Annotated in this window: 110 protein-coding genes and 2 tRNA genes (2 of these 112 only partly in view); 57 read left to right on the top strand and 55 right to left on the bottom strand. The window is 59.7% G+C overall.

Going from position 1 to position 112,644, the window contains the following annotated elements; genetic code table 11:
- The 10 genes from pcaK to pcaC form a co-directional block, all read left to right on the top strand.
- Positions 1-681, top strand: partial view of a 4-hydroxybenzoate transporter PcaK gene (gene pcaK, locus BMZ57_RS09355; protein ID WP_010212334.1) — the 3' portion only. The gene continues 660 nt to the left of window position 1, outside the view; 681 of the gene's 1,341 nt are visible here — the last part of the coding sequence; its start codon lies beyond the left edge, outside the window; it ends in the stop codon at positions 679-681.
- Positions 682-908: 227 nt separating this feature from the next.
- Complete coding sequence (locus BMZ57_RS09360) at positions 909-1,766, top strand: CoA transferase subunit A (protein WP_010212331.1); 858 nt, start codon at positions 909-911, stop codon at positions 1,764-1,766.
- Positions 1,763-2,545, top strand: coding sequence for a CoA-transferase subunit beta (locus BMZ57_RS09365; protein ID WP_175439627.1), 783 nt, complete (start codon positions 1,763-1,765; stop codon positions 2,543-2,545). Before BMZ57_RS09360 ends, BMZ57_RS09365 begins: the two co-directional genes overlap by 4 nt.
- Entirely contained in the window at positions 2,542-3,747 is a 1,206-nt protein-coding gene (gene pcaF / locus BMZ57_RS09370) for a 3-oxoadipyl-CoA thiolase (protein ID WP_175439626.1), read from the top strand. Before BMZ57_RS09365 ends, pcaF begins: the two co-directional genes overlap by 4 nt.
- A gap of 17 nt (positions 3,748-3,764) precedes the next feature.
- The gene (gene pcaH, locus BMZ57_RS09375; RefSeq protein WP_010212326.1) at positions 3,765-4,469 is read left to right on the top strand and encodes a protocatechuate 3,4-dioxygenase subunit beta; all 705 of its coding nucleotides are present in this window, start codon (positions 3,765-3,767) and stop codon (positions 4,467-4,469) included.
- A 1-nt stretch (position 4,470) separates the two neighbouring features.
- The gene (gene pcaG, locus BMZ57_RS09380; protein WP_021492379.1) at positions 4,471-5,037 is read left to right on the top strand and encodes a protocatechuate 3,4-dioxygenase subunit alpha; all 567 of its coding nucleotides are present in this window, start codon (positions 4,471-4,473) and stop codon (positions 5,035-5,037) included.
- A 137-nt stretch (positions 5,038-5,174) separates the two neighbouring features.
- Positions 5,175-6,470, top strand: coding sequence for an MFS family transporter (locus BMZ57_RS09385; protein WP_010212323.1), 1,296 nt, complete (start codon positions 5,175-5,177; stop codon positions 6,468-6,470).
- A gap of 10 nt (positions 6,471-6,480) precedes the next feature.
- Positions 6,481-7,836 carry a 3-carboxy-cis,cis-muconate cycloisomerase gene (locus BMZ57_RS09390; RefSeq protein ID WP_010212322.1) on the top strand — a complete coding sequence of 452 codons (1,356 nt, stop codon included), beginning with the start codon at positions 6,481-6,483 and terminating at the stop codon, positions 7,834-7,836.
- A 10-nt stretch (positions 7,837-7,846) separates the two neighbouring features.
- Complete coding sequence (gene pcaD, locus BMZ57_RS09395) at positions 7,847-8,638, top strand: 3-oxoadipate enol-lactonase (protein WP_010212320.1); 792 nt, start codon at positions 7,847-7,849, stop codon at positions 8,636-8,638.
- 10 nt (positions 8,639-8,648) lie between these two features.
- Positions 8,649-9,047: a 4-carboxymuconolactone decarboxylase gene (pcaC, locus tag BMZ57_RS09400; RefSeq protein WP_069672329.1), complete on the top strand. Its 399-nt coding sequence runs from the start codon at positions 8,649-8,651 to the stop codon at positions 9,045-9,047.
- Between the two features lie 133 nt (positions 9,048-9,180).
- Here the strand turns inward: pcaC and BMZ57_RS09405 are convergent, their stop codons facing one another.
- From BMZ57_RS09405 to BMZ57_RS09430, 6 genes are all read right to left on the bottom strand, one after another.
- Positions 9,181-10,080, bottom strand: a complete 900-nt coding sequence (locus tag BMZ57_RS09405) for a polysaccharide deacetylase family protein (protein WP_029529212.1) — start codon at positions 10,078-10,080, stop codon at positions 9,181-9,183.
- Between the two features lie 118 nt (positions 10,081-10,198).
- Positions 10,199-11,701: a M91 family zinc metallopeptidase gene (locus tag BMZ57_RS09410; RefSeq protein WP_083266222.1), complete on the bottom strand. Its 1,503-nt coding sequence runs from the start codon at positions 11,699-11,701 to the stop codon at positions 10,199-10,201.
- Positions 11,702-11,791: 90 nt separating this feature from the next.
- Entirely contained in the window at positions 11,792-13,042 is a 1,251-nt protein-coding gene (locus BMZ57_RS09415; RefSeq protein WP_010212315.1) for an OprD family porin, read from the bottom strand.
- 199 nt (positions 13,043-13,241) lie between these two features.
- Positions 13,242-14,699: an AdeC/AdeK/OprM family multidrug efflux complex outer membrane factor gene (adeC, locus tag BMZ57_RS09420; protein WP_010212314.1), complete on the bottom strand. Its 1,458-nt coding sequence runs from the start codon at positions 14,697-14,699 to the stop codon at positions 13,242-13,244.
- Complete coding sequence (locus BMZ57_RS09425) at positions 14,696-17,857, bottom strand: efflux RND transporter permease subunit (protein WP_010212313.1); 3,162 nt, start codon at positions 17,855-17,857, stop codon at positions 14,696-14,698. The genes adeC and BMZ57_RS09425 overlap by 4 nt, the downstream gene beginning before the upstream one ends.
- Positions 17,858-17,860: 3 nt before the next feature.
- Positions 17,861-19,015 (bottom strand): efflux RND transporter periplasmic adaptor subunit, encoded by a 1,155-nt coding sequence (locus BMZ57_RS09430; RefSeq protein WP_010212312.1) that lies wholly within the window; start codon positions 19,013-19,015, stop codon positions 17,861-17,863.
- Positions 19,016-19,301: 286 nt separating this feature from the next.
- Between BMZ57_RS09430 and BMZ57_RS09435 the strand changes: the two genes are divergently transcribed.
- Positions 19,302-19,934 carry a TetR family transcriptional regulator gene (locus tag BMZ57_RS09435; protein WP_010212311.1) on the top strand — a complete coding sequence of 211 codons (633 nt, stop codon included), beginning with the start codon at positions 19,302-19,304 and terminating at the stop codon, positions 19,932-19,934.
- 256 nt (positions 19,935-20,190) lie between these two features.
- Here the strand turns inward: BMZ57_RS09435 and BMZ57_RS09440 are convergent, their stop codons facing one another.
- The 3 genes from BMZ57_RS09440 to BMZ57_RS09450 are packed head-to-tail and all read right to left on the bottom strand — an operon-like array spanning position 20,191 to position 22,782.
- Positions 20,191-21,246, bottom strand: a complete 1,056-nt coding sequence (locus tag BMZ57_RS09440) for an alkene reductase (RefSeq protein ID WP_010212309.1) — start codon at positions 21,244-21,246, stop codon at positions 20,191-20,193.
- A gap of 29 nt (positions 21,247-21,275) precedes the next feature.
- A complete protein-coding gene (locus BMZ57_RS09445; protein ID WP_010212307.1) occupies positions 21,276-22,442 on the bottom strand; it encodes an MFS transporter in 1,167 nt (388 codons plus the stop codon).
- A 13-nt stretch (positions 22,443-22,455) separates the two neighbouring features.
- Positions 22,456-22,782, bottom strand: coding sequence for an ArsR/SmtB family transcription factor (locus tag BMZ57_RS09450; RefSeq protein ID WP_010212305.1), 327 nt, complete (start codon positions 22,780-22,782; stop codon positions 22,456-22,458).
- Positions 22,783-22,936: 154 nt separating this feature from the next.
- On the opposite strand from BMZ57_RS09450, the gene BMZ57_RS09455 reads away from it, so the two are divergent.
- Complete coding sequence (locus BMZ57_RS09455) at positions 22,937-23,521, top strand: acyl carrier protein phosphodiesterase (protein ID WP_010212303.1); 585 nt, start codon at positions 22,937-22,939, stop codon at positions 23,519-23,521.
- Between the two features lie 106 nt (positions 23,522-23,627).
- Here BMZ57_RS09455 and BMZ57_RS09460 read toward each other — a convergent pair whose 3' ends face one another.
- Entirely contained in the window at positions 23,628-24,419 is a 792-nt protein-coding gene (locus BMZ57_RS09460) for a lysophospholipid acyltransferase family protein (protein WP_010212301.1), read from the bottom strand.
- Positions 24,419-25,174, bottom strand: coding sequence for an L-ornithine N(alpha)-acyltransferase (olsB, locus tag BMZ57_RS09465; protein ID WP_003172415.1), 756 nt, complete (start codon positions 25,172-25,174; stop codon positions 24,419-24,421). The genes BMZ57_RS09460 and olsB overlap by 1 nt, the downstream gene beginning before the upstream one ends.
- 186 nt (positions 25,175-25,360) lie before the next feature.
- On the opposite strand from olsB, the gene BMZ57_RS09470 reads away from it, so the two are divergent.
- Both BMZ57_RS09470 and BMZ57_RS09475 read left to right on the top strand, forming a co-directional pair.
- Positions 25,361-26,434 (top strand): serine hydrolase domain-containing protein, encoded by a 1,074-nt coding sequence (locus BMZ57_RS09470; protein WP_010212298.1) that lies wholly within the window; start codon positions 25,361-25,363, stop codon positions 26,432-26,434.
- Positions 26,431-26,745 (top strand): hypothetical protein, encoded by a 315-nt coding sequence (locus BMZ57_RS09475; protein WP_010212295.1) that lies wholly within the window; start codon positions 26,431-26,433, stop codon positions 26,743-26,745. Before BMZ57_RS09470 ends, BMZ57_RS09475 begins: the two co-directional genes overlap by 4 nt.
- Positions 26,746-26,928: 183 nt before the next feature.
- Here the strand turns inward: BMZ57_RS09475 and BMZ57_RS09480 are convergent, their stop codons facing one another.
- A complete protein-coding gene (locus tag BMZ57_RS09480) occupies positions 26,929-27,219 on the bottom strand; it encodes a DUF3077 domain-containing protein (protein WP_010212293.1) in 291 nt (96 codons plus the stop codon).
- A gap of 288 nt (positions 27,220-27,507) precedes the next feature.
- On the opposite strand from BMZ57_RS09480, the gene BMZ57_RS09485 reads away from it, so the two are divergent.
- Both BMZ57_RS09485 and BMZ57_RS09490 read left to right on the top strand, forming a co-directional pair.
- Positions 27,508-28,098 carry a YceI family protein gene (locus BMZ57_RS09485; protein WP_010212292.1) on the top strand — a complete coding sequence of 197 codons (591 nt, stop codon included), beginning with the start codon at positions 27,508-27,510 and terminating at the stop codon, positions 28,096-28,098.
- A gap of 1 nt (position 28,099) precedes the next feature.
- Positions 28,100-29,257, top strand: a complete 1,158-nt coding sequence (locus BMZ57_RS09490; protein ID WP_069672328.1) for a phospholipase D-like domain-containing protein — start codon at positions 28,100-28,102, stop codon at positions 29,255-29,257.
- Between the two features lie 130 nt (positions 29,258-29,387).
- On the opposite strand, the gene bglX is transcribed toward BMZ57_RS09490, so the two are convergent.
- Entirely contained in the window at positions 29,388-31,679 is a 2,292-nt protein-coding gene (gene bglX / locus BMZ57_RS09495; protein WP_010212288.1) for a beta-glucosidase BglX, read from the bottom strand.
- Positions 31,680-31,917: 238 nt separating this feature from the next.
- Here bglX and BMZ57_RS09500 point away from each other — a divergent pair, with 238 nt between their 5' ends.
- From BMZ57_RS09500 to BMZ57_RS09515, 4 genes are all read left to right on the top strand, one after another.
- Positions 31,918-32,529, top strand: a complete 612-nt coding sequence (locus tag BMZ57_RS09500) for a LemA family protein (protein WP_010212287.1) — start codon at positions 31,918-31,920, stop codon at positions 32,527-32,529.
- A gap of 18 nt (positions 32,530-32,547) precedes the next feature.
- Entirely contained in the window at positions 32,548-33,276 is a 729-nt protein-coding gene (locus BMZ57_RS29990; RefSeq protein WP_010212285.1) for a TPM domain-containing protein, read from the top strand.
- Positions 33,277-33,304: 28 nt separating this feature from the next.
- Entirely contained in the window at positions 33,305-33,928 is a 624-nt protein-coding gene (locus BMZ57_RS09510) for a TPM domain-containing protein (RefSeq protein ID WP_069672327.1), read from the top strand.
- Between the two features lie 130 nt (positions 33,929-34,058).
- Complete coding sequence (locus BMZ57_RS09515) at positions 34,059-35,276, top strand: class I SAM-dependent methyltransferase (RefSeq protein WP_010212281.1); 1,218 nt, start codon at positions 34,059-34,061, stop codon at positions 35,274-35,276.
- 13 nt (positions 35,277-35,289) lie between these two features.
- Here BMZ57_RS09515 and BMZ57_RS09520 read toward each other — a convergent pair whose 3' ends face one another.
- The 6 genes from BMZ57_RS09520 to BMZ57_RS09545 form a co-directional block, all read right to left on the bottom strand.
- Complete coding sequence (locus BMZ57_RS09520; RefSeq protein WP_021492366.1) at positions 35,290-36,189, bottom strand: DMT family transporter; 900 nt, start codon at positions 36,187-36,189, stop codon at positions 35,290-35,292.
- A 220-nt stretch (positions 36,190-36,409) separates the two neighbouring features.
- Positions 36,410-38,968 carry a TonB-dependent receptor gene (locus tag BMZ57_RS09525; RefSeq protein ID WP_010212279.1) on the bottom strand — a complete coding sequence of 853 codons (2,559 nt, stop codon included), beginning with the start codon at positions 38,966-38,968 and terminating at the stop codon, positions 36,410-36,412.
- Positions 38,969-39,096: 128 nt separating this feature from the next.
- Positions 39,097-40,068, bottom strand: coding sequence for a FecR family protein (locus tag BMZ57_RS09530; RefSeq protein ID WP_044286750.1), 972 nt, complete (start codon positions 40,066-40,068; stop codon positions 39,097-39,099).
- The gene (locus BMZ57_RS09535; RefSeq protein WP_010212277.1) at positions 40,065-40,604 is read right to left on the bottom strand and encodes an RNA polymerase sigma factor; all 540 of its coding nucleotides are present in this window, start codon (positions 40,602-40,604) and stop codon (positions 40,065-40,067) included. The genes BMZ57_RS09530 and BMZ57_RS09535 overlap by 4 nt, the downstream gene beginning before the upstream one ends.
- A gap of 200 nt (positions 40,605-40,804) precedes the next feature.
- Complete coding sequence (locus tag BMZ57_RS09540; protein WP_010212276.1) at positions 40,805-41,677, bottom strand: dihydrodipicolinate synthase family protein; 873 nt, start codon at positions 41,675-41,677, stop codon at positions 40,805-40,807.
- A gap of 28 nt (positions 41,678-41,705) precedes the next feature.
- Positions 41,706-42,488 (bottom strand): aldolase, encoded by a 783-nt coding sequence (locus tag BMZ57_RS09545; RefSeq protein WP_069672326.1) that lies wholly within the window; start codon positions 42,486-42,488, stop codon positions 41,706-41,708.
- 105 nt (positions 42,489-42,593) lie between these two features.
- Here BMZ57_RS09545 and BMZ57_RS09550 point away from each other — a divergent pair, with 105 nt between their 5' ends.
- Positions 42,594-43,121, top strand: a complete 528-nt coding sequence (locus BMZ57_RS09550) for a helix-turn-helix domain-containing protein (protein WP_010212274.1) — start codon at positions 42,594-42,596, stop codon at positions 43,119-43,121.
- Positions 43,122-43,260: 139 nt separating this feature from the next.
- Here BMZ57_RS09550 and BMZ57_RS09555 read toward each other — a convergent pair whose 3' ends face one another.
- Complete coding sequence (locus tag BMZ57_RS09555) at positions 43,261-44,277, bottom strand: DUF4917 family protein (protein WP_010212273.1); 1,017 nt, start codon at positions 44,275-44,277, stop codon at positions 43,261-43,263.
- Positions 44,278-44,400: 123 nt separating this feature from the next.
- On the opposite strand from BMZ57_RS09555, the gene yiaY reads away from it, so the two are divergent.
- On the top strand, positions 44,401-45,549 hold the full coding sequence (gene yiaY, locus BMZ57_RS09560) for an L-threonine dehydrogenase (protein WP_010212271.1): 1,149 nt from the start codon (positions 44,401-44,403) through the stop codon (positions 45,547-45,549).
- Here the strand turns inward: yiaY and BMZ57_RS09565 are convergent.
- Positions 45,516-46,703: an MFS transporter gene (locus BMZ57_RS09565; protein WP_010212270.1), complete on the bottom strand. Its 1,188-nt coding sequence runs from the start codon at positions 46,701-46,703 to the stop codon at positions 45,516-45,518. The genes yiaY and BMZ57_RS09565 overlap by 34 nt on opposite strands.
- Positions 46,704-46,806: 103 nt before the next feature.
- On the bottom strand, positions 46,807-48,033 hold the full coding sequence (locus tag BMZ57_RS09570; RefSeq protein ID WP_069672325.1) for an aminotransferase class I/II-fold pyridoxal phosphate-dependent enzyme: 1,227 nt from the start codon (positions 48,031-48,033) through the stop codon (positions 46,807-46,809).
- A gap of 337 nt (positions 48,034-48,370) precedes the next feature.
- Between BMZ57_RS09570 and BMZ57_RS09575 the strand changes: the two genes are divergently transcribed.
- The 5 genes from BMZ57_RS09575 to BMZ57_RS09595 all read left to right on the top strand — a co-directional run bounded on the left by BMZ57_RS09575 (position 48,371) and on the right by BMZ57_RS09595 (position 53,565).
- Positions 48,371-49,045, top strand: coding sequence for an NAD(P)H-binding protein (locus BMZ57_RS09575; RefSeq protein ID WP_069672324.1), 675 nt, complete (start codon positions 48,371-48,373; stop codon positions 49,043-49,045).
- Positions 49,045-49,953 carry a LysR family transcriptional regulator gene (locus BMZ57_RS09580; protein ID WP_010212267.1) on the top strand — a complete coding sequence of 303 codons (909 nt, stop codon included), beginning with the start codon at positions 49,045-49,047 and terminating at the stop codon, positions 49,951-49,953. The genes BMZ57_RS09575 and BMZ57_RS09580 overlap by 1 nt, the downstream gene beginning before the upstream one ends.
- A gap of 89 nt (positions 49,954-50,042) precedes the next feature.
- On the top strand, positions 50,043-51,236 hold the full coding sequence (locus tag BMZ57_RS09585) for a CaiB/BaiF CoA transferase family protein (protein ID WP_069672323.1): 1,194 nt from the start codon (positions 50,043-50,045) through the stop codon (positions 51,234-51,236).
- Complete coding sequence (locus BMZ57_RS09590; protein ID WP_021492358.1) at positions 51,233-52,174, top strand: hydroxymethylglutaryl-CoA lyase; 942 nt, start codon at positions 51,233-51,235, stop codon at positions 52,172-52,174. Before BMZ57_RS09585 ends, BMZ57_RS09590 begins: the two co-directional genes overlap by 4 nt.
- Positions 52,175-52,233: 59 nt before the next feature.
- The gene (locus tag BMZ57_RS09595; protein WP_010212262.1) at positions 52,234-53,565 is read left to right on the top strand and encodes an MFS transporter; all 1,332 of its coding nucleotides are present in this window, start codon (positions 52,234-52,236) and stop codon (positions 53,563-53,565) included.
- On the opposite strand, the gene BMZ57_RS09600 is transcribed toward BMZ57_RS09595, so the two are convergent.
- Positions 53,566-54,054: a DMT family transporter gene (locus BMZ57_RS09600; protein WP_010212261.1), complete on the bottom strand. Its 489-nt coding sequence runs from the start codon at positions 54,052-54,054 to the stop codon at positions 53,566-53,568. It abuts the gene before it with no gap.
- A gap of 77 nt (positions 54,055-54,131) precedes the next feature.
- Between BMZ57_RS09600 and BMZ57_RS09605 the strand changes: the two genes are divergently transcribed.
- Positions 54,132-55,049, top strand: coding sequence for a LysR family transcriptional regulator (locus BMZ57_RS09605; RefSeq protein WP_010212259.1), 918 nt, complete (start codon positions 54,132-54,134; stop codon positions 55,047-55,049).
- A gap of 204 nt (positions 55,050-55,253) precedes the next feature.
- Positions 55,254-55,781, top strand: coding sequence for a DUF4142 domain-containing protein (locus BMZ57_RS09610; RefSeq protein ID WP_005785958.1), 528 nt, complete (start codon positions 55,254-55,256; stop codon positions 55,779-55,781).
- A 54-nt stretch (positions 55,782-55,835) separates the two neighbouring features.
- Here the strand turns inward: BMZ57_RS09610 and BMZ57_RS09615 are convergent, their stop codons facing one another.
- From BMZ57_RS09615 to BMZ57_RS09625, 3 genes are all read right to left on the bottom strand, one after another.
- A complete protein-coding gene (locus BMZ57_RS09615; RefSeq protein ID WP_010212258.1) occupies positions 55,836-56,261 on the bottom strand; it encodes a low affinity iron permease family protein in 426 nt (141 codons plus the stop codon).
- Between the two features lie 84 nt (positions 56,262-56,345).
- Complete coding sequence (locus tag BMZ57_RS09620; protein WP_010212257.1) at positions 56,346-56,846, bottom strand: methylated-DNA--[protein]-cysteine S-methyltransferase; 501 nt, start codon at positions 56,844-56,846, stop codon at positions 56,346-56,348.
- A gap of 250 nt (positions 56,847-57,096) precedes the next feature.
- Positions 57,097-57,990 carry a LysR family transcriptional regulator gene (locus tag BMZ57_RS09625; RefSeq protein WP_021492355.1) on the bottom strand — a complete coding sequence of 298 codons (894 nt, stop codon included), beginning with the start codon at positions 57,988-57,990 and terminating at the stop codon, positions 57,097-57,099.
- A gap of 95 nt (positions 57,991-58,085) precedes the next feature.
- Here BMZ57_RS09625 and BMZ57_RS09630 point away from each other — a divergent pair, with 95 nt between their 5' ends.
- Together BMZ57_RS09630 and BMZ57_RS09635 are read left to right on the top strand one after the other, a co-directional pair.
- Positions 58,086-59,249: an MFS transporter gene (locus BMZ57_RS09630; protein WP_069672322.1), complete on the top strand. Its 1,164-nt coding sequence runs from the start codon at positions 58,086-58,088 to the stop codon at positions 59,247-59,249.
- The gene (locus BMZ57_RS09635) at positions 59,246-60,430 is read left to right on the top strand and encodes an MFS transporter (protein WP_042570704.1); all 1,185 of its coding nucleotides are present in this window, start codon (positions 59,246-59,248) and stop codon (positions 60,428-60,430) included. The genes BMZ57_RS09630 and BMZ57_RS09635 overlap by 4 nt, the downstream gene beginning before the upstream one ends.
- A 75-nt stretch (positions 60,431-60,505) precedes the next feature.
- On the opposite strand, the gene BMZ57_RS09640 is transcribed toward BMZ57_RS09635, so the two are convergent.
- The 7 genes from BMZ57_RS09640 to BMZ57_RS09675 all read right to left on the bottom strand — a co-directional run bounded on the left by BMZ57_RS09640 (position 60,506) and on the right by BMZ57_RS09675 (position 65,631).
- The gene (locus BMZ57_RS09640; protein WP_010212252.1) at positions 60,506-60,811 is read right to left on the bottom strand and encodes a DUF6482 family protein; all 306 of its coding nucleotides are present in this window, start codon (positions 60,809-60,811) and stop codon (positions 60,506-60,508) included.
- A gap of 23 nt (positions 60,812-60,834) precedes the next feature.
- Positions 60,835-61,359: a DUF3833 domain-containing protein gene (locus tag BMZ57_RS09645; RefSeq protein WP_042570705.1), complete on the bottom strand. Its 525-nt coding sequence runs from the start codon at positions 61,357-61,359 to the stop codon at positions 60,835-60,837.
- 188 nt (positions 61,360-61,547) lie between these two features.
- Positions 61,548-61,621: transfer RNA gene (locus BMZ57_RS09650), tRNA-Gly, on the bottom strand.
- Positions 61,622-61,830: 209 nt separating this feature from the next.
- Positions 61,831-62,715, bottom strand: a complete 885-nt coding sequence (locus BMZ57_RS09660) for an alpha/beta fold hydrolase (RefSeq protein ID WP_021491042.1) — start codon at positions 62,713-62,715, stop codon at positions 61,831-61,833.
- A gap of 304 nt (positions 62,716-63,019) precedes the next feature.
- Entirely contained in the window at positions 63,020-63,712 is a 693-nt protein-coding gene (locus tag BMZ57_RS09665) for a pseudouridine synthase (protein WP_010212245.1), read from the bottom strand.
- A complete protein-coding gene (locus BMZ57_RS09670; protein WP_045791214.1) occupies positions 63,712-63,924 on the bottom strand; it encodes a cysteine-rich CWC family protein in 213 nt (70 codons plus the stop codon). The genes BMZ57_RS09665 and BMZ57_RS09670 overlap by 1 nt, the downstream gene beginning before the upstream one ends.
- A gap of 84 nt (positions 63,925-64,008) precedes the next feature.
- Positions 64,009-65,631 (bottom strand): methyl-accepting chemotaxis protein, encoded by a 1,623-nt coding sequence (locus BMZ57_RS09675; protein WP_010212243.1) that lies wholly within the window; start codon positions 65,629-65,631, stop codon positions 64,009-64,011.
- Positions 65,632-65,893: 262 nt separating this feature from the next.
- Between BMZ57_RS09675 and BMZ57_RS09680 the strand changes: the two genes are divergently transcribed.
- A complete protein-coding gene (locus tag BMZ57_RS09680) occupies positions 65,894-66,259 on the top strand; it encodes a hypothetical protein (protein ID WP_010212242.1) in 366 nt (121 codons plus the stop codon).
- A gap of 52 nt (positions 66,260-66,311) precedes the next feature.
- On the opposite strand, the gene dspII is transcribed toward BMZ57_RS09680, so the two are convergent.
- A complete protein-coding gene (gene dspII, locus BMZ57_RS09685) occupies positions 66,312-67,424 on the bottom strand; it encodes an enoyl-CoA hydratase/isomerase DspII (RefSeq protein WP_010212241.1) in 1,113 nt (370 codons plus the stop codon).
- A gap of 136 nt (positions 67,425-67,560) precedes the next feature.
- Here dspII and ung point away from each other — a divergent pair, with 136 nt between their 5' ends.
- The 4 genes from ung (at position 67,561) to BMZ57_RS09705 (ending at position 75,132) form a co-directional block, all read left to right on the top strand.
- Complete coding sequence (gene ung, locus BMZ57_RS09690; RefSeq protein ID WP_047541439.1) at positions 67,561-68,253, top strand: uracil-DNA glycosylase; 693 nt, start codon at positions 67,561-67,563, stop codon at positions 68,251-68,253.
- Between the two features lie 212 nt (positions 68,254-68,465).
- On the top strand, positions 68,466-70,487 hold the full coding sequence (locus BMZ57_RS09695) for a hypothetical protein (protein WP_021491040.1): 2,022 nt from the start codon (positions 68,466-68,468) through the stop codon (positions 70,485-70,487).
- A 193-nt stretch (positions 70,488-70,680) separates the two neighbouring features.
- A complete protein-coding gene (locus tag BMZ57_RS09700; RefSeq protein ID WP_010212238.1) occupies positions 70,681-72,642 on the top strand; it encodes a hypothetical protein in 1,962 nt (653 codons plus the stop codon).
- A gap of 198 nt (positions 72,643-72,840) precedes the next feature.
- Positions 72,841-75,132, top strand: coding sequence for an autotransporter outer membrane beta-barrel domain-containing protein (locus BMZ57_RS09705; protein ID WP_069672321.1), 2,292 nt, complete (start codon positions 72,841-72,843; stop codon positions 75,130-75,132).
- 524 nt (positions 75,133-75,656) lie between these two features.
- Here BMZ57_RS09705 and BMZ57_RS09710 read toward each other — a convergent pair.
- The 6 genes from BMZ57_RS09710 to BMZ57_RS09735 form a co-directional block, all read right to left on the bottom strand.
- Complete coding sequence (locus BMZ57_RS09710; protein ID WP_069672320.1) at positions 75,657-78,818, bottom strand: hypothetical protein; 3,162 nt, start codon at positions 78,816-78,818, stop codon at positions 75,657-75,659.
- A 169-nt stretch (positions 78,819-78,987) separates the two neighbouring features.
- Entirely contained in the window at positions 78,988-80,016 is a 1,029-nt protein-coding gene (locus BMZ57_RS09715) for an AbrB family transcriptional regulator (protein WP_010212230.1), read from the bottom strand.
- Positions 80,009-81,523 (bottom strand): tripartite tricarboxylate transporter permease, encoded by a 1,515-nt coding sequence (locus BMZ57_RS09720; RefSeq protein WP_010212228.1) that lies wholly within the window; start codon positions 81,521-81,523, stop codon positions 80,009-80,011. Before BMZ57_RS09720 ends, BMZ57_RS09715 begins: the two co-directional genes overlap by 8 nt.
- A 1-nt stretch (position 81,524) precedes the next feature.
- A complete protein-coding gene (locus tag BMZ57_RS09725; RefSeq protein ID WP_010212226.1) occupies positions 81,525-81,983 on the bottom strand; it encodes a tripartite tricarboxylate transporter TctB family protein in 459 nt (152 codons plus the stop codon).
- Positions 81,984-82,147: 164 nt separating this feature from the next.
- Positions 82,148-83,131 carry a Bug family tripartite tricarboxylate transporter substrate binding protein gene (locus BMZ57_RS09730; RefSeq protein ID WP_010212225.1) on the bottom strand — a complete coding sequence of 328 codons (984 nt, stop codon included), beginning with the start codon at positions 83,129-83,131 and terminating at the stop codon, positions 82,148-82,150.
- Positions 83,132-83,164: 33 nt separating this feature from the next.
- The gene (locus BMZ57_RS09735; RefSeq protein ID WP_010212222.1) at positions 83,165-84,457 is read right to left on the bottom strand and encodes an OprD family porin; all 1,293 of its coding nucleotides are present in this window, start codon (positions 84,455-84,457) and stop codon (positions 83,165-83,167) included.
- Positions 84,458-84,691: 234 nt separating this feature from the next.
- Between BMZ57_RS09735 and BMZ57_RS09740 the strand changes: the two genes are divergently transcribed.
- Both BMZ57_RS09740 and BMZ57_RS09745 read left to right on the top strand, forming a co-directional pair.
- Positions 84,692-85,363 carry a response regulator gene (locus BMZ57_RS09740; RefSeq protein WP_010212220.1) on the top strand — a complete coding sequence of 224 codons (672 nt, stop codon included), beginning with the start codon at positions 84,692-84,694 and terminating at the stop codon, positions 85,361-85,363.
- Entirely contained in the window at positions 85,356-86,741 is a 1,386-nt protein-coding gene (locus BMZ57_RS09745) for a sensor histidine kinase (protein ID WP_010212218.1), read from the top strand. Before BMZ57_RS09740 ends, BMZ57_RS09745 begins: the two co-directional genes overlap by 8 nt.
- On the opposite strand, the gene BMZ57_RS09750 is transcribed toward BMZ57_RS09745, so the two are convergent.
- Entirely contained in the window at positions 86,742-87,563 is an 822-nt protein-coding gene (locus BMZ57_RS09750) for an HDOD domain-containing protein (RefSeq protein ID WP_010212217.1), read from the bottom strand.
- Positions 87,564-87,599: 36 nt separating this feature from the next.
- On the bottom strand, positions 87,600-88,541 hold the full coding sequence (ygfZ, locus tag BMZ57_RS09755) for a CAF17-like 4Fe-4S cluster assembly/insertion protein YgfZ (RefSeq protein ID WP_069672319.1): 942 nt from the start codon (positions 88,539-88,541) through the stop codon (positions 87,600-87,602).
- Between the two features lie 140 nt (positions 88,542-88,681).
- Between ygfZ and BMZ57_RS09760 the strand changes: the two genes are divergently transcribed.
- Complete coding sequence (locus BMZ57_RS09760; protein ID WP_044286766.1) at positions 88,682-88,936, top strand: FAD assembly factor SdhE; 255 nt, start codon at positions 88,682-88,684, stop codon at positions 88,934-88,936.
- Entirely contained in the window at positions 88,920-89,366 is a 447-nt protein-coding gene (locus BMZ57_RS09765) for a protein YgfX (protein WP_069672318.1), read from the top strand. The genes BMZ57_RS09760 and BMZ57_RS09765 overlap by 17 nt, the downstream gene beginning before the upstream one ends.
- On the opposite strand, the gene nadB is transcribed toward BMZ57_RS09765, so the two are convergent.
- The gene (nadB, locus tag BMZ57_RS09770) at positions 89,335-90,951 is read right to left on the bottom strand and encodes an L-aspartate oxidase (RefSeq protein WP_021491034.1); all 1,617 of its coding nucleotides are present in this window, start codon (positions 90,949-90,951) and stop codon (positions 89,335-89,337) included. The genes BMZ57_RS09765 and nadB overlap by 32 nt on opposite strands.
- 462 nt (positions 90,952-91,413) lie before the next feature.
- On the opposite strand from nadB, the gene rpoE reads away from it, so the two are divergent.
- From rpoE to BMZ57_RS09790, 4 genes are all read left to right on the top strand, one after another.
- Positions 91,414-91,995 (top strand): RNA polymerase sigma factor RpoE/AlgU, encoded by a 582-nt coding sequence (rpoE, locus tag BMZ57_RS09775; RefSeq protein WP_003172477.1) that lies wholly within the window; start codon positions 91,414-91,416, stop codon positions 91,993-91,995.
- Between the two features lie 32 nt (positions 91,996-92,027).
- Entirely contained in the window at positions 92,028-92,615 is a 588-nt protein-coding gene (locus BMZ57_RS09780; protein WP_003172479.1) for a sigma-E factor negative regulatory protein, read from the top strand.
- Positions 92,616-92,630: 15 nt separating this feature from the next.
- Positions 92,631-93,593: a MucB/RseB C-terminal domain-containing protein gene (locus BMZ57_RS09785; protein WP_010212204.1), complete on the top strand. Its 963-nt coding sequence runs from the start codon at positions 92,631-92,633 to the stop codon at positions 93,591-93,593.
- A gap of 234 nt (positions 93,594-93,827) precedes the next feature.
- Complete coding sequence (locus BMZ57_RS09790; RefSeq protein ID WP_010212202.1) at positions 93,828-95,267, top strand: DegQ family serine endoprotease; 1,440 nt, start codon at positions 93,828-93,830, stop codon at positions 95,265-95,267.
- 65 nt (positions 95,268-95,332) lie between these two features.
- On the opposite strand, the gene BMZ57_RS09795 is transcribed toward BMZ57_RS09790, so the two are convergent.
- On the bottom strand, positions 95,333-96,766 hold the full coding sequence (locus BMZ57_RS09795) for a M48 family metalloprotease (RefSeq protein WP_010212199.1): 1,434 nt from the start codon (positions 96,764-96,766) through the stop codon (positions 95,333-95,335).
- A gap of 94 nt (positions 96,767-96,860) precedes the next feature.
- Here BMZ57_RS09795 and BMZ57_RS09800 point away from each other — a divergent pair, with 94 nt between their 5' ends.
- Together BMZ57_RS09800 and BMZ57_RS09805 are read left to right on the top strand one after the other, a co-directional pair.
- Positions 96,861-97,100, top strand: a complete 240-nt coding sequence (locus BMZ57_RS09800) for a sulfurtransferase TusA family protein (protein WP_021491033.1) — start codon at positions 96,861-96,863, stop codon at positions 97,098-97,100.
- A 30-nt stretch (positions 97,101-97,130) separates the two neighbouring features.
- Positions 97,131-98,201, top strand: a complete 1,071-nt coding sequence (locus BMZ57_RS09805) for an AI-2E family transporter (RefSeq protein WP_010212197.1) — start codon at positions 97,131-97,133, stop codon at positions 98,199-98,201.
- A 51-nt stretch (positions 98,202-98,252) separates the two neighbouring features.
- Here BMZ57_RS09805 and BMZ57_RS09810 read toward each other — a convergent pair whose 3' ends face one another.
- Together BMZ57_RS09810 and BMZ57_RS09815 are read right to left on the bottom strand one after the other, a co-directional pair.
- A complete protein-coding gene (locus tag BMZ57_RS09810; RefSeq protein WP_010212196.1) occupies positions 98,253-98,726 on the bottom strand; it encodes a peroxiredoxin in 474 nt (157 codons plus the stop codon).
- 10 nt (positions 98,727-98,736) lie between these two features.
- Positions 98,737-99,297: a glycine cleavage system transcriptional repressor gene (locus BMZ57_RS09815; RefSeq protein ID WP_003172487.1), complete on the bottom strand. Its 561-nt coding sequence runs from the start codon at positions 99,295-99,297 to the stop codon at positions 98,737-98,739.
- 273 nt (positions 99,298-99,570) lie between these two features.
- On the opposite strand from BMZ57_RS09815, the gene dapA reads away from it, so the two are divergent.
- The 7 genes from dapA to BMZ57_RS09850 all read left to right on the top strand — a co-directional run bounded on the left by dapA (position 99,571) and on the right by BMZ57_RS09850 (position 105,156).
- Entirely contained in the window at positions 99,571-100,449 is an 879-nt protein-coding gene (gene dapA / locus BMZ57_RS09820) for a 4-hydroxy-tetrahydrodipicolinate synthase (RefSeq protein WP_010212195.1), read from the top strand.
- A gap of 17 nt (positions 100,450-100,466) precedes the next feature.
- Positions 100,467-101,582 (top strand): NlpB/DapX family lipoprotein, encoded by a 1,116-nt coding sequence (gene bamC / locus BMZ57_RS09825; protein ID WP_010212194.1) that lies wholly within the window; start codon positions 100,467-100,469, stop codon positions 101,580-101,582.
- A gap of 4 nt (positions 101,583-101,586) precedes the next feature.
- Positions 101,587-102,345 (top strand): MBL fold metallo-hydrolase, encoded by a 759-nt coding sequence (locus BMZ57_RS09830; protein WP_021491032.1) that lies wholly within the window; start codon positions 101,587-101,589, stop codon positions 102,343-102,345.
- A 27-nt stretch (positions 102,346-102,372) separates the two neighbouring features.
- The gene (gene purC / locus BMZ57_RS09835; RefSeq protein WP_010212191.1) at positions 102,373-103,086 is read left to right on the top strand and encodes a phosphoribosylaminoimidazolesuccinocarboxamide synthase; all 714 of its coding nucleotides are present in this window, start codon (positions 102,373-102,375) and stop codon (positions 103,084-103,086) included.
- Between the two features lie 83 nt (positions 103,087-103,169).
- Positions 103,170-103,259 (top strand) — tRNA-Ser (locus tag BMZ57_RS09840).
- A gap of 224 nt (positions 103,260-103,483) precedes the next feature.
- Entirely contained in the window at positions 103,484-104,389 is a 906-nt protein-coding gene (locus tag BMZ57_RS09845; protein WP_069672317.1) for a HipA domain-containing protein, read from the top strand.
- Positions 104,389-105,156 (top strand): HIRAN domain-containing protein, encoded by a 768-nt coding sequence (locus BMZ57_RS09850; RefSeq protein WP_069672316.1) that lies wholly within the window; start codon positions 104,389-104,391, stop codon positions 105,154-105,156. The genes BMZ57_RS09845 and BMZ57_RS09850 overlap by 1 nt, the downstream gene beginning before the upstream one ends.
- A 56-nt stretch (positions 105,157-105,212) precedes the next feature.
- Here the strand turns inward: BMZ57_RS09850 and BMZ57_RS09855 are convergent, their stop codons facing one another.
- The 9 genes from BMZ57_RS09855 to BMZ57_RS09895 all read right to left on the bottom strand — a co-directional run bounded on the left by BMZ57_RS09855 (position 105,213) and on the right by BMZ57_RS09895 (position 110,938).
- Positions 105,213-106,427: an Arm DNA-binding domain-containing protein gene (locus BMZ57_RS09855; RefSeq protein ID WP_069672315.1), complete on the bottom strand. Its 1,215-nt coding sequence runs from the start codon at positions 106,425-106,427 to the stop codon at positions 105,213-105,215.
- A complete protein-coding gene (xisR, locus tag BMZ57_RS09860; protein WP_008036021.1) occupies positions 106,424-106,639 on the bottom strand; it encodes an excisionase family protein in 216 nt (71 codons plus the stop codon). The genes BMZ57_RS09855 and xisR overlap by 4 nt, the downstream gene beginning before the upstream one ends.
- Before the next feature lie 166 nt (positions 106,640-106,805).
- Positions 106,806-107,027 (bottom strand): hypothetical protein, encoded by a 222-nt coding sequence (locus tag BMZ57_RS09865; RefSeq protein ID WP_069672314.1) that lies wholly within the window; start codon positions 107,025-107,027, stop codon positions 106,806-106,808.
- Positions 107,024-107,443 (bottom strand): hypothetical protein, encoded by a 420-nt coding sequence (locus tag BMZ57_RS09870; protein WP_069672313.1) that lies wholly within the window; start codon positions 107,441-107,443, stop codon positions 107,024-107,026. Before BMZ57_RS09870 ends, BMZ57_RS09865 begins: the two co-directional genes overlap by 4 nt.
- A gap of 250 nt (positions 107,444-107,693) precedes the next feature.
- On the bottom strand, positions 107,694-108,017 hold the full coding sequence (locus BMZ57_RS09875; RefSeq protein WP_069672312.1) for a pyocin activator PrtN family protein: 324 nt from the start codon (positions 108,015-108,017) through the stop codon (positions 107,694-107,696).
- Between the two features lie 140 nt (positions 108,018-108,157).
- A complete protein-coding gene (locus tag BMZ57_RS09880; protein ID WP_069672311.1) occupies positions 108,158-108,442 on the bottom strand; it encodes a phage antirepressor KilAC domain-containing protein in 285 nt (94 codons plus the stop codon).
- A gap of 9 nt (positions 108,443-108,451) precedes the next feature.
- Positions 108,452-109,033, bottom strand: coding sequence for a hypothetical protein (locus tag BMZ57_RS09885; protein WP_069672310.1), 582 nt, complete (start codon positions 109,031-109,033; stop codon positions 108,452-108,454).
- A 266-nt stretch (positions 109,034-109,299) separates the two neighbouring features.
- Entirely contained in the window at positions 109,300-110,259 is a 960-nt protein-coding gene (locus BMZ57_RS29125) for a hypothetical protein (protein WP_139136429.1), read from the bottom strand.
- Between the two features lie 31 nt (positions 110,260-110,290).
- Positions 110,291-110,938 carry a LexA family protein gene (locus tag BMZ57_RS09895; protein ID WP_069672308.1) on the bottom strand — a complete coding sequence of 216 codons (648 nt, stop codon included), beginning with the start codon at positions 110,936-110,938 and terminating at the stop codon, positions 110,291-110,293.
- Between the two features lie 100 nt (positions 110,939-111,038).
- Here BMZ57_RS09895 and BMZ57_RS09900 point away from each other — a divergent pair, with 100 nt between their 5' ends.
- The 4 genes from BMZ57_RS09900 to BMZ57_RS09915 form a co-directional block, all read left to right on the top strand.
- Positions 111,039-111,272 carry a hypothetical protein gene (locus BMZ57_RS09900; protein ID WP_069672356.1) on the top strand — a complete coding sequence of 78 codons (234 nt, stop codon included), beginning with the start codon at positions 111,039-111,041 and terminating at the stop codon, positions 111,270-111,272.
- 324 nt (positions 111,273-111,596) lie between these two features.
- Positions 111,597-112,115 (top strand): phage regulatory CII family protein, encoded by a 519-nt coding sequence (locus BMZ57_RS09905; protein ID WP_069672307.1) that lies wholly within the window; start codon positions 111,597-111,599, stop codon positions 112,113-112,115.
- On the top strand, positions 112,108-112,335 hold the full coding sequence (locus tag BMZ57_RS09910) for a TraR/DksA C4-type zinc finger protein (RefSeq protein ID WP_074900470.1): 228 nt from the start codon (positions 112,108-112,110) through the stop codon (positions 112,333-112,335). The genes BMZ57_RS09905 and BMZ57_RS09910 overlap by 8 nt, the downstream gene beginning before the upstream one ends.
- Positions 112,325-112,644, top strand: partial view of a VapE domain-containing protein gene (locus tag BMZ57_RS09915; protein ID WP_069672306.1) — the 5' portion only. 1,903 nt of this gene lie beyond the right edge of the window; only the first 320 of its 2,223 coding nucleotides appear in the window; its start codon is at positions 112,325-112,327; its stop codon lies off the right edge, out of view. The genes BMZ57_RS09910 and BMZ57_RS09915 overlap by 11 nt, the downstream gene beginning before the upstream one ends.

Below are 112,644 nucleotides of genomic sequence, written 5' to 3' on the forward strand. Positions count from 1 at the left end.
AAAACCCTGTCTCCCATTGATCCCGTTATCGTCGGCCAAGCCACCAGCTTCAGCGTACCCGAGCAAAAAACCGTCAAGGCGCGCAACGTGTTTGCGGTGATCTTCTCCGGCACCTACAGCGCCGGTACGTTGCTGCTGTGGCTCACCTACTTCATGGGCTTGGTGATCGTCTATCTGCTCACCAGTTGGTTGCCGACCCTGATGCGTGACAGCGGGGCCAGCCTGGAACAGGCCGCATTCATCGGCGCCTTGTTCCAGTTTGGTGGCGTGCTGAGTGCGGTGGGCGTGGGCTGGGCGATGGACAGGTTCAATCCGCACAAGGTCATCGGCAGCTTCTACCTGCTGGCCGGGGTGTTTGCCTACGCGGTAGGCCAGAGCCTGGGCAATATCACCCTACTGGCAACCCTGGTGCTGATTGCCGGGATGTGCGTCAACGGTGCCCAGTCGGCGATGCCTTCATTGGCTGCACGTTTCTATCCGACCCAGGGCCGCGCCACGGGCGTGTCGTGGATGCTTGGCATCGGTCGCTTCGGCGCGATTCTCGGCGCCTGGATGGGGGCGACCTTACTGGGCCTGGGCTGGAACTTCGAACAAGTGCTCACGGCGTTGGTGATCCCCGCTGCGTTGGCAACCGCCGCTGTCGTCATCAAAGGCATGGTCAGCCACGCCGACGCTACCTGAGGATACCGCTGCCCCTGTGGGAGCTGGCTGGCCGGCGATGCTGTCGCAGGCAAGCCAGCTCCCACATTTACCGCGTTCCTCCAGATGATTAGCCAGGCAACAATCCGTTCGATAATCGAACGCTGAGTCGATTATCGGATTGTTTGGCCCATTTCCCCGGCTTAATCTTCAAGCACTTCGGCGCCCCCTCAGCGCCTTTTTCGATCCATACCGGGAGCCCGAAACCCATGGCTGAAATCCTCGCGCTGCGTGACGCGGTGAAGCAATTTGTGAACGACGGCGACACCGTCGCACTGGAAGGCTTCACCCATCTGATCCCTACGGCAGCGGGTCATGAAATCATTCGTCAGGGCAAGAAAGACCTGACGCTGGTGCGTATGACGCCTGACCTGATCTACGACCAGTTGATCGGTGCCGGCTGCGCCCGCAAGCTGATTTTCTCCTGGGGCGGAAACCCTGGCGTGGGCTCCCTGCATCGCCTGCGGGACGCGGTCGAGAAGCAATGGCCGCAACCGCTGGAAATCGAAGAACACAGCCATGCCGACCTGGCCAATGCCTACGTCGCCGGTGCCTCGGGCCTGCCGTTCGCGGTACTGCGCGCCTACGCCGGCTCCGACTTGCCCAAGGTCAACCCGCTGATCAAGACCGTCACCTGCCCGTTCACGGGCGAAGTGCTGGCGGCGGTGCCGTCGGTGCGTCCGGATGTCACCGTAATCCACGCACAAAAGGCCGACCGCAAGGGCAATGTGTTGCTGTGGGGCATTCTCGGTGTGCAGAAAGAAGCGGCCCTGGCCGCCAAGCGCTGCATCGTCACCGTTGAAGAAATTGTCGATGACCTGAATGCGCCGATGAACAGCTGCGTGCTCCCGACCTGGGCGCTGACCGCGGTGTGCCATGTGCCGGGTGGCGCGCATCCGTCCTACGCCCATGGCTACAACGAGCGTGATAACCGCTTCTACCAGGCGTGGGACCCGATCGCCCGCGACCGTGGGACTTTCACCGCCTGGATCAACGAATACATCCACGGCACTGCCGACTTCACCGAATTCCAGGCCAAGCTGGCCACCGCGCAGGAGGCCAAATAATGGCTTACTCGACCAATGAAATGATGACCGTCGCCGCTGCGCGCCGCCTCAAGAACGGTTCCGTGTGCTTTGTCGGCATCGGCCTGCCGTCCAAGGCGGCCAACTTGGCGCGCCTGACCTCGTCGCCAGACGTGGTGTTGATCTACGAGTCTGGCCCGATTGGCGCCAAGCCGTCGGTACTGCCACTGTCCATCGGTGATGGCGAGCTGGCGGAAACCGCCGACACCGTCGTACCGACCGGTGAGATCTTTCGCTATTGGCTGCAAGGCGGGCGCATCGACGTGGGCTTTCTCGGCGCGGCCCAGGTCGATCGTTTCGGCAACATCAACACTACCGTGGTCGGTGACTACCATCAGCCTAAAGTACGCCTGCCGGGTGCCGGTGGCGCGCCGGAAATCGCCGGTTCGGCCAAGAGCGTGCTGATCATCCTCAAGCAGTCGGCGCGTTCGTTTGTCGACAAGCTCGACTTCATCACCTCGGTCGGCCATGGCGAAGGCGGCGATTCGCGCAAACGCCTGGGTCTGCCAGGGGCGGGGCCTGTAGGGATTATTACCGACCTGTGCATCATGGAGCCGGAAGCGGGCACCCATGAGTTCGTGGTCACCGCGTTGCACCCTGGCGTGACCCGTGAGCAAGTGGTGGCCGCCACCGGTTGGGCGATTCGTTTTGCCGACCAGGTCGACACCACCGCCGAACCGACAGACGTAGAGCTGACCGCCCTGCGTGACCTTGAAGCACGCACCGCGGCCGCCCATGGCCAAGCGCCGGGAGAAGCCTGATGCGCGATGTATTTATCTGTGATGCCATCCGCACTCCCATCGGTCGTTTCGGCGGTGGCCTGTCCACCGTGCGTGCCGATGACCTGGCAGCGTTGCCGATCAAGGCGCTGATTGAGCGCAATCCTTCGGTGGATTGGACGGCAGTCGACGAGGTTTTCCTCGGCTGCGCCAACCAGGCCGGTGAAGACAACCGCAACGTGGCGCGCATGGCGCTGTTGCTGGCGGGCCTGCCGGAAAGCATTCCCGGCGTGACCCTCAACCGCTTGTGCGCCTCGGGCATGGACGCGATCGGTACCGCCTTCCGCGCCATCGCCAGCGGCGAAATGGAGCTGGCGATTGCCGGTGGCGTCGAGTCGATGTCCCGCGCGCCGTTCGTGATGGGCAAGGCCGACGCAGCGTTTTCGCGCACTATGAAGCTGGAGGACACCACCATCGGCTGGCGTTTTATCAACCCGTTGATGAAGGCGCAGTACGGCGTGGATGCCATGCCGCAGACCGCCGATAATGTCGCCGACGATTACCACGTGTCCCGCGCCGACCAGGACGCCTTTGCCCTGCGCAGCCAGCAACGCACCGCAGCGGCCCAGGCCGCTGGCTTTTTCGCCGAAGAAATTGTGCCGGTACGGGTCGCCCATAAAAAAGGCGAAACCGTCGTCGAACAGGATGAACACCCGCGCGCGGACACCACCCTGGAAGCCCTGACCAAGCTCAAACCGGTCAATGGCCCCGACAAGACCGTCACCGCCGGCAATGCCTCGGGCGTGAACGACGGTGCGGCGGCGCTGATCCTGGCCTCCGCCGAAGCCGTCAAGAAACACGGCCTGACCGCCCGCGCCCGTGTATTGGGCATGGCCAGCGCCGGTGTTGCACCGCGAGTGATGGGCATCGGCCCGGTGCCGGCCGTGCGCAAGCTGGTCGAGCGCCTCGGCCTGGCGGTCACCGATTTTGACGTCATCGAACTCAACGAAGCCTTCGCCAGCCAAGGCCTGGCCGTGCTGCGTGAACTGGGCATCGCTGACGACGCACCCCAGGTCAACCCGAACGGCGGCGCCATCGCCCTTGGCCACCCGCTGGGCATGAGCGGCGCGCGTCTGGTGCTGACAGCCCTGCACCAACTCGAAAAAACCGGCGGCAGCAAAGGCCTGGCGACCATGTGCGTGGGCGTCGGCCAAGGCTTGGCCCTGGCGATTGAACGCATCTAATAAGAGAGGACTGCACCATGAGTGACAAGCCTGGATACCGGCGCCCGCAAGCGGGCACTCAACCTGATTACCTGCACCCGGCCTACCAGTCGACGAACCTGCGTTCGCCGTCCCAGCCGTTGGTGTTCCTGCCCCATTCCTTGTCGGAAATCACCGGCCCTACCATCGGCGCCGAGCGTGTCAACGCCAAGGACAACGACCTCACTGCCCAGCATGACGGCGAGCCCCAAGGCGAACGCATCATCATTCATGGCCGCGTACTGGACGAGAACGGTTTGCCGGTGCCGGGCATTCTGGTGGAAATCTGGCAGGCCAACGCTGCCGGCCGCTACAACCACAAGCGCGACCTGCACGACGCGCCGCTGGACCCGAACTTCACCGGCACCGGTCGCACCGTCACCGACGCCGATGGCTGGTACCAGTTCCAGACCATCAAGCCCGGCGCCTACCCGTGGGGAAACCACCACAACGCGTGGCGCCCGGCGCATATCCACTTTTCGCTGTTCGGCCCGAGTGTGCTGACGCGACTGGTCACACAGATGTACTTCCCCGGCGACCCGCTGCTGGAATACGACCCGATCTACAACTGCGTGCCGGACACCTCGGCCAAGGAACGCTTGATCGCCCGTTTCGACCTGGAAAAAACCATTCCTTCCTATGCCCTCGGCTACCGCTGGGACATCGTCCTGCGCGGCCGCGACGCCACGCCGATGGAGAAATGAGATGACACTCAACGCGACCACGTCCCACACCGTCGGGCCGTACTACCACATCGGCCTGACCTGGCTGAACCGCGAAGACCTGACCGTGAGCGCCACCCTCGGCGAACGCGTGGCGATCAGCGGGCAAGTGGTGGATGGCAACGGCGATGTCGTCAATGACGCCATGCTCGAAGTCTGGCAGGCCAATGCCGCCGGCAAATATGACCATCCGGAAGACGAGCAGGACAAAGCCGTCGATCCGAACTTCGAAGGTTTCGGCCGGGTGCCGGTGGACGCCGAAGGGCGGTTTCGCTTTACCACCATCAAGCCGGGTGCCGTGCCGGGCTTGAAGGGCACTACCCAGGCGCCGCACCTAGTAGTGCTGGTGTTTGCCCGGGGTTTGGTGAAACACCTGCTGACGCGGATTTATTTCGAGGGCGAGGCGCTGAACGGTGATGACCCGTTGCTGGCATGTGTGCCAGCCGAGCGTCGCAGTACCTTGATTGCCCAGCAGGATGCGGCGGGGGTGTATCAGTGGAATGTGATTTTGCAGGGGACAGAGAAGGAAACGGTGTTCTTCGATTATTGAGTTGACCTTAGGGCCCTATCGGAGGAAAGCCCACCGATAGGGCTCTACCAGGCAACACATATCCAAAAGTCCGCTTGCATGACATGGTTGTTGCAAAGTATGTCTAGGCTATAACCGTTCCCACTGAGTGAAAAAACATGACAACAACAACGAGCCACTACACCGGAGAAGAACGCAGCAAACGGATTTTTGCGATCGTAGGGGCATCCTCCGGCAACCTCGTCGAATGGTTCGACTTCTACGTCTATGCCTTCTGCGCCATTTATTTTGCGCCGGCGTTCTTCCCGTCGGACGACCCCACGGTCCAACTGCTCAACACCGCCGGCGTGTTCGCCGCCGGCTTCCTGATGCGCCCGATCGGCGGCTGGCTGTTTGGCCGGGTGGCCGACAAGCACGGGCGCAAGAACTCGATGATGATCTCGGTGCTGATGATGTGCGCCGGTTCCCTGGTGATCGCCTTCCTGCCCACCTACAAAGACATCGGCGCCTGGGCCCCGGCGTTGCTGTTGGTGGCGCGGCTGTTCCAGGGCTTGTCGGTGGGTGGCGAATACGGCACCACCGCGACCTACATGAGTGAAGTCGCACTCAAGGGCCAGCGCGGCTTCTTCGCCTCGTTCCAGTACGTAACCCTGATCGGCGGGCAACTGCTGGCGGTTTTGGTGGTGGTGATCTTGCAACAGATCCTTACCGAAGAAGAATTGCGCGCCTGGGGCTGGCGGATTCCGTTCGTGATCGGCGCCATTGCGGCGGTGATCTCCCTGCTGCTGCGTCGCACCCTCAAGGAAACCACCAGCAAGGAAACCCGCCAGGACAAGGACGCCGGCAGCGTGGCTGCGTTGTTCCGCAACCACAAGGCGGCGTTTATCACCGTGCTCGGCTACACCGCCGGCGGCTCGCTGATTTTCTACACCTTTACCACGTACATGCAGAAATACCTGGTGAACACGGCCGGCATGCACGCCAAGACCGCCAGCTACATCATGACCGGCGCGCTCTTTGTGTACATGTGCATGCAGCCGCTGTTCGGCATGCTCTCGGACAAGATCGGCCGTCGTAACTCGATGCTCTGGTTCGGCGCCCTCGGCACCCTGTGCACGGTGCCGATTCTGCTGACCTTGAAAACCGTCACCAACCCATTCCTGGCCTTTGTGTTGATCTCCCTGGCCCTGGCCATTGTGAGTTTCTACACCTCCATCAGCGGCTTGGTGAAAGCGGAAATGTTCCCGCCTCACGTGCGTGCCCTGGGGGTAGGCCTGGCCTACGCGGTGGCCAACGCGATCTTCGGTGGTTCGGCGGAATACGTGGCCCTGGGCCTCAAATCCATGGGCATGGAAAACACCTTCTACTGGTACGTCACCGGCATGATGGCGGTGGCCTTCCTGTTCAGCTTGCGTCTGCCGAAACAGGCGGAGTACTTGCACCACGATCTATAAGGGACGCGTTATGACTTTGCGCACGAGCAATCAATTGTTCGACGCTTACTTCACGGCGGGCAGCATGGCCGAGGTGTTCTGCGACCAGGGACGCTTGCAGGGCATGCTGGATGTTGAAGCGGGCTTGGCCCGGGCCCAGGCCCAGGTCGGGGTGATTCCCCAGGCCGCCGTCGCACCGATCGCCCAGGCGTGCCTGGCCTCGTTGTATGACGTGGATGCCCTCGGCGCGGCGATTGCCACGGCGGGTAATTCGGCGATTCCGCTGGTGAAGGCGCTGGGTAAGTTGATTGCCAGTGAAGATGCCGGGGCTGAGCGCTACGTGCATCTGGGGGCGACCAGCCAGGATGTGATGGACACCGGCCTGGTGCTGCAACTGCGGCGGGCGGTGGAGTTGATCGAGGCGGATTTGGTGCGCCTGGGGGATAGGCTTGCCGCCCAGGCCCAGCGATATGCCGACGTGCCTTTGGCCGGGCGTACCTGGTTGCAGCATGCAACGCCGGTCACCCTGGGGATGAAAATCGCCGGTTGGCTGGGCGCGGTTACCCGCAACCGCCAGCGCCTGACGGCGCTGAAACCGCGCTTGCTGGTGCTGCAATTCGGCGGCGCATCCGGAACCCTGGCAGCGCTTGGTGAGCAGGCCATGCCGGTGGCCGAAGCGCTGGCGGCTGAGTTGCAACTGAGCTTGCCCGAGCAACCCTGGCACACCCAACGGGATCGCTTGGTAGAGTTCGCCAGCGTGCTCGGCCTGATCGCCGGCAGCCTGGGCAAATTGGGCCGTGATATCAGTTTGTTGATGCAGACCGAAGCTGCCGAGGTGTTCGAGCCGTCGGCTCCGGGCAAGGGCGGCTCGTCCACCATGCCGCACAAGCGCAACCCGGTGGGTGCGGCCGTGCTGATCAGCGCCGCTACCCGAGTGCCGGGCCTGGTCTCGACGATGTTCAGCGCCATGCCCCAAGAGCACGAACGCAGCCTGGGCCTGTGGCATGCGGAATGGGAAACCCTGCCGGAGATCTGCCGTTTGGTGTCCGGCGCTTTACATCAGGCGTTGCTGGTGAGCGAAGGCCTGGAAGTCGATCCGCAGCGCATGGCGCAAAACCTCGACCTGACCCACGGCCTGGTACTGGCCGAGGCCGTCAGCATCGTGCTTGCCCAGCGCCTCGGTCGCGAAACCGCCCACCATCTGCTGGAGCAGTGCTGCAAGCGTGCCGTCGCAGAGGGGCGGCACCTGCGTGCGGTCCTGGCGGACGAGCCGCAAGTCACCGCCGAACTGTCCGCGATTGAGCTGGACCGTTTGCTTGATCCTGCCCACTACCTGGGCCAGGCCCACACCTGGGTCACCCGCGCCGTAGCCGAACACTTTGCTTGAGGAGACCACCGTGGCATTTGTACAACTCGCCGAGGGCGAACTGCATTACCAATTGGACGGGCCTGAGGGTGCGCCAGTACTGGTGCTCTCCAACTCGCTGGGCACCGACCTGCACATGTGGGACCTCCAGATCCCGGCCTTCACCCAGCATTTTCGCGTGCTGCGTTTCGATACCCGTGGCCATGGCAAATCCCTGGTTACCCCAGGCCCCTACAGCATTGAGCAACTCGGTCAGGATGTGATCGCGCTGCTGGATGCACTGGATATCCAACGCGCGCATTTTTGCGGGCTGTCCATGGGCGGCCTGATTGGCCAATGGCTTGGTATCAATGCCGGGCAGCGTTTGCAGCGCCTGGTGGTGTGCAACACCGCCGCCAAGATCGGCACGCCCGAGGTGTGGAACCCGCGCATTGAAATGGTGCTGCGTGATGGCGCAGCGGCGATGGTAGCGCTGCGCGATGCATCGATTGCACGCTGGTTCACCGCAGACTTTGCGGCCGCCAACCCGTACCAGGCCAAGCAGATTACCGACATGCTGGCGGCCACTTCGCCCGAAGGTTATGCCGCCAATTGTGCAGCGGTACGTGACGCGGATTTCCGCGAGCAACTGGCTTCGATCACAGTACCGACCCTGGTCATTGCCGGCACTGAAGATGCCGTCACACCGCCTGCGGGCAGCCACTTTATCCAGAACCATGTACAGGGCGCAGAGTACGCCGAGTTCTATGCGGCGCACTTGTCCAATGTGCAGGCCGGTGCGGCATTCAGCGACTGCGTCATTGAATTCTTGTTGGGCCACTGAGGAGCTTTTCGTGGACGAGAAACAACGTTATGCCGAGGGCCTGCAGGTGCGCCGCGAAGTGCTGGGCGACGCCCATGTCGACCGCAGCCTCAATGCCCTGACCGAATTCAACAGCGAGTTCCAGGAAATGATTACCCGCCATGCCTGGGGTGACATCTGGACCCGTCCCGGTCTGCCCCGGCACACCCGTAGCCTGATCACCATCGCGATGCTGATCGGCATGAACCGCGGTGAAGAACTCAAGCTGCACCTGCGCGCCGCCGCGAGCAATGGCGTCACCCGCGCCGAGATCAAGGAAGTGCTGATGCAGAGCGCGATCTACTGCGGGATCCCGGCAGCGAATGCGACGTTTCACCTGGCGGAATCGGTGTGGGATGAGCTGGGCGTCGAGTCGCGCCAGGCTGACTGAGTTGAAATACGGTCAAAACGTGGGAGCGGACTTGCTCGCGAAAGCGGTGGTTCAGTTAATACCTGTGCTGACTGACACATCGCATTCGCGAGCAAGCCTGCTCCCACCGCTAGTCTTTACCGGGTTTTAAACATCAGTGGGAGTCGGCGTCCCACACCCAATTCCACACGCCAGGCAGATGCACCTCTTCACTCACATCCTTGACCGTACGCGCCAGCGCCGCGCGCTGAAGCTGGGCCGTGTCGGTGTAGAAGGGCTCCGCGGACGTCTTCAGGCCGTTGATCCGGGCGCTGTCCAGCAGGATCTGCAGGTACTCCTGCATATGCCGCGCGGTGTAGCGGTTGATGTCGTGGAAGGTCACCACCACCGGTATCACACCGTCCACCGTCGGCAACTCACCCAACGCAATGCGCTCGCGCACTACCGACAACTGTCGATACAGATTGGCGCGCCTGCGCGGGCTGCCGTTGAAGCCCCAGATCTTGCCGTCATTGGCACTTAAATCCGTGAGCAGCACGTGCATGCCATGGCGCTGATAGGCGGCGAAGGTGCGGCGGTCGTAATTCCAGAACGGCGGGCGCACCAGCACCGGCAGGCTGCCGGTGATCGCGGCGATATCGGCCGCGCCTCGGGTGAGGGTGCTTTCCAGTTCCGCGTCGTTCAGCCAGCGGTGGTTGGTGTGAAACCCGGTGGCGGTGTGGAAGGCCAGGATGTGACCGGCCGCATACTCGCGCTCCATGGTCTTGCGACCCCGTGAGCTGCCGCCGGAGCGAGCCGCTTCGGTCTGCAGGAAGAACACCGCCTTGATCTGCGGCAGCACCGGGTTCTGCGCCAGGTCGGCTATCACCGACCGGCTCGGGTTGTTGTAGCCCGACGCACTCGGGCCGTCATCGAAGGTCAGCAGGAAGCGGATCGGCGCCTGGGTTTGCAGGCGCTGTTCGGTCTCTGGCGTCAGGGCGATGGGCGAGCCAATGCAACCGCTGAGGCTCAAGGCCAGGGTCAGCACGGCGGATGCGATGGCGAAGGATTTCATGGTGTGCGCGGGCTCGAATGGAAGGCCGCTGCGGGGTGGATCAGCAGCGGCAGGCGCGCACCATACAGCAAGATGGGCGGTGGGAGGTTACAGGCTGACAAACGAGCATCGCTAGGGGTCAGCCCACGTATTGTGTGCGCAGTGGCTTGCCCATCTCTTCAAGCAAGGCGTTTTCAGTGAAGGGTTTGGGGTTGGGGACGGTCGCGGGTGTGGTGGGCAGCCCTACGGCCTGACGTTCGCTGTTGGGGACATCGTGTTGCTCGCCCTCGAATGTTTCAGTGGTCGAGCCCGATAAAGCCGTGCCGTTACCAGCGTTATAGGCATGAACCATTTCGTGATAGAGCGTCGTGATCGGTGAGTACGTGCTGGCACCCAGTACGTTCAGGGCGGAACGGTTGTAGATGATTTCAGCCCGGTCAGCCCGAGACCCCGGCACACCGTCGACCATAAACCCCCACTTGGGGTCGTCCCCCACCACGGGGGGCCGTTCGTATTGCAGCAATGCCTTAAGTTCCTGACTGCCATAAACGTAGCCGCTACCCACGTCGACCCGATCCTCCATAAGCATCACCGGTGCGCCGTTACGTAGGGCGATCGCATTCATCTCGGCCAGCATCTGTTTGCCCTGGGGAGAACTGCGCAGCAAGGCCAGATCGTCTTCGACCCTTTGAATAAAATCGGCAGAGCCCTTGATGCGAAAACCTACAAGCGACGACTGGTCGGTTGTGACGGTGGTCAACACCGAGCCGTTGAGGCGCTTGATCGTATCGCCCGCTTGAGCGTAGATCCGGTCGCCAGGGCGATTGGCAATCACCTTGTCGCAGCCACTGCCGGTGTAGAACGTGCTGCGATCGTGGCCGATCAAGCGATCGTCACCGGGCCCTCCATGCAACACGGTATGACCGTTGCCCGCGTACAGTAAATCCTTACCGTTACCGCCATCCAGGTAGCTGGTTTTGCTTTTTGCACCCGCACCGGCGTAGAGGCGGTCATTGCCGTTGTTGCCGTACATCACGTTGTCGCCCGTACCGCCGATGAGTGTGTCGTCACCGTCGTTACCTTCGGCATAGCCAAGGCCGCTACCCAGGCGCAGCACATCGTCGCCTTTACCACCGAACAGGCGGGTGTAGCCCGCGCCGGCCTGCACACGGTCATTGCCGTCGCCAGCCTCCACGATGACGGGCTGCGTCACGTTGGCGTCGATGCGGATGTTGTCGTTACCGCCGTGGGTCTTGAGATGAAAGGTGAGTGCTTTACCGTCTTTATCCTGACTGTCAAAACGATATAACTGGCCGTTGACCCGAACATCCAGTTGGCCGGAGTACGTCTGGCTGATATGGACCTGGTCGGCCTTGTCGCCGGTTTCAAGGATCAGACTGTTGTTCAGGCTGAAGGAGTTGTCTTGCTCCCACACCGACTGGCCGCTGGCTTTTAAATTGTCGTCATCCAGAAAGGGGTGTCGGTGAGCTTGGACCGGGTTGTCGGGCGTGAGTACCGGGCGGGGGCGTAATACAAGGCCATAGTGGCTATTGTTGAAGGCTGTAGGGCGCGCAGTCGTCGAACTGTGCGCCCCGGCAGGCAGGTTGGGTTGAGCGTGTGCAATACGGTTTGAAACGTCCATGTGTAATCCCTATAGGGGGCCTGGTATTGACCCTGTCTCCTGGAATTGTCCTGACGCTTCAGATGGTTCCTCCAGAAATGTAATTCGGTCTTACAGCAGGCTGATCGGGTAACTGACGATCAACCGGTTTTCATCGAACTCATTGTTGCTGTAGTCACGGCGCATGCTGGAATTACGCAGGCGCACCGTCAGGTTTTTCAGGCTGCCACTTTGCACGGTGTAGCCCAGTTCGCTTTCGCGGCCCCATTCCTTGCCGTCGGTGACGGTGCCGGTGTGCACGTTGCTGCCGCTGATGTAGCGGTTCATCAGGGTCAGGCCCGGCACACCGAGGGCGGCGAAGTTGTAGTCGTGGCGTACTTGCCAGGATTTCTCCTGGGCGTTGTCGTAGCTGGCGTTGTAGCTGTCGTTGGCCAGGGTGCCGCCGCTGGTTCCGTTAACGCGCATCCAGGCGCTGTTGCCGGTGAGTTTCTGCAGGCCGAGGTAGAAGGTGTTGCCGCCGTACTTGGCGGAGAACAGGCCCGACCAGGTCTTGTTGTCCAGCTCGCCGGCGCGGGCGCTGCCGTCGTCCTTGCCGTAGAAAAAACCGAGGTTGGCGCCCAGGGTCCAGTTGCCCAGCGGTTGGCTGTGGATCAGGTTGATGAACTGCTGGCTGTAGATGTCTTTGAGTTGGGCATTCCACAGGCCGATCTGGGTGCGCTTGTCGTTGAACGCGTACTCGGCGCCCTGGAAGTTGAAGCGGTCGGAGGTGAACGCGGTTTTACCGAACATCGACAGGTCGTTCATGCTGCTGTCGTCCCGCGGGCTGTTGGCACGAAACTGGCCGCCGTAGAGGGTCAGGCCATCGATTTCTTTGGAAGTGATCTGGCCGCCGCGCAGGGTTTGCGGCAGGGAGCGGCCGTCGTCTGAGCGCAGGATCGGCAGCACCGGCATCCACTCGCCGACCTTCACTTCCGTCTTGGAAATGCGCGCCTTGAACGCCACGCCCAGGCGCCCGAATTCATCCGCAGGGCGGCCATCATGATCCAACGGCAGCAGTTGGGTACCCCCGGTGCCGCGTCCGCCATCGAGCTTCAACGAATACAACCCCAACACATCCACGCCGAAACCTACAGTGCCCTGGGTAAAGCCGGACTTGGCGTCGAGGATGAAGCTCTGGGTCCACTCCTGCGCACCCCCCTGGGCCTTGGTGGGGTTGGTGTAATTGCGGTTGAAGAAGAAATTGCGCAGGTTGAGGTTGGCGCTGGCGTCTTCGAGAAAACCGTGTTCTTCGGCGACGACGGGCAGGGCGAGACTGGCGACAGCGGTTGCCAGCAGCAGCCGGCGCGGGTGGAAAGTGCTCATGGCGAAAGGACCTGTTGTTATTGGGTTTATGCAGGTGGCGGCCATGGTGCGGGGCGGTGCGGGGGCGAGGAAAGTGGGGAAGGGCGGGTTGTGGGCGATGATCGAACGCAAGTTATCAGGGCAAAAGTGAGGCATAAAAAAACCGCTTCCGGTGAGGGAAGCGGTTTTTTTTGCAGCGGTGCGACTTTTTACAACACCATCAGAACAACTTCAGCGCCGGTGCTTCTTCTTTCAACGGCTCGTTCTTCGCGGTCTGCTCGTTCCAGCCGCCGCCGAGGGCCTTGTACAGGTTGACCTCGCTGGTCAGCTGCGCCAGGCGGTCGGTGATCAGCGATTGCTGGGCACTGAACAGTTGGCGTTGGGCATCGAGGAACGTCAGGTTGCTGTCGACACCAATGCGGTAGCGACGCTCGGCCAGGCGGTAGTAATCCTGGTTGGCTGCGACGAAGCCGCGTTGGGCATCCAGTTGCTGCTTGTAGGTTTCACGTGCGGCGAGGCCGTCGGACACTTCCTGGAAGCCGGTCTGGATCGCCTTCTCGTAGTTCGCCACATTGATCTCTTTCTGGATCTTCGAATAGTCCAGGCTGGCGCGCAGGCTGCCGGCGTTGAAGATCGGGATGTTGATCTGCGGGGCGAACGACCAGGTGCCCGAACCGCCCTTGAACAAACCGCCCAGGTTCGGGCTTGCGGTGCCGGCGCTGGCGGTCAGGGTGATGCTCGGGAAGAACGCGGCACGCGCCGCGCCGATGTTGGCGTTGGCCGCCTTGAGGTTGTACTCGGCTTGCACAATGTCGGGACGACGTTGCAGCAGGTCCGATGGCAAGCCGGCCGGCACTTCGCTGAGCAGGTCATCCGACAGCGGCTTGCTGGTGATATTCGCCGGCAGGCCGGTGCCCAGCAGCAGGGTCAGGCTGTTTTCGTCCTGGGCCACCTGGCGGGTATAGCGTGCCAGGGCAACCCGGGCGTTTTCCACCGAGGTCCGCGACTGGCTCAGGTCGAGGGCCGAGGCCACGCCGACTTCGTTGCTGCGCGAGGTGAGCTTGAAGCTCTGCTCGTAGGCATCCAGGGTGTCCTGGGTGAGCTTGAGCAGTTCCTTGTCGGCCTGCCAGGTCAGGTAGGCATTGGCCACGCTGGCCACCAGGCTGATCTGGGTGCTGCGCCGCGCTTCTTCAGTGGCGAAGTACTTTTGCAGGGCTTCTTCACTCAGGCTGCGCACGCGACCGAACAGGTCCAGCTCATAAGAACTGATCCCGAGACCGGCCGAGTATTGGCTGCTGATGGTCGACTCGCCAGTCTGCGACAGGCGGGCCGGAGTGCGCGAACGGCTGCCGCTGCCCGTGGCCGAAACGGCCGGGAACAGGTCGGCGCGCTGGATCTGGTATTGCGCGGCATACGCGTCGATGTTCAGGGCCGCGACACGCAGGTCACGGTTGTTCACCAGCGCGGTCTGGATCAGCTGTTGCAGGGCAGGGTCATGGAAAAACTGCTTCCAGCCCTGCTCGGCAGCGGCCTGGCTCGGCGCCTGGGCCGACGAATACGCCGGCCCCTGCGGGAACTGTGCGGCCACCGGCGCTTCGGGGCGCTGATAGTCAGGTATCAGCGAGCAGCCACTGAGCACGAATGCCGTGACGGCTAGGGAAAGTAGCGACTTGCTCATTGGCCAGCCTCTTTAGGGGTTTCAGTTGTGTCAGTCTTTTTACGCTCGCCAGCAGCGGATACGGTTGCGAAGAACAACGGCACCCAGAAGATCGCCAATACAGTGGCCGTGATCATACCGCCGATGACACCGGTACCGATGGCGTGCTGGCTGCCCGAACCTGCACCCGAGGAGATCGCCAGCGGCAATACGCCGAGGATGAACGCCATGGAGGTCATGATGATCGGCCGCAGACGCATGCGTGACGCCTCGATGGCCGCCTCGACGATGCCTTTGCCTTGTTCGTGGAGCTCTTTGGCAAACTCCACGATCAGGATGGCGTTTTTCGCCGCCAAGCCCACCGTTACCAACAGGCCCACCTGGAAGAACACGTCGTTGGACAACCCGCGCATGCTGGTCGCTATCAACGCACCCACAACCCCCAGGGGCACTACCAGGATCACCGCGATCGGGATCGACCAGCTTTCGTACAGGGCCGCGAGGCAGAGGAACACTACCAGCAGCGACAGGGCGTACAGCGCAGGTGCCTGGGAGCCGGACAGACGTTCTTCGTACGACAGACCGGTCCACGCATAGCCAATACCTGCCGGCAGTTGCTTGGCAATACGCTCGACTTCGGCCATGGCGTCACCGGTACTGTAACCCGGTGCCGGAGTACCGAGGATTTCCATCGCCGCTACACCGTTGTAGCGCGAGAGTTTCGGCGAACCGAAGATCCACTTGCCCGACGCGATGGCGGACAACGGCACCATCTTCCCGGAGTCGCTGCGCACGTACCATTTGTTCAGGTCTTCAGGCGACATGCGGCTGGCGGCTTCACCTTGTACGTACACCTTCTTCACCCGACCGCGGTCGATGAAGTCGTTGACGTAGCTGCCACCCAGGGCAATCGCCAGGGTCTGGTTGATGCTCGACAGGGTGATGCCTTGGGCACTGGCCTTCTCGTCGTCGACGGTGAGCTCGTACTGCGGCTCATCGTTCACGCCGTTGGGGCGCACACCTGCCAGAATCTTGCTTTGTGCTGCCATACCGAGGAACTGGTTACGCGCCGCCATCAATTTATCGTGGCCGACACCGCCCTGGTCTTGCAGGAACACGTCGAAGCCCGTGGCGTTACCCAGTTCCAGTACAGACGGCGGCACGATGGCAAATACCATGGCGTCCTTGAAGGTCTGCATGAAGTAGCCCTGGGCGCGCTTGGCGATCTCGAACACCGAGGTGGAGGCGTCACGTTCGTCCCACGGCTTGAGCATCACAAAGGCCAGGCCCGAGCTTTGGCCACGACCGGCGAAGTTGAAGCCGTTTACGGTAAATACCGATTTCACGCCTTTGCCTTCGCCCGGCTCGCCTTCCTTGTCGTTGAGCAGGAAGATGCGCATATCGTCGATGACTTTTTGCGTCCGTTCAGCCGTAGAACCGACCGGCGTCTGTACCTGGGCAAAGATCACGCCCTGGTCTTCATCGGGCAGGAACGCCGCAGGGATGCGCATGAACAGCCAGATCATGCCGGCGATAACCAGTGCGTACACCAGGAACGCCGGGATCTTGTGCTTGATCATGTTACCCACGCCGCGCTCGTAGCTCAGTACGCCACGGTCGAAGGTGCGGTTGAACCAGCCGAAGAAACCACGCTTGGGTTGGCCGTGTTTTTCCGGGTCGATCGGCTTGAGCATGGTGGCGCACAAGGCCGGGGTGAAGATCAGCGCAACCAGTACCGACAACGCCATGGCCGAAACGATGGTGATGGAGAACTGTTTGTAGATCACACCGGTGGAACCACCGAAGAATGCCATCGGCAACAGTACCGCCGACAGTACCAGGGCAATACCCACCAGGGCACCCTGGATCTGGCCCATGGACTTGACCGTCGCTTCTTTGGGCGACAGGTGTTCCTCGGCCATCACCCGCTCGACGTTTTCCACCACGACGATGGCGTCATCCACCAGCAAGCCGATGGCCAGGATCATGCCGAACATGGTCAAGGTGTTGATGGTGAAACCGAACGCCGCCAGGATCCCGAAGGTACCCAACAGCACCACCGGTACGGTCATGGTGGTGATGATGGTGGCACGGAAGTTCTGCAGGAACAGGAACATCACCAGGAACACCAGCACGATCGCTTCGACCAGGGTATGGACTACGCCGGAGATCGATTCGGTCACGACCGGGGTGGTGTCATACGGCACCACCGCCTTCATGCCTGGCGGGAAGAAGGGTTCGAGCTGCGCTACGGTGGCACGGATTGCTTTGCCGGTGTCCAGGGCGTTGGCGCCCGAAGCCAGCTTGATCGCCATACCGGAAGCCGGCTTGCCGTTGAACTGTGCAGCGATGCTGTAGTTCTGGCCACCCAGCTCAATACGCGCGACATCCTTCAGGCGTACCTGGGAGCCGTCTGTATTGACTTTCATCAGGATGTTGCCGAACTGCTCCGCCGTCTGCAGGCGCGTCTTGCCAATGATGGTCGCGTTCAACTGAGTGCCGGGCAGGGCAGGCAGGCCACCCAGTTGGCCGGTAGCCACCTGCACGTTCTGTGCGGAGATCGCGGTGCTGACATCCACTGGCGTGAGCTGGTAATTGTTCAGCTTGCTTGGGTCAAGCCAGATGCGCATGGCGTACTGCGAACCAAACACCTGGAAGTCACCGACACCTGCGGTCCGGGAAATCGGGTCCTGGATGTTCGACACGATGTAGTTGGACAGGTCGTCCTTGGTCATGCTGCCGTCTTCCGACACCAGACCGATCACCATCAGGAAGTTCTTCACCGACTTGGTCACGCGGATACCCTGCTGCTGCACTTCTTGCGGCAGCAGTGGAGTCGCCAGGTTCAGTTTGTTCTGCACCTGAACCTGGGCGATGTCCGGGTTGGTACCCTGGTTGAACGTTACGGTGATGGTCATGCTGCCGTCGGAGTTACTGTCCGAGGAAACATAACGCAGGTTGTCGATACCGTTGAGCTGTTGCTCGATGACCTGCACCACGGTGTCCTGCACGGTTTGTGCGGACGCGCCTGGGTAGGTCACCTGGATGTCGATGGCGGTCGGCGCGATGGCCGGGTATTGGTTGATGGGCAACTTCAGGATCGACAGTGCCCCGACCAGCATGATCACCAGGGCAATAACCCAGGCGAAAATGGGGCGGTCGATAAAAAATTTCGACATGGATTACTCCCCTTTGCCAGCAGCGGCAGCAGGAGCAGCAGCACTGCCGGCGTCAGCAGGTTTGGCGTTGTCGGCCGCCTTGACCTTGACCTCGGCGCCCGGCTTGACGTACTGCAAGCCTTCTGTGATCACACGGTCGCCGGCGTTCAAGCCCTTTTCCACCAGCCAGTAGGCGCCGTAAGTACGGTTGGCCACCAGTTCGCGCTGCTCGACCTTGTTGTCGGCGTTGACGACCAGCGCTGTTGGAGTGCCCTTGAGGTCACGGGTTACGCCTTGCTGCGGGGCCAGGATGGCCTTGCTGTTCACACCGGCTTGCAACTGGGCGTGAACGAACATGCCCGGCAGCAAGGTGTGGTCAGGGTTCGGGAACACGGCGCGCAGGGTCACGGAACCGGTGGTCTGGTCGACCGACACTTCGGAGAACTCCAGCTTGCCATCCACGCCATAGGCGCTGCCGTCTTCCAGGGTCAGCTTGACTTTGGCGGCGTTGTCGCCGGCTTTTTCCAGTTGGCCGCTGGCCAGGTCGCGGCGCAGTTTCAGCATTTCTGCCGAAGACTGTGTGACGTCGACGTAGATCGGGTCCAGTTGCTGGATCACGGCCATGGCATCGGCCTGGCCGTTGCTGACCAGTGCGCCTTCGGTCACCGAAGAACGACCAATACGCCCGGAGATCGGCGCGAACACTTTGGTGTAACGCACGTTGATCTGGGCGGTTTGCACGTTGGCTTCCGACGTCATGCGGTTGGCGACGGCAGTGTCGTACTCCTGACGGCTGACGGCTTGCTCATCGACCAACTGCTTGTAGCGGTCGCTGATCGACTTGCTCTGGGTCAGGCTCGCTTGTGCGCTTTTCAGGGTGGCTTCATACACCGAAGGGTCGATCTGGTAGAGCTGTTGCCCTTCCTTCACGTCGCCGCCTTCCTTGAACAGGCGCTTGAGAATGATGCCGTTGACCTGCGGTCGCACTTCCGCAATGCGGTACGCGGTGGTGCGACCCGGCAATTCGGAGGTGAGCGTAAAGGCTTGCGGTTGGATAGTGACCACGCCGACCTGAGGGATTTGAGCGGGCGGAGCCGCTTCTTCCTTTTTACATCCGCTGAGCAGCGATGCCAGGGCGACGGCAGTGACCAGAGCGGTAACAGCTGGCTTAAGTTGCATGAAGATCCTCGGGTCAGGCGCGCAGGATGCGCACAAGAAGGGTGGAAGGGTAAAAAACAAACACTGAGTAGATAAGTAGCTTGCTACGCAATATACTTACGTTCATGGTTGTTTGTAAACTCTTGACAGGCTGCGCGGAGTGTTGACAAAGCAACGCCCAAAGCCTCGATTCCATTACGTTCGGCACCCATGACGGTGTCGTCCCACAAATATTCGGATTATCGGTACTGGCGGTTAATTCTGCGTTAACGATAGTCCCAAGTGTCCTGATTGAGGTTGTACTGCCATGGTTCGTCGCACCAAAGAGGAAGCTCAGGAAACGCGCAGCCAGATTCTTCAAGCCGCCGAGCAAGCGTTCTATGAACGCGGCGTCGCGCGGACCACGCTGGCGGACATCGCCGCGCTGGCCGGCGTGACGCGGGGTGCCATCTACTGGCATTTCAGTAATAAATCCGATTTGCTGCAGGCGCTGCTCGACACGCTGCATGAGCCGCTGGACGAGTTGGCCAGGGCCAGTGAAAGCGAGGACGAACTCGACCCGCTGGGCTGCATGCGCAAACTGTTGATTCATTTGTTTCATCAAGTGGCCCTGGACCCGAAAACCCGGCGCATCAACGAGATCTTGTTTCATAAGTGCGAATTCACCGATGAAATGTGCGACATGCGTCGCCAACGTCAGACCCATAGCCTCGAATGCAACCTGCGCATCGGCCTGACCTTGCGTAACGCGGTCCACCGCGGGCAACTTCCGGAAAATCTTGATACCACCCGTGGCGCGGTGTGCATCCATGCCTACATCAACGGGCTGATCGGCCAGTGGCTGCTGGTTCCCGACAGCTTCCAGTTACATCAGGAAGCCGAACGCTGGGTGGATGCGGGGCTGGACATGCTGCGTTGGAGCCCCAGTCTGCGCAATTAAGACAAAATGCGTAATTGCATCAGGTTGTGTCAACAGTAAAGCCCAAGGACAGTCAATCGTCCTTCCGCCTGATTAGTGGGGTGACTTTATATACGGGCTGTCCAGCGGTTGATAGGTAGCCGCCTAAGTATTTTGTAGCGATTTTGTTGCACGGTTGTGAAGGAGTATTGCTCTCAGGTCCCGCGTACTCGACAAGATAGGCGTAAAAAAGCCCCGGTTCCTGCGAACCGGGGCTTTTTCATTTCAGCTTTTTACCTCACAGCGCCAGGGTCGGGTAGTCGATGTAGCCGACTGGGCCTTTGCCATAGAAGGTTTCCGGATGCGCTTCGTTCAGCGGCGCATCTGCCTTCAAGCGTGCTGGCAAGTCCGGGTTGGCAATAAACGGCACACCGAAGGCCACCGCATCCGCTTTGCCCGAAGCCAGCCAGGTGTTGGCGCTGTCCTTGGTGAAGCGTTCGTTGGCGATGTACACGCCGCCGAAGGCTTTCTTGAGTTGTGGGCCGAGGCTGTCGCCGGCTTCTTTCTCACGGGAGCAGATGAACGCAATGCCACGCTTGCCCAGTTCGCTGGCGACGTAGGTGAAGGTTTCCGCCAGGTTGTCGTCGCCCATGTCGTGGGCGTCGGCCCGCGGTGCCAGGTGCACACCCACACGGCCAGCGCCCCAGACTTCGATGGCTGCATCGGTGACTTCCAGCAACAGGCGAGCGCGGTTTTCCAGGGAGCCGCCGTACTGGTCAGTGCGCTTATTGGTGCTGCTCTGCAGGAACTGGTCGAGCAGGTAGCCGTTGGCGCCGTGGATTTCCACGCCGTCGAAACCGGCGGCCTTGGCGTTCTCGGCACCGGTGCGGTAGGCGTCGACGATGTCGGCGATTTCAGCGGTTTCCAAGGCGCGGGGGGTCGGGTAGTCGGCCAATGGGCGCACCAGGCTGACGTGGCCTTTAGGCTGGATTGCGCTCGGGGCCACCGGGGTTTCGCCGTTCAGGTACGACTCATGGGAAATACGGCCCACGTGCCACAGTTGCAGGAAGATCTTGCCGCCCGCGCCATGAACCGCCTTGGTGACGTTGGCCCAGCCGCGCACCTGATCGTTGGACCAGATGCCCGGTGTGTCCGGGTAGCCTACGCCCAACGGCGTCACGGACGTGGCTTCGCTGAGGATCAGCCCGGCGGAGGCGCGTTGCACGTAGTACTCGGCCATCAGCGCGTTGGGCACACGACCGGCGTCGGCACGGCAGCGGGTCAGCGGCGCCATGATGATGCGGTTCGACAGTTCCAGGTCGCCCAGTTTGATCGGATCGAAAATAGTCGTCATGGGGAAAGCACCTTTGTCTTTGAAGTGGATCAGTGGGTCGCAGGGGCCAGGTCGGCATCGCCGGTCTGGCGGAAAGTAATCAGGGTCACCAACAGCGCGAGGATCGCCAGGACCGCTGCGGCCAAGGGCACGCGGGTCAGGCCGAAACCGTGGGCAATCACACTGCCGCCCACCCAGGCGCCGAGGGCATTGCCGATGTTGAAAGCGCCGATGTTCAAGGTGGACACCAGGTTCGGTGCGGCCTTGCCGAAGGTCACCACGTTGATCTGCAACGCCGGCACGGCGGCGAACGACGCGGTGGCCCACAGGAACAGGGTGATTTCGGTCGGGATCACGGCGACGCTGGTCCAGGTCAGAGCCGTGGAGACCACCGCCATGCTGATGAACACGCCGATCAAGGTGGCCGCCAGGCGTTTGTCCGCCAATTTGCCGCCGATGATGTTGCCCACGGTGAGACCCAGGCCGATCAGCAGCAGGGTCCAGGTCACGCCCTTGGGCGACACGCCGGTGACATCGCCGAGCAGCGGCGCTACGTAGGTGAAGAGGGTGAACATGGACGCGGCAAACAGCGCGGTCATGCTCAGCGACAGCCAGATGCCGGCGCCCTTGAGGGCGGCCAGTTCGGCGCGCATGTCGAGTTTCTCTTCATCACGCTTGGCGGGCAGGAAGCGGATCAGGCCGATCAACGCCACCACACCAATCACCGTCACTGCCCAGAAGGTCGAGCGCCAGCCGGCTTCCTGGCCGAGTGCGGTACCCAGCGGTACGCCGAGCACGTTGGCCAGGGTCAGGCCGGTGAACATCAGGGCCACGGCCGAAGCTCGCTTGTTGGCGGGCACCAGGTTGGCGGCGACCACCGAACCAATACCAAAGAACGCACCGTGGCACAGCGCGGTGACGACACGGGCAAACATCAGCACGTTGTAGTCACTGGCCAGGGCGCAGAGCAGGTTGCCGATAATGAAGATACCCATCAACGCTACCAGGGCCGCCTTGCGAGGCAGCTTGGCGGTGGCCAGCGCCATGAAGGGCGCGCCGATGGCCACGCCCAGGGCGTAGCCGGTCACCAGCCAGCCGGCGCCGGGAATTGACACACCCAGGTCCGCTGCCACATCGGGCAGCAAGCCCATGATGACGAACTCGGTGGTGCCGATGGCGAAGGCACTGAGGGCCAGTATGAGTAGCGAGAGGGGCATTATCGTTTCCTTGTTACAACGCGGCGTTGTCGTCCGCGCTGAGTTCGGTGGTGAGCGCCGCGAGGAACGCCTGGATGGTGTCCTCGTTGCGTTTGAAAAAGTGCCACTGGCCGGCCTTCTGGCTGCTGATCAACCCGGCGCGTTGGAGGGTGGCCAGGTGGGCTGACACGGTCGACTGGGACAAGCCGCAGCGTTGGTCGATCTGCCCGGCGCAGATGCCGTATTCGTGGTTGTGCAATTGTTCGGGGAACTGCACTTTGGGGTCTTTCAGCCAGGTGAGGATGTCTCGTCGTACTGGGTGTGCCAGGGCTTTTATTATTTCGTCGAGGTCGATGGACATGGCAGATGCTCGGTTTTGTACAGCGTTATATCGCGATGAGGCGAACTTTATATCGATCTATCCCGATAGACCAATATGATTTTGGTCTGAGCCTAGGCTTAATCGGTATATCGGGTTATAACGATACGTTGAGGGCAGTGATAGACTGCGCGCCATGAATTATCTCGCACATCTGCACCTGGGCGGCCAACTTCCTGCGCAACTGCTGGGCAGCCTGTATGGCGACTTCGTCAAAGGCCGCCTGCAGGGCCAGTTCAGCCCGCAAATTGAATCGGCGATCCAGCTGCATCGTTCCATCGACCGCTTCACCGACAGCCACCCGCTGGTGGGGGAGGCGCTGTCGCGCTTCAGCCTTACCCGTAGGCGCTATGCCGGGATCGTCCTCGATGTGTTTTTCGATCACTGCCTGGCGCGGGACTGGACCTTGTATGCCGACCAGCCCCTTGAGCATTTCACGTCGCAGGTTTACCGCGTGCTGGCGGCCGAGCCGCAGTTGCCGGGGCGGCTGGCGCAGATTGCACCGTATATGGCGGCGGATGACTGGCTGGGCTCCTACCGCGAGTTTGCGGTGATGGAGCAGGTGTTGCGCGGGATCGCCCGGCGCCTGACACAGCCCGAGGAACTGGGGCATGCCATGCAGGAATTGCGCGAGTTGTATGAGCCGCTGAGTGAAGACTTCCGGTTGTTCTATCCCGAGCTGCAGGCCTTTGCACACTCCCGACTGACGCCATCGATTTAAGGTGGGAGCTGGCTTGCCTGCGATTGCAGTCTGCCAGTTGATACATGTGTTGCTGACCCACCGCTATCGCAGGCAAGTCAGCTCCCACACGTTGACCATGCCCGCTTTATGCCGCGAATGCCGGTCGAGCCGCGATCTGTTCTGCCTCGGGCAAGGGCCCAAACAACGCCTTTTGCACCGCCTGCTGCGCCTGATACGCCAGCGCCGCGCGTTCCTGCCCGGCACAGGCAATTGGCTTGAGCACATGGATTTCCACATCGCCCTGGTCGTTGGCAAATAAGCGCATCAGGTGCGACAACAAATCATCATCGCCAATAAAAGGCGCCAGCGGGTCCACTTGCCCCTCACGCAGATAACGGATCGCCACCGGTTGCAGGCATACATCCGCATCGATCGCACTGGCCAGCAAACGCCCGTGGAAAGTGCGCAGGCTACGCCCGTCGGTGGTGGTGCCTTCGGGGAACATCAGCAGCGGGTGTTGTTGCTCCAGGTGACGGGTCATCTGCTTGCGGATCAACTGGCTATCGCCCGAACCCCGGCGGATAAACAAGCTGCCGGCTTTGGCCGCCAGCCAGCCTGCCACCGGCCAGGTACGCACTTCGGCCTTGGACAGGAACGACATCGGCGTCACCATGCCCAGCAGGGGAATGTCGGTCCAGGACACGTGATTGCTCACCCACAGCATCGGCGTTTGCGGCAACTCACCGTGCACCGTCACGCGAAAGGGCAGGGCGTTGGTCAGCCGCGCCATGAAGAACCGCGACCAGCGCTGGCGGCGCACCATCGAGTTGGCCACGCCCAACCGTTCGAACACGCCGAATACACTGGCCATGCTCAAGCCCAGTGCCACCACTAGCAGTACGCGGGCAATGCGCCCGTACACGCGCAGGCGGCTCATCACATGGCCGCCTTGAAGTGGCGTGCATAGCGCGGGCATAGCTCATCGCGCTTGAGCAGGATAAACACGTCGGCCACCTGGAAATCTTCATCCCAGCACGGCTCGCCGCAGATCTTCGCCCCCAGGCGCATGTAAGCCTTGAGCAGTGGCGGCATTTCGGCGATCACGTTGGACGGCAGGTCCAGCGCCGGCAGGGGTTTTTTCGGTTCGGCGCGCAGGTGTTCATTGCACAGGTAGCGTTCGCGCAGGCGCTGCATGATCGCGTGAGCCTGGATGCCGCCGTCGTGCATCGGGATGCTCGCGCAGCCCATCAAGTAGCTGTAGCCACCCTGGTTGAGCACTTCGGCCAACTCGCCCCACAACACGGCAATGGTGCCACCGTTGCGGTAGGCCGGATCGACGCAAGTGCGGCCGATTTCCAGGATCGGGCCTTGCAGGTGGAGCAAGCCATGCAGGCTGAATTCTTCTTCGCTGTAGAACCGACCCAAGGTGCTGGCAGCCTGGTGGTCCAGCAAGCGAGTGGTGGCCACCAGTCGACCGCTGTTCAAGTCCCGCACGCCGATGTGGCTGCAGTGAACATCATAGTCATCCATGTCCAGGCCCAGTTCCGCGCCTTTCAGCTTGGCGTTGAATTCGCCGCTGAACACGTTGAACCGCAGGGCCTGGGCTTCCTGCAACGCCTGCGCGCCAACCAGGCGTTCGGCTTGCAGACGGCGTTCATTGCCGGTGTCGCTGATGCGGGCGATCTGAGTCATGGCGAGTCTCCGAGTGCCGGCCACGATTTCGGCCGGTCGACTTTGTTGTCCAAAGTCAGGCTATGGAGGCCCGGTGTCATCTCCATGAAGTTATGGTGACGCTTGGATGACAGCCCTCCATGTCGCAAATCTGTCATCACCCTCGGCTAGGCTCGCGGGCTTGAATGCCCCCTTGAGTTTGCGTCCATGGTCAGAGGCCTGTTGTGCGTTGCCCTGTTGTTCGTCACCGTTGCCGCTTACGCCGAAACCTGGCCCGATAAGGAATGGGCCAAGGGCACACCGCTCTCGGGTCCCGCAGTTGATGCTCTGGATGCTTACGCTTTTCCGGCGCGAGACGACGCCACCCGCCAAGGCATCCGCACTGACGCATTGTTGGTGATCCGCGACGGCCAGGTCATCTACGAACGCTACGCCACGCCCACCACCGCCAGCACTCCGCACCTCACCTGGTCCGTCAGCAAAAGCCTGATGGCGACCGTGCTGGGCGTGGCCTACGGCGAAAACCGCTTCAAATTGACCGACCCCGCCGCGCGTTTTTACCCGCCAATGAAGCAGCACCCGACTGTGACCATGGCCGACTTGCTGCACTGGGCCTCGGGCCTCGACTGGCAGGAAGACTATGAATACGCGCCACTGAAATCTTCGGTGGTGGCGATGCTTTACACCCGTGGCCGCGGCGACATGGCTGACTTTGCCGCCGATACCGAGGCCGCCACTGCACCGGGCCAGGTGTTCCGGTACTCCAGCGGTGACACCAATATCCTGTCCGCCACCCTGAAAGGCATGCTCGGGCATAAGGCGTATATGAGTTACCCGTGGGATGCGTTGTTCAAGCCATTGGGGATCCGCAACGCCACCTGGGAAACCGACGCCGATGAAACCTTCGTCGCTTCCTCTTACGCCTACCTCACGGCTCGCGACCTGGCGCGTGTCGGCCTGTTGATGGCACGGGACGGCCGTTGGGGGGAACACCAGTTGCTGCCCAAAGACTGGGTTGCCTTCAACCGTCAGCCGTTCGATAAGTACAAGGCCGGCCAGGACGAAGCCGTTCCCGGCGGTCACTGGTGGCTTAACCAAGGTGCGCCACGGCCCTGGCCAGACGCCCCCGCCGACACCTTTGCGGCCCTCGGCCATTGGGGTCAGGCGCTGTTTGTGATGCCTGAAGAACATCTGGTGATCGTACGCTACGGCGACGACCGCGACGGCAGCTATCGCCACAACGAACTGCTCAAACGCGTGCTTGCGGCGGTGCAGCCATGATCCGTCGTCGTCCGTTTACCAGCCTGTTTCTGCTGCTGTTGCTCGCCCTGCTGGGGTGGATCTGGCACGAGCGCGTCAACCTGCAAGCTTTCCCCGACATCATCGCGGCGTATACGGCCAAGGAGTATTGCTCGTGTCGGTATGTGGCGAACAACCCGGCGGAGTATTGCCGGGGGTATGTGAAGCAGTACGTGCCCACCAGTGCCTTTACCGATAACCCCGAGCGCAGTGAAGTCACGGCCAGCGGTTTGGGGCGTACGCACAGTGCACGGTGGTTGGGGGATCGGCAGGGCTGCCGCTTGAACCCCTGACACACCGCGACCCCATGTGGGAGCTGGCTTGCCTGCGATGATGGCGGCACAGGCGATAGTGATGTTGACTGACCTGCCGCTATCGCAGGCAAGCCAGCTCCCACAGGGGATTTGCACTAATCATTGGAAATGAGAGAAGCACTGGTAGGCGCCCGATGCACTGCATCGGGCGCGAACGACTTACTACGTGGCTGGGCTGCCAGGTTGCATAGCCAACAGCAGATCATCAATGATCGCTTTGCCCATTTCACCCAAATAGTGCGAGGCGAAAGCGAACTTCTCCGCCTTGGGGTCCATGGCGGCCTCAAGCGAGAGCATTTTTGCGTAATAAAGCACGTGCGAGGCGTGTTCAAGGGCTTCCAGCAGCGGAACCCCTGCGTTGACACGGAACACTTTCAAATGGCTTTTGTTTTCTCCGCAATCTGCAAAGGTCGCGGCGCCGATAGTTTCGGCTGAGGGTATTTCGTACGGCATAGCTTGCTCCTTTGGTACAACCAAAAAGAGCTGCCAGTCACGATTCCAAGCGTGGGGGGGGCAGCTGTACGCAGGTTGGAATCCGAGAAGAAGCAACTCGGCAGGCACAAGGCCTCCCACGTACAGTCGCCATAAAGCACAAACAGCAGGCACAAAAAAGCGCCGACTAATTGTTTGACGACGCTGTAGCGTTCTTTCCCGGGATTCCACGCCCGCTCATCACAGACTTTGCTTCCGCTCCAATGGACGGTTAAGGTTCGTTCAGGTTTTTCGCCCCGCGAGTTTTCAATGTTCAACGCTTCTGTGATCAAACCCCTGGCCTTCGCCCTCTTGGCCGCCGCCGCTGTGCCTGCCCATGCCGACTGGTATCTGGATAACGAGTCCTCGCGCCTGTCGTTCGTCACCACCAAGAACACCGAAATCGCCGAAGTGCAGCGCTTCCTGGTGTTGCACGGCAAAGTCGACAGCAAGGGCGCGGCGCAACTGGAGGTGGAGCTGGAGTCGGTCAACAGCGGCGTTCCGCTGCGCGACGAGCGCATGCGCAATCAGTTGTTCGAGATCAAGACGTTTCCAGACGCGCTGATCAACGCGCAGATCAACCTGCAACCGATCAACGATTTGGCCCCTGGTGCGCAATTGGAATTGCGCCTGCCGTTGTCCGTGACCCTGCACGGCAAGACCCAGACCTACAGCGCCGAGCTGCTGGCGACGCGCCTGGATGACCGGCGTTTCCAGGTGGTGACCCTGGAACCGCTGGTGGTGCATGCCGAGGACTTCGACCTGGCGCCGGGCGTGGCAGCGTTGCGCAAGGCGGCGGGGCTCAAGTCGATCAGTCTGTCGGTGCCGGTGGGTGCGGTGCTGATTTTCACGGCGCGCTGACATGAGCGGCGCGGTGTTCCCATGGCGCAGCGCCAACCGTTTCGAATTGCTGATCGATGGGCCGAATTTTTTTCCGCAGATGCTGGTGGGCATTGCCCGCGCCGAGCGGCAGGTCGAGCTGGAGTTGTACCTGGTGGAAGCCGGTGCCTGCGCCGAAGCGATGGTGCAGGCACTGGTCCTCGCCGCTGAACGCGGCGTGCGGGTGCGCTGCCTGTTCGATGATTACGGCAGCCTGGCGTTTACCCTCGGGTTGCGCAAACGCTTGACGGACGCGGGTGTGGAGCTGCGTTTCTACAACCGCCTGAATTGGCGCCGCTGGATGCGCAACCTGTACCGCGATCATCGCAAACTGCTGCTGATCGACCAGGACATGGCCTTTGTGGGCGGCACCGGGGTGACCGATGAATTCTGGACGCCAGGCAACGACAGCGCCGACTGGCATGAAGTCATGGTGCAGATCAGCGGGCCGCTGGTTTTGGACTGGCAGGCGCTGTTCGATCGCCAATGGCATGCCAATGCAGCTCGTCGGGAGTGGAAACCCGCCACCCATTTCGGTTTGCCGCGGTTGCCCAAGGTGCCGGCGACGGGCCCCGGCCTGGGTCGGGTGGCCTATGCCGATGCCCGCCAGCACCGCGATATCCTGCAATCGCTGATCCGCGCCTTGAACAGCAGCCAGCAGCGTATCTGGCTGGCCACACCGTACTTCCTGCCGACCTGGAGCGTGCGCCGTGCCTTGCGCCGTGCCGCCGGGCGCGGCGTCGACGTGCGTTTGTTGCTCACCGGCCCGCGCACCGATCACCCGTCCGTGCGTTACGCCGGCCACCGTTATTACCCGCGCTTGCTGCGTTCGTGCGTGCAGATCTTTGAATACCAGCCGTGCTTCCTGCACTTGAAAATGGTGCTGGTGGACGATTGGGTAAGCATCGGCTCGTGCAACTTTGATCACTGGAATTTGCGCTTCAACCTGGAAGCCAACCTGGAAGCGCTGGACCCGGCATTGACCGAGGCCGTGGCGGACAGTTTCGAACGGGATTTTGCCCAGAGCCAGGCGGTCAGCCTGGAGGCGTGGAAGTCGCGGCCGTTGTGGCGGCGGGTGAAGCAGCGGGTGTGGGGCTGGATTGATCGGTTGGTGGTCAACTTGCTCGACCGACGCGGCTAATCAGGTCAACTCGATCGAAATGTGGGAGCGGGCTTGCTCGCGAAGGCTGCGTGTCAGTTACTAAAATCAGCGACTGATCCACCGCATTCGCGAGCACGCCCGCTCCCACATGTTCTGACCGCGTCAGGCGTTAGAGCAGTTCGAAGGTCTGCTGCTGCACATCCTGGGAATCCAACCCGATCTGCACATTGAACTCACCCGGCTCTGCCGCGAATTTGAGCTGGGTATTGTAGAACTTCAAGTCCTCCTCGGTGATGGTGAAGTGCAGCGTGCGCTCTTCACCCGCCTTGAGCATGACCTTCTGGAAGTTCTTCAGCTCCTTGATCGGGCGGATCATCGAGCCGGCCACGTCTTGGATGTACAGCTGGACGACGGTTTCCCCATCCACCTTGCCGGTGTTTTTCACGGTGACACTGGCATCGAGCTTGCCGGTCTTGTTCAGCGTGGTGGACGACAGCGCCATGTCCGACAGGCTGAACGTGGTGTAGCTCAAGCCATATCCGAACGGGAACAGCGGCCCGGTGGTGTCATCGAAGTACTGCGAGGTGTAGTTGCCCGGCTTGCCTGGGGTGAACGGCCGGCCGATGGTCAGGTGGTTGTAGTAGGTGGGAATCTGCCCCACCGAGCGTGGGAAGGTGATCGGCAGCTTGCCTGACGGGTTGTAGTCACCAAACAGCACGTCGGCAATCGCGTTGCCGCCTTCGGTGCCGGCGAACCAGGTTTCCAGGATCGCGTCGGCCTGTTGGTTCTCTTCGAGGATCGACAGTGGACGGCCGTTCATCAGCACCAACACCAGCGGCTTGCCGGTAGCCTTCAGGGCCTTGATCAGGTCGCGCTGGCTCTGCGGGATGTTCAGGTCGGTGCGGCTCGAGGATTCGTGGGACATGCCACGGGACTCACCCACGGCGGCGACCACCACATCGGCCTCCTTGGCGGCCTTGACCGCTTCGTCGATCATCACCTGGGCAGGGCGGGTGTCATCCACCACTTCAGGGGCATCGAAGTTGAGGAAGTTCAGGTAGTCGACCACGGCCTTATCCTGGGTGATGTTGGCGCCACGGGCATAGATGATCTTGCCTTTTTCGCCAATCACCGCGTTGAGGCCGTCGAGCAGGGTGACCGATTGTTCCGGTTTGCCGGCAGCGGCCCAACTGCCCATCATGTCGATCGGCGCCTTGGCCAGCGGGCCGACCAGGGCGATGGTCGCTGATTTTTTCAGCGGCAGGGTGTTGTTCTGGTTTTTCAGCAGCACCAGGCTGCGGCGCGCGATGTCGCGGGCTTCTGCGCGGTGCAGGCGGCTTTCGGCGTAGGTGTCGGCCGGGTCGTCCTCGGCTTTGCCGATACGCAGGTAGGGGTCCTTGAACAGGCCCATGTCGTACTTGGCGCCGAGCACTTCGCGAACGGCGTTATCAATGTCGCTCTGTTCGATCTCGCCGGACTTGAGCAGCCCCGGCAATTCCTTGCCGTACAGCGAGTCGTTCATGCTCATGTCGATGCCGGCCTTGATTGCCAGCTTGGCGGCTTCGCGCCCATCCTTGGCCACGCCGTGCTTGATCAGTTCGAAGATTGCGCCATGGTCGCTCACGGCCAGGCCCTTGAAGCCCCAGTCCTTGCGCAGCAGGTCGTTCATCAGCCAGGTGTTGGCGGTGGCGGGTACGCCGTTGATCGAGTTCAGCGCCACCATCACGCCGCCGGAACCGGCCTTGATCGCCGCGTGGTACGGCGGCAGGTAGTCCTGGTACATCTTGACCGGGCTCATGTCGACCACGTTGTAATCGCGGCCGCCTTCCACCGCGCCGTACAGGGCGAAGTGCTTGACGCTGGCCATGATGCTGTCGGCATTCGCGGGGCTCACGCCCTGGAACGCCTTGACCATCACTTCGGCAATGCGCGAGACCAGGTAGGTGTCTTCACCGAAGCCCTCGGACGTACGACCCCAGCGTGGGTCGCGGGAGATGTCGACCATCGGCGCGAAGGTGATGTCGAGGCTGTCGGCGGCGGCTTCCTGGGCGGCGATCCGCCCGGAGCGGCCGATGGCGTCCATGTCCCAGCTGGAGGCAAGCGCCAGGCTGATCGGGAAAATTGTGCGGTGGCCGTGGATCACGTCGTAGGCGAAGAACATCGGGATCTTCAGGCGGCTGCGCATGGCCGCGTCCTGCATCGGACGGTTTTCCGGGCGGGTGATGGAGTTGAACGTGCCGCCGATGCGACCGGCGGCGATTTCCTTGCGGATCAGCTCACGGGGCATCTCGGGGCCGATGCTGATCAGGCGCAATTGGCCGATCTTTTCATCCAGGGTCATCTGCTTGAGCAGGTCGCTGACGAAGGCGTCCTTGTCTTTAAGCGCAGCAGGCTTTGTTTCTGCCCAGACGGGATGGGTGGCCAGAGTGGCAACAAGGCCGAGCAAACACAGCTTCTTCATGAATATCCTTTTTCGGCTCACTGCACAGCAATTACGCTGATCGGCCAAAATGTGGGGAGCGTCTATTGTTGTTCGGGTGTTGTTCAGATAAATGCAGCACACTCTGAACTCTTTTTCGCGCTGGGCATCTTTGTAGCTGATTGGTTCGATGCATTCCAGTGGTGGCGGATTATGCCCCAAGCGCGCGGTGTATAGGGTTAGTCGTAACATTCCATCAAGATTGGGCAGGAGAAACACCATGCAAGCAGCACAAGGTTACCGCTGGGGCTTGAAAGCCGCGGCGCTGCTATTGATCAGCACAGTGCTGAGCGGTTGTGGCATCAATAACATCCCGACCCTGGACGAACAGGCCAAAGCCGCCTGGGGTCAGGTGCAAAACCAATACCAACGCCGCGCCGACCTGATCCCCAACCTGGTGGAAGTGGTCAAGGGCTACGCTGCCCATGAGCAGGACACCCTCACCGCCGTGATTGAAGCACGGGCCAAGGCCACCTCGATCCAAGTGGATGCGAGCACCCTCGACAATCCGGAAAAACTCAAGCAGTTCCAACAGGCCCAGGACGGTTTGAGCGGTGCACTCAGCCGCTTGATGGTGGTGTCCGAGCGGTACCCGGACCTGAAGGCCAACCAGAACTTCCTGGCCCTGCAATCCCAGCTTGAAGGCACTGAAAACCGTATCGCCGTGGCCCGCCGCGACTTTATCCAGGCAGTGCAGGCCTACAACACCGAGATCCGCACCTTCCCGGGCCGCCTGTGGCACAGCGTGATGTACAGCGACTTGCCGATCCGCGCCACGTTTGAAGCCACCAGCGCCGATGCCGATAAAGCGCCGCAAGTGAAGTTCAAATAAGGCTGCACTGAGGTGTCGATGCGTTTATTACGGATAGGCCTGGCGCTGTGGTTGTTGGCCTGCGTGGGCGTGGCCCAGGCGGCGCTGAGCTTCCCGGCGTTGAGCGGGCGGGTGGTGGACACCGCCCAGATGATCGACCCGGCGGTGCGCGAGCAGATTACCCAGCAATTGCAGGCACTGGAGCAAACCCGTGGCGACCAGATCGTGGTGGTCACGGTGCCAGACCTGCAGGGCGTGCCCATTGAGGATTACGGTTATCAACTCGGCCGCCAATGGGGCATCGGCCAGAAGGGCAAGGATAACGGCGCGCTGTTGATCGTCGCCCGGGATGAGCGCAAATTGCGCATCGAAGTCGGCTATGGCCTCGAAGGCACGCTGACCGATGCGCAGTCCTGGGTGATCATCAACCAAGTGATCGCGCCTAAGTTCAAGGCCGGTAATTACAGCCAGGGCATCAGCGACGGCGTTTCGGCGATGGTGCAGGTGGTGGGCGGCGAGCCGCTGGCCGTGCCGGCGCATGTGGCGGATGCCAACTTTGCCAAGGATAATCCCGGGTTTTCCATTGGCCTGTTTATCCTGCTGATCGGCGTGTTGTGGCTGTGCAATCGCATGGGGCTGCCGGTGGGCGCTATCTTGCTGGCGATTCTCAGCAGCAGCGGCCGTGGCGGTGGTGGCGGGGGCGGCGGTGGTGGTTTCCGGGGCGGCGGTGGCGGCTTTGGCGGCGGCGGGGCTTCAGGCGGCTGGTGATGATAATAATGAGAGAGCAACGACAACCATGGCATTACTGACTGAACACGAGCAGCGCCAAGTCGCGGAAGCGATCGCCCGCGTCGAGAAAACCACCGACGCGGAACTGGTGACCGTGTTGGCCGCCCGCGCCGACGACTACGCCTACATCCCACTGTTGTGGGCCAGCCTGATCGCGTTGGTGGTGCCCGGTGTGGTGCATTACCTGTCGGGTTACCTGACCATGTACACCTTGTTGCTGGCGCAATGGGCGACATTCATCGTGTTGTGCCTGGTGTTCCGCCTGCCCAAGGTCACCACGCGGTTGATCCCCCGTTCGGTGCGCCACTGGCGTGCGTCCAACCTGGCGCGGCGGCAGTTCCTGGAGCAGAACCTGCACCACACGCTGGGCAGCACCGGCGTTCTGATCTTTGTCAGCGAGGCAGAGCGGTACGTGGAGATCCTGGTGGATGACGGCATTTCCAAACGCCTGGATGACAGCAGCTGGGATGTGATCGTCAAGGCGTTTACCCAGCAGGTGAAACAGGGGCAGACACTGGCTGGGTTTATCAGTTGCATCGAGGCCTGTGGCGAGTTGTTGAAGGTGCATGTGCCGGTGACGCAGACGCAGACGCGTAACGAACTGCCGAATCGATTGGTCGTACTCGAGTAATCCAGACAGTGCAGTTCTAAATGTGGGTTTTGTGTCGGCAATACACTGACCGTTAGTCAAATAACCCCGTGCCCTGAACCGCTATCCCCCCTAAAATGCCCGGCATTCCCTGCCCGAGGCGTTTTAGTTCATGTCTGTCACCGCTCAACCTGCCCGTCCTGCGCCGGATCATCATGCCCAGTTCGTCGAACTGCTCAGCGCAAGCCTCGCGCAGAACGCCTTTATCAAGCTGGTGCTGGCCAAGTACGTCGGTGAGGAAGCCGAGTTGCAGCGGCTGATCATCAAGCCGGTCACGGTCAAGGAACAGGCGTGCCTGTCCTTCGTCTACCGCTACAAGACCCGCGACATCACCAAGAACTTCCTGCTGGCGGAAGGTGTGGCGGCGATTGCCGAGTTGCTGCCAACCTCGTTCAAGAATGCGCACCTGCTGTCGCTGACTGACGAAGCCCAGTTGGAATACAGCAAAAAGAACAAAAGCTCACTGTTCAAAAGCAAGCCGCAGCAACTGCGTGAAGCGCCGTCGGCTGAACATAACCGTGAGAAGAATCGATTCCTCGATCTGAGCCGACCCTTTCTCGCCGACCTGGGCGTGACCGACGCCAAGCAGGCGCTGATCCCGTCGATGTCGCGCAAGTGGAAGCAGATCAACAAGTTCATCGAAGTGTTCAGCCATGCGCTCACCTCGTCACCCTTGAAGCTGGACCAGCCGGTGCGCGTCGCCGACTTCGGCTCGGGCAAGGGCTACCTGACCTTTGCCATTCACGACTACCTGCGCAACACCCTCAAGGCCGAAGGCGAAGTGACCGGCGTCGAGCTGCGCGAAGACATGGTGACCCTCTGCAACACCGCCGCCGCCCGCCTGGAGCATCCGGGGCTGGTGTTCAAATGCGGTGATGTGCGCAGCGTGGCGCCCAGCGAGCTGGACGTGATGATCGCCCTGCATGCCTGCGACATTGCCACGGACTACGCGATCCACACCGGCATCCGTTCCGGCGCGTCGATCATCATGTGCTCGCCGTGCTGCCACAAGCAGATCCGCCTGCAGATCCAGAGCCCGGCGCTGCTCAAGCCGATGCTGCAATACGGCCTGCACCTGGGCCAGCAGGCGGAAATGGTCACCGACAGCTTGCGTGCGTTGTTCCTCGAAGCCTGTGGTTATGAGACCAAGGTGTTCGAGTTCATCTCACTGGAGCACACCAACAAGAACAAGATGATTCTTGCGGTCAAACGCGCCGAGCCTGTGGACAACGCGCAGTTGCTGGAGAAAATCCAGGAGCTCAAGGCCTTCTACCACATCACCGAACACTGCCTGGAAACCCTGCTGCGCGCGGATGGCTACCTGGCCTGAAGCACGATTCGATTTAAAGAGCGGCAGCCTTGGGGGCTGGCGCAGGCTGCACCGCCGTCTTGCGCCCCAGCATCACCGTCACGATCACCCCACACGCAAACAGCCAGGTAATCGGCTCGATGTGTTCACCAAAGAACAGCGCCGAAAACGCGATGGTGAAGAAGATCTGCAACAGCTGGATCTGGCTGACTCGCGCAATCCCGCCCATGGCCAACCCGGCGTACCAGGCGAAGAACCCGAGGAATTGCGAAAACAGCGACACGTAGCCGAATGCCCACCAGGCGCGCATGGAAATCGCGCCTTGATGCTGCGCCGCCAGGTACCACACCGGCCCGATCAGCACGGGCGTCGACAGCACCAGCGCCCAGCAGATCACCTGCCAGCCGCCCATTTCCTTGGCCAGTCGGCCGCCTTCTGCGTAACCCAGCCCACCCACGGCAATCGCGCCCAGCATCAGCAAATCACCCGCCTGGATACTGCCGGCGCCGGTGATCAACGCATAACTCAATACCAACCCACTGCCCAGTGCCGCACAGGCCCAAAAGGCTTTCGACGGTCGTTCATGGGACAGCCACGCCGCGTACAGCGCCACGCACAGCGGTTGCAGGCCGTTGACCAGTGCGCCATGGGATGCCGGCAGGGTCTGCATGGCCCACGCTGACAGCACCGGGAAACCCAGGATCACGCCCGCGATCACCAGGCACAGCCCACGCACCTGACGCCAGGTCGGCCAGCGTTCGCGACGCCACAGCAACAGCGCCGCCGCCGGGATCGCCGCGAACAACGCACGGCCCAGGCCGTTGAGTAACGGATGGATTTCCTGCACCACGATGCGGGTGAAGGGCAGGGTCAGGCTGAAGATGATGACGCCCAGCAGGCCGAGGGCCATGCCGGTGTTTTCGCGCGAGCTCATGGAGAAGAACCGAATCTAGAGGGCTTCAAGGGAAGCCCATCTAGCCACATCCCTCACCGATCAAGGGTCTACAGCTGCGTGCGGATTTATCCGTACAGTTGCTGTCGGGTGGGAGCTGTCGAGCGTTCGCGAGGCTGCGATGGGCGCACCGCAGTTTTACGCAAAAAACGCGTCGCCTGCCTTGCGGGCACGCCCGGCTCCCACAACGGCCGTGCCCGTTTTAGAAGAAGCGCGTGACGCTGATCTTCGCGTCGCGGCCTTTGGTGTAGGCGCGGTCGCCACTCAGGGCCGGGCGGAAGTTGTTGTTGAACACGTTGTCCACGGTGAAGTTCACCTCGGTGCCTTTCAGGTAGGCCTGTTGTGGTTTCCATTTGGCGAACAGGCCCTGAGTGTTGTAGCGCTTGTTGCCGTACTGGTCGTAGAACAGGTCGCCCACGCCGCTGCCCGGGCCGCCGGAATAGTTGTCGCTGGGCAAACGGGAGGTCGCGCCGATGAACTGGCCGGTCCAGCCGACCTGGGCATCCCAGGCGGGAATATGGGTGCCAAGCACCAACACCCATTTGGTCGGCGGGATATCCCGTGCCGCCACATCCGGACCCCAGGGGTTGGTGTAGGCGCCTTCATGATCACCCTTGGCATAGGCGAACGACACCGAGCCGAACAGGTAGGTGGAATTGTAGAAAGATTCGAGCTCGAAGCCCTTGATGGTCAGGCCACCGATGTTGCGATAGTTGGACAGGGCGCCCGGCGGGCAAGCCGTGGAGATGCTGCCGCCGTTAATGGCCTGGTTCTGGCAGCCGACGCCTGTAGCCTTGAAGATTTCGTCTTCGACTTTGTTGTGGAAGAAGGTGGTGCGCAGTTGCAGGTTGTCGTCGTGGGCGATCAGGTTGTCGAAGCTGCTGACGCTGCCCACGCTGATCGAGGTGATGCGTTCCGGGTCGAGGTCGACACTGGTGGCGGTGCGGCTGCCCAGGCCTTGGACTTCGTACTGTTCGTCGATCACTGGCGCGCGCCAGGTCTTGCTCCAGTTGGCGAACAGCCCGAGGTTCGGGTTGACGGTCCAGAACACTGCCAGGCGCGGCGACCAGCCGGTGTAGGTGCGGTCGCTGTAGTCGTGGCCAATGGACGGATCGGGGTTGCTGTAGTACGGCGCATCGTTGGCTTCGCCGCGGTTGCGGACGTGGTCGTAGCGCATCGATGGCGTGATGGTGACGTCGCCCAGGGTCACCGCATCCTGCACGAAGAAACTGTTGGTATCGACTTTGCCGTGGGGCATGAAGCCCGGCTGGAAATGCCCGTAGTTGTAGCGCGGGGTGTTGTAGGTGGTACCCGGCATCCACATCTCGGTCTCGCGGATGTGCTTGCGGATCTGCCCGCCCACGGTGACGGCATGTTGCAACGGGCCAGTGTCAAACAAGCTGACGTTGCGCACGTCGAGGTTTTTGTCGGTGTAGGCGGTGTCCATTTTGCGCCCGCCGGTGGCCAGTTGAAAAAATGCCGTGGCGTCGCGTTCGTCGGTCTGGTCGGTGTTGGACTGGGAGTATTTGACGGTCAGGTCCACCAGCGGGTTATCCACGGGTGTGTATTCGTATTTGCCCGACCAAGTGGTGTCGACCGTGTCGCGATGGGCCAGAAAACGCTTCAGCGCTGCTTCGTAGCCATAGCGGTCAATGTTGGCCTGGGTGGGCGGCGTCGGGTAGCTGGCCGCTGAGAACGGCGTCCAGCGGTTGCTGTGTGACCGCGAGTAGGACAAGCCAACGGCGTGCTCTTCGGTGAAGTGGGCGTTGACCTTGAACAGCTTGCCGTCGACATTCTGGGCGGAGTTCGGCAGGCGCTGAGGGTTGATTGGGTACTGATTGTTTTCGTTGGGCAGTTTGGCGGCGACCTTCATGTCGTCACCGTCGCGTTGGGTCAGGTAGGCCAATGCGTCGAAACGACCATCGTCGGTACGTCCGAACACGGCGCTGCTGTAGACCTGCTCATGGTCGTTGCTGGAGTAACCGTATTTGAGCATCGCGCCACTGTTGCGACCGTCCTTGAGCAGGTCGGGGGCATCCTTGGTGGTCATGTTGACCGTACCGCCAAACCCGCCGTTGCCGGTGAAGGGGGAGTTGGGGCCTTTCTCCACCTCGATGCTTTTGATCAGCTCGGGCTCGATGAAGACTGTGCCTTGCTGATAGCGCTCAAAGCCGCTCTTGGTGGCCCCATCGACGGTCAGAGGTACGTCTTCGGCATCACCGAACCCGCGAATATTGATGGTCTGGCCGCCAGGTTTCAGCGAGCCGCCCTGGCTAACGCCCGGCAGGGTCTGCAGCAGGCTGGGGATGTTATTGGACTGGTAACGGTCGATGTCTTCCTGGCTCAGGGTGGAGCGGCCGACGGTGCTGGAATTGACCTCGGTACCTGTGCCGATCACGCTCAGAGCGTCCAATTGGATCACGCCGCTCTGGGTGGTGGTGCCTTCATCGGGGCGCACGACGTAGGTGCTGCCGACCTTGATCAAGGTGAGCTCACCGTTTTTCAGCAGGGTGCGAATCGCCACTTCCGGCGTGAAGTTGCCGTTGAGTGCCGGCGCCTGCACGTTCTTGAGCAGTTCTTCATCGAACAACAGCTGGATTTTCGCCTGCTGCGCCACCTGGCTCAAGGATGTCGCCAGCGGCTGCGCCGGCAGTTGCAGCGTGAGCGACTCGGCCTGTGCATTGAGGCTGAATACCAGGCAGCTAGCGATGAGCGTCGGTCGAAAGAACAGGTGCGAAGCGTGGCAAGGCGCGCGAAACATGAAATCCCCCGGTGTGGCCAAATGGCCGAAAAGGTGTACGTATCGAACTCAGACCGGAGGAAGACGGGGCTGGCGGAAAAATCCACACCCGCGAATGCAAAATATTCTCAAATAAGAATTCTGTCGGGTTATTTGCTCGGTTCGATGCGTACGATGCCATCTGCCGACGTCACGGTTTTGACCGGCAACAGCGCAGGCAGGGCGTTGAGCAGGGCGTCGGGATCATTCACATCCAGATTGCCCGAGACCTTCAGGTGCGCCACGGCGTTGCTGACCTGCAACGGTGCCTGGGGGCGGTACAGGCTCAGCTCATCGATCAGGCTGGCGAGGTCGCGGTTGCGAAACGACAGGTGACCGCTGCGCCAGTCGGCAACCTCTCCGGCGGTGAGCGTTTGCTGCTGTACCGTGCCCTTGGCGTAACTGAAGATCGCGCGTTGCTGGGCGCCCAGCAGGGTGACCGGGATTTTTGCATCAGGCTCGAACGCGACCTGGCCATGGGCGACGCTGACCACCAGTTGCTGTTGGCTGCGCCGCACATCGAAGCCGGTGCCGACCACGCGGATATTGGCCTCGCCCGCTTGCACGAACAGCGGCCGTTCTTTGTCGGCGGCCACTTCGAGGTACAGCTGGCCCTTGTCCAGGTGCACGATGCGCTGGTGCGCGGTGAAATCCACGCGCACGCGGGTGTTGGCATTTACATACACGCTGCTGCCATCGGGCAGGTTGAGCGTGCGCATGCCTTTGGCGTGGGCTGCGACCTGGGTGTGATACAGCTCACGGGGCGCGCCGAGGTGGGGGGCCATTACCGCGCACAACAACGCGGCCGCCACGGCCAGGGCTGGGCGCCACACCGACGGTTTGCGTTTGGGCAGTGCCGTGGGCTTGTTCAGTTGCTGCAGCTGGGCCAGGTCTGACCACAGTTGCTCGAATTCGGCATAGGCGCGGGCATGGGCGGGCTCGGCTTGCCAGGCGGCAAAGGCCTTGCGGTCGGCACGCCCCACGTCATTATTGCGGTTGCGGGCAAACCAGCTGGCGGCTTGGGCATCGATGGAGTCACTGTCCTTGATGTCCAGCAAGTCGGTGTCGCTCAGGCGGTTCATTCTGGCTGCTCCGTGCCGGGTTCGTGTTGAAGGCGTCGCTTGCAATGCAGCAGGGCAAAAGCGATGTGCTTTTCCACCATGCTGGTCGATATGCCCATGCGCTCGGCGATCTGCGCCTGGCTCAAGCCTTCGAAGCGGTGCAGCATAAGGGCTTCTCGCCGGCGGGGCGAGAGTTCGGCGAGGACTTCTTTCAACTGTTCCAGGCGTTGCAGGCGTTGCACGGCGGCCATGGGATCGTTTTGCTCGTCGGTGGCAGGCTCGGCGTCCATGTCGGCCTGATCAGAGTGGACGGTGTGCCGTACCTTCTGTTTGCGCCAGTGATCACGCAGCAGGTTGCGCGCCATCTGGAACAGAAACGCCCGTGGCTGCTCGACCTTGGCGCGGTCGCGGTAGTCCAGCCACTGAGTGAAGACATCCTGGGTCATGTCCGCGGCGTCGCTGGCGTTGTCTGTGCGCTTGCGCAGGAAATACAGAATATCTGTATAGAACCCGCGAAAGGCATCGGCCGACAGCAGGTCGGGCTTGGGACGAGACATGGATATCCTTCTTGACGAAGCACGACTTGGAGAAAGTCGCGAATGGTATCGAGAACCATTGTCATTTGTCTCTATTTTACGGATGTACCCAGTAAAAAATGTGGGAGCGGGCTTGCTCGCGAAAGCGGTGTGTCAGTCGATTTATCCATTGACTGGCGCACTGCATTCGCGAGCAAGCCCGCTCCCACAGGGAGTCGTGGTTAGCGCAGTAATGTTTTCAGTTGTTCGATCCCCACTTCACCCAGCGGGAACACCGGCAACCGAGGATCACCGGCTTCCAATCCGGTCAACCGCAGCCCGGCTTTGATTGTGGCTGGCAATCCACCCTTGAGGATGAAGTCCAGCAACGGCAACTGGCGGTAAAACACTTCCCGCGCCTGGGTCAGGTCATTCGCCAATACCGCCTCATATAACGCCAGATTGAGCTCTGGGATCAGGTTCGGCGCCGCCGTGCACCAACCCTTGGCGCCCGCCGCGAAGGCTTCCAGCGCCAAGGGGTTGCAGCCGTTGTAGAACGGCACGTCGCTCTGGCGATGCAGGTGGTGCATGCGCTGGATATCCCCGGTGCTCTCCTTGACCATGGTCACGTTGGGGACCTGCTTGATGATGCGCAGGATCAGGTCCACCGACATGTCCGTGCCACTGGTGGCCGGGTTGTTGTAGAGCATGATCGGTACGCCGATGCTGTCGCCGATCGCGGCGTAGTGGGCGAGGATTTCCGCTTCGCTGAGTTTCCAGTAAGACGTCGGCAGCACCATCACCACATCGGCGCCATTGGCTTCGGCGTAGCGGGCGCGGCGTACGGCTTTGGCGGTGGTGAGGTCGGATACGCTGACGATGGTCGGCACGCGACGGGCGATTTTTGCCAGGCTGTAGGCGCTGACTTCGTCCCACTCGGCGTCGCTCAAGTACGCACCTTCACCGGTGCTGCCCAGTGGCGCAATGGCGTGCACACCCCCCTCGATCAGGCGGTCGATGGAGCGACCCAGTGTGTTGAGGTCAATGCGTTGGCCGTCGGTGCTGAACGGGGTGATGGTGTAGCCGATGATGCCGTGAATGTTAGGGCTGGACATGGAAAATCTCCGGTCGGAAAAGGGCAATTCAGTTCAGGCAATCGGCGTGTTGACGCAGGTTCTGCCGGGCGTAGTAGTTGAACGCGGCGCCATGGCGCTTGGGTCGGGAGATCCAGTCGTGGGCCTCGCGTCCCTGCTCCGGCAGGATCGGCTTGATGGTGCCGGCCGACATCGCCAGCAACTGCAATTTGGCCGCGCGCTCGATCAACTGCGCGATCACGCAGGCCTCCTCAATGCTCGCCCCGGTGGACAACTGACCGTGGTGCGAAAGCAGGATCGCGCGTTTGTCACCCAGTGCCGTGGTAATGATTTCGCCTTCTTCATTGCCCACCGGTACGCCCGGCCAAGCCTCCAGGAAGGCGCAGTCTTCGTACAGCGGGCAAAGGTCCATATGGGACACCTGCAGCGGCACTTCCAGCATCGACAGCGCGGCGATATGGGTGGGATGAGTGTGGATGATGCAGTTTACGTCCGGCCGCCCACGGTAGACCCAGCTGTGAAAACGGTTGGCGGGGTTGGGGATGCCGTGGCCTTCCAGTACTTCAAGATCCTCGTTTACCAGCAACAGGTTGCTGGCGGTGATCTCATCAAAACCCAGGCCCAATTGCTGAGTGTAATAGGTGCCCTGTTCCGGCCCGCGCGCGGTGATCTGCCCGGCGAGGCCAGAGTCGTGGCCGTTCTCGAACAGGATGCGGCAAGTGAGCGCCAGCTTTTGCCGGTCAGTCCACGTATTATCTGCCAGGGTGTTTTGCATCTGGACGAGTGCTTGCTTGACCAGTTGGTCTTTTGGGAGTGCTAATGTCTTGGCCATATCGGGTGTCCTGGGTGGCTGCTAATGACACTAATGATGCTATATGACACTTTGTGTCATTGGCAAGCACAGCTCATCGCTTACTGCATGGATAAATCGCAGCGCATGTCTATCCGTTTGAAATTATTGAGAAAAAAACTTGGTGTTACTTTGGAAGCCCTGGCTGAAAAGTCCGGGATGACCAAGAGTTACCTGTCCAAGGTGGAGCGCGGGCTCAACACGCCTTCGATTGCCGCCGCGCTGAAGCTGGCCAAGGCGCTGAACGTGAAGGTCGAAGAGCTGTTCAGCGAAGACAGCGTCAGCCTCGACAGCTACAGCCTGGTGCGCAGCCATGAACGGCCTGACACGTCACCCGGTTATGCGGTGCTGGCCCATCAGGTCAGTGAACGCAGCCTGCTGCCGTTCATCATCTATCCGCCGGCGGAGTTCACCGACAAGACCTTCAAGGAGCATCTGGGGGAAGAGTTTCTGTTTGTGCACGAAGGCCAGGTGGAGGTGGATTTCATGAACGAACGGGTGATCCTGGAGCGTGGCGATGCGCTGCACTTCAATGCGCAGAAGCCCCATCGGCTGCGTTCGGTGGGGGATGTGCAGGCGCAATTGCTGGTGGTGGTGCACAGCGCGGAAGACTGACGTCGCGCTGGCCTTGTGAACGCGGTCAATGTGGGAGTGGGCTTGCCTGCGATAGCATCACCTCGATTCAGCTGACAGACGGAGGTGCCTGTATCGCAGGCAAGCCAGCTCCCACAATGGATCGAAGTCGCACAAAAAATCAGCGTTCGACAGGCACTGACAGCGCAGGATGACCCAATGGATGCGTCCGCGCCGCAAAGAACTTCAGTGCCACGCCAGTCCCATCGAACAATTCCGAATACCGCCGCTTCTGCTGGCGGATGAACCCATCACTGCGCCCCGACACCGAGATCGCCAGCGTCGTCACGTTGGCCTGGCGAATCGCATCCACCAGGTGTTTATCCTGTGGGCCCAACTCATGCCCGAAGATGCACAGCGCCCCTTCGTGGCTCAGCAACTGCTCATAGCAGAACGACAAATAATCCGAACTGCGGATGGTCTTGAGCTTCTCTTCCACCTTGCCCTCACTGACGAACAGCGGCACATCATCAAGGGTCTTGATCGTGTTGTTGATCGCAAAACTGCTGAGCAAGGTGCTGTCGGTGGTCGGCAATTTGCGTGCGGTGCCATCGAGGTTGCGCACCAGGTGCAGGCCGCCGTGCAGGTAGAGGATGCGCGTGGTATCGGTGCGGGTATTGCGCAGGTCGAAGCTGGCGTCGGCGCTGCGAAACAGGTCGTCGATGCCTGGTGTGTGCAGGATCGCCCAATAGTTGAGCAAGTCGTAGTTGCTGGTGAACACGGTGGCGTAATGCTTCAACTCATCGTTGATCGTCGCCAGCGTCGACGGCTGCACCAGGCGCCACGGGATATGCACCGCGTGGATGGTATTGATCAAGGCTTCCTTGATCGCGTAATAACGATTGCGCGGCGCCGCTGAGCTGACGGCCAGGGCTTTGTTGACCCGGCTGGTGGTCTTCAACGCGCCCAGGGCTTGCTCGAAGCTGCGGGTTTGCAGGGCGTCGAACACGCTGAGTTCGGATTGGCTGAGGGGTTTTTCTTCGACTGTACGGGCGTTTTCGAACAGCGAGTCGTAGGCAAAGTCTTCCCAAATCGTACGGCTCGCGCCATTGCCGATCAGAATCCCGCTGAAGTCGGTGCTGCTGCGCACTGCGCTCCAGTCTTCAAGGTGGGCGTCAATATCCTGGAAATCCTTCATTGCGGCGGGTCTACTCGAAATCGGCTGAGCGGTGACTTTATCACGGGTCGACGTTGATCCTGATCAAGATGCCGCAGAGGGCGCAGGTTGATGCTGTAGGTATAAAGCCTCTGAGGATTCGCCATGAGCAGCACCTTCTTCATCCCCGCCGTCAACATCATGGGCACCGACTGCCTCGACGAAGCCATGATCGCCATCCGCAACTATGGTTTTCGCAAGGCGCTGATCGTCACTGACGCCGGCCTGGCCAAGGCGGGCGTTGCGAGCATGATCGCCGAGAAACTGGCGATGCAGGACATCGACTCGGTGATCTACGATGGCGCCAAGCCCAACCCCAACGTTGAAAACGTCGAAAAAGGCCTGACCCTGTTGCAGGAAAGCGCCTGTGATTTCGTGGTGTCCCTGGGCGGCGGCTCACCCCATGACTGCGCCAAGGGGATCGCCCTGTGCGCGACCAACGGCGGGCATATCGGCGACTACGAAGGCGTCGACCAGTCCAGCAAACCGCAACTGCCCCTGGTGGCCATCAACACCACCGCCGGCACCGCCAGCGAGATGACCCGTTTCTGCATCATTACCGACGAAACCCGCCATGTGAAAATGGCCATCGTCGACCGCAACGTCACGCCGCTGCTGTCGGTCAACGACCCAAGCCTGATGGTCGGCATGCCCAAGGGCCTCACCGCCGCCACCGGCATGGACGCGCTGACTCATGCCATCGAAGCCTACGTGTCCACCGCCGCCAATCCGATCACCGACGCTTGCGCGATCAAGGCCATCGAACTGATCAGCGCCAACCTGCGCCTGGCGGTACGCGATGGCAGCGACAAAGCCGCGCGGGAGAATATGGCCTATGCGCAATTCCTCGCCGGCATGGCCTTCAACAACGCGTCCCTGGGTTTTGTGCACGCCATGGCGCACCAGTTGGGCGGTTTCTACGACCTGCCGCACGGCGTGTGCAACGCGGTGTTGCTGCCCCACGTGCAAAGCTTCAACGCCAGCGTCAGCGCCAAACGCCTGAGCGACGTAGGCCGCGCTTTGGGCGCCGACGTCAAGGGTTTCAGCGACGAAGAGGGCGCCCAGGCCGCCATCGCCGCGATTCGTAGCCTGGCCCATGACGTTGAGATTCCCGCCGGATTGCGCGAGCTGGGTGCCAAGTTGCAGGACATTCCATTGCTGGCGACCAACGCACTGAAGGATGCCTGCGGACTGACCAACCCTCGGCGGGCGGATCAACGTCAGATTGAGGAGATCTTCCGCAGCGCGTTTTGATCTGCCCGGCAGCGGGCGACGCACACCCACGCGGCGCCCGCCAACGCCATACATAAAGCCGCCAACGACCATGCCTGCTGACTCACTAGCAGGCTCGCCATACCGCCAATCAACGCCGCCATGAGTTGGTGCATGAAACCGCTCAACGCCATGGCGTAGGAACCACTCACCGGCGACTCATCGTTGGCCACGGACAAACTGATTGGGTAACTCATCGACTGCCCCAGCACTGCCACGCAATACGGCAGCCACAACAAGATGGCGAGCCCGCCAGCAAACACACTGCCTAAAAGCATCACTGCCGTTCCTGTCAGCAACAGGGCTACGCCCCAGCCCATCATCGTTAATCGACCCGAGCGCGCCACAAAGCGGTTGACCATCAATGCCCCCGCCAGATAAGCCGCGCTGATTGGCCAACCCAACCCACCATATTGCGCCGCGCTCCACTCGAAACGCCCTTGCAGTATCAACGGTGCACAGGTGTTGAAGGCAATGATCACCCCATAACCCAGGCCACCGGCCAAGGCTGGGTACAGAAACGGTGGATGCCGCACGATCGTGGCATAGATGCGCCAGGCGGATAGAGACTCGTCAGCTTTCACCAGTGCCGGGAACATCACCCGCTGCAACACCAGCATCAACCCGAGCGCGCCAATCGCCAACCCGTAGAAGATCGCCTCCCAGCCCAAGATCACCTGCAACAACGAACCTGCGAATTGGCCGATACCCAAGGCAATCACAAAGGTCATGCCCAGCCACGACAAACCCTTTGCCAGCAAAGCACCGCTGAAACTATCACGCACCAATACTCGCGCCATCACCGAAACACCGCCCGCGCCCAGCCCTTGAACCAGCCGCAATGCCAGGAACGCTTCAACGTTGAACGCTGAAGGGATTGCTGCACTCGCCAACGCATACACGGCAAGCGCTGCCAACAGCACAGGCTTGCGCCCAAAGCGTTCGCTCAGGTGGCCCCACAACAACATCGGCAAAGCCATGCCGACCAAGTAGATCGCTAGGGCCAGCGCGACGTGGCCTTCGGCGGCGGGGAGGGAACGTGCGATTGCTGGCACGGCGGGCAGGTAGCTGCTGATTCCGACTTGGGCGAGGAAGGCGGCACTGCAGGCTAGGGTGAGGGTGGTCGAGTTTTTCAAGAATGGGCATCCGTCATTGCGAGTGTTGAGCAAGTCATCGAAAACCCAACTGTTAGAACGAGCCGCATTGTTAGAAACTCTGAATTATTGGAAAGCACAAAGATTAAAGGTCGATTTTATTTTCTTCTATCAGACTCATGAGCCTTGAGCAAAATGAAAGTATTGTTTCATGGGCCATGTCCGCTCGGAGCGTTACGCGAATTGCCGCGTTCCCTCGGGGCACCACGGGGAAAAACACGGCCGAAGTGAAGAAGCCACTGTTAGCGAGTTGTGCAGCGATTATGTTCGCTTTTTCCGCCTCGCCACAGGGTATCAAACGGATAGCAGTGCGCGTACCTTGCTGCTCCGTCTCTATAAGGCTGTCAAATAGCTGTATGTTGGCGAGGAGCCTTTCCTGGAGTATAAGTAACTCATTCGTTTGATGGATTTTTATAGAGGCTAGGCCTGCGCCGATAGAGGCGGAATTTAAACTTTGGGACCAGTTGCTAGGACCGCCGTATCGATACATGAGGCTCTTTTGTTTTTCACTACCAAACATCACTAATCCTCCGCTGGCACCGAATGACTTGCCGAGAGACGCGACAATCAAAGTTTGATCGTCTAGCGATTGAAAGTGTGGTCGGATGAATCCTCTTCCTTTCTCTCCAAATGCAGATAAAGCGTGAGAGTCGTCCAGATAAAGAAATAGCCCATACCGCGATTTAAGATAGAGCAAGCTGTCAATATCCGCTTTTCCACCCATGCTGTAGATGCCGTCTGCTATGTAAGCGACGTGTTTGCGCTTCTTACATAAGTCTTCAATAAAACATATGTCATTGTGAGGTGCGGTTGTTACTTCTGTCTCATCTGCACAGGAAGCTTTAATATGGTTCATCGAATAATGAGAGTGTTTGTCGAATACCATTGTCGGGGGCGTGTTATCAGTGAAGGCGCCACTAGCAAGTAAGGGCAATAAGCCGGCACTGGCTGCACTGCAGGACAAGGTGCTTAGACATGTTGAGTTGAATAGAGTTGATAGCGTTGTTTCGTATTGCTCAAGTATGTCTAGCTTGCATCGATTTTTTGAATTTGCGATTCGTAATGTCTTAGCGGTCGTTATGCCTTGGATCGCGCCTTCCAATATTTGTGGGTGGTAGTCAAGACCAAGATATGAGGTGGTGCAGAAGTGGTGAAGGTCTCGTCCATATTGGTCAGTAAAATAGTTGGGTTTCTTTACGGTTGCATTAAGTTCACAAATTCGTCCGGTTTTGGCTGATTGCCAGTCTTTATCAGAGAGCGCGATTATCTTTTTGTGGTTTGAGAATTTATGTGTGACTTGTGGGGTTTCCATTTTTTCGTCCTTGGAGGTGATGGGCGGAAACAGTAACGGGAAAAGTTTTGAAGGTTAAGTCAGGCGCTTCCTATACGATCAATGCCAGGCGAATATTTTAGTGTGAGTAATTTCCTACGAGGTTTAATGGCAAATCAATGTTTGCGTCTATGTAGCAATGGGGGCGAGGAGTATTTTATTGTGGTGTGTCGAGCTAAGCGTTTGAGGGGGCTTGCGATTTGTTGAGGTCGCCTCTCACTATATTGAGTAAGGTGGCAGTGTTGAGGACGGATGTGACGATGGCTTTCGAAGGCCTGTCTCTCAGGTAGTCAAACTGGCGGGATGAAGGGAGTACTAGATGAGAGTTCTATTATTCGGTGCCACCGGCATGGTCGGCCAGGGCGTGCTACGCGAGTGCCTGTTGGCCGCCGACGTGCAGGAAGTCGTCGCCGTCGCCCGCACGCCCTTGACCCAGGAGCACGGTAAGCTGCATCAGGTGTTGCACAGCGACATGCTGGATTTCCAGCCCCTGGAAAATCTGCTGCAAGGCTTTGATGCGTGTTTCTTCTGCCTCGGCGTTTCGTCGGCGGGGATGAATGAAACCCAGTACACCCAACTCACCTATGACCTCACCCTGGTCGCCGCCAGTACGCTGGCGCGGCTCAATCCGCAGATGACGTTTATCTATGTGTCCGGCGCCGGTACGGATAGCTCCGAGGCGGGCAAGTCGATGTGGGCGCGGATCAAGGGCAAGACCGAGAACGCGTTGCTGCGCCTGCCGTTCAAGGCCGTGTATCTGTTTCGGCCGGGAGTGATCCAGCCGTTGCATGGCGTGCGTTCGAAGACGCCGTTGTACCAGACCTTCTACTCAGTGCTTGGGCCGTTGTTGTCGTTGGTGCGGCGGCTGAAGCCGGGTTGGGTCGTGAGCACCGAGACGGTGGGCCGGGCGATGTTGCAGGTGGCAAGCCAAGGTGCGCCGCAGCCGGTGGTGGAGCAGGCCGAGATCAATCGGCTGGCCAGCGAGCGTCACTGATGTTGCACAAGAGCCTGGTGCGTCGGCTGGACTTGATCACGCTGCAGCTGTTCGTTGCGGTGTTTGAGGAAGGTACGCTGACCCGCGCCGCCAACCGTGAAGCCATTGCCGTGTCGGCCGCCAGCAAGCGGCTGATGGAGCTTGAGCAGGTGCTGGGCGTCAGTCTGTTCGTGCGACGGGCCAAGGGCATGGACCTGACGGCGGCCGGCGAAACGCTGTTGCACCATGCGCGGCAGATGCTGTTCAACGTCGAGAAGATGGGCCTGGAGCTGGGCGAGCACAGCCACGGCGTGCGCGGTTATGTGCGGATGCTGGCCAACCTGTCGGCAATCATTCAGTTTCTTCCGGAAGACCTGCGGGATTTTTCCGAACGGCATCCCGAAGTGAAAACCGACCTGGAGGAACGCCCCAGCAATGGCGTGGTGCAAGGCGTGCTGGATGGCGTGGCGGACCTGGGCATCTGCTCCAGTGACACCGATACCAAAGGCCTGCCCAGCGTGACCTATCGCCACGACAAACTGGTGGTGCTGATGCCGGCGGATCACCCATTGGCGGCGCGCAAAAACCTGGCATTTGCCGACACCCTGGACAGTGATTACGTGGGCCTGCACGCTGCCAGCTCGATCAATATGCGCACCCACGCCGCCGCACGCGAGGCGGGCAAGATGCTGCGCCTGCGCATTCATGTGCCGGGGTTCGATGCGATGTGCCGGATGGTCCAGGCGAATATGGGCATCGGCATCCTGCCGCAGAAAGCGTACGAACTGTTTGGGCGTGCCTTGGGTTTGCATGCCGTGCCGCTGACGGACGACTGGTCGGATCGCAGCCTGATCCTGGTAGTGCGCGATGAGGCGCAGTTGTCGCCGGTCAGCCGGCTGCTGTTCGATTATCTGAGTGTTCGCGTTTAGCGAACGCTCCTTGCCAACTGACGGTTGGATTTCTCCGGCCTCTGGCCTCTAGTCTTGGCGTCACATTCCAAGAACAAGAGGTACACCCCATGACGGCTCCCCTGAGCGGTATCAAGGTGGTCGAGATCGGCACCTTGATTGCCGCGCCGTTTGCCGCCCGGATGATGGCCGAGTTTGGTGCCGAGGTGATCAAGATCGAAGCCATGGGCCAAGGCGATCCGCTTCGCAAATGGCGAAAGCTGCACGAAGGCACCTCGCTATGGTGGTACCTGCAATCGCGCAACAAGAAGTCGCTGGCGCTGGACCTCAAGTCGCCGGAAGGCCTGGACCTGATCAAGCAATTGCTCGGCGACGCCGACGTCCTCATCGAAAACCTGCGCCCCGGCGGCCTGGAGAAACTCGGCCTCGGCTGGGACGTGTTGCATGCCCTCAACCCCAAGTTGACCCTGGTGCGCATCTCCGGCTACGGCCAGACCGGCCCTTATCGTGACCGTCCGGGCTTTGGTGCGATTGGCGAGGCCATGGGCGGGATTCGCTACACCACCGGCAATCCGGATTCGCCGCCAGCGCGAGTGGGCGTGAGCCTGGGGGATTCGCTGGCTTCGTTGCACGGTGTGATTGGCGCACTGATGTCGTTGCTGCGGGTCAAGACGGGGCAGGGCGACGGGCAGATTGTCGATGTGTCGCTGGCCGAAAGTGTGTTCAACCTGATGGAAAGCCTGGTGCCGGAATACGACATGCTCGGCCATGTGCGCGAACGCAGCGGCGGCGCCTTGCCGGGCATTGCACCGTCCAACACCTACCTGACGGCCGACGGTGCCTACGTGGTGATCGCCGGCAACAGTGATCCGATCTACAAGCGGTTGATGACCACCATTGGCCGTGCCGATCTGGCCGAAGCGCCTGAATTCGCCCACAACGATGGTCGGGCCGCCAAGAGTGGGTTACTCGACGCCGCGATCACGCACTGGACCAGCAGCCTGCCCATCGAGCAAGTGCTCAGCGCTCTGGAGGCCGCTGAAGTACCGGCCGGGCGTATCTACTCCGTAGCCGATATCGTCGGCGACCCGCACTACCAGGCGCGTGACATGTTGCTCAATGCCGAGCTGCCCGGCGGTGTGTCGGTGAAGATGCCCGGCATCGTCCCCAAGCTCTCGGAAACCCCTGGCGGCGTGAATTGGCAGGGCCCGACGTTGGGCCAGCACACCGACGATATTCTCGGTAGCCTGGGCCTCACCGGCGCTGATATCCAACGCCTGAAAACCGCGGGAGTGGTGCAATGATTTCCGACTACTGCGACGCGCTGATCGTGCAGGAAGTGTCGCCGCGCGACGGCCTGCAGATCGAGCCGACCTGGGTCGAGACGGCCGACAAGATCGCCCTCATCGACCAGCTTTCCCTCGCCGGTTTTTCGCGGATCGAGGCGGGTTCGTTCGTCTCGCCCAAGGCCATTCCGGCGTTGCGCGATGGTGAGCAAGTGTTCAAGGGCATTGAGCGCAAGGCCGGTGTGATCTACGTGGCGCTGATCCCCAACCTCAAGGGCGCGCAGCGTGCCATTGAGTCTTGCGCCGATGAACTGAACCTGGTGATGTCCGCCAGCCAGACCCACAACCTGGCCAATATGCGCATGCGCTGCGAGGCGTCGTTGGCGGCGTTTGGTGACATCGTCAGTTTTGCCGGCGATTTCCCGGTGAGGCTCAACGCCAGCATCGCTACCACCTTCGGTTGCCCGTTCGAAGGCAAGATCGATGAAGACCGCGTGTTGCAGATTGTCGAGGCGTATCAAGCACTGGGTATCCGGGGCATCAGCCTCGCGGACACGACTGGCATGGCCAACCCGCGCCAAGTGGAACGCTTGGTCAAACGCGTGCTGGAGCGCGTGTCCGCCAGTGATCTGACCCTGCATTTCCACAACACCCGCGGCCTGGGCCTGTGCAATGTGCTGGCCGCCTATGAGGCCGGCGCCCGTCGTTTTGACGCGGCGCTCGGTGGCTTGGGTGGCTGCCCGTTTGCGCCGGGGGCGTCGGGCAATATCTGCACCGAAGACCTGGTGAACCTGTGTGATGAAGTCGGGATTCACACCGGCATCGACCTGCCGCACCTGCTGAATATGTCCCGCCGTCTACCCGCTTTGCTTGGACACGAGTTGCCCGGCCAGGTAGCCAAGGCCGGACGCAATTGCGACCTGCATCCACCCCCGGCGTACATCGCCACGCTGTAACGCCGCACCAGACAACAAAAACAATCGGGCGCCTGTGAGCAGCCCGCTGGAGAGAAACCATGAGCACTAATACGTTGGAGGCCGGCGCGCGCCCGGCCGCTGAAATCGATGCCGAAAAAGCCCTGGTCAGCAAGGTCGCCTGGCGCCTGATGCCGCTGATCATGGTGTGCTACCTGTTCGCGTTTTTTGACCGGATCAACATCAGCTTTGCCAAGTTCCAACTGCAGGCGGACCTGAGCCTGAGCGACACCGCCTATGGCCTGGGGGCCGGGCTGTTCGTGGTGGGGTATGTGATCTTTGAAGTGCCGAGCAACATGATGCTGTACAAGGTCGGCGCCCGGCGCTGGATTGCACGGATCATGATGTCGTGGGGCCTGGCGACGGCGGCCATGGTGTTTGTCACGGCCGAGTGGCAGTTCTATGCGCTGCGCTTTCTGATCGGCGCGATGGAGGCGGGGTTCGCGCCGGGTGTGCTGTATTACCTGACCCTGTGGTTCCCGCAGCATTTCCGAGGACGCATCACCTCGATGCTGTTCCTGGCGTCGGCGTTTGCGGGCCTGGTGGGCGCACCGTTCTCCGGCCTGGTGCTGGAACACCTCGACGGTGTGTTGCAGATGCGCGGCTGGCACTGGTTGTTCCTGCTCGGCGGCTTGCCATGCATCGGCCTGGGGTTTCTGGTGCTGACGCTGCTCAAGGATCGCATCGAAGACGCCCACTGGTTGACGGCGGCGGAGAAGACCCTGCTGTCGAGCCGCATCGCCAAGCATGAGCCGAACCAGCACGGTGGCTCGCTGTTGTCGGCAATCCGTATTCCAGGGTTCCTGATGCTCGGCTTCATCTACTTCCTGATCCAGGTGGCATCCTACGGCCTCAACTTCTGGGCGCCGCAGTTGATCCGCAGCGCGGGCACCCAGAGCCCGGTGATGATCGGCCTGCTCACGGCGATTCCTTATGTGTGTGGCGCCATCAGCATGGTAGTGATCGGGCGGCTGTCGGATGCTACGGGTGAGCGCCGCAAGTTCGTCTGCGGCCTGGTGGTGCTCGGGGCAGTGGGCTTCTTCAGTGCTGGCATTTTTGCCGACCACACCACCTTCCTGATCATTGCCCTGGGCATGCTGGGCGCGGGCATCATCGCCTCGATCCCGACCTTCTGGACGCTGCCGCCCAAGTTGCTGGCCGGTGCCGGTGCAGGCGCGGCGGGCGGTATTGCGGTGATCAACACCCTCGGGCAATTCGGTGGCATTGTCAGCCCGGTGATGGTGGGGCGCATCAAGGACCTCACCGGCAGTACCACACCCGCTCTGTACGTGATTGGCGTGTGTGCGCTGTTGGCGGCAGCATTGCTGCTGTGGGGCCTGCCGCAGAAACTGCGCACCCTCGATAAGGGTTGATCAGCCTGCGGTTGCCAACGCCCGGGCAGGTGTGGCACTGAACTGAATCAACACCACGCCGCCGATCAACAACAACGCCCCCAGTACGCGGGGCGTTGTCAGTTGGCGTTCCACCAGGCCGAACAGACCGAAGTGATCCAGCACCAGCGACGCCAGAATCTGCCCGGCCATGGCCAGTGCGATAAACCCCGAGGCGCCAAGCTTGGGCAACAGCATCAACGCCAGGGAAATAAAACACACGCCAAACGCGCCACCGGCCCACATCCACAGCGGTGCCTTGCTGATAAACGCCAGGCTCGGCAGCGGGAGGCGCAGCGCCAGAATCACCGGCAGCAACACGATGATGCTCACCAGCAACGACGCCAGCGTGGCCCACAGCGGGTGACCAAGCCCGCGCCCGAGGTTGGCGTTGATCGCACTCTGAAACGGCACCACCGCCCCCGCGATGACCGCCAGCGCGAATAAACCCACCCAATGCAACGTTGTCATGTCGAATCTCCCAGAGGTTTTGCTGGACTCTAGGCTATTCGTCGCGCAAATTTAAATTCCAATTTCTTATGCAGAGCATGCAGCTGATGAATGATCTGCGCCGCATTGACCTCAACCTGCTGGTGATCCTCGACGCCTTGCTCAGCGAGCAACACGTCACCCGTGCGGCTGAGCGCTTGCACCTGAGCCAACCGGCGGTCAGTCACGCGTTGGCACGCTTGCGTGACCTGCTGGGTGACCCGCTGCTGGTACGCCAAGGTGGCAGTCTGGTGCCGACTGCTCGCGCGCTGGAGTTGGCCCCGCCGCTGACAGAAGCGCTCGGCCAGGTACAGGCGTTGCTGGCGCCGAACCGCTTTGACCCGGCGTCGGCCAAGCGCAGGTTTCGGGTGGCGATGTCCGATTACAGTGCGGCGATTTTCCTACCCGACCTGGTGCGAACGTTGCGCCGCGAAGCGCCGGGTATCGATCTGCAAATCATCCAGGCCAGCCGTGAGGGCATGGTGGACGGGGTGCTCAATGGCGACCTCGACCTGGCGGCGGGTGTTTTTCCCGATATGCCTGCCGAACTGCGGACTACGCCGTTGTTTGAAGAGCACTACACGTGCCTTGTGGACCGCGATAGCCTGCCGGCAAGCGGCACACTGGATCTGCCGACCTACCTGTCACGCCCCCATGTATTGCTGGAAATGCGCGGCAGTGGCACTCCGGAAATCGAGCGGGCACTGACAACGATTCGGGAACGTCGGCATGTGGCGATCAGCCTGCCGCACTGGGGTGTAGCGCCGCAACTGATTCAAGGCACCGACCTGATCCTTACCGTATCGTCCCGTGGCCTGCTGAATATTGATCACCAGCACTTGCTGGCGGTGCCCGCGCCGTTTCATATCCCTTCGTTTGCATTTGAGCTGGCGTGGCATGCACGGCGGGGTGGGGATTCGGGGTTGCAGTGGTTGATTGGGCAGGTGCAGGGTGTATTGTCCGAAGGCCACTGCTGACAGGACAACAACACCCTGCGCTGCGGCTTCACCCACCTCGCCTACCTCTCACTGCCGGGGCTCTTTTGGCAACAAGCCCGCTGGATTTGACGATGACCGTTCGTCGCACTGGCGAGTTTTTTCTAAACCTTTGCCGCCCTGAAAATTCGAATTGAGGGCGGGGTGTGTTCCCCCGCCCTTATTTTTAGCCTGGAGGAACCCATCATGAGCCGCATGGCTATCCGGTTACGCACCGCCAGTTTCGCGATGCTGCTGGGCCTCGGCGCCAGCAATGCCTTCGCCCAGTCGCCTGCTGAATTCATCGAGCAGGCTTCGGCCAAAGGGATGGCCGATATCGAAACCAGTCGCATGGCTCACGCCAAGACCTCGTCCCAGGAGATCAAGGATTACACCATCGAGGTGATCAACGAACGCACCCTGGCCAACCAGCACCTGGCGGCTATCGCGAAGAAGCTTGACCTGCCGGTGGCGCCTCGGGAAAAGATCGTCGACAAAGCAGAAACCTTGATGCCCGAACTCAAGGACGGCGACTCCTTTGATGCGGCCTATACGGCGCAACAGGTCAAGGAAAACGAAGACGCCATTGCCCTGTTCAAGAAGGAAGGTGCAGCGTCGGATGTGCCGGAAATAAAAGCCCTGGTGGATGAGACGCTGCCCAAGTTGGAAGAGCGTCTGCAAAAGGCTCGCGCCTTGGCATCGACTTACGGTAAAGGTCATCAAGGCGACGGTTGAAGCCATGACTTGAAGTAAAAAACGGCGGTTGGACCTGTTCCAACCGCCGTTTTTTCATGCCTGGTTCAAATCGGTTTTGATCGGTGCCGCATCGTCGGCAGCATGACCGCAACTGCTGTTCAGACTCACCGTGCCCGCGTTGCCGATGCTGCGGTATTCCTGGCGCAGTTTTTCCAGTTCCTTGCGATCCAGTCCATCCAGGCTGAGTACGGCATTCTGCGCATCCTTGGACACACGTAGCAGTTCATCGATCTTGATATGCAGGATGTCGTTGTCGCGGTTCTGCGTGTTCTGGATCAGGAACACCATCAGGAACGTGATGATGGTGGTTGAGGTATTGATGATCAGTTGCCACGTGTCGTTGTAGTGGAAATACGGCCCGCTCAGACTCCATGCCAGGATCAACGCCACTGCCGCGTAAAACGTGCGCGGGCTGCCGGCCCAACGGGACAGGGATTGAGAGACTGCGGAGAATTTCATGACCGTTTTTCCTTTGTAAGGGGGTGATGAAATAATGGACCGCACGGTGGCTTTGAAATTTCTTTTTACATTTGATCCGCGTTTTTAGAACACCAGTTCGGCCTGGCCTGTCCCTTCCAGCGTCAGTAAATACTGCTTGGCTTCCAACCCGCCCGCAAAGCCGGTCAACCCGCCCGATGCGCCAATGACCCGATGGCACGGCGCAATGATCGAGATGGGGTTACGCCCATTGGCCGCCCCCACTGCGCGTACGGCTTTGGGGTTGCCAATCTGCTGGGCGATCTGGCTGTAGCTGCGGGTTTCGCCGAAGGGAATGGTCAGCAACGCCTGCCAGACCTGTTTCTGGAAGTCGGTGCCGGCGAAGTCCAGTTCCAGCTCGAAATGTGTGCGGGTACCCGCGAAGTATTCCTGCAACTGGCATTCGGTTTCCAACAGCACCGGGCTTTCAGGCGCTTCGTACAAGTCGCCCAGACGCACACGGTTGGCGCGCTCGGTAGCCCACAGGATGGCGCCGAGTTTATCGTTGCGCGCCACCAGGGTGAGCTGGCCGACAGGGGAGGGCATGAGCTTGTATTCGTAGGCCATGATCAGGGCTCCTGAAGGTGGGTGTAGGGGGAGTCTAGACCGGCGGCCCTATGGGCAAACTACGTTTCTTGCGGTCAAATTCAGCGCCGCCAGTCGCGCCATTCCGAGAACGCCGGATAAGCGTACAACCACGCGATGTAACCAAGGGCCATCAACCCCGTGGGGGTCGATGACCGGTCTTTTTGGGGCGGCGGTAGTTGGCATGTGTGAGCGCATAGGAATGGCGTCCGGGAGAGGTGTTGCGATCGAGTTACCGCATGTGCAGGGGCTGCGCAATGACGGCGAGGAACGCATCAACCAGCACACTTTTTGTTGCAGTCCGGGTCAACACCAACAACTGGGCACAGGCGTCCACTTCCACCAACGGCCTGTACGTCACGCCCTTATTCATCAGGCTCTGGGTACATTCCGGCACCAACGCCACACCTTGTCCGGCAGCCACCAGCGCAATGATCGACGTGATCTGCCGCCCGGTCGGTCCAAGGCGTAAAGGCTGGCCGTGATGCCGATAAAGCTGTTCGATGGACTGGTTGAGCCCCGATCCATAATCTGCAGGAAACAGAATCAACGGGTAGGCACTGAGCTGCGCCAGGTTGACGCTTGGCTGGCGCGCCAACGGGCTTTCACTGGACACGGCGGCCACCAACCGTTCTTCGCCCAGCGACAGCGCTTGCACCGCTTCGTCTTGCGGCAACAAGCGACTCAAACCGAGATCCAGCCGCCCATCCGCCACTTGCGCGCCCAGGCTGCCGGAGGCGCATTCCACCAGCGTCAACTGCACATCGGGAAAGCGCTGGGCAAACGCCTGGATCGCCTGGCTGAACAGGTCCGACAGGGCAATCGAACTCACATAACCCAACGTTAGCTGCCCTGCGGTGCCCGCCGCCAGTTTGCCCGCGATCACTTGCGCCAATTCCACCTGCTCCAGCACGCCGCGGGCGTAGGGCAGGAACGACCGGCCTTGCGCGGTAAGGCTGACCGTGCGGCTGGTGCGATCGAATAGCTTGAAGCCCAACTCGGTCTCCAGCGCCGATATCTGCCGTGTCAGCGGCGGCTGCGCCAGGTGCAGGCGAATGGCGGCGCGGCCGAAGTGCAACTCTTCGGCGACCGTCAGAAAGTAACGCAGCTTGCGTAGGTCGAGCATCCTGATCCTTGGGTATTGATCGGTCCGAAATCGGTATTGGTTTCAGACCTGCCGGCCATTCTATAAAGACCTCACAAAATAAAACGAGAGGTTTCATGAAACCGCGCCTGCATTGTGCCCGCCTTGCCCTGTTCTTGTGTGGCTGCGCGGCATTTCTCAACCTGTATGCCACCCAGAGCATTCTGCAGACCTTTGCCACGCAGTTTCACATCAGCGCCAAGACGGCGGGGTGGAGCATCACCGTGACGACGCTGGCCGTGGCGATCACCGCGCCGTTTGTCAGCCGGTTGACCGGACGCTTCGAGCAGCGCACGGTGATCAGCGTGGCGGCCTTGCTGCTGGCGGTGCCGGCGCTGATGACAGCCTATGCCGACAGCTTTGCCGAGGTGCTGGTGTGGCGGTTTGTCGAAGGGATGTTGATCCCGGTGGTGTTTGCCACCAGCGTGGCGTATATCGGCGACCGCTGGAGAGGTGGCACGGTCACCGAAGTCACCAGCCTGTACGTGGCGGGCACCGTGTTGGGTGGGTTTGCCGGACGCTTTGTCACGGGGGTGATGACCGAATACGCAGGCTGGCGCGAAGCGTTTGAACTGCTGGCGGTGCTGAGTTTGATGGTGGGCGGGTTTATCCAGTTCCTGTTGCCTGCCAGCCGTGGGCGATCGTTGAGGGGTGAAACCGCTTTCTCGGCGGTTTTTCGTAAGCCTTTGTTGGCGGCCTACGCTGTAGGTTTTTGCGTGTTGTTTTCCCAAGTGGCGGCGTTTACCTACGCAGGTTTGTACCTCGGATTACCGCCTTTCGGCCTGGGGCCTGCAGCGTTGGGGACGCTATATACGGTGTTTCTGCTGGCACTGATCGTGATCCCCGTCGCCGGCCGCCTCAGCAAGTCCCGGCCTCACGCTGAACTGCTCAGCGTCGCTGCCGGGCTGGGCATCAGCGGTTCAGCGCTGACGCTGGTGCCCTCGTTGTGGTGCATCGTGGTAGGCCTGGCCCTCAGTTCTACCGGGGTGTTTCTCGCCCAGGCGGCGGCCAACGCCTTCACCGCCGCTACCGCCGGCGACAACAAAGCCGGCGCCGTGGGCATGTACCTCACGTTTTATTACCTGGGCGGCAGTTGTGGTGCGATTGTCCCGGCGTTGATCTGGGAGCGTTGGGGCTGGGCCGGGTGCGTGACGCTGATTATTGCCTTCCAGATACTGACCTTGCTGATCGCCCTGACCGGCTGGAAGCCCGTTAAACCTGAACTGATCCCGACACCATGAATCACGCCGTCGCCATGCCTGTTTCCACACGCCGCCGCACGCTGATCGCCGGCTGCAGCGCCCATGCCGTGCATGATGGTCTGACCGATGTCATCTACGTGCTACTGCCGATCTGGCAGGCGCAGTTTGCGCTGTCCTACGCTCAGATCGGACTTTTACGCGGTGCCTATTCCGGGATGATGGCGGTGTTCCAGCTCATGGCCAGCCGTGCTGCGAAACGCTGGGGACGTGTGCCGATGCTGGTGGGCGGCACCGCGCTCGCCGGTGCGGCGTACGTGTTGGCAGGCCAAGCGACCGGGCTGACGATGCTGTTAATGGCACTGATGTTAGGTGGCTTGGGCGCCAGCACTCAACACCCGCTGGCTTCTTCGATGATCAGCGATGCCTACGAGGATGGTGGTGGAATCAAGCAGGCACTGTCCCAGTACAACTTTTCCGGCGATATCGGCAAAACCCTGGTTCCCGGGCTGGTCGGTCTGTTGCTCACGGTCATCGGTTGGCGCGCCAGTGCCACGTTCCTGGGATGGCTGGGGTTGGCTGCGGCGGGCCTGTTGTGGTGGTTGATTCCCAGCCAGTCGCGCCCCTCGGCCGCGCCCCAAAAAACCAAGTCGCCCATCGGAACCGGCTCCACCACGGGCCTGCGCGCGCTGATCCTCACCGGCACCCTCGACAGCGCCGTGCGCATGGGGTTTCTCACCTTCCTGCCGTTTCTGCTGGCCGCCAAGGGCGCCGGCACTGCTGGTATTGGCCTGGCCTTGACCCTGCTGTTTATCGGCGGCGCGTTCGGCAAATTATTCTGCGGCTACCTGGGGGCGCGCATCGGCATGATGAGGACCGTATGGCTGACGGAGAGCAGCACGGCCTTGCTGATCGTCGCTGCGGTGTATTTGCCGCTGACTGGGCTGATGGTGATGTTGCCGCTGTTGGGGCTGGTGCTCAATGGCACGTCTTCAGTGCTTTACGGGGCTGTGCCGGACCTGGCGGGAGCCGAGAAGCGCGAGCAGGCATTTGCCGTGTTCTACACCGGCACGATTGGTGGCGGAGCGTTGGCGCCCGTGGTGTTTGGTGGCGTGGGCGATGCGTTGGGCGTGCCGGTGGCGGTGATGGTGCTGGCGGGGGTGTTGTTGGTGACGTTGCCGTTGGCGTGGGGGGTGCAGCGGGGGATGGCTGAGCCGGATTGACGCTCGCGATTACACAGTGCGAAATCGATCCATTCGAACCTGGAGGATAGGAACGACCTCAATACCTGCACCGCCTTAAAAGGACGCATCCAGCGTAAACGGAATCCGCAATGCGCCAATGGGGCCTTCCCGAACTCCGCACATTTCATCGTGCACGCACTGTTGCACCAGCACACAGGGAAACGGCGGAACCCGTTGCAACAAGTCGCGCAAGTGCGTGGTGGAGCGGATGCGCAGCGGCTGGTTATCATCGCCCAGCAACGTCATTTCGACATCATCCAGCCTGACACGCGCGATATAGAAGCCACCCTCCAGCGACTGCAACTGCAGCTCGCGAACTTCTCCGTTTACCGCCCATTCAGTCAGTTTCTGCAGATGCATGATTCACCTCCGTTGCAGGTCATTCATTGGCGACGAAAGAACAACGTGACCTGGCCCCATTCGACGCCGAACTTGGTCATGCTGGAGCGATTGATCAGGGTGTCTTCGTCCATCAGGTACATCCAGTCATCAAAGCTCACCTCGTAGACAGAACCGTCTACCGGCAGGTTGAGTCGGTAGCGCCAACGCAGCGCGTTCCCCGCGACCTCGCCGATGGCCTCGCCGACCACATCACCCGCCCGACCGCGCCAACGCCCCGGACCGTCGGGTGTCAGCGTCCACACCCGCCGCTGACGCGTGCCGTCGCTGTACAGGAAGCGTTCGTCGAGAATCAAGGCGTTACCTTCGCGCCGGCTGGCTATATCCACTTCAAAACGCTTGGCCACCTCGCCCGAGCGCTTCTGGAAAATCCCCCAGGCCTTGACGGGCTTGCTGAAGAACCGCTCCAGGTCCAATTGCGGTTGCTGGTCAGCGTAGTGCTCGACGCCTACGTTGGCGCAACTGCTCAAGCTCAACATCAGCAACAATGAAACCAATAGACGTGTCATTGCTTGGCTCCTTGATCGTGCCTCGGCGCGTTGCAGTGATAGTTGTACAAAAATATTAATTTGTACAGGTATGTCCGACAGGCATGACTGCTACCGTAAATCGCAGCCACAAAAAAACCGGTCTCAAAGGACCGGTTTCTTTAGGCATCCCCCGTCAAAAACAACCTGACGTGGAACGCGAATTTGAGTGGAGCGGGTAGAGGGAATCGAACCCTCGTCGGAAGCTTGGGAAGCTACTGTTCTACCATTAAACTATACCCGCTCAGAGCGGCTGACTTTGTACCAGATGTTCGCCGGGATTTGAAGTTTTTCTTCAAAAATGTGTGGGTTACAGGTGTCACACAGGCGGACTGACCCAGTGTAGGAGCGAGCTTGCTCGCGAAAGACTCAAGCGCGCCGCGTTCCTCCAGGAAGCGAGCGTTATCCTTGACGTTCTTCGCGAGCAAGTTCGCTCCTGCAAGGGAGCGTATTTCAGAGTGCGAAGGCATGCTGTGTCTGGCCCTGTTGATAGCGCAACCGGCTGACCTGCCGCTCCGGTTTCAAGAAGCCCACGACTGCGTCCCGACTATCTCGGCACGCCGCCTTGTGCTCCATATCCAGGAAATGCCCCGTCGCCTGAATGGTGCTGAAGCTGCTGTTCGCCACGTGCTGGCCAAACAGCTTGGCGTCCTGGGCGCTGGTGTATTCGTCCCATTCACCATTCAGAAACAACACCGGAATGTCGATCTGCCTGGCCGCCTTGAGGTAGCACAGGCGATCACTGTTCAGCACATGGCTGATGTGAAAGTGCATCTGCCCATATTCATGTTCGGCCAGACTGCTCACGTGCCGGTAGTTGAAACGCTTGAACAATGACGGCAGGTGTTTGCCGATGGTGCTGTTGACCAAATGGCCGACGCGGTCGCGGTCGAGGTTGCCGAGGTAGTCGACGCCGCGTTCCAGGTAGTCGCGCATCGGTGCGTTGATCACCGGCGAGAATGAGCTGATCACCGCCTTTTCCACGCGACGAGGGCGGTGGGCAAGGGCGACCAGGGCAGCGGCACCGCCCCAGGAAAAGGACAGTACGTGTTCGGCGGCGAAGTGGTCGATGAGCTCAAGCAAGATCTGGCCTTCGATTTCCTTGGTCAGCATCTGCTCATGACGGTTGTGGATTTTGGAGCGGCCAGCGTAGGGCTGGTCGTACAAAACCACATTGAATTGCGGGTACAGGCTTTTCACGGTTTGGGCGAAGGATGCCGTGGTGGCCATGGAGCCGTTGACCAGGATGATGGTCTTTTCAGCAGCGTCCGCGCGATAGAACTCCGTGTAAACCCGATACTGACCCTGTATATCCAACACAGCGATTTCTGGCCTCATGTCGTAAGACTCCTGGCAAGCGGGTAGGGCGCGCAGATCACTCTGCACGAGCTTTGTGACAGGTAGGCATACGCCTGGAAAAGGAGGCCCATGTCGATCCAATGACGGCTGGCCGACGGGTGTTGTTAGGGCGGGCTGTTTGCCGGGAAGGCCCGTGGATCAAGCGCGGGCGGGGCAAGGTGTTTCTTGGAGGTTATAGGCGACTCGCCAGTCATATTTGAACTGGTGATCCTGATTCAAGCAGCAGAGCGGGCACCTCGCAAGGCGGTGAAGCGGTTTTTTGCCATCACCGGCTGAACGGTCATCAGACCATTCGGATTTCGTCGTCGGTAAGTGCTCGATACTCCCCCGGTGCAAGGGCGGCATCCAGCACCAAGGGCCCCATGCGCTCGCGATGCAGGCCGACGACCTTGTTATCAAAGTGCCCGAACATGCGCTTCACCTGGTGATAGCGCCCTTCGATGATGCTCAGCCGCGCAGTTCTCGGTCCCAGCAACACCAGTTCGGCGGGTTGGGTAGTCAGGTCTTCGAAGGCGAAATACAGGCCGCGGGCAAACGTTGCGGCGTAGTCCGACCCGATGTCCTGCTCGGTCTCCACAAGGTAGACCTTGGGCAGTTTGGTCTGCGGCTGCGTCAGGCGACGCGACCATTGGCCGTCGTTGGTGATCAGCATCAGACCGGTGGTGTTGAAGTCGAGGCGACCGGCAATGTGCAATTCATCTTTGTCCGGCTCATCGAGTAAATCCAGCACCGTCGGATGTTGCGGATCCGCCGTGGCGCTCACGCAACCCTGGGGCTTGTGCAGCATGAAATAGCGTGCCGGTTTACCCGCCTGCAGCACCTCATCGTCAACGCATACGCGGCTGAATGCGCGCACCTCATGATGGGGATCGCTGACCGCCACGCCATCGACCGACACCCGCTGCTCAACCAGCAGCAGACGCACTTGCTTGCGATTGAAACGCGGCAGATTACTGAGGAAACGATCGACCCGCATTACGTCGGCTCAACGCCACGCAATTGTTCATCGACCTGGGCGCAACGCGGGCACAGGCAAGCCTTGTTGCGCAATTCGTCGGGCAAGGCCCGGAGGACTGCCGGGTCGATGGTGACGCTGTAGCACCAGCACGGCTGGTCGACCGTACGTGGGTCAGCCAGGGAGCAGTCGTTGCGGGCGCCGCAGGCGGGGCAAAGGGTTGGCGTGGTCATGGGCAGGTTCAGGCTGGATCGGGCAAGGTTCCGGAGAATCCCGGTATGCCTTGTACGATACAGGGCCGCCCCTGCCCAGGCTACTTAGAGCTGGAACTTGCTGACCAGTACGTTGAACGAAGTGGCCAGGCGCGACAGGTCCTGGCTGGACGCGTTGGTCTGATGGGCACCGGCCGCGGTCTGAGTGGACAAGTCCTGGATGTTCAGCAAGTTGCGGTCCACTTCGCGGGCCACCTGGGCCTGCTCCTCCGAGGCCGAGGCGATCACCAGGTTACGCTCATTGATCTTCGCCACACTGGCGGTGATTCGTTGCAGCGCTTCGCCGGCGTTCTGCGCGAGGGTCTGGGTGTTGTTGGCCCACGTCAGGCTCTTGTTCATTGCCGCGACTGCATCGTCGGCGCCGGTCTGCACATCACCAATCATCTTTTCGATATCGACCGTGGATATCTGGGTGCGGTGGGCCAGCGCCCGCACTTCATCGGCGACCACCGCGAAACCACGTCCTTGCTCACCCGCGCGGGCGGCTTCAATGGCCGCGTTGAGGGCCAGCAGGTTGGTCTGGTCGGCGATGCCGCGGATCACATCGATGACCTTGCCGATTTCTCGCACTTGGCCGGCGAGGTCTGCAACCGATTGTGTGGAGTCGTTGATCTCGACCACCATCGAACTCATGCCGGACACTGCCTGCTCCACTTGCTGGCGGCCATCTTCGGCCTCGGTGGTGGCCTGGCGCGAGGCTTCGGAGGTGGAGACGGCGTTGCTGGCCACTTCGTCCACGGCGGCGGTCATCTGGTTGACGGCGGTGGCTGCTTGTTGGATTTCATCGTTCTGGCGGGTCAGGCCGCGGCTGCTTTCATCAGTGACCGCACTCAGTTCCTCAGCCGCCGATGCAAGTTGGTCGGACGCGTTGGCGATTTCCACGAGGGTGCTTTTCAGGCCGCCTTGCATGTCCGACAGCGCCATCAGCAGTTGCCCGGCTTCGTCGGTGCGCTCGGTGATGATGGCCTGGGTCAGGTCGCCCTGGGCAATGCGTTGTGCGCTCTGTACGGCTTGAGCGATGGGACGGGTGATCAGGCGGGTGATCAACACACCGATGATGATCGCAATGAGGAAGGCCAGCACAATGCCGCTGATCATCCACGTCAACGCGCTGTTGCGCAGCTCATCGGCGGCGACCGCGCCTTCCTTGATCTGGCGGTTATTGGACTCGATCATCACGCGGATCAGCTCACGCGCCTGGCGGAACAGTTCATTGTTGCTGGTGTTGAGCTGGGCACGGGCCTGGTCGACTTGGCCGCCATCGAGCAGTGCCATGATGCGTTCGGAACTGCTGATGTAGGTGGGCCAGATCTGGTCGAGTTTGTCGCCCGCCGCCCGTTCGTCATCTTCCAGCGGGGTTGCGCGGTAGGTGGCGTAGGACGCCTGACTGCGCTTGAGTTCCTGGGCTATATCCTGGCGCACGCGGTCGCGATCCTGCGGGGAGACGTCACCCTTGCTGGCATCCATCAAGCGGTACAGGCCGCGGTTGTGGGCCACCAGACCGTTGAGGGTGGCGGCCGTGTTGCTCACCGAAACCAGGTTGTTGGAAAACGTCAGTTCCAATGCCGTGGAGAGGCGAACCACCCCTTTGATTCCCAGCAGGCCTACCGCTAGGGTGACCAGCGCACACAGTAGAAACGAGAGCAGCAGTTTGGTTGAAATCTTCATGGGTCAGGTCCGAACAGGGTAGCGAAGGGCGCACGCTAGAGCCTCCCTGGCTTTGTGCGATGTCATAGTGACATCATCGCAATTGAGAAAGTTGCGAGCCAGACAAATTTACTGAACCGATAAAGCTGGCGCAGATGTATCAAGCTGTTGCGAAAACGCACCAGATTCCGTTTTTGATGTCAGATGTCTCGTCATTCAGTGAAAGCTGAATGCCGCCCTCCCGCGTCGCTGGAGGCGCTCTTCCGCGGTCCAGGAGGCCGCCATGTATCGACGACTGCTGCTCAGCGCTTTACTCGGTCTGACCCTTTCCGCTTGTGTGCCTTATTACGATGGAGGCCAGAGCTACTATCGGTCCGAGGTCTACACATCACCGGCGCCGGTGTATTACTACGGTGGTGGTACGGCGTACCCGTATCGGCGTGACTACTACCCTGCACCGCGCTATTACGCGCCACAACCGCGCTACTACTCAGCGCCGCGTTATTACCAGCCGGCCCCGCGTTATTACGGACCGCGCGCCGGTTACCGGCCTTACCCGAACCAAGGCTGGGGCGGCGGTAACCGTTGGGGGAATGGCGGGCACGGCCGCGGTTCCGACCATGGAGGTGGTCGCGGCGGTCACCGTTGACACGTCTGCATTGCAAGCGGCGCACGAAGCGCCGCTTTTTTATGGGCAACTGCTAGTAATCGGACAGGTCGGCCAGGGGGTGGCGACCTTCCCAGGCCTTATTGAAATGCGCCTGCACCACCGCATCCGGAATCGCGTTGATATCCGGCCAGTGCCAATGGGGCGTCTGGTCCTTGTCGATCAACCGCGCACGCACGCCTTCGCTGAATTCCGGGTGACGGCAGCAATTGAGGCTTATGGTGTATTCCATCTGGAACACTTGGGCCAGGGACAAATGCCGGCCGCGCTGGATCTGTTCCCACACCAGGTGCGCGGTCAACGGGCAGCCTTCGCTGAGCGTCTTGCCGGCCCGGCTGAACAGCGGGTCAGCGTGTTCGCGCAGCTGGCTCAAGGCCCGCCAGGCACAGCGCACATCGCCTACGTCCAGCCATTCGTCGATCTGTGCCCGGCGTGGCAGCCATTGTGCCTGCGGTTGTTGCTCGACAGCTTCCTGGGCCAACGCCTTGAGGAGGCTGTTGAGCTGCATTGAGGTTTGCTCCTGCCAGTTCAGTTGCAGCAGGCCGTCGAGCAGTTCGTCTTGCTGGTCGTCGCGCAAGAAGCGGTCGGCCAGTCCCAGGTCCAAAGCGTCGCGGCCGTTGATATGGGCGCCCGTGAGGCCCAGGAACAACCCGAGCTTGCCTGGCAGCCGCGACAGGAACCAACTGGCGCCGACGTCCGGGTACAGCCCGATGCTGATCTCTGGCATGGCCAACCGACTGCTCGGCGTGACGATGCGCACCGCCGCACTTTGCAGCAGGCCCATCCCACCCCCCAGTACGTAGCCATGGCCCCAGCAAATCAGCGGTTTCGGGTAGGTGTGCAGGCGATAATCAAGGCGGTATTCCGCCGCAAAGAACTGCGCAGCCAGGGCCGGGACAGCGCCTGGCTGTTCCCTGCAAGCCTGAACCAGGCTGCGCACTTCACCACCGGCGCAAAATGCCTTGGGGCCGTTGCCGCGCAGCAGCACGCAGACAATGTTCGGATCCTTGGCCCAAGTGTCCAGGCGTTCGCCCAGGGCGAGGATCATCGGCAAGGAGAGCGCATTGAGGGACGTTTCAGCATCGAGGCTGGCGATACCGATGCGGGCACCGTCGCTGCCGGTCAGTTCTTCGAAGTGCAGGTTCATCGTGACCTCAATCGATACGTTGGAGGATGAGTATGATCGCTTCGTAGGAAAGTGTCGGTGGTGTGTCAGATCAATTGACAAGCGGGGTCGGCTTTCCTAGGGTTCGCCTCATTCTTTTTGACAAGACCATTCAACCATGACCGAAGACGACCGTATCAAACTCGAACCCAGCTGGAAACACGCCCTGCGGGATCAGTTCGAGCAGCCGTACATGGCCCAGCTGCGCGAGTTCCTGCGCCAGGAACATGCCGCCGGCAAAGAGATCTACCCGCCCGGCCCGCTGATTTTCAACGCGCTCAATTCCACGCCGTTGCATAAGGTCAAAGTCGTGATCCTCGGCCAGGACCCGTACCACGGCCCCGGCCAGGCCCACGGCCTGTGCTTCTCGGTGCAACCGGGTGTGCCGGCGCCGCCGTCACTGGTCAATATCTATAAAGAGCTCAAGCGCGACCTGAACATCGACATCCCCAATCACGGCTACCTGCAAAGCTGGGCCGACCAGGGCGTGCTGATGCTCAACACCACCATGACCGTCGAGCGCGCCAACGCCAACGCCCATGCGGGCAAGGGCTGGCAGTTCTTTACCGATCGGATTATCGAGGTGGTCAGCGAACATCAGCCGCACCTGGTGTTTTTGCTCTGGGGCGCTCATGCCCAAGGCAAGCAGAAGCTGATCGATGCCACCAAGCACCTGGTGCTGACCTCGGTGCACCCGTCGCCACTGTCGGCGTATCGCGGGTTTTTGGGTTGCGGGCATTTCAGTCGCACCAACAAGTTTCTTGAGCAGAATGGCGAGACGCCGATCGAGTGGCGGTTGCCGCCTGTCTGATGGTTGTGCGGGGGCAAGTTTCCCCCGCTCCCGCAAGTCATTGTTTGACGGTGCTTTGGTCGTGCGTTTCACGCAAACCAAGCACTTTCGGCCCGGCCGTACCTGTTAGTTCTGACAGTATCCGTTTCGGCTTCAATCGCATTAACTCCTCTCTCTGGTCTCTGTAACCGATGGCCAATAACCCTCACTGAGGCTTGCCGAGGAGAGTAGACATGCCAAAACCTGAACCCATTGGAGTGACAAACGCCGGCATTCTGGAGTTGCACGCACCGTTGGCGCCTGACTCACTGGATTTGATGCCTGACGATGACGGCCGGAAAATACCTGTGTCGTTTCAAAGCACGGGACTGCGCGTTGAGGTGCCTGAACTTCCGCCCGGCAGTGATAGTCTCGATCCGGGCGATATAACGGTATTCAAGTGGTATTGGGATGACGCTCTGTTTGAGACCAAAAAGCTGGAGGCGCCCTATGACGAATCCGACCTGCCTGATGTCGATGCCGTGGTGCCTTCGTATCTTATGGATGTCGGCGGGCTGCATCGTCTGAAATACGAAGTGGTCTTGAGAGAAAGCAGCGGCAACCCTGGCGTTGCCTCATTCATAACCCTGTTGGACAGCGACAGGGTCGGCCCGAATCAGGGGCAGCGCGGACCGCGGTTGCGGTTTTCTGCGCAGATCGATGCCGAAGGCGTCACCGACGCATACCTGGATGATCCAGCCAATGGAAATCAGGTGGTCGGCACTATCGCTCCTCTGTGGTTGGACGCCCGTTTAGGTGACGTTGTCGAGGGTTATCTGACCCTATTGCCCTTCCACAAACCTGCGCGCAAACGTAGCCGCCGTCTGGACATTGTTGCCACGACAGAGATCACACAAGAGCACAAAAACGGGACTCGACCTGTTGAATTACATTTTCCCGGCGACTATCTGCGCGGGTTGAAAAATGCCGAGTACAACGGCCTCTATTATCTGCGCGACCGCTCGGGCCGCGAGTCTGGCCCTTCCCTTACTTCCCCTCTATTGATCAGTTTGACGCCGACGCCCGTCGAGCTGCGTCCTGTTCAGATACCTCAATTGGCGGACGGCCTGATAAACCTCGATGACGCCCGCCAAAAACCGGATGGCGTGTACATGCAAATCCTCGAAGTATACGGCGCCGCGCCGGGGGATTTTTTGCATCCTTTCTGGGACCGTATACCCCTGGCTTCTATCCAGATTACCGAGATTCAGGCGTGGCCTATCACCGTCCGCATTCCGTATTCAGTGTTGGCCAGTGGCGGTTATGAGTACACACCAGGGGTGATCCGAGCAGAATACAACTGGCAGCGGGGGACTGCGCCCGCGAGGCCTTCGGCCACCCGGTTTGTTCCGGTTAACCTGACCGTGGCAGGGGATGTGAGCCCTGACAATCCGAAACCGACCAACCACTTGCTGCCGGTGGTGACCGTCAAAGGTAAAGATGGTGACAACCAGTTGAGCGTGAATGATGAAGGGCTGCGCGTACGTGTGGTGGCCCCTCTATACAACAATCCGAAACCAGGTGAATTGCTGGAGTTGATGGCGGGCACCCATCCAGGACCGATTGCGACGTATGAAGTGAAACTGGGGGACACGGCCGGGAAGGAAGTCGAATGGTTTGTCGACTGGGCCTTCATCGAGATTCTGGCGGGCGGGCTGGTTCCGTTCTTTTATTGGACCTTCAACGGCGTTAACAGGCAGCGAGCACGGGATACGCCGGTATTAATCAACATCATCCCGATTGTGGGGTTGAAAGACCTCGAGTATGTCGGGGTGACCTACGACACAGGCCCGGATTCCGGGTTTATCAGTTGCTCTTTGCGGCCGTGGGTTAACGGCGTGGGCGTCAAGATTCCTGGGGATGAGAGCCGGTTGGCCCCAGGCGATGAGCTGAAATTACACTGGGCCAGTTATGCGCATCCCGCCGGCTTTTCCGGTGCGGTCATCCCTGAAACCATCCAGACCTTTAAGCATACGCTGACCGGGAATGAACACCGTGACGGATATACCTTTCAGGTGCCGTTCGTTCCGTACATCAAGGCACCCGGTCTGGTAGAGCCTGCGCCGGGCCAGACTGAGCCTCGCCATGGCTCGGCTGTCGCACGCTACCAGGTCATCAGGCCCTTTGGCGCAGGCATGGGCTATTCCGGTCGCAAGTTGGTGTACATCAAGTTGACTCGCCTGGCTGGCCAGCCGCCTTGTCTTTCGGATGATTAAAACGTTGCATAACTGTCAGATTTGACAGTTATGCAACCTTCTCAAAGTCTATTCAATGAACGAGACATCATCAGGTTTGTGAAGCCATACCAGTTGAACGTCAGTTGTTTCCTTGAGTAATGACAGCCGGGTGTGTGGTCAAGCATGCCTTGTATACCCGGACAGATACCTATCCTTATCAGGAGTTAGAGTTATGTCCAGTAATACACAGAAACCCATCAACAAAAGCAGCGTTCAAGAGCTAGGGCCTTTGGAGGACTGGGAGGACCCCATCGAGAACCCTTCTTTTTCGCCGCCGCCAATTATCGAGGGTCTGTTACAGGCTATCGTGGGTGATACGCACCGTGATGTAGTGCCGCGGGCGCTGCAACAGACGGGTTTGGTGCTGCAAATACGGCCTTGGGAGCGCGGGCTTTTCAATGCGTTCGAGCCGCTCACCGTATTGGTTAATGACCGGCCTGAATTCATCACGAGCTTTGAAACCAGCGTCAATCTACCTGATCCTGTGGTTATCAACTTGGGGCCTCGAGATGCGCTTAAAGAAAATGGGCTCAAGGACATCAGAGTCGTTGTGGTTAACGCAAGCGAAAACGTCATCAACTACAACGTCAGGCGAGTGTATGTGGATGCACGGGATCCTAATGGTAATAAACAGCCTGCCCCGCTTGAATTTGAAAACTATGGCGCGGAACTCACCCCCACATACCTAGAGGGTAAGCTGGGTCTGGAATGCACCATTCCCGAGCCTGCAGAGCGGCGGGGCGGGGACAAGTACAGTATTCATGTGGGCACCTCCACGACGCACATTGAAGGTGACGTCCCCTTGACTGGCGCCATTACGGCGATCATCCCCACTGCAGTGATCCTGGAAAGAGCCGGTACAATCGAGAATACCTACCGGCTAATTGATCGTTCAGGAAACCAGACGAACCTCTCTGATCCGGCCTATGTGCGCGTAAGGCTCAACAATCCGCCGGTGTTCGGCGCTATCAGAGTTTTGGAGGCGCCGCTGGTCGACAAAGAAGAAGCCCGCAATGGTGCAACAGTACGGCTGGAAAGCATTACAGGCCACTTGCCCACGGATTTCCTGAGAGTGACGTGGGGAACGGTAGAGATCTACAACCAATCCATCGGCTCGATCAGTGGGCCGATTGATATTCCCGCCCGTTATGCTGCCATTGCGACGGGTGGTAGTTTTTACACTGCTGATATTCAGCTTTTTGTGGATCGCGCTGACAGCCCCACCTTCCCGTCAGTCGTCGTTCAAGTGGATGTCGACCTGCGTGAGCCAGGTGACAGCCAAAACCCCGGCCCAGGTCCTGTGGATCCGACGCTCGCCATGCCCGTACTGTTGGGCGGCGGGCCTCTGCCGCGTCCAGACAACCGTATCTCTGAAAAGGATCGTGGCTTTGATGCAACGGCTACTCTAGCGTTGCCTGCGGGATTGACAACGGGCGACTTCATCGACCTGATCTATGGCCCCAACGGAGATGTCGCGTCCACCTATGCCGCCACAGGCTCGGAGCCAGCGGGTTTTCAGGTGCCTTTTACCGTTGACTGGACGCTCATCGAATCGTTTGGCAATAGCTCTGCCCTCCCGATTTATTGCAAGATCCGCGATGCGATCAACTACAAACACACCCCGACTCAAAATGTGGTGGTTGAAATTTTCAATCTGGCGGGGTTGGCCGATCCTAGTTTCAACAACGCAGCAGTCTTGCCATCTCACCCACATGCCGGTTACTTCATCAATTGTTCACGGAGTCCATGGCTGGGTGTTCCAATCAAAGTCCTGGACCCGGCGATACTCCAAGTGGGGGATAAGGTCAAGATCGAGGCCTACCGATACGCCTATGTCCCCGCTGGAACGCCTCTCGGCGCACCTATCGGGTCCCCGGTGATAAGTGCTGATTTCGATATCGACAGTAGCCATGTAAACCTGGGCTTGATCGTGCCTTTGGATTTGAGCGCCTGGTTCAGGGACTATACGGGTACCTCAGGTCGGGGCTATGTCGGTGTGCGTTGGACACTCTTCCGGCCGTCCACAGGGGATCGTGGGAATTCCATGGAGGTCAGGGCGCTTTGGGACCTGGTTGCTTCTGGCACACCTCCTACCTGTGTGCCAGGCGCAACACGCCGTAGCGGGACACTCTGATTGCCTTGGCCCCACTCGCCTTTGTGAGGCGGTGGGGCCTTTTACTGCAACAACCTATAGCCGTTAAGCAGGGGATATTAAGAAAAGTCCTACGTGTTCGGGGGATTCAGCTCTTTAGTCTCAGCGCCGTGGAAAACGGAGACCTATTCGATACGGGTTCCGGGTTCGAACTGGTATTTACTTCTGAGGCTACAAAGCATGAAATCTATTAATCCCCATCATTTTCGTTATTCGCGTTTATTCACAACTATAAAACTCATGGCTGTCGGGCCACTGTATCTTTTGAGTGAACATGCGCTATCGGCTGTCACCGTGGACGGCAATGTTGGCACCGGCCAACTTGACGTCTATCCCGGGTCAGGTGCGCTGGCCTATATCGCGCAGAATAATGCGGCCCTCAACATCCACGACAATGCCATCGTTCAAGAAATACAGGCGACCAACGGCTCTACACTGACCATTAAGTCGGCTACGGTGACCTCGACGCACAGATTCCAGGCAGCTGTCGCACTGAGTGAATCGAACGCCACGATCACCGACGCGAGTGTGACCAGCTACACCAGTGGCGGCTTGAACGTTGCTCACCAACCAGGCACCACCATCGGCTCTCACGCTCAAGTCGGCAGGAGTGAAATTACCGGTGCGACTTACGGCGCCAACGTTACTTCCCATAGTCTGTTGGAGTTGAATGACTCCAAGGTGACCGGCAGCAGCCAGCAGGGTCTAAGGCTGTTGGGGGGCGCAGCCATTGCCAGGAACAGTGAAATCACGGGGGCGACAACCGGTGTCGTCATGGCACGTGAGAGTTCGACGGCCATTGAGTCTCCTCACTTGACCCTGGACGGTTCACGCGTCGAGGGGCTTGGCGGCCCGGCAATCTCAGTGTTGAGCCCGATCATGGCCGAAATTGATGTAACCAATGGTTCATCCTTGAGCGGCAAGAACGGCAATATGCTGGAACTGAGCGGTGGTGGCTCGGCCAACATGCGCGTGAATAACAGTGCGCTCGACGGCAATATCCAGGTGGGCAAAGACAGCGCTCTGGACCTGAACCTGGATGTCGCCTTCATGAACGGCGACATCGTCAACAGCGGCGGCAGCGCCAACGTGGGTCTGAACAATGGCTCGGTACTGACCGGGCGCCTGGACAATGTCGACAAACTGTCGGTCAACAGCGACGCCACCTGGGTGATGGTGGATGGCCAACAGGCCCTCAACGCATTGTCGATGAATGGCGGTAACGTCAAGTTCGGCGAGTCCGGAGCCTTCTATAAGCTGGACGTGGCCAACCTGTCCGGCACCGGCGGTACGTTCATCATGAAGGCGGATTTCGGCTCGCTGACCGGCGACTTCCTGAATGTAACGGGCACGTCTGCCGGTCACCATCAGTTGCTGCTCGCGGCCACGGGGGCCGACCCGTTGAACGAGCGCCTGCACATGGTGCACACCGCCGACGGTGTGGCGAATTTCAGCCTGGTGGGTGGTCGGGTCGACCGCGGTACCTATTCTTACGACCTGACGGCGGATAACCAGAATCACGATTGGTACCTGGACCCGGATAGCAAGGTCATCAGCCCGAGCACCAACTCAGTGTTGGCGTTGTTCAATGCGGCGCCGAGTGTGCTGTTGGGGGAAATGACCAACCTGCGGACGCGCATGGGCGAACTGCGTTTCAACGGCGGCCAGACCGCGGGTTTGTGGACTCGTGCCTATGGCAACAAGTATGAAGTGTCCAACGACAAGACTGGTCTGGGTTACAACCAGAGTCAGCGCGGTTTCACCCTGGGAGCGGATGCACCGCTGGAGGCCGGCGATGGGCAGTGGCTGATCGGTGCAATGGCCGGCCACAGCCAATCGGACCTGGACCTGAACCTGGGCAGCAAGGCCACCATCAACAGTTACTATGTGGGCGGCTATGCAACGTGGCTGGACAGCGAAAGCGGCTTTTACTTCGACGGCGTGCTCAAGTTCAACCGCCTCCACAATGAGTCCAACGTGGCCATGAGCGACGGCAAGAAGAGCAAGGGCAACTACACGCAAAATGCCATGGGCGCTTCGGCCGAATTCGGTCGTCACATCACGCTGGATGATGGCTATTTCGTCGAGCCCTACGGCCAATTGGCGGCGGTGATCACCCAGGCCCAGAGTTACACACTGGATAACGGCCTGGAAGCCAAGGGGGACCGTTCGAGTTCGGTGATCGGTGAGTTGGGCGTCACTGCCGGCAATAACATCCAACTCGACAGCGGCGGCGTGCTGCAGCCCTACTTGAAAGCTGCGGTCGCCCATGAGTTCGACCAGAGCAACAAAGTGTTCGTCAACGATAACTCGTTCAACAACGACCTGTCGGGCTCACGCTTGAAGCTGGGAGCGGGTGTAGCGATGTCGGTGTCGCAAAACCTGAGCATGCATGCGGACCTGGAGCGGAGCGTGGGCAAGAACATCAAGCAACCCCTGGGGGTGAATGTGGGGCTGCGCTACGCGTTCTAAACGTTGCCGGTGCAGGACTCTCCGTTCGTCGGGCAAACCGCCAACCTGTCAAATCTGACAGTAGGCGGTTTGTTTTTTGGGGGCTAACTGGATGGGCATTCCTTATCAGGAGATTCCCATGCAGCGTCTTACAAGTAAAAAAGTTATGCGTACCGTCCCCAAGGTATTACTGGCGGCAGGTGTTGCTGTACTGCTCGCCGCTTGTTCCAGCGGCCCTACCGAGACGATTTCGAGTGAGTACCCGGGGGGTGATCCAGCTTGCACTAGCGCCGGCTATTTCAAAAGCGTATCGCCCGGTTGGTATTATCGGTGTATATACCACGTCAATATCAATCGATGGATAAAATACCCGATGCAGTGCCCGGCTGGACAAGATTTTGATGACACTCTGAAAAAGTGTGTACCCAGAAAATAACAAATCAGCGAGCCTCTCTTCCTGACGGTAGAGAGGCTTTTTTATTGCATCAAAAGTGGTGGTGTCGGGTAGCAATGTCACCACCCGGCACCGGTCTTGAACAATGAGTCTATGGCCGCTCCACAACCAAAATATCATCCAGTGAAAACTCGGCCCCTGAGAAACCACTCTTGAAATAGATGCGTATAGGCAAGAACTGAGACGGAACCCCGGCAGGCAATGCAAAGGTCCGGGAGTGTGAGGTCCATACTCCGGGATTGTTATGCAGGAAATGTTCTGACTGAGTGCCGAACTCCATGTAAACAAAGGGTTGATAGGGGTTCAAATCCACCTTCATTTTGAAACTCAAGTCGTAGGTTTTACCGCTTTTGATAAAAAAGGATTTAATGACGCCGGGAGTGATAGGGCTGCCATTGTTGAGTTTTACAAACCAGAAATTGTTGTTGTTGACGTTTCTGATCAGGCCCAGACTGCTGACGATGTTGACCCACTGATTCCAGCTTAATAACTCAAAGTCCGTCAAATCATAGAACCGAAGCGCTTGGATGAAGTAGTTGCTCGACGGAAAGGGTTTGGCGTTCAGTTCATTAGTATCGCCATTGAAAGTGACGGCTGCACTTACCGTCACCTTGCTTTCATCCGTCAGTGCGGTAAACCAGCTGCGCATTGCCTTTTCATTCACTATCCCGTTGTCGGCTTGGGTCTGGTCGATCAGATGGCCGTTCAACAGTGTCAAGGGGGTTGCGCCAACACTATGGAGCTTGAGCCAGATCCGTTGGTCCTTGCGGCTTAACGTCCAGGGCGCCAGGCTCACCCAGCAATCGGTGTTGAACGCATTCAAGTCTATTTTTGAGCCGGGTGGCAGGCCATTGAGCCTTGGCTGCGGCAGTGGATTGCCGCCGGGTACTTCATCGAAGTCCAGTACGCGCAGGTTCAGTACCCTTGAGTCATCGGTGATGCCATTGGTTGTGACGTGATACTGAAGACGCAGGACGCTCCCAATGTGGTCGCCGATCACGCTGTTAGAGAATTTGAAATCGACAAAACCCGCAGTTGGGTTGCCGTATTGAGGTGCTATGGACGGTAGCGTCGCACCGGGGTTGCCCTGCAGTTCGAGTTTGATGAGATCGTTCGAAGACATCGGTGCAAATTGCACGCGAACCGTCACCTGCGCAGTGTTATCAGCAATGACCGGGTTGATAGTCGCGTTTTCGTCGTCCACGGGTGTGCTGTTATAAACGAAAGGCGCGGGCAAATGGCGCGCAGCGAGGACTCTCATGTGCACGGTGTTCGAGATGCGTGGTGCAACGCCTGGACGCGAGCGCTCGTAGAAAATATTCATATTTTGATTGAGCAGGATGTACTGGCGCTTAAGCGTGAAAGGCAGTGGCCGGTCTTTCCAAGTGTCTGAGACAAAGAAGGGTTGGGGCGGCGCGCTGCCACCTGGCACATAGCCTTCAGCATGCAGGATGACCGTATCCCCCTCGATGATGTCGCTGTGGGGGTCGACCTCAATGGTGGCATCACCGGTGGACTGGTTCGAATCAAACACGTAATCAGGCGGTGGCGCCTCATGCACTCGCGGTTCTGGCAGTACAGCCGTAGAGGCACTGATACTAACTGTTGTGTCCGGGGATGGTAGTGGTCCCTCGCTATTCTGACGGGTATAAGAGGCAGTCAGGCTGCCACCTGCCAATTTGGCAATGTCACCCTCGGGGCCATTGATAATCGAGAACACCACATTGCCTACGCCTGCATTTTTGGATTCTTCGTGGTAGTAAAACTTGCCGTTAGGGTAGCGACCCAACAGCTTCAGCGTGATGCGGTCAAAGTAGTCCTGGTCGTCATATTTAAGGATGTCGATGTTGATGATGGTGGTATCGGCAGGCAGTATTCCATCGACAGCCTCGCGAAAGATCGGGGCGCGAAGTCCGCCGGGAATGGCGGTGCCGATAATAGTGACCGGCGTGAGGTGTGAGCCTCTATTCTGCGCGCCAAAGCGAATTCGCTCATAGCTAAGTCGAGCCTCACCTTTGATCAACGGTATCAGGTCGCTTACCGGGCATGGAATTTTGAGCTGGCGCGTCGTGGTGGATGTCAGTGGATCAGAGCTGTAGGTTTTCCTCACCGTTTGCCCACGCAACGTCTTGCCGATGAGGGTCACCTTGATCACGTCGCCCAATAGGTAGCCGTTATTCGCGATTAGAACGACGATGTTCACGAAATCGCCAACGACGTGGTCGAGATCGAGGATGTCTTCCGGAGCCTCACTGAAGAAACAATGGGGCAACAATGGCTCTGAACCATCGTTCAGGTAGACCAGGAGGAATTCGGCGACCGACCAGCCGTCGGAATAGTTTCCGCATTCATCAATCACGCTCCACTCAGCGACGTGATGGCCGCTGCCGATCTGGCGCCAATGTTCAATGCACAGCTTGAAAACAATGTCGTCATGGTTACCCTGTTCCTCCTGCGACACTGAGTGTTCGAATAATGCATCGCCGATTTTCAGGCGAACAACATCCCGCACCGCCCGGTAAGTGCGGGGTGACAGTGAGGTATCGGCAGGGTAGTAGGGGACGCGAATCTCTATGCAGTTTTGGGCGTCGTCTTCTGTAACGCCAAAGTCGAGAAATTCTTGGGGAATGATCGGCTTGAGCAGGTTCGTGTTTACAAATCTGTCCCCGTCCGGATTGTCCCCGCCGGGTTTCACCTTATCGACCTTCAGTGCGAATTTTCTTGTTTCTCCTACCGCCTGGCCGAGGCGTGTCACCCTGAAGAACACTGGATAGGTATTACCGTCGGTGATCGAACTTGACGGTACGAACAGGGGAATCACCTCAGCGTTATCCACTTCATGCTGTTGGATGGTGGTGGAGGCGACGGGGTCGGTCAGAGAGCCCCAGAACAGCTCCACGAAATCCAGGGCTGCCGCCTCCAGAAATGGCAGCAAGCCGATCAGTAGTCCCTCCTCATGCGTGGTGATTGCGACGAGATTGATACCTGCATCGTAGCCTTGCACCGGCCGGGTACTTGCAGGGATGTACAGTACCAAATCTTCGAGGTGAACCTTTTTGAAGGCTTGCGTCGAGTTGAGCGACAGGTCGGACGGGGGCGGCACCAAGTAACGACGGTCGATGAACGTACGCTGCACCGGTGGCGTCTTTTTGAGGGGGCGCGTGCTTGAGTAAGGCGTAAGCAGTGAGCGCCCCTCTGAGAGCTTGATCAAACGCTGGTCTGGATTTTTGGAAAGCTCTTCGTCGTTACCCATGGTGGAAGCCTCTGCAGTTATTGAGGAACTCAATGTCTACGGCCCATTTACTGAGTGGGAGTAGTTGCGAAGAGGTGTAACGCGGAAGCTGGGGAGCAACCAGCTGTGAGAATTGACAGTGCCGACAAACGGCAGCGGCCCGCACGCGAGCCGCTCACGTTACCGAGGGTCAGGGTTGACGGTTCCAGTGCCGGAACAGAGGTTCGGCGAGGAACAGGACGAACAACAAACGCATCACCTGCATGGCCGTCACCAGGGGAACGGACAACTGCAGCGTCTCGGCGGTCAGGCTCATCTCGGCAATCCCCCCCGGCATCATGCCCAACGTCAGCGAGCGCAGGTCCAGGTGGGTCAAGGCACTCAAGCCCACCGCTGCCAATGTCGCCAGCGCCATGGTCAGGGCTGTGCCGATCAGGGTGCGACCCATGAATGACGGTGCCCGACGGAAGAACTGCCGGTTGAAGTGGCAACCCAGACCGCTGCCGATCAACCATTGGCCGATTTGGCTGCCGCCGTCGGGCAGGCCGATATGCAGATCCCAGATCACACTGGCAGTGGCGCTCACCAGCAAGGGGCCGAACAACCACGGGTTCGGCTGACGCAAACGCTGCCAACCCCAGGCGACCAGTGCGCCCATCGGAAACAGCGCTAACAGCCACGGCCAGCTCACGGGCGCCGGATGAAACTGCGGTGTACCGCCTTCCAGCAGATACTTGAAGATCGCCGGTACACACAGCACCACCACCAATACGCGCAGACTCTGCCCCGCCGCGACACGGCTGAGCACGGCGCCATTGCGTGCGCCGAGGTTGACCATCTCACCGGAACCGCCCGGCATGCTGGAGAAAAACGCCGTGGCGCGGTCTTCACCGCTGCGGCGCATCAACCACACGCCAACCACGCTCGACATACTGGTGACCAGTGCGCCGAAAAAGATCAGCCCGAAGTGGCTCATCACCTGTTCGATCACCACCGGCGTGAAGTGCAGGCCGATGCCGATGCCCACTACCCATTGGCCGCATTTGCGCCCGCCGGGAATCTCCGCCAACTGCCACGGCGTGAGGCAGCGCACCAGGATGATCGCCAGCAATGAGCCGACCATGTACGGCAAAGGCCAGCCGACGAGGCTGGCCAGGTAACCGCCGGCCAGGCCGACCAGCGGTGTTCCCCACCAATGTTTAAAGGTGACCTCAGACATCGGCCACGGCACGACGCTGCAAGGCACGTTTGCGGTAGATGCGGATCAGCGGGAAGGCCAGCATCAGCGCGGTCAGTACCCACACACCAAAGGTGATCGGGCTCGACCAGAGGATCTGCAGGTCACCGTTGGAAATCGACAGCGCACGACGCAGGTTCTGCTCCATCAAGCCACCGAGGATAAAGCCCAGCAGCACCGGCGACAGCGGGAAATCGAGCTTGCGCAGGATGTAGCCGAAGATGCCGATACCGACCATCAGGAACAGGTCGAAGGTGGTGGCGTGAACCGCGTACACGCCAATCGCCGTGATGATGGCGATCACCGGTACCAGCGCCCAGTTCGGCACGGCAAGGATGCGGGTGAAGATGCGGATCATCGGGATGTTGAGGATCACCAGCATGATGTTGGCGACGAACAACGAGGCGATCAGGCCCCAGACGATGTCCGGTTGCTGTTGGAACAGCAGCGGGCCAGGGGTGATGTTGTACAGCGACAGTGCGCCGATCATCACGGCCGTGGTACCCGAACCTGGTACGCCGAGGGTCAGCATTGGCACCAGGGCACCGCAGGCGGACGCGCCGATGGCGGTTTCCGGAGCGGCGAGGCCACGCATGTCGCCCTGACCGAATTTACCGCTGGCACCGGCCAGGCGTTTTTCGGTCATGTAGGCAACGGCTGACGCCAGCGTCGCACCGGCACCTGGCAATACGCCCATGATGAAACCAAGCAACCCACAGCGGATGTTGACGACGAACACCGCGCCAGCTTCCTTCAAGTTAAACATCATGCGCCCGGTGGCTTTGACCGCTTCCTGGCCACGGTGGGTTTTTTCCAGCAGCAACAGGATCTCGCTGATGGAGAACAGGCCCAGCACCAGCACCACAAATTGGATGCCGTCAGTCAGGTGGATGTTATCCCCGGTAAAGCGATACACGCCGCTGTTGGCGTCGATGCCGACCGCCGACAGGAACAGGCCGATCAGCGCCGCCACGAACGTCTTCAAGGGTTTGTCACCGGCCATGCCGCCGAGACAGACAATCGCAAACACCATCAGTACGAAATATTCCGCCGGACCGAAGGCAATCGCCCATTGGGCCAGCAACGGCGCAAACAGCACCATGCCGCAGGTGGCGATAAACGCGCCGATGAACGAACTCCACGCCGACAACGACAGCGCCACGCCAGCCAAGCCTTTGCGGGCCATTGGGTAGCCGTCAAGGGTGGTCATCACGGTGGACGCTTCGCCCGGGATGTTCAGCAGGATCGAGCTGATACGGCCGCCGTATTCACAGCCCAGGTACACGGCTGCCAGTAGGATCAGCGCCGATTCGGGTGGCAGGCCCAGGGCGAAGGCGATGGGGATCAACAGCGCCACGCCGTTGATCGGGCCCAGGCCTGGCAATAGGCCGACCACGGTGCCGATCAGGGTGCCGCACAGCGCGGTCACCAGGTTGTAAGGGGACAGTGCAACGCCGAAGCCCTGGCCCAAGTAGCCGAAAGTATCCATATCAATTCTCCAGAACGTCGAGCAGGCCGAGGGGCAGCGGCACATCCATGGCTTTATCGAACAGCAGGTAAAGACCAATCGCCATCAGGCCGACGATCACTGCACTGGGCAACCAGCGGCCGCCATACAGGCGCGCCATCGGGATGCCGATCAGCATGCTGCTGAGGATGAAACCCAGGGGTTCGAAGGTGCCGGCAAACACGATCAACAGCGCGACGCACACGCCGATCTTGATCAGGGTTTCGCGGTCCAGCGCGGGTTCTTCTTCCGTGTGCTTGGTCGGCTGGGGGCGGAACAGCATGTAGATCAGTGCCAGGCTCATCAGCCCGAGCATCAGCAGCGGGTAGGCGCGAGGTCCTACCGGCTCGTAGGAAAACGACGCTTGATACGGCCAGGCCATCAGCGCGAGGCCGGCACAAGCCAGCAGCAACACGGCGGCGAAAATGCGTTGTAAGAGCATAGGGAACTCCTGGATCGCGCCCCGAACGGGGCGCGGCTACGGAATATGGCGACGCTATAGGAGCGAGCTTGCTTACGAAGAACGTCAACGAGGCTGCGTGCTGCCTGGATAAGCGCGGTGTCGTTGCGTTTTTCGCGAGCAAGCTCGCTCCTACAGAGGGGCAATTACTGGATCAGGCCGAACTCTTTGGCCAGCACTTTGTAGTCAGCCACCTGTTTCTTCACGTAGGTGTCCAGCTCCGGGCCGGTCATGGCGAACGGGAACAGCTCGCGCTGGTCACGCAGCTTGGCGAACTCGTCGGAGGCCAGCAGCTTGTCGAACGCGTCTTTCCACCAGGCGTAGTCGGCATCGCTGACTTTTGGCCCGAGGTAGAAACCGCGCACCACTGGCCAGACGATGTCGTAGCCTTGTTCCTTGGCAGTCGGAATGTCTTTCATTTCCGGCTCGTCCAGGCGCTGTTCGGAGAACACCGCCAGCAGGCGCATGTCGCCGCTCAGGATGTGCGGCATGGAGTCGGAGATGTCGGTACTGCCCACCTGGATATGGCCACCGAGCAGGGCCGTGGCAATTTCGCCGCCGCCTTCGAGTGCCACGTAACGCAGTTCACGCGGGTTGATCCCGGCCGCCTTGGCGATCAGCGCGGTTTGCATCCAGTCCTGGCTGCCGACGGTGCCGCCGGAACCGATTACGACGCTGCCCGGATCTTTCTTCAAGGCTTTGACCAGATCGTCGAGGGTCTTGTAGGGCGAGTCGGCTTTCACGGCGATAGCCCCGTAGCTGGTGCCCACCGCCGCCAACCAGCGCACGGCACTTTCATCGAAGCGACCGAACTTGCCCTGGGCCAGGTTCAACAGCGAACCGCTGGACCAGGCCACCAGCGTACCGGCATCGGCAGGGCGCTGGGCGACTACGGCGTTGTAGGCCACTGCGCCCACGCCACCTGGCATGTAGGTCACGCGCATTGGCTTGCTCAGCAGTTTCTCGTTGACCAGCGCGCTTTGCGCCAGTTTGCAGGTCAGGTCAAACCCACCGCCAGGCGAGGCCGGGGCGATGCATTCCGGGCGCTTGGGTTCATCGGCGGCCAACAGTTGGCCGGCGAACAGCATGCAGCCGGCGGCGAGGGCTAATTTACGCAGTGAAGGGGTCATGGTTATCTCCGTCTTTGTTGTTATGAGGGGTTACTACCAGAGCGCAACGCTATAGCTGACCAGCAAGCGCATTTCATCCGCATCACGGGCGGAGTAGTTGGAACGGTAGGTGGCGTTGCGCAGGCGCACCGCCACATCCTTGAACGTGCCGGTTTGCACCACGTACTTGATCTCGCTGTTGCGTTCCCACTCCTTGCCAGTCTCGCCGTTCTTGAGCTTGATGTTGTCACCCGAGAGGTAACGGCTCATGAAGCTCAGGCCGGGGATGCCCAGCTTGGCGAAGTCGAAGTCGTAGCGCGCCTGCCAGGAACGCTCTTCGGCGCCGGCAAAGTCGTTGATCTGCACGAAGTTGACCAGGTACGGGTCGCTGCCATCCACATACGGGAAGGCGCTGTCGCCGGACATGTGCTGGTAACCGGCACTGAGCTTATGGCCATTGAGGGCATAGCTGAACAGACCGTTGAGGGAGGTGTTGTCGATCTTGCCGCCGCGTGCTGCGCCGGTATCATCGCTGATGGCCAGGCGCAGGTCGGTGCCGAAGGTGCCAGGCCCCATCGGGCGCGAGGCCACCAGGCCGAGGAAGTGCTGGCGGTACACGTCATCCAGCTGGGCGAAGTGGTAGCTGCCGGTGATCTTGTCAGCGAACTGGTAGTCCGCGCCGCCGAAGTTGAAGTGCTTGCCGGTGGCGCCGCTGACGAAGCGGCTGTTCTTGTTGTTGAGGGCGATGTCTTCGTAATTGGTGTCGTCACGGTCCTTGGCTTTGTCCAGGCGCCCACCGGTGAATACCAGGTTCTTGAATTCTTTCGAGGTGATCAGGCCGCCATTGAAGGTCTGCGGCAGGATGCGCCCGTCGTTGGGCTTGAGGATCGGCAATTCGGGAATCAGCGAGCCGATTTTCAGCTCGGTGGCCGAGATCTTCACTTTGCCGGTCAGGCCCAGCTTGGAGTACTCGTCGGCGGCACGGCCGTCGTCATGGGTGGGCAATAGGCCGGTGCCGGTGCGGTCGGGGCTGGAGTCGAGCTTGACCCCGAGCATGCCCAGCGCGTCCACACCAAAGCCGACGGTGCCGTCGGTGTAGCCCGATTGCAGATTGAGCATGAAGCCCTGGGCCCATTCGTCGCGCTTGGATTGCTGCGCACTGGTGCCGTCGCGGAAATCGCGGTTGAAGTACATGTTGCGGGTTTCCAGGGTCGCGCTACTGTCTTCGAAGAAGGCAGCCTGGCTAAGCGGCGAAAAGCCGGCAAGCGTAGCAGCACTGGCGAGGGCGGTCTGGGTCAGACGAGAAAAACGAACAGGCGAGGAGGCCTGGGGCTGTGTCGACAGCATCGTTGTGTACTCCGTTATTGTTCTTATTTTGGCGAAAACGCTTCGAGGCGTTTTTCGGGCGCGACGTTGAGGTCGCTCGGCGGGCATAGACCACCGTAGCTGGATGCTAAAGGGCGAAGCTTTCACTAACCTTTCAACGGCCTTTCAATGTTTTCGGGCTTCACAGGGCAGGCGGCGCCTGTAAACTGCCCGCCAAAGCGTGGCGCCGACCACCCCTGAACGAGGTAGAAATCCATGCGTGTCTTGCTGGTTGAAGACCATCTGCAACTTGCCGAAAGCGTCGCGCAAGCGCTCAAGAGCACGGGTTTGACCGTTGACGTGCTGCACGATGGAGTGGCGGCGGACCTGGCCCTGAGCAGCGAGGAGTACGCGGCGGCGATCCTCGATGTGGGGTTGCCACGCATGGACGGTTTCGAGGTGCTCGCACGTTTGCGCGCCCGTGGAAAAAATCTTCCGGTGTTGATGCTGACGGCGCGCAGTGATGTGAAGGACCGTGTGCACGGCCTCAATCTTGGCGCCGACGATTACCTCGCCAAACCTTTCGAACTCACGGAGTTGGAGGCGCGGGTCAAGGCACTGTTGCGGCGCAGTGTGTTGGGCGGCGAGCGCCAGCAGGCCTGCGGCGTGTTGGTCTATGACCTCGACACCCGGCGTTTCACCGTGGGCGGCGAGCTGATGACGCTGACCTCCCGTGAGCAAGCGGTGCTTGAGGCGCTGATTGCACGGCCGGGCCGGGTGATGAGCAAGGAGCAGCTGGCTTCCCAAGTGTTCGGCCTGGACGAAGAAGCCAGCCCCGATGCCATCGAAATCTACGTGCACCGCCTGCGCAAGAAACTCGATGGCCAGCCCATCGCCATCGTGACCTTCCGCGGCCTCGGCTACTTGCTGGAAGCCCGCGATGCATAAGCCCAGCAGCCTGCGTTGGCGCCTGCTGTGGAACCTGGCGCTGTTGCTGGTGCTGTTGATGCTCGCCAGCGGCATGAGCGCCTACTGGAACGGCCGCGAGGCCGCCGACACCGCGTACGACCGCACGCTGCTGGCCTCGGCGCGCACCATTGCCGCCGGCTTGACCCAGGTGGATGGCACCTTGAGTGCGAACGTTCCGTATGTGGCCCTGGATACGTTCGCCTACGACAGCGCCGGGCGCATTTATTACCAGGTCAATGACATCCACCAGAAGCTGATCTCCGGCTACGAAAACCTCCCCGGCCCGCCGCCTGGCACGCCGCGTACCGATGACTATCCGGCGCTGGCACGCTTCTATGACGCCATGTACCAGGGCCAGCAGGTGCGGGTGGTGAGCCTGCTCAAGGCGGTCTCCGAACCGAATATGAACGGCATGGCGGAGATCCGTGTCGCTGAAACCGATGAAGCGCGGGTGAGCATGGCCCGCAGTCTGATGGCGGACACGTTGCTGCGCCTGGGGATGCTTGCGGTCGGCGCATTGTTGTTGGTGTGGTTTGCCGTCAGTGCCGCGTTGCGCCCGCTGGAGCGCCTGCGCACGGCGGTAGAAGAACGTCAGCCAGACGACTTGCGGCCATTGCCCTTGGTGGAAGTGCAGCATGAGTTCGGGCCGCTGGTGCGCTCCCTCAACCATTTCACCGAGCGCCTGCGCGGCCAATTCGAACGTCAAGCGCAGTTCATCGCCGATGCAGCCCATGAACTGCGTACCCCGCTGGCGGCCCTCAAGGCCCGGCTGGAGCTGGGGTTGCGCGCCGAGGATCCCGCTACTTGGCGCAGCACCCTGGAAACCGCAGCCCAGGGCACTGACCGCCTGACGCATCTGGCCAATCAGTTGTTGTCGCTGGCACGCATTGAAAACGGTGCCCGCGCGATTGCCGAAGGCGGCGCGCAATTGCTGGACCTCAGCCAGTTGGCGCGGGAGCTGGGTATGGCCATGGCCCCGTTGGCCCACGCGCGCGGCGTGGCGCTGGCGTTGGAGGCCGACGAGCCCGTGTGGCTGCGCGGTGAGCCAACCTTATTGAATGAGTTGCTGAGCAACCTGGTGGATAACGCACTGGCTCACACGTCTCCGGGGGGCAATGTGATCCTGCGGGTGACGGCGCCCGCCGTGTTGGAAGTGGAGGACGATGGCCCCGGGATCCCGCTGGATGAGCGGGACCGCGTTTTCGAGCGCTTCTACCGTCGCAGCCAGCAGGGGATGGGGTCTGGCCTGGGGTTGGCGATTGTCGGTGAGATTTGTCGGGCGCACTTGGCCCAGATCAGCCTGCACGATGGCGAGCAGGCCGGCTTGAAGGTGCGGGTGAGTTTTATCGCGGGTTGATCAGTAGAACATCGAGCGGGCTTCATCCAGCTCGGCGCGCAACGCATCGCTGTAGGGGTCGACCCGCAGTTTCTTGAGCGCCGGCAAGGTCGAGACCGGTACGCTGGCCAAGGGATGATCGGTGCCGCGATGGCAATACAACACGGCGACCTGCACCAGGTCGATGTAGTCGAGCTTGGGCGAATCGCGTTCCAGGTCCAGGTATTGGCCGGGCAGTTTCGCCAGCATTTCCGGGAAGTCCCAGACTCCCAACAGTTTGTCGCCCAGTAACGGGTGGATACTCTCGATGACATGGTTGAGGCTGACCGGGTCTGCGAGCAACTCGTAGTGGTCCTCGGCGTACGTCAGGATCGGCAATACGCCGATCTGATGCACCAGGCCGCCGAGTGCCGCCTGGTCTGGCTTGAGCTGGCTGTGGCTGCGGCACAGGGCGTAACTGACGCCCGCCACTTCCAGGCTGCGGCGCCATACATCACGCATCTTTTGTTCGACCACGTCGGAGCGGGCGTGGAAAATTTGCTCCATCACCAGGCCGATTGCCAGGTTGCTGCTGTAGTTGGTGCCCAGCCGGGTGATGGCGGTGTGCAGGTCGGTGACTTCCTGGGTGGCGCGCAACAACGGGCTGTTGACCACTTTGATCAGGCGCGCCGACAGCGCGGTGTCGCGACCGATCACTTTGCTCAAGTGGCTGATGCTGATCTCCGGGTCCTCGGCGGCCTGGCGAATATTCAGGGCCACTTCCGGCAATGTCGGCAGAACCAGCTCATCGTTGTCGATGGCCCTCACTAAAGCCTGTTGGACTTTTTCCGCCAGCGTGTTCATTCATGCTCTCTAGGGTGTTGCAAAAAGGTACGGCGATCAGCGCTGGATCTCTCGATCACGGTCGAGCGTGTAAGGCAGGTCGAGCAGGTGCAAACGGGGGCCTTCCGGCGTACCTACATGCACATCGCCACTATCGGCAGCTTCGGCTTGCAACACGGCCAGAAGTTCAACGGTTTGGTCAGTTTTTGCCGCAATGACCACTTCGCCGATCGCGCTGGTGTGGCTGGGCGAAAACAGCGGAGTGCCTGGCTCGGGCATTTCAGGCGCATCGAGGCTCAAGCGGTACAGGCGACGTTTGAGTTTGCCCAGGTACTGCATGCGCGCGACGATTTCCTGGCCGGTGTAGCAGCCTTTCTTGAAACTCACGCCGCCCACGGCCTGCAGGTTGAGCATCTGCGGGATGAACAGTTCGCGGGTTTGCGGCATGACCTGGCCGATGCCGGCGCGGATCTGCCCCAGCAGCCATTCATTCAGATCGGTTTGTTCAAGGGTTGCAGCCAATTGATTGCGTACGGCGTCGCCTTGCTCGGCAGGCACCCAAAGTTCAGCGCGGTCAGGGGAGACGCGGATGGCGATCAAGGTATCGTTGCGAACGACGCTGTCGGTCTCGGCGGGCAGTTCAAGGCCAAGGCTGGCCAGGGCCGGCTCCGCATGCATCAGGCCGAAGCGCACCCAGGCGGCGCTTTCGTCGGTCAGTTTGGATTTGGAGAACACGGCGTACTTCTTCAGGTCGGCCAGCTGGGGTTCCAGTAGCTCGGTGGCCATGGCCAGCACCACGCCGTCACCTTGCAGCAGGATGCGGAAGCTCGACTGCATGCGCCCTTTTTGCGTGCAGCGCGCGCCGAGGCTGGCCTGGGTATCGCTCAAGTAATTGAGGTTGCAGGTCAGTTGGCCCTGAAGGAATTTGGCGGCGTCGGCACCGCGGACGGCGAGAACGCCTTCGTGGGACAGGGGGCAGAAGAAAGCAGAGTCGGCCATGGGTCATCGCAGGTCAAAAAGTCATGGGTGCATCATAGAGGGGCGCCCGGCAAATGGATAGTTTCCGTATGGGGCGACCAAAGCCGACTGTTCCGGTGCCGTCGGCCCTGTATACTTGCCGCCTATTTGAGGAGCGCTCCATGGTCGAAGATGTAGAAATCAATCGTCTCTACTGGCACAGCCGTCGTGGCATGCTTGAGCTTGATGTGTTGCTGGTGCCTTTCACCAAAGAGGTCTACGCAACGCTCAGTAAGGTGGATCGCGACCTCTACGTCAGGCTGCTGACTTGTGAAGACCAGGACATGTTCGGCTGGTTCATGGAGCGCGCCGAATCCGAAGACCCAGAGTTGCAGCGCATGGTCAGGATGATCCTGGACCGTGTCCAGCCCAAGTAATACCTTTGAATGCCGCTGGCAGGCCTCACGGCTGTTGCTGGCGGCGTATCTCCTCGCCCAGCTGTTCGCGCTGGGTGCGTTTTTGTTTCTTGATCTGTCCTATTCAAGCCTTGGCCTGCTGGTGTGTCTGTTGCACGCCGCTTGGGTTTTGCCGCGCTTTATTCTGCTGACCCACCGTTCGTCGATTCGTGGTCTGCGCCGTGACACTGATGGTTGGCAGTTGCTCAGTGCGGAGCGGGGCTGGCACAGCGTGCAGTTGCGTCCGGACAGCCTCGCCTTGCCATTGATCGTCGTTCTGCGTTACCGGATGCAGGGCGAATGGCGGGTCCGTTCGGTGTGTGTACCCAGGGATTCGCAGGACGCCGATGTGCATCGGCGCCTGCGGGTACGCCTGAAGTTCAGCCGCCGTAGGTGGTTGGCACCAGGATAGTGTCGCGGGCCTCGGGCAGCATCTGCGGGTAGTCGAGGGTGTAATGCAGGCCGCGGCTTTCCTTGCGTTCCATGGCCGAGCGGATCATCAGCTCCGCCACCTGGGCCAGGTTGCGCAGTTCGATCAAGTCGCGGCTGACCTTGTAGTTACTGTAGAACTCGTCGATTTCATCCAACAGCAATCGCACTCGGTGCTGCGCGCGCTGCAGGCGCTTGTTGGTGCGTACGATCCCCACGTAGTCCCACATGAAGCGGCGCAGCTCGTCCCAGTTATGGGCGATGATCACGTCTTCGTCCGAATCGGTAACCTGGCTGGCGTCCCAGCGGGGCAGGGCTGCCGGCACCGGAACGCGTGGCAGTTGTTCGAGAATGTCCGCCGCCGCTGAGCGCGCATAGACGAAACATTCGAGCAGCGAGTTGCTGGCCATGCGGTTGGCGCCATGCAGGCCGGTGAAGCTGGTTTCGCCAATGGCATACAAGCCCGGTACGTCGGTGCGCCCGTGCTGGTCGACCATCACGCCGCCGCAGGTGTAGTGCGCGGCGGGCACCACGGGGATCGGGCCTTTGGTGATGTCGATGTTGAACGTCAGGCAGCGCTCGTACACGGTAGGGAAGTGCGCCTTGATAAAAGCTTCGGGTTTGTGGCTGATGTCCAGGTAGACGCAGTCGATGCCCAGGCGCTTCATTTCATGGTCGATGGCGCGGGCGACGATGTCGCGCGGGGCCAGTTCGGCGCGTGGGTCGAAGCGCTGCATGAAGCGTTCGCCGTTGGGCAGTTTCAAGTGGGCACCTTCGCCGCGCAGGGCTTCGGTGATCAGGAAACTCTTCGCCTGTGGGTGATACAGGCAAGTAGGGTGGAACTGGTTGAATTCCAGGTTGGCCACCCGGCAGCCCGAGCGCCAGGCCATGGCAATGCCATCGCCACAGGCTCCGTCGGGGTTGCTGGTATAGAGGTAGACCTTGGCTGCACCCCCCGAAGCGAGGAGGGTGAAGCGCGCGCCGTAGGTGTCGACTTCGCCGCTGGCGCGGTTGAGCACATAGGCGCCGAGGCAGCGCTCGCCGTCCAGGCCTAGGCGTTTTTCGGTGATCAGGTCGACGGCGACGCGTTGTTCCAGCAATTCGATGTTGGGGCGTTGGCGGGCTTGTTCGAGAAGCGTCTTGAAGATGGCGGCGCCGGTGGCGTCGGCAGCATGGATGATGCGGCGGTGGCTGTGGCCGCCCTCGCGGGTCAGGTGGAACTCGAAGCCGCCGTCGTCGCTCCCCGCGTGTTCATCACGGGTAAAGGGGACGCCTTGATCGATCAGCCATTGGATGGCCTCGCGGCTGTGCTCGACGGTGAAACGCACGGCCTCTTCATTGCATAGGCCACCCCCGGCATTGAGGGTGTCTTCGACGTGGGATTGCACGGTGTCGGTGTCGTCCAGCACCGCGGCGACACCGCCCTGGGCCCAGAATGTCGAGCCGTTGGCCAGGTCGCCCTTGCTCAGTACCGCAATGCGCAGGTGGCTGGGAAGGGTCAGCGCAAGGCTCAGGCCGGCCGCGCCGCTGCCGATCACCAGGACATCGTGTTGAAACTGTTGGCTCATTTGAGGGATTCCGCAAAAGCGATCCGAAGAGGTGGCGCAAACAGGACGCCTGGGTCGGCGAATCAAAGGGTCACACGGGCTACTAGTATATAGAGGGGTGGAGCGGCACAATAGCCGGGCATTCGTGGCAATGTGAGATTACGGTGCGCGGCTTGGGTAAAATCGGCAGGTTATTGAAACGGGAACTTTTTGCATGAGCCCCGACTCAATAGCAGGTTGCCCGAAAGCTGGGAAAACGTTGAGTTTATTGGCCCGTCGGGAGCATTGGACGCGTCAGAAAACCGGCGACAAGATTATTCGCGCAGTCGGCTATGCCCGTACTGCGTTTTTCGTGTGTGCCAAATCAGTGCGTGCCGGAAACTTGCTTGAAGGGGGAGAACTTTTGCGAAAAGACCGAGTCTATGTTTGCAAGCCTGATCGTTTAGTTATGCAAGCCTCCTTAAAGTACAACGAGGAGTGTTCATGCTAACCCAGGAAGAGGATCAGCAGCTGGTCGAGCGCGTCCAACGCGGCGACAAGCGAGCTTTTGATCTGCTAGTGCTGAAATACCAGCACAAAATTCTCGGGTTGATCGTGCGGTTTGTGCACGACACCCATGAAGCGCAGGACGTTGCACAGGAAGCCTTTATCAAGGCTTACCGTGCACTTGGTAACTTTCGCGGTGATAGCGCGTTTTACACGTGGCTATACCGGATCGCCATCAACACGGCGAAGAACTATCTGGTGTCTCGCGGACGCCGCCCACCGGATAGCGATGTAAGTTCAGAAGATGCAGAATTTTACGATGGTGATCACGGCCTCAAGGATCTCGAGTCGCCGGAGCGTGCATTGCTGCGCGACGAGATCGAAGGCACCGTTCATCGCACAATTCAGCAACTGCCAGAAGATTTGCGTACGGCGTTAACTTTACGTGAATTCGATGGTCTGAGTTACGAAGACATTGCGAGCGTCATGCAGTGTCCGGTGGGGACTGTAAGGTCACGGATTTTCCGGGCCCGGGAAGCCATCGATAAAGCCTTGCAACCGTTGTTGCAAGAGAACTAAAGACAGCGGCGACAGCCAAGAGAGGAACCGCCATGAGTCGTGATGCCCTGCAGGAATCGCTGTCCGCAGTGATGGATAACGAAGCGGATGAACTGGAACTTCGTCGAGTGCTCAACGCATTTGATGACGCCGAAACCCGTGATACCTGGTCTCGTTACCAAGTCGCTCGGGCGGTGATGCACAAGGATCTTCTAATCCCTCGTCTGGATATTGCTGCGGCCGTTTCTGCCGCGCTGGCTGATGAAGCCGTTCCGGCAAAAGCTGCTCGTGGACCATGGCGTAGCCTGGGTCGCCTGGCAGTTGCTGCTTCGGTGACTGTTGCGGTGTTGGCCGGTGTTCGCCTGTACAACCAGGACGAGATCGCCGGTGCCGAACTGGCCCAGCAGACTCAACAGCCGGTGATGGCAGGCCCTCAGGTCAAAGGCCCAGCGGTACTGGCCGGCTACAAGGAAAGCTCTGACACCACAGGCCCGATGGCCAACGGTGTATTGCAAGGGCAATCCGGCTGGCAGGACCAGCGTCTTCCAGGCTACCTGCGCCAACATGCACAGGAATCGGCTCTGAAGGGCACTGAAAGCGCTCTGCCTTATGCGCGTGCAGCCAGTTTGGAAAACCGCTAATCCGTAAGGAGCTCTATGCGAGCCATACCGCTCCTTACGCTTTTGCTCAGTGGTTGTTTTGCACTCCCCGCCCACGCCGACGAAGCCCAAGACTGGCTGACTCGACTTGGGCGTGCAGAGCAGCAGCAAAGCTTTCAAGGTACGTTCGTCTATGAACGTAACGGCAGTTTTTCTACCCATGACATCTGGCATCGTGTCCAGGAGGGTCAGGTCCGTGAGCGGCTCTTGCAGCTCGATGGTTCTGCCCAGGAAGTCGTGCGGCTGGATGGCCGGACCCAATGTGTCAGCGGCACTCTCGTCGCAGGCCTGGGCAACTCGCGCGATGCGCCATCCCGTGCGCTGGATCCGCAAAAACTCAAGCAATTCTACGAACTGGCCGTCATTGGCAAATCCCGCGTGGCCGGGCGTAATGCGGTGATCGTGTCGATCACGCCGCGTGACCAGTATCGCTACGGTTTTGAACTGCACCTGGATCGCGAAACCGCGCTGCCGCTCAAATCCCTTTTGCTGAATGATCAGGGGCAGTTGCTTGAGCGCTTCCAGTTCACGCGATTGAACACTTCGGTTGTGCCGGATGATCGCGATCTGCAGCCCAGTAGCGAGTGCGCACCTCTCTCCGTCGCCAATGAAAAAGCCCCCGTCGTGCAGCCTACTGAGGCGTGGCATCTGGAATGGTTGCCGCCGGGCTTTCAGCTGACCAGCACCAGCTCGCGTAAAGACACCCAGACCAAGGCGACAGTCGACAGCCTGATGTATGAGGATGGGCTGGCGCGTTTCTCAGTGTTCCTTGAGCCAATCAGCGATGCGAGTGTCACCGAAACGCGCACGCAACTGGGCCCTACGGTCGCTGTATCCCGTCGCCTCAATACAGTGGATGGCGAGATGATGGTGACGGTGGTGGGCGAAATCCCGATCGGCACTGCAGAACGTATCGCGTTGTCGGTGCGTGGTGAAAAAAAGCCAGCCGTGCAGCCGTGAGTCGTTAATCCTATGTTCATCCTGACGTTTCACTGTATTTGCATGCCAGGTTGGCTGCCGAGAGCATGAAATGTCTGGATCAGCATTTTCACTTGCAAAAATCTCTTATGTTTTTTATAGGTCAGGGCTTGTCGGCTCTGGCCTTGTTTTGTTCGCGGAACAAAGATGTCGGTCGCAGTTTTCGGCGTTTCTTGAACCCTGTCGCTCAACCCTGCTCGTCGTAACGGGAGCTGTATGTCGATACCACGTTTGAAGTCTTACCTATCCATAGTCGCCACGGTATTGGTGCTAGGTCAGGCCTTGCCCGCGCAAGCGGTCGAGTTGCCTGACTTCACCCAATTGGTTGAGCAAGCCTCGCCGGCCGTGGTGAACATCAGTACCACGCAAAAACTGCCGGAGCGCAAAGTCTCCAACCAGCAGATGCCGGACCTGGAAGGCCTGCCGCCGATGCTGCGCGAGTTCTTCGAGCGCGGCATGCCGCAACCGCGCGCCCCCCGTGGCGGTGGCGGTGGCCAGCGTGAGGCTCAGTCCCTGGGCTCGGGCTTCATCATCTCGTCGGATGGCTACATCCTTACCAACAACCACGTGATTGCAGACGCCGACGAAATTCTCGTGCGCCTGGCTGACCGTAGTGAGTTGAAAGCCAAGCTGGTGGGCACCGATCCACGTTCCGACGTGGCGCTGCTGAAAATCGAAGGCAAAGACCTGCCGGTGCTGAAGCTGGGTAAATCCCAGGACCTGAAGGCCGGGCAGTGGGTCGTTGCCATCGGTTCGCCGTTTGGTTTTGACCACACTGTGACCCAAGGTATCGTCAGCGCCATCGGCCGCAGCCTGCCGAACGAGAACTACGTGCCGTTCATCCAGACCGACGTGCCGATCAACCCGGGTAACTCGGGTGGTCCGCTGTTCAACCTGGCGGGTGAAGTGGTGGGGATCAACTCGCAGATCTACACCCGTTCCGGCGGATTCATGGGCGTGTCGTTCGCTATCCCGATCGACGTGGCGATGGACGTTTCCAACCAGCTGAAAAGCGGCGGCAAGGTTAGCCGTGGCTGGTTGGGTGTGGTGATCCAGGAAGTGAACAAAGACCTGGCGGAGTCCTTCGGTCTCGACAAGCCGGCCGGTGCCCTGGTCGCGCAGATCCAGGACGACGGCCCTGCTGCCAAAGGCGGCCTGCATGTCGGCGACGTGATCCTGAGCATGAATGGCCAGCCGATCGTCATGTCGGCCGACCTGCCACACCTGGTGGGCGCACTCAAGGCCGGCAGCAAGGCCAAGCTGGAAGTGATCCGTGAAGGCAAGCGCCAGACCGTTGAACTTACGGTCGGTGCCATCCCTGAGGAGGGCGCAACCCTGGATGCCCTGGGCAACACCAAGCCAGGTGCCGAGCGTAGCAGCAACCGCCTGGGCATTGCCGTGGCTGAGTTGACCGCTGAGCAGAAGAAGACCTTCGACCTCAAGAGTGGCGTGGTGATCAAGGAAGTGCAGGACGGCCCTGCCTCTCTGATCGGCCTGCAGCCGGGTGACGTGATTACCCACCTGAATAACCAGGCCATCGACAGCACCAAGCAGTTCACCGACATCGCCAAGGCGTTGCCGAAGAATCGTTCGGTGTCGATGCGAGTGCTGCGTCAGGGGCGTGCAAGCTTCATTACGTTCAAGCTCGCCGAGTAAGTCGGTAGAAACAAAAAGCCCCGCCTTCGTTGAATGAAGGCGGGGCTTTTTTGTGGGCGATGGAGTTAGCTCATCATCCCTTTGACCAGGCGTTCCTGTTCGATCAGCTCGCGTTGACGGGCGTCGATCCGCGAAGACAACGGGAAGTTGTTGCCGGCGCGACGCTTGGCGAAATCCAACTGCTGGATGGCCTGCTGGAAATCCCCCACCAGCGCAAAGTACTCGGCGCGGGCTTGGTGCAGGCCGATAATGTTGCCGGACAAGCCGCGTGTCTCTGCGACCTGGTACCACACGTCAGGGTCGTCCGGACGAGATTTGAGCAAGCTGTCCAACGCCTTTTCCGCATCGGCGGTACGGTTCTGCTTGAGCAGAAGATCCACGCGTATCTGATTCAGCGGGTAGTTGCCCGGATACTGAGTCAGCATCTTGTCCGTACGTTGCTGGGCGTCAGGCAAGCGGCCGTTGTCAATGTCCAGCTGGATCTGCGCCAGGTTGTAAGTGATGTCGTTGGGTGTCTTCGCAAGCAGGGGCGCCAGGTTTTCCCGTGCCTGTTTGAACTGGGAGCCCTTGATCTGGGCAATGGCCAGGCCATAGCGCGCCACATCGTTCTTCGGGTTTTCGTCCAACTGCGCCTGGAAGCGTTTGGCGGCGAGGCCGGAGGTGTCTTCGTACTGCAGCTGCACCCGTGCGCGGATCAGTTGATAGCGCAGGCTGTCTTCCTTGCCGCCGGTTTTGGCTTGCTCGGCGCGGTTGCGGGTGTCGGCGATTCGCGATTCGGTCACCGGGTGCGTCAGCAGGAATTCCGGCGGCTTGGCGTCGAAGCGGTATTGACGCATCAGGCGTTCGAACATGGTCGGCATGGAGCGCGGATCGTAACCGGCTTTTTCGAGGTTGAGGATGCCGATGCGGTCAGCCTCTTGCTCGTTCTGACGCGAGAACCGGCGCTGTTCCTGGATCGCAGCCGCCTGGGTGCCGGCAATAGCGGCAATACCAGCGTCACCCGCGCCAGCTGCTGCGGCAATGATGCCGCCCAGCAGCGCGGCCATCATCGGGAGTTGCATGCGCTGTTGGGCTTCCACGCCACGGGCGAAGTGGCGTTGGGACAAGTGCGCCAATTCGTGCGCCAGTACCGAGGCATATTCCCCTTCGGTCTGGGCATTGAGGAACAGGCCGCCGTTGACCCCGACAATCCCGCCGGGCGCGGCGAAAGCGTTCAGTTGCGGGCTGTTGATCAGGATGAACTCCAGGCGCCGGTCGTTGACCTGGCTGGTCTCCACCAACTTGTAGACGCTGGTTTCGACGTAATCCTTGAGCTGCGGGTCGTTGAGTTGCGAGACCTGGCCCCGCAGGTACGCCAGCCAGGCGCGACCCAACTGGTATTCCTGTTGTGGCGAGACAATGGCAGAACTGGCGTCGCCGAGTGACGGCAGGTCGTCAGCGAAGCCTGGGGAGGCCAGCAGGCAAGCCAGCGTCAGCAGGGTGGGGCGCAAAAAAGTCATGCACAGAGCCTTTCGACAAAGAGCTTACTGTAGCCGGACACTGAGCTTCGGACCAGATATTCTAAGCATCCCCAATGCTTGCCCGGAGTAAACCATGATCGATGCTGTCGCCTTTGATGCCGAACTCGATGCCAGCGGCCTCAATTGCCCGTTACCCTTGCTCAAGGCCAAGCTGGAACTCAATCGTCTGGCCAGTGGCGCAGTGCTCAAGGTGATCGCCACGGACGCGGGCTCCCAGCGTGACTTCCGCACCTTTGCCAAGCTGGCCGGCCACACGCTGTTGCATGAAGAAGACGCCGCCGGTGTTTACCGTTACTGGTTGCGCAAGGCCTGAACCGTTCGCTCCACCACCCGAGGTTGATTGATGTTCAAAGTGTTACGAGACTGGATCCAGCGCTACTTCTCCGACGAGGAGGCCGTGGTACTGGCGGTCCTGCTGTTTCTGGCCTTCACGGCCGTGCTCACCTTGGGCGGCATGCTGGCGCCGGTATTGGCTGGGATGGTACTGGCGTATCTGATGCAAGGTTTGGTCACCACGCTGGAGCGTTTGCGCCTGCCGGGCGGAGCCGCCGTGGGGCTGGTATTCGCCTTGTTCATGGGGCTGCTGGTGCTGTTTATCGTGGTGGTATTACCGCTGTTGTGGCATCAGTTGATCACGCTGTTCAACGAGCTGCCGGGCATGCTCGCCAAGTGGCAATCGCTGTTGCTGCTGTTGCCGGAGCGCTACCCGCACCTGGTGTCGGACGAACAGGTGTTGCAGGCCATCGAAGCGGCGCGCGGCGAGATCGGAAAGTTCGGGCAATGGGCGCTGACCTTTTCCCTGTCCAGCCTGCCGCTGCTGGTCAATATCATGATCTACCTGGTGCTGGTGCCGATCCTGGTGTTCTTCTTCCTCAAGGACCGCGTCATGATCGGCCGCTGGGTACGTGGCTATCTGCCACGCGAGCGTGCACTGATTACCCGGGTGGCCGAGGAAATGAATCGGCAGATCGCCAACTACATTCGCGGCAAGGTCATCGAGATCATTATCTGCGGCGGCGTGACCTACATCGCCTTTATTGCCCTGGACCTGAACTACGCGGCCTTGCTGGCGTTGCTGGTAGGTATTTCGGTGGTGGTGCCGTATGTCGGCGCGGTGGTGGTGACTGTGCCGGTGGCGCTGATTGCGCTGTTCCAGTGGGGCTGGAGTGACCAGTTCATCTATTTGATGGCGGTGTACGGGATCATCCAGACGCTGGATGGCAACGTGCTGGTGCCGCTGCTGTTCTCGGAGGCCGTCAACCTGCACCCGGTGGCGATCATCTGCGCGGTGTTGTTATTCGGTGGGCTGTGGGGGTTCTGGGGGGTGTTCTTTGCGATCCCGCTGGCGACGCTGTTCAAGGCGGTGCTGGATGCGTGGCCACGGCAGGAGCCAGTGGTGGCGCCGTTGCTGTGATTTTTTGTGGTTGAGCGGGGCAAACCCGCTCACCACAAGAGCTCGCTGTGTTCAGCCTTTGCTCAGCGCCTGCGCTGCCGCCAGGACGGCATCCACATGCCCCGGCACCTTTACGCCACGCCATTCCTGACGCAACACACCCTCCTTGTCGATCAGGAAGGTGCTGCGATCCACGCCCAGGTATTCCTTGCCGTACAGCTTCTTCAACTTGATCACGTCGAACAGTTGGCAGACCGCCTCGTCCTTGTCGCTGATCAGCTCGAAGGGGAATGCCTGCTTGCCCTTGAAGTTCTCGTGAGACTTCACGCTGTCCCGCGACACGCCAAACACTTCGGTGTTAGCCGCTTTGAATGCTGCGTATTGGTCGCGAAAGCCCTGGCCTTCGGTGGTGCAGCCTGGCGTGCTGTCCTTCGGGTAGAAGTAGATCACCACTTGCTTGCCCTTGAGGGCAGCGAGGCTGAAGGTCTGGCCGCTGGTGGCCTGGGCTTCGAAATCGGCTACGGGTTTGTCGATGACTACCGCCATGAAAACTTCCTTACATTGGGTTCTGTGGGCGCCATGGCTCGATCAAGGCGTCGAGGTTCAGGGCATCGGCGAAATCCAGGAACTGGTCGCGCAGCCAGCTGATCTGCACGCCAGCCGGCAACGTCACGGTGAACGTTGCGTTCAGCATGGTGCCGCCGGTTTGCGGGGCCTGGTAGGTGTCGCAGGTCAGGTTCTCCAGCTCGACGTTGTGGTCGATGAAGAACTGGCACAGTTCGTTGACGATGTCCGAACGGTAGGCGGAACTGACATACGCTACATAAGGCAGGGCTTGGGGACGATTCTCCAGGGCGGCGCTGCGCACCACATTGACGGTGAAGTCGTGCTTTTTAGCCAGGCCTGGCAGGCCGGTCTCCAGGCGCGCCAGGGCATCCCAGGTGCCGGAGATCTGCAGGACCAACGCGCTGCACTCGCCATGGCGGGTGAGGCGGGAGGTCACGACGGCGCAGCGGTTTTCATGGCTGGCGCGGCACAGGACGTTGGTCAGCTCCATGGGGTTGGCGCCGAGGGCACTGATAACAAGGAATTGTTCGCGAACTGTGGGGGTGGACATGCAGCCTTCCTAAAACGATGAGCGGTCGATACTGTGCGGGCTGTATCGATCAAAGGATGAAGGGTAGCGAAAACCGTCGCCAAGGGATAGGAGGTGGCGTTTTCATTGCGTGATCGGCTCGATTTCATCGTGCTTCTGGGCAGGCTTTGGCCCAATGATGGCATTGCCCGTCGTTTAGTTGCGCCAGAACGCATCCTCAGGCGGTACTTCGCTTGTGCAAGCATCTTGGCGCCAGTACCATTACGGCTCTCTTTTTCCGGCAGGAGCGGTTGCATGATTGCGGGCAGTATGGTGGCACTGGTCACACCCATGGATGCACAAGGTCATCTCGACTGGGACAGCCTGGGCAAACTGGTGGACTTCCACCTGCAAGAAGGCACCAACGCCATCGTGGCGGTCGGCACCACCGGTGAATCGGCCACCCTCGATGTGGAAGAACACATCCAGGTGATCGAATTCGTGGTCAAGCGTGTCGCGGGCCGTATCGCCGTGATCGCCGGTACGGGCGCCAACTCGACGCGAGAAGCGATCGAGCTGACCAAAAACGCCAAGAAAGCCGGCGCCGATGCCTGCCTGCTGGTGACCCCGTACTACAACAAGCCGACCCAGGAAGGCTTGTACCAGCACTTCCGCGCGATTGCCGAAGCGGTCGATATTCCGCAGATCCTCTATAACGTGCCGGGTCGCACCGCGTGCGACATGCAGGCCGCGACCGTGATCCGCCTGTCCACCGTGCCGAACATCATCGGTATCAAGGAAGCCACTGGCGACCTGCAACGCGCCAAGGACATCCTGGCCGGCGTGAGCAGCGATTTCCTGGTGTATTCCGGTGACGACGCCACCGCTGTCGAGCTGATCCTGCTGGGCGGCAAGGGCAACATCTCCGTGACCGCCAACGTGGCCCCGCGGGCCATGAGCGAAATGTGCGCCGCCGCCATTGCCGGCGACGCCGTGACCGCCCGTGCGATCCACGAGAAGCTGATGCCGCTCAACAAGACACTGTTTATCGAATCCAACCCTATTCCCGTGAAATGGGCGCTGACTGAAATGGGCATGATGCCGGACGGTATCCGTCTGCCGCTCACCCGTCTCAGCGAAGCCTGTCACGAACCGCTGCGACAGGCCCTGCGCCAGTCCGGCGTCCTGGTTTAATTGAGGAAGCACTACGCATGAAGCGATTGGCCGGACTTTCCGCACTTGCCTTGATTATCTCCAGCACCAGTGGCTGCGGTTGGATCTGGGGCCCGGAAGGCTACTTCCGTGACCGCGGTAGCGATTACCTGGAAGCACAACCTACCAAACCTATGGAGCTGCCGCCGGGCGTCAACGTCGCCAAGCGACTTGACCCGTTGCTGCCGATTCCGCGCAATGTCGCCGACGACACCGCCAAGGGTGAGTACGTGGTGCCGCGTCCACAGCCGATCTCGGCCGTGGCGGATGCCAGCGACTACAGTCTGCAGAAGAGTGGTGACTCCCGCTGGATCGTGGCTCAGCGCCCACCTGCCGAAGTCTGGCCAGTGGCCGTGCAGTTCTTCCAGGACAACGGCTTCCGCATCGACGAGCAGCGCCCGCAGACCGGTGAATTCACCACCGCATGGCAGCAGGGCAGCGAACTGTCCGCCACCATGGCCAAGCGCCTGCAGGCCGGTGGTGTAGCCGCCGACAGCGAGGCCCGTGTGCGCGTGCGCATCGAGCCAGGCGTGCAGCGTAATACCAGTGAAGTCTATGTGGTCAGCGCCGAGCGTCCGGCCGGCAGCACCGCCAACGTTGATTTCACCAACCGTTCGGTCAACACCGGTGTCGACTCGGCACTGGTCGACGAGATGCTGGCCAGCATGAGCCGTATCTCCGAGAAGGGCGGTTCGGTTTCCCTGCTCGCCGCACGTGATTACGACACCCCAAGCCGCGTCAGCCTCACCGAAGATGGCAGCGGCAACGTGGTGTTGAACCTGGGTGAAGACCTCGACCGTGCCTGGGCCAGCGTTGGCCGTGCATTGGAACAGGGCCCTTGGCGTGTAGAAGACATCAACCGCAGTCTGGGCCTGTACTACATCAACGTGGCTGAAAAAGCCGAGCGCAAAGACGACGAGCCAGGTTTCTTCGGCAAGCTGTTCGGCAGCAAACCGACCAAGGAAGAGATCGAGACCCGCGCCGAGCGTTATCAGGTTCGTTTGAGCAAGGTAGGCGAAAGCGTGCAGGTCACCGTCGAGAAGAACATCAACACCGTTGCGCCCGCTGAAACAGCGCGCAAAGTGTTGGGCGTGATTCAAGACAACCTGGGCTGATCCGGTGCGTTTTGCCGTTCTCGGCAGCGGTAGCCAAGGGAACGGTACGCTGGTCGCCCACGACGACACGTACGTGCTGGTGGATTGTGGTTTCTCGTTACGGGAAACCGAGCGGCGCCTGCTGCGACTGGGGGTTCACCCCGCGCAGCTGAGCGCGATTCTGGTGACCCACGAACATGCCGACCACGTGCATGGCGTGGGTTTGCTGTCTCGGCGCTACAATCTCCCGGTGTACCTCAGTCGCGGTACCTTGCGCGGGATGCGCAAACCCATCGAACCTGCAGGTTTCCTGGCTGGTGGCGAGACGCTGCAGATTGGTGCGTTGAGCATCAATGTGATTGCCGTAGCGCACGACGCCCAGGAGCCGACGCAGTACGTATTCAGTGACGGTGAGCGGCGTTTCGGCGTGCTCACCGACCTGGGTTCCTACTGCTCAAAGGTGCTGGACGGTTACCGTGACCTGGATGCATTGATGATCGAGTCCAACCACTGCCGAGACCTGCTGGCGCGTGGTCATTACCCGTACTTTCTCAAGCAACGGGTGGGCGGCGAGCTGGGGCATTTGAACAACCACCAGGCGGCGTACCTGGTGTATGAGTTGGGCTGGCAAGACTTGCAACACCTGGTCCTGGCCCACCTGAGCAGCAAGAACAACCTGCCGCAGCTGGCCCGGCAATGTTTTGTCGACACCCTCGGGTGCGACCCGGACTGGCTGCAACTGGCCGATCAAGATTCAGGGCTCGATTGGCGACACATCGCCTAGCCCACCATTTAGCAAGCGGAGCCCATCATGGAAAAACGTGAAGAACTCTACCGCGGCAAAGCCAAGTCGGTGTACAAGACCGACGACGCCAACCGCCTGATCCTGCTGTTTCGCAACGACACCTCGGCGTTCGACGGCAAGCGCATCGAACAACTTGATCGCAAAGGCATGGTGAACAACAAGTTCAACGCCTTCATCATGCAGAAGCTCGAAGCGGCCGGCATTCCGACCCAATTCGACAAACTGCTGGGCGACAACGAGTGCCTGGTCAAGAAGCTCGACATGATCCCGGTTGAATGCGTCGTGCGTAACTACGCGGCCGGCAGCCTGGTCAAGCGTTTGGGCGTGGAAGAGGGCCTCAAGCTCAACCCTTACACCTTTGAACTGTTCCTGAAGGACGACGCCAAGGGCGACCCGTTCATCAACGAATCCCACGTCGTGGCATTCGGCTGGGGCACCGCTGAGCAACTGGCGCGCATGAAGGAGTTGTCCCTCAAGGTCAACGACGTGCTGAGCAAGCTGTTCGACGACGCTGGCCTGCTGCTGGTGGACTTCAAGCTCGAATTCGGGGTCTTCCACGACGGCTCCATCGTCCTGGGCGACGAATTCAGTCCTGATGGCTGCCGCCTGTGGGACAAAGACACCAAGAAGAAGATGGACAAGGACCGCTTCCGCCAGGGCCTCGGTGACGTCATCGAAGCCTACGAAGAAGTCGCCAACCGTCTGGGCGTACCGCTTTAATCGACGCAAGCATCTGATAGCACGGAAAAAAATCGCTTCGGCGCTTTGCTTTCCTGATCCACGCTGTTATGATGCGCGCCGTTGGAGAGATGCCAGAGTGGCCGAATGGGACGGATTCGAAATCCGTTGTACCTTCACCGGTACCTAGGGTTCGAATCCCTATCTCTCCGCCATTATTGAATACGACTAAGCCCCTGAAATGGTTGAATATTTCAGGGGCTTAGTCGTTTTTTTATGTTCGCTTAGGGCATTTTTAGGGCAAGCAGAGCAAATATTTTTCATCTTTGCCTTTCTGGATAACCATTGATCGTTTAGCCAACGAACAGCTTTTCTATTATGCGCAATGATGTAGATTGCATGACGGTCAGCTACCTGCGCGAAAGGAATCTGCGGACGTATGTTTGAGGTTATCGAGGTCCAGAAGGACTGGGTGATTGATGAAGAGTGGATGGGGACGAAAACGAAGTTTTGGGTGTCCATTCCTCCTGATCAAGACGTTTGGTTGTTCAAGCACTCTCGCGTATCTGGCAAAAATTTTGCCGGAGAGCATTGGTCTGAAAAGCTGGCCAGCGAGATTTCAAAAAAACTTGGTGTTCCCTGCGCTGACGTCGAATTAGCGTCCTTTGAGGGGCAGCCTGGTTGTTTGAGCCGGAAATTTAGCCAGCTTTCAGACGGAGTAGAGCTTGTACACGGCAACGAGCTTCTAGCAGGTGCCATCCCTGGTTATGACCAATCTCAGAATTATGGGCTCAGCACCCACACGCTGAGCAATATTTTGGATACGGTCTGTACATTAATGCCAACGTTGGCATCCAAGTACGAAGCAGTCGTGTCACTCGGTGGGATTATTACTCTGGATGCTCTGATAGTTAACGTAGATAGGCATCACGAGAACTGGTGTGTGTTTCGTTCAAGGGAGCAAAATGCCGTAAAGCACTGGGTTGGTCCATCCTTTGATCATGCTTCGTCGCTAGGAAGAGAGCTGAATTCGGAAAAGATTGATTCTTGGTTGCGATCCGGGCTTGCCAACCGAGGCGAATGGTATGTAAATAAGGCTAGGGGAGCGATTTATTGGAATTCCTCTGGGTCAAAAGGGACTAACCCTATAGAACTGCTGAAGCAAGCCCACGCGCGATGGCCAGAAATGGTCGCCCCATGGGTTGAGCGGCTCGCTAGGATTGACATTGATGAGCTCTGTAGGCTGCTAGACGAAATTCCCGAAGGCTGTATTGAGCAACCTTGTAGGGAATTCACTGCCGACCTACTCAGGTATACCTACCGTGAGCTGACAGGAATCAGATGATGAATACTTTATTTTTGGCATGGAGATCAGGTTACACGGTCGATGCTGCGATTCCTCCAAAAGCCAGCTGGTTTCCGATTGGTCGCCTGGATCGGGCGGTTGATGGCGGGGAACGTTATACATTCCGCTACTTGAAAGGCGCGAAAATTGCTAAGTCTGTAGCCGGATTCAGCCCTCTGGAGGCGTTCCCGGTGATGAATGATGTGTACACGTCTTCTGAGCTGTTTTCTGTATTTTCGAATCGCATCCCAAACCCACGACGTTCAGATTTCTCTGAAATAGTTGAACGGATGGATCTAGAGGATAAGGCTGATCCTTTTAGGATTTTGTCTATTTCCGGTGGTTCGAGGCAGACAGATACGCTGGAAATTTTCCCTCTTCTGACGACTTCGCCTGACGGCGATTTTGTTTGCCGGTTTTTTATTCATGGCAGTAGGTTCATGCACGAGTCGTCGAATCTAGCTATGAATAATCTCGCGGTTGGGGAAAAATTGAGAGTTTGTTTTGAGGCGAATAATCCCGCGACTGGTTGGGCTATTCAGCTACAAACTGTTAATAAACCTCAAATCATTGGTTATGTACCACGCTATCTACTCCCTGACCTGCACTCTATCCGTAAAAGTGATGATCAAGAGTCATTGAGCGCTGTGGTCACCCGAGTGAATCCTGCTCCTGCTCCTCTGAACCAGCGGTTTCTTGTTGAACTGACCGGTCGATTACCCGCAGGCCAGTCAATGATGAGTTCAACAGAGTTTGAAATTCTCTAGTGAGGTCGCAGCCCGATCGTAATCGGGCTGCGCCTCCCGTTGTGAAAACCTAGTTCTCAGCTTCTGAACCCCAGCATTTTCGACACGATACCTGCCATGCTCTTGGTGTCCTTCGGTATCCATCTCCCGTAGTGCTTTCTCACCATTGTCGTATCTGCGTGTCCGAGTTGACGGGCTACCCATTCGACCGGGACGTAGCTCGACAGCATCTGGCTGGCAAACGTATGGCGGCACTGGTTGGCGCCTCGGTGACGAACCTCTGCTTTTTTCAGGTGGGCGGTGAACCAGTTGCTCAACGTTTTGCTGTTCCAAAGTAAACCGCTGGTCGAGCTGCGGAAAAGGAACCTCACCTTCATCTTCTTGGACGTGATGTTGTCGCGCTGGATAACGGTGATTTCCTCGGCTACGACATCCCTGGCGGCGGCAACTATCTCCCGCATCAGTTCTAGTGCCGGGTCTATAAGCTCGATGACTCGGACCCTGGAACGCTCTTTGGGGACTTTGAACTCGCCCACGACCAATGCGCGGCGTACATGCACCAGGCCGGCATCAAGGTCTACATCTTCAACGGCAAGCCCAATGAGCTCTGAAAGGGACATCCCGGCCCAGCAGTTGAACTCAATCATCCTGGCATCAGGCCGGCGGTCCGGGTCCGTCTTGCCGATCGATTCGATCTCGGTGCGACTGAAGGGGTCGGCATGCTCCAGGTCCACGTCCGATCCGACGTTGCAGATCCTGTCGAGTGGGTTCGCCTTCAGGATCCCGTCGCCGAAGGCGTCCGCCCACACCCCACGAACGACGGTGAAAATGTCGTTTACTGTCTTCGGGGCGAGGCCCTGCTTTAGCAGTTGTGCTTGAAACAGCTCAATATCGCTCTTGCTGATGTCGACAAGTCGGCGCTTGCCGAACTTCTTTTCTACGTGCACAGCCTTGCTCACATAGTTGATGACAGTGCTCGACGCTTTAAGCGCGCGCTGAACCTCCAGCCACCGCTCAATCCCTTCCTTTACAGTGCGCTTGAGTGAAGGGCCGCCGGTTCCCGTGAACATGGCAGCCCTGGGCGAGTTGGGAAAATGGGCTGAATAGTCGAAGCGACCCTCTTTGATTTCCGCGAGAATGGAACGGCGTTTGTTGTCGGCATAGGCGATTGCGGCCTTGTTTACTTTCAAGACTCCTTCCAGGGGTTCCCGGCACCGTTGGCCGTTAAAGATGAACCAGATGCGTAGCTGCTTTCCATTCATCTCAACGCCGGTCGGCATCTTGGCGCTCATGGTTTTCCTTCCATCCAACGTTCAATGGCCGCGCGGTTGTAGACGATCACGTTGGCTGGGTCGTAACGCCAATGCTTGCCCTCAAGCCACAGACCTCGGGTGCGATATTTGCGAACCGCTTCCGTGCTTAGGCCGAAGACTGGATACAGCAGATCCTGGCGAAACCAAGCGCCTGGTGTTATGTGGAAGTCGAGTTTCTCTGCTGCGCTCATTGTGGTTTCTCCCCTGCGCGTCGGCCGATACCTTCGGCCTGGAGCTGCTTTCTGCATTTTTGATGGTTGCCGTGTGCTCGTGACTTGTTGCACTTGTCACAGATGGTGTTCAGGTCGAGCGGCGGCATCTGTCCCCGGCGGATTCGTACTGTTCGGCGAAGGGCTGTCATGCGGCCTCCTTTACAAAGTCGGCCAGCAACAATGCGTTTTTTGCATCCTTGTGCAGCTTGCGCAGGGCGTCATTGCCGATAAGCACGGCTAGTTGTCGATCGAACTCTTTGCGAAAGCGCATCAACTCCAGCAATTCGGTGGTCGCCTTGGCGCACTGGCGCTGAAGCTCACCGGCTGCCTCGGGTGTTAAACGCAACAATGGGATAAGACGATTCATGCTGCGTCCTCTTGTGCTACTTGCTGCAGAAGGACGGCCATGTCGAGCGCTTGATCGCGGAGGGCGCGTGAGTCACGTTCAAGTTTTTTGCCTGTACGGAATGCGCTGAAAGTTTCTGCCGCAATTCTCAGTTGTTCGGCGATGGTCAGCAGAGTCTGGCGTTCTGGTTCCCCTAGTTTTGAGGCGGCCAATGCGCGCTCATAGTGGGAGTAGAGTTGCTTGTGGCGGTCCTGTGCCTGATCAAGCGATCGTTTAAGGTCCTGGATCGTCCCTGAGCTATCTGATTGCTGAATAGCCTTGCCTTCGTCGATGCCTTCGATGCGACCATCAATCAGGCCCCCTCGATAGCCGGCCCAATAGAGGATCGCGGCTGCGAAAATGATGCTAATCAATGCGCAGATTTGAATTGCAGTCATGTGGTGTGCTCCTGGTGGTGTGTTGGCTTGTGGTGGCAGCCAATTGGTGTGTTATTCGTTGTCTGGATCGGGTGGATCTGCCAAGCCACACATCAGCTTGGCCTGGTGGGGCATGTAGCCCTCCTCTCGTAGGGCGTCGTAGCGCTGATAATCGGGGGCAAAGTAGCTGCACCCATCACACAGTCGGCTGGCCTTTTCTTCGACAGACAACGGCGTATCGCAGTGTCTGCATTTATCGAGCAGCGAAATGTCACACCTCGTCGCCGGCGGATTCTGGTCGCGGCATATCTTCATCCGCCCTATAGGCGCGAATGTCGATTAGCGAGGCCACATGCTTGATGTGGGCGTACTTCGGTGCCTTGCGGCTGTTGACCAGTGTTGTCACGGGCAGTTGAATTCGGCCTGTGGTAATTGCGTCGGCAAAAGATCCTTCGTTGAGGTTCCGGAAGTACCGTTCGCGCAACTTTTCCACCGGGATCAGAACGTCACCAAAGGTCCGGTACAGCAGTTCGACTGTCACCGGATCGGGTGCGGGCAGCAGTCTTAGTGGCTGTTGGTCAGCGTGTGCAGTCATTGGGTTTCTTCCGTTGAGGATGATTCCAGGCATTCAGGCAATGGCGTTTAGTCAGCTCCCGCAGATGCTCCGGCACTTCGAGGAGCGCGGCGTTGCGCTCCTCGCGTGTGCGCATGGCGACTATCTGGCGGGCGTACTCCCTAGGCCACGTCACGGTTGTCTGCCGGGATGGCTGGCAGTTCGAGCCCTAGTTGCTCGGCCAGCCAGCGGATACCGGCTTGGCGGACCTTGGTCGACTGGCTGTACTGCATGCCAGCGGTCTCGTGGTACCAGTTGCTGTCCTTGACCCGCAGGTACTCGCGGTCCCGCACAGGGAAGGCAGGTAGGTTGCGGTCGTTGAACAGGCCCTTTTCACGCATGAGAGCGATCAGCTTTGGGCGGGTGAGGCCGAAGTACTTGGCGGCTTTTGCCAGGCTACGTTCCATCTCGGCCTCCTAGGCTGCATGCGCGGCGGGTGTCGCCACAGCAGCCAGATGGGTGATGGACTCGGCCACCATGGAGTAGATCTCCACGTCGCTGCCGTACACCGTAAAACACTTGGTGCGCGGCTTTCTGACGCCGATGCTCATGATGGTGGTGATGCCGGCGCGGGTTTTGCTGCGGTGGATTGCCAAGTTGATCGGTTGCTCGAAGCCCATATCGAGACTGAGAGCGCCGCCGGTTTGCACTAGGTCGAATACCTGCTGCTTGTGTTCGGTCTCGAACGCGCCGTAGCGGCGGTCTGCGTGCTGCAGAGAGGATGGATCGGTTGGGTTGGTTGGCCCGTTCACGATCTCCTCAATGAAGTCCGCAAGCTTGAGGTGCATCTTCTTGGTGTTGGCCAGGGTCAGCGTGTGGCGTTCGCTGCCCAGCTCAACGGTGAAGTGCGTGTCGACTTTGCGGCGCTCGACGTTCAGGCGGAAGGCCAGGGCCTCACGCTGCGTTTCGGCGCGTAAGTGGTGGTTGAAGGTTTGGGTCAGGTTCACCTGGGCCTTGAGCAAGGCCAGGGTACGGTTGTCGAGTTTGTACTTACTCATGCCGCGTGCCCTCCGTCGTTTGGATCGAATGGGGCGGGCGTGAAGCGCTGTTGCGGTTTGGGTTTGGACGCGATGAAGGCGCAGCCGCAGTCTTGTGCCAAGCGGCGGATTTCGAAGATGCGGGCGGGGTTAGCAGCGGCCGGGTGGACGTGCAGGGTGGCTGTGGTGTGCATGGTGTTGCCTCGCTCTGTGGTGGAAGAGTGAGGCAATGATAACCTTCGGGGTTAACTCGTCAAGCTTAAATTAACCTATTAGGTTATTTTGTGTCACTTCCATGTCCAATCTGCGGGCATAAGGCCGGAAGCCAGTTGGTCGACAGTGGCGATGTAGATTCTACAAGTAAGGTCAAGAGGTCTCGCGAGATTATGGAGAGCGGTTTTAATATTATGTTGATTTGATTCGCTTGTGGGTTCATTTAAGATCACAACAAGGTGCAGTACAACTTTACGGCTTGAAACGCTGTAAATGTTTTGAGCTGCTAAGCTAGCTTTTGTGAGTGTCGGTCCAAAGCGGCTAGGTGCAAAACGCTGTTTGTCAAAGTATTTGACTTCAGCAATATGGATGGTGTCGCCTTGATCGGCAATGGCATCAAATATCAATGGTTTTTCAAGAGAAGGAATGTCGAATTTAACCTTCGCAGAGAATTGTATGTTCGTGGAGAGCCTAAGCTTTTCTATTGAGCGTTTTTCTATGTATTCAAGTTTCGCAATTGATTCAATGTTGCTTCGTTTCTTGAAGCCTTCAAAATCAAATTTTGTTTCTGTGAGTGGATGATCAGAATCGGTACTGTTTTCTTCTTGCGAATTGGCTGACTCCATCGTCTCGGCCTGATCTGCGACGACTGGAATTGGCGGATCTTCAGGGATTGGTGCAGGTTGCTCTACTACTGGGCTTTCTTCTAAAGGCTGAAGGGTAGCATCAGCTTCTTGGACCTCAGCGTTTAGCTTTTCGTCACGCTCGTTTGGGGTAACTATCCCGAAAAGATTTAAGAAATGGTTTTGGTTCTTGTAATCTGACGGTGCATATAATGTTTTGTGATTGAAGTTTAGGGTTAAGAAAAAAGCACCAACGAGTAATACAGGGAAGGTCATTAAGAACCATATGTAAGTTGCTTGGTTCTCAGGTGCGATAAACGGTAGTACAGCAGTTCCACTGATTTCGGCTATTGCTGCAAATCGTGAAATTACAGTTAATGGGTTTTTAATGTGTCCTATATGTTCTGACATTATCTATCCGTGATTTAATTGGTTTTTAGTTTTAAAGGTCAGAAATTTTCCAGCGGGCTCTCCCGCAGATAGTCCATTCTTCAGTCATTTTGATAATACGATCTGGCCAGTCGGGATTGATTGCGAATAGGTACTGCTCGTCGCCTTCTTGCTTTAACTGCTTCAATGTCGCTGCTTGATCCCTTGTCCTTTTGGCGGCGACGAAATGCCCTGGATGTGCTTCGAGTGAAGGATCTATAACAATTTTATCCCCTTCAGTGAATTTGGGTTCCATGCTGATTCCTTCGACGCGCAGGATAAAGGCACGTGGGCCCACCGGACCTGGTGCGTCAATCCACTCTTCTGCGTCTCTCGGGTCAAAGCTACCGTTTGTCTCGCACCAAACGCCAGCAGCAATTGATCCAATCACAGGCAGTTTTCTGCCGGTGTGGCTAAGGATGGTGGCATTGTTGAATTCACCAACCCCATAGGGCATATCTAAATATCCATTGTGCAAATCAAGAGCTTTTTCAATTTGTCGTGCGATAAGGTCGCCTATACCTTTGGTTGGATTTTTTCCCCCAAAAGCGCTGACTTGTGCCGGGGCCTTACCAAGGCGTTCGGCAATGTCGGTCAGGCGAAGCTTTTTCTCGGCCAGGACCCTGCGGAAATTCTGTAGGCGAGTATCTGAAATTTTCATCGGTTGATTTTGTCTGGATTAACCCTGTAGGTGAATGTCCTATTTGGTGTTGCAAAAAATAACCTTTAGGGTTAACTTTGTGGTCAAGGAGGAACACCCTATGAAACTGCGCGACTACATCAACCATTTGGACTCTGACGCGCTTGAGGCGTACGCGGGCCGTTGCAGTATCGCTTTGAGCTATCTTCGCCTTCACGTCAAATATGCGAGCAAGGATCCCAGTGTTTCGCTGATCAAGTCGCTGGCTCGTGAGAGTGAAGGATTTGTATCACTCGCAGAAGTTTTGGAGCATTTCGGTGTTACTGAAACTCCTTCAGCGGGAAAAGCTGCATAGAAAAAAGGCGACCCAAGGGCCGCCCAGTTCCTCCCGGCACACACCACCACAGTGCTGTCGGGTCGCGATAAAGAGTTGCGGGCACACCACATGCAAACCACCTCCCTTTATCGCGATGCCAAGACACGGATGTCTTGGGTTGCTGCCTTTTCCACCACAGATTAGGCAGCTGTTGCGCCAGAGGTGAGCAACAGATTGTTCGCCTCGGCACGGTGCCGGTTTCGATCCCTAGATCTAGCCGGCGTTTGGGCCCTTTCAAGCCACGCGGCAAATGTAACACCACTGCATGTCGCGGGGCACTGGCAACTTAGTAGGATTAATGCCATGAGCCGAGTAGCTTTAAGCTGTGTTGATCGAGCGCAAAGGGAAGTCCTGACGCTCGAATTAGCCCTGTACCACGCCGCACGGGACTATCCCGGCGGTGCCGCTGCAATCGCCGCCACCACCGGCCGCAATGCCACCACGTTGCAGCACAAGTTGTCTCCTACCCATCCCTCTCACACCGTCAATGTCCAGGAGTTCGGCGAGATCCTCGAACTGACCAAGGACCGTCGCATTCTCGATGCTGTGCACGGTCTTGTCGGTGACACGATCTGGCAGGAGCTGGCCGAGGCGTATACCAACGACATGCCTGAAACCCTCACCACGGGGATCGCGCAGTTCTTCCGGCAGGTTGCGGATTTGTCCGAAACCTGGGCCAAGCACATTGGTGACGGCAAGGTCGATGACGGCGAGCTGGCCGAAATTCGCCAGTTGGTATTTCGAGGTATCCAGGGGTTGTTGGGCATGTACAACCGCGCCCGTTACGTCAACCAGACGACTCGCGGGGTGGAACGTGGCTGATATCGCTGACTTTGCAAATGACCTGGTGCAGGAACGGATCGATCAAGCTGTGGCTGCACGCCTGGCGCTGATGTCCAGCACGGCACCGCACTCCCTGATGTTCTGTGATGAGTGCGACGAACCTATTCCTGAAGCGCGCCGCTTGGCACAGCCCGGTTGCACGCTCTGCATTGGGTGTAAAACCGCTGATGATCTGAGGGCTTCCCGTTATGCTCGATGACGTGCTCAATCAGTTCGCAGACTACGGTCTCGAACCCGCTCAACCCCTCGTATTCGGAAAGCTCACCCGCTGCAAAACCACCCAGGATAAGGGCAAGGAAAAGAACGGCTGGTACGTCATCCACGAACACCGCACCGAAAAGAACGAGACGCTGATCTTCGGCAGCTTCGGTGACTGGCGCTCCGGCGAAACCCAGAAGATCAAGGTCAAGGCCGGTCGTATGAGCCCTGAAGAGCGCGAAGTCATGCGCGCTCGCCAGGAGGATGCCAAGCGCAAGGCTGCCGAGATCGCGGCCAACGCGTCACGTCG

Source organism: Pseudomonas simiae (genome assembly GCF_900111895.1).
GTDB classification, from domain to species: domain Bacteria; phylum Pseudomonadota; class Gammaproteobacteria; order Pseudomonadales; family Pseudomonadaceae; genus Aquipseudomonas; species Aquipseudomonas simiae.

Bases quoted from the DNA above. Each gene is read 5' to 3' on its own strand.
- BMZ57_RS09360 (WP_010212331.1), top strand. From the start codon at position 909: ATGGCTGAAATCCTCGCGCTGCGTGACGCGGTGAAGCAATTTGTGAAC.
- pcaH (WP_010212326.1), top strand. From the start codon at position 3,765: ATGAGTGACAAGCCTGGATACCGGCGCCCGCAAGCGGGCACTCAACCT.
- pcaG (WP_021492379.1), top strand. From the start codon at position 4,471: ATGACACTCAACGCGACCACGTCCCACACCGTCGGGCCGTACTACCAC.
- BMZ57_RS09385 (WP_010212323.1), top strand. From the start codon at position 5,175: ATGACAACAACAACGAGCCACTACACCGGAGAAGAACGCAGCAAACGG.
- BMZ57_RS09390 (WP_010212322.1), top strand. From the start codon at position 6,481: ATGACTTTGCGCACGAGCAATCAATTGTTCGACGCTTACTTCACGGCG.
- BMZ57_RS09405 (WP_029529212.1), bottom strand. From the start codon at position 10,080: ATGAAATCCTTCGCCATCGCATCCGCCGTGCTGACCCTGGCCTTGAGC.
- BMZ57_RS09410 (WP_083266222.1), bottom strand. From the start codon at position 11,701: ATGGACGTTTCAAACCGTATTGCACACGCTCAACCCAACCTGCCTGCC.
- BMZ57_RS09415 (WP_010212315.1), bottom strand. From the start codon at position 13,042: ATGAGCACTTTCCACCCGCGCCGGCTGCTGCTGGCAACCGCTGTCGCC.
- adeC (WP_010212314.1), bottom strand. From the start codon at position 14,699: ATGAGCAAGTCGCTACTTTCCCTAGCCGTCACGGCATTCGTGCTCAGT.
- BMZ57_RS09425 (WP_010212313.1), bottom strand. From the start codon at position 17,857: ATGTCGAAATTTTTTATCGACCGCCCCATTTTCGCCTGGGTTATTGCC.
- BMZ57_RS09430 (WP_010212312.1), bottom strand. From the start codon at position 19,015: ATGCAACTTAAGCCAGCTGTTACCGCTCTGGTCACTGCCGTCGCCCTG.
- BMZ57_RS09435 (WP_010212311.1), top strand. From the start codon at position 19,302: ATGGTTCGTCGCACCAAAGAGGAAGCTCAGGAAACGCGCAGCCAGATT.
- BMZ57_RS09440 (WP_010212309.1), bottom strand. From the start codon at position 21,246: ATGACGACTATTTTCGATCCGATCAAACTGGGCGACCTGGAACTGTCG.
- BMZ57_RS09445 (WP_010212307.1), bottom strand. From the start codon at position 22,442: ATGCCCCTCTCGCTACTCATACTGGCCCTCAGTGCCTTCGCCATCGGC.
- BMZ57_RS09450 (WP_010212305.1), bottom strand. From the start codon at position 22,782: ATGTCCATCGACCTCGACGAAATAATAAAAGCCCTGGCACACCCAGTA.
- BMZ57_RS09455 (WP_010212303.1), top strand. From the start codon at position 22,937: ATGAATTATCTCGCACATCTGCACCTGGGCGGCCAACTTCCTGCGCAA.
- BMZ57_RS09460 (WP_010212301.1), bottom strand. From the start codon at position 24,419: ATGAGCCGCCTGCGCGTGTACGGGCGCATTGCCCGCGTACTGCTAGTG.
- olsB (WP_003172415.1), bottom strand. From the start codon at position 25,174: ATGACTCAGATCGCCCGCATCAGCGACACCGGCAATGAACGCCGTCTG.
- BMZ57_RS09470 (WP_010212298.1), top strand. From the start codon at position 25,361: ATGGTCAGAGGCCTGTTGTGCGTTGCCCTGTTGTTCGTCACCGTTGCC.
- BMZ57_RS09475 (WP_010212295.1), top strand. From the start codon at position 26,431: ATGATCCGTCGTCGTCCGTTTACCAGCCTGTTTCTGCTGCTGTTGCTC.
- BMZ57_RS09480 (WP_010212293.1), bottom strand. From the start codon at position 27,219: ATGCCGTACGAAATACCCTCAGCCGAAACTATCGGCGCCGCGACCTTT.
- BMZ57_RS09485 (WP_010212292.1), top strand. From the start codon at position 27,508: ATGTTCAACGCTTCTGTGATCAAACCCCTGGCCTTCGCCCTCTTGGCC.
- BMZ57_RS09490 (WP_069672328.1), top strand. From the start codon at position 28,100: ATGAGCGGCGCGGTGTTCCCATGGCGCAGCGCCAACCGTTTCGAATTG.
- bglX (WP_010212288.1), bottom strand. From the start codon at position 31,679: ATGAAGAAGCTGTGTTTGCTCGGCCTTGTTGCCACTCTGGCCACCCAT.
- BMZ57_RS09500 (WP_010212287.1), top strand. From the start codon at position 31,918: ATGCAAGCAGCACAAGGTTACCGCTGGGGCTTGAAAGCCGCGGCGCTG.
- BMZ57_RS29990 (WP_010212285.1), top strand. From the start codon at position 32,548: ATGCGTTTATTACGGATAGGCCTGGCGCTGTGGTTGTTGGCCTGCGTG.
- BMZ57_RS09510 (WP_069672327.1), top strand. From the start codon at position 33,305: ATGGCATTACTGACTGAACACGAGCAGCGCCAAGTCGCGGAAGCGATC.
- BMZ57_RS09515 (WP_010212281.1), top strand. From the start codon at position 34,059: ATGTCTGTCACCGCTCAACCTGCCCGTCCTGCGCCGGATCATCATGCC.
- BMZ57_RS09520 (WP_021492366.1), bottom strand. From the start codon at position 36,189: ATGAGCTCGCGCGAAAACACCGGCATGGCCCTCGGCCTGCTGGGCGTC.
- BMZ57_RS09525 (WP_010212279.1), bottom strand. From the start codon at position 38,968: ATGTTTCGCGCGCCTTGCCACGCTTCGCACCTGTTCTTTCGACCGACG.
- BMZ57_RS09530 (WP_044286750.1), bottom strand. From the start codon at position 40,068: ATGAACCGCCTGAGCGACACCGACTTGCTGGACATCAAGGACAGTGAC.
- BMZ57_RS09535 (WP_010212277.1), bottom strand. From the start codon at position 40,604: ATGTCTCGTCCCAAGCCCGACCTGCTGTCGGCCGATGCCTTTCGCGGG.
- BMZ57_RS09540 (WP_010212276.1), bottom strand. From the start codon at position 41,677: ATGTCCAGCCCTAACATTCACGGCATCATCGGCTACACCATCACCCCG.
- BMZ57_RS09545 (WP_069672326.1), bottom strand. From the start codon at position 42,488: ATGGCCAAGACATTAGCACTCCCAAAAGACCAACTGGTCAAGCAAGCA.
- BMZ57_RS09550 (WP_010212274.1), top strand. From the start codon at position 42,594: ATGTCTATCCGTTTGAAATTATTGAGAAAAAAACTTGGTGTTACTTTG.
- BMZ57_RS09555 (WP_010212273.1), bottom strand. From the start codon at position 44,277: ATGAAGGATTTCCAGGATATTGACGCCCACCTTGAAGACTGGAGCGCA.
- yiaY (WP_010212271.1), top strand. From the start codon at position 44,401: ATGAGCAGCACCTTCTTCATCCCCGCCGTCAACATCATGGGCACCGAC.
- BMZ57_RS09570 (WP_069672325.1), bottom strand. From the start codon at position 48,033: ATGGAAACCCCACAAGTCACACATAAATTCTCAAACCACAAAAAGATA.
- BMZ57_RS09575 (WP_069672324.1), top strand. From the start codon at position 48,371: ATGAGAGTTCTATTATTCGGTGCCACCGGCATGGTCGGCCAGGGCGTG.
- BMZ57_RS09580 (WP_010212267.1), top strand. From the start codon at position 49,045: ATGTTGCACAAGAGCCTGGTGCGTCGGCTGGACTTGATCACGCTGCAG.
- BMZ57_RS09585 (WP_069672323.1), top strand. From the start codon at position 50,043: ATGACGGCTCCCCTGAGCGGTATCAAGGTGGTCGAGATCGGCACCTTG.
- BMZ57_RS09590 (WP_021492358.1), top strand. From the start codon at position 51,233: ATGATTTCCGACTACTGCGACGCGCTGATCGTGCAGGAAGTGTCGCCG.
- BMZ57_RS09595 (WP_010212262.1), top strand. From the start codon at position 52,234: ATGAGCACTAATACGTTGGAGGCCGGCGCGCGCCCGGCCGCTGAAATC.
- BMZ57_RS09600 (WP_010212261.1), bottom strand. From the start codon at position 54,054: ATGACAACGTTGCATTGGGTGGGTTTATTCGCGCTGGCGGTCATCGCG.
- BMZ57_RS09605 (WP_010212259.1), top strand. From the start codon at position 54,132: ATGCAGCTGATGAATGATCTGCGCCGCATTGACCTCAACCTGCTGGTG.
- BMZ57_RS09610 (WP_005785958.1), top strand. From the start codon at position 55,254: ATGAGCCGCATGGCTATCCGGTTACGCACCGCCAGTTTCGCGATGCTG.
- BMZ57_RS09615 (WP_010212258.1), bottom strand. From the start codon at position 56,261: ATGAAATTCTCCGCAGTCTCTCAATCCCTGTCCCGTTGGGCCGGCAGC.
- BMZ57_RS09620 (WP_010212257.1), bottom strand. From the start codon at position 56,846: ATGGCCTACGAATACAAGCTCATGCCCTCCCCTGTCGGCCAGCTCACC.
- BMZ57_RS09625 (WP_021492355.1), bottom strand. From the start codon at position 57,990: ATGCTCGACCTACGCAAGCTGCGTTACTTTCTGACGGTCGCCGAAGAG.
- BMZ57_RS09630 (WP_069672322.1), top strand. From the start codon at position 58,086: ATGAAACCGCGCCTGCATTGTGCCCGCCTTGCCCTGTTCTTGTGTGGC.
- BMZ57_RS09635 (WP_042570704.1), top strand. From the start codon at position 59,246: ATGAATCACGCCGTCGCCATGCCTGTTTCCACACGCCGCCGCACGCTG.
- BMZ57_RS09640 (WP_010212252.1), bottom strand. From the start codon at position 60,811: ATGCATCTGCAGAAACTGACTGAATGGGCGGTAAACGGAGAAGTTCGC.
- BMZ57_RS09645 (WP_042570705.1), bottom strand. From the start codon at position 61,359: ATGACACGTCTATTGGTTTCATTGTTGCTGATGTTGAGCTTGAGCAGT.
- BMZ57_RS09660 (WP_021491042.1), bottom strand. From the start codon at position 62,715: ATGAGGCCAGAAATCGCTGTGTTGGATATACAGGGTCAGTATCGGGTT.
- BMZ57_RS09665 (WP_010212245.1), bottom strand. From the start codon at position 63,712: ATGCGGGTCGATCGTTTCCTCAGTAATCTGCCGCGTTTCAATCGCAAG.
- BMZ57_RS09670 (WP_045791214.1), bottom strand. From the start codon at position 63,924: ATGACCACGCCAACCCTTTGCCCCGCCTGCGGCGCCCGCAACGACTGC.
- BMZ57_RS09675 (WP_010212243.1), bottom strand. From the start codon at position 65,631: ATGAAGATTTCAACCAAACTGCTGCTCTCGTTTCTACTGTGTGCGCTG.
- BMZ57_RS09680 (WP_010212242.1), top strand. From the start codon at position 65,894: ATGTATCGACGACTGCTGCTCAGCGCTTTACTCGGTCTGACCCTTTCC.
- dspII (WP_010212241.1), bottom strand. From the start codon at position 67,424: ATGAACCTGCACTTCGAAGAACTGACCGGCAGCGACGGTGCCCGCATC.
- ung (WP_047541439.1), top strand. From the start codon at position 67,561: ATGACCGAAGACGACCGTATCAAACTCGAACCCAGCTGGAAACACGCC.
- BMZ57_RS09695 (WP_021491040.1), top strand. From the start codon at position 68,466: ATGCCAAAACCTGAACCCATTGGAGTGACAAACGCCGGCATTCTGGAG.
- BMZ57_RS09700 (WP_010212238.1), top strand. From the start codon at position 70,681: ATGTCCAGTAATACACAGAAACCCATCAACAAAAGCAGCGTTCAAGAG.
- BMZ57_RS09705 (WP_069672321.1), top strand. From the start codon at position 72,841: ATGAAATCTATTAATCCCCATCATTTTCGTTATTCGCGTTTATTCACA.
- BMZ57_RS09710 (WP_069672320.1), bottom strand. From the start codon at position 78,818: ATGGGTAACGACGAAGAGCTTTCCAAAAATCCAGACCAGCGTTTGATC.
- BMZ57_RS09715 (WP_010212230.1), bottom strand. From the start codon at position 80,016: ATGTCTGAGGTCACCTTTAAACATTGGTGGGGAACACCGCTGGTCGGC.
- BMZ57_RS09720 (WP_010212228.1), bottom strand. From the start codon at position 81,523: ATGGATACTTTCGGCTACTTGGGCCAGGGCTTCGGCGTTGCACTGTCC.
- BMZ57_RS09725 (WP_010212226.1), bottom strand. From the start codon at position 81,983: ATGCTCTTACAACGCATTTTCGCCGCCGTGTTGCTGCTGGCTTGTGCC.
- BMZ57_RS09730 (WP_010212225.1), bottom strand. From the start codon at position 83,131: ATGACCCCTTCACTGCGTAAATTAGCCCTCGCCGCCGGCTGCATGCTG.
- BMZ57_RS09735 (WP_010212222.1), bottom strand. From the start codon at position 84,457: ATGCTGTCGACACAGCCCCAGGCCTCCTCGCCTGTTCGTTTTTCTCGT.
- BMZ57_RS09740 (WP_010212220.1), top strand. From the start codon at position 84,692: ATGCGTGTCTTGCTGGTTGAAGACCATCTGCAACTTGCCGAAAGCGTC.
- BMZ57_RS09745 (WP_010212218.1), top strand. From the start codon at position 85,356: ATGCATAAGCCCAGCAGCCTGCGTTGGCGCCTGCTGTGGAACCTGGCG.
- BMZ57_RS09750 (WP_010212217.1), bottom strand. From the start codon at position 87,563: ATGAACACGCTGGCGGAAAAAGTCCAACAGGCTTTAGTGAGGGCCATC.
- ygfZ (WP_069672319.1), bottom strand. From the start codon at position 88,541: ATGGCCGACTCTGCTTTCTTCTGCCCCCTGTCCCACGAAGGCGTTCTC.
- BMZ57_RS09760 (WP_044286766.1), top strand. From the start codon at position 88,682: ATGGTCGAAGATGTAGAAATCAATCGTCTCTACTGGCACAGCCGTCGT.
- nadB (WP_021491034.1), bottom strand. From the start codon at position 90,951: ATGAGCCAACAGTTTCAACACGATGTCCTGGTGATCGGCAGCGGCGCG.
- rpoE (WP_003172477.1), top strand. From the start codon at position 91,414: ATGCTAACCCAGGAAGAGGATCAGCAGCTGGTCGAGCGCGTCCAACGC.
- BMZ57_RS09780 (WP_003172479.1), top strand. From the start codon at position 92,028: ATGAGTCGTGATGCCCTGCAGGAATCGCTGTCCGCAGTGATGGATAAC.
- BMZ57_RS09785 (WP_010212204.1), top strand. From the start codon at position 92,631: ATGCGAGCCATACCGCTCCTTACGCTTTTGCTCAGTGGTTGTTTTGCA.
- BMZ57_RS09790 (WP_010212202.1), top strand. From the start codon at position 93,828: ATGTCGATACCACGTTTGAAGTCTTACCTATCCATAGTCGCCACGGTA.
- BMZ57_RS09795 (WP_010212199.1), bottom strand. From the start codon at position 96,766: ATGACTTTTTTGCGCCCCACCCTGCTGACGCTGGCTTGCCTGCTGGCC.
- BMZ57_RS09800 (WP_021491033.1), top strand. From the start codon at position 96,861: ATGATCGATGCTGTCGCCTTTGATGCCGAACTCGATGCCAGCGGCCTC.
- BMZ57_RS09805 (WP_010212197.1), top strand. From the start codon at position 97,131: ATGTTCAAAGTGTTACGAGACTGGATCCAGCGCTACTTCTCCGACGAG.
- BMZ57_RS09810 (WP_010212196.1), bottom strand. From the start codon at position 98,726: ATGGCGGTAGTCATCGACAAACCCGTAGCCGATTTCGAAGCCCAGGCC.
- BMZ57_RS09815 (WP_003172487.1), bottom strand. From the start codon at position 99,297: ATGTCCACCCCCACAGTTCGCGAACAATTCCTTGTTATCAGTGCCCTC.
- dapA (WP_010212195.1), top strand. From the start codon at position 99,571: ATGATTGCGGGCAGTATGGTGGCACTGGTCACACCCATGGATGCACAA.
- bamC (WP_010212194.1), top strand. From the start codon at position 100,467: ATGAAGCGATTGGCCGGACTTTCCGCACTTGCCTTGATTATCTCCAGC.
- purC (WP_010212191.1), top strand. From the start codon at position 102,373: ATGGAAAAACGTGAAGAACTCTACCGCGGCAAAGCCAAGTCGGTGTAC.
- BMZ57_RS09845 (WP_069672317.1), top strand. From the start codon at position 103,484: ATGTTTGAGGTTATCGAGGTCCAGAAGGACTGGGTGATTGATGAAGAG.
- BMZ57_RS09850 (WP_069672316.1), top strand. From the start codon at position 104,389: ATGAATACTTTATTTTTGGCATGGAGATCAGGTTACACGGTCGATGCT.
- BMZ57_RS09855 (WP_069672315.1), bottom strand. From the start codon at position 106,427: ATGAGCGCCAAGATGCCGACCGGCGTTGAGATGAATGGAAAGCAGCTA.
- xisR (WP_008036021.1), bottom strand. From the start codon at position 106,639: ATGAGCGCAGCAGAGAAACTCGACTTCCACATAACACCAGGCGCTTGG.
- BMZ57_RS09865 (WP_069672314.1), bottom strand. From the start codon at position 107,027: ATGAATCGTCTTATCCCATTGTTGCGTTTAACACCCGAGGCAGCCGGT.
- BMZ57_RS09870 (WP_069672313.1), bottom strand. From the start codon at position 107,443: ATGACTGCAATTCAAATCTGCGCATTGATTAGCATCATTTTCGCAGCC.
- BMZ57_RS09875 (WP_069672312.1), bottom strand. From the start codon at position 108,017: ATGACTGCACACGCTGACCAACAGCCACTAAGACTGCTGCCCGCACCC.
- BMZ57_RS09880 (WP_069672311.1), bottom strand. From the start codon at position 108,442: ATGGAACGTAGCCTGGCAAAAGCCGCCAAGTACTTCGGCCTCACCCGC.
- BMZ57_RS09885 (WP_069672310.1), bottom strand. From the start codon at position 109,033: ATGAGTAAGTACAAACTCGACAACCGTACCCTGGCCTTGCTCAAGGCC.
- BMZ57_RS29125 (WP_139136429.1), bottom strand. From the start codon at position 110,259: ATGTCAGAACATATAGGACACATTAAAAACCCATTAACTGTAATTTCA.
- BMZ57_RS09895 (WP_069672308.1), bottom strand. From the start codon at position 110,938: ATGAAAATTTCAGATACTCGCCTACAGAATTTCCGCAGGGTCCTGGCC.
- BMZ57_RS09900 (WP_069672356.1), top strand. From the start codon at position 111,039: ATGAAACTGCGCGACTACATCAACCATTTGGACTCTGACGCGCTTGAG.
- BMZ57_RS09905 (WP_069672307.1), top strand. From the start codon at position 111,597: ATGAGCCGAGTAGCTTTAAGCTGTGTTGATCGAGCGCAAAGGGAAGTC.